Consider the following 115,343-nt stretch of genomic DNA (forward strand, 5'->3'; position numbering starts at 1 on the left):
GAAAAAACAAAGACAGAAATTGTTGTTAAAATAATTGTTAAAACGCTAATGATAAGAAATTGGTTCATGAGTTTAAGTAACATATTTTCTAGGAAAGATGTTTTTAATAGCATATATAGCTTTCCTTGAAACTTTGTTGTGTTAAGTGGGCTTACTGTTGTGATGAACTTTGATTTTTTCCAGTTCCTTTCAACGACCAATCCGCCGTCTGGGACAGTTTCTGTTTTACAAGTAAGTTGTTTTTGCATATCTTTTGTTACGGGTTCTGAGGTGGAAATAATTTTGCCGTTATGGTCAGTAATAATGATAGCTATATCGGAGTTAGAAATTGATTCCGATTCAACTAAGTGTGCAGCCTCATTCGTAATATCGAATTCAGGATACACAGGGCGTTTAGGACTTTTATTATGTTCAGCGTGTTTCATTTCTTTATAATATTCATCCCGTCTCTCGCGGCTTTTAATTTTTTTACTATAGCGATTACCTTTCTCTAAAAGAGCATCTGTTTCCTCTACAATACGCATTTTTGAAAGGCTTTTATAAAAAGATACGAAAGCAATTGTTTCAATACATAAAGCTAATATTAAAAAGTATGTCCCAATTTTAAGGGAAAGTTTACTCATTTTTTCACCATACCTTATTCATAATAAAGAGTCAGTGGTATACGATTTCCCACTGACCGAAGTTATTATTCACTTTTCCATTTATATCCGACTTTATAGACCGTTTCTAAGTAATCTTCAATTGGAAATCCTTTTTTGCGTAGTTTATCACGGATATTACGAATGTGTGAATCAATTGTTCTATATTCGATATCTGTTTCATAGCCCCAAATTTTTTCGATTAAATCATCTCGGCTATAAGCACGGTTTGTATTTTGCAAAAATAGTCCGAGTAATGAAAATTCGATAGGAGTTAATGAGATTTTTTCATCATAAACTGTGACAGTATGTTTCGTTTTATCCCACTCAATACCATTGAAACTAACAAAGCCATCTTTTTTTGTACGGCGTAATATAGCCTCGATTCGTGCGACTAATACATGCTCATCAAATGGTTTTGTAATATAATCATCTGCGCCCATCGTGAGGCCTTTTACCATATCGTAGTTTTGATTACGAGCTGTTAACATAATGATAGGAACATTGGAAATTTGACGAATTTGATAGCAAGTATCCCATCCATCCATATTTGGCATCATAACATCTAATAAAATAATATCGAATTCTTTTTGTTCGATTAAATTTAGTGCTTCAAGGCCAGAGGTAGCTTTCATGCAAAAATAGCCGCGAGGGCTTAAGAACAGATCTAATAATCGTAACATACGTTCTTCATCGTCTACTAATAAAATTTTTACCATAATCTTGTGCACCCCAAACTGTTCATTCTACTTGTATAGTTTACATGAAAATAATAAAAAACTCTTTTTATGTGATTGAGTGGAAGAGTTATTTTTCGCTCAGAGTAATTGACATAAAAAATGCACTAGTTTTGCACAACTATTTTTTATAATAGAAAACGTAGCGACACAAAATACCCTATGTTGCGACATAACGTCATGTCATTTTATTTATAAAATGACAATTCCATTCTATTGTGTATGTGAGATAGAGAGGGTTTTCGTATTCACCTCGCATCGGATAAGAAAAATTTCCTATCTCACACTTTTTTTAAAAGGAGATCATACACATGAATTCAAAAGAAGAAATTTCAAAAAAAGAAAAGCAAGATCGTAATACGGTTGTCATGTGTGTTGCCGTATCTATGATTATTATTATAAGTTGCGTAAATAAAATTTTGGGGATTTTATAATATAAAAAAGCTGATTGCTTCTTAAGGAGCAATCAGCTTTTTTCATTGTTAGGGGAGTATTCCTATATGATAAACCAAGGTAAAATTGCTAACCCAGAAGTTACAATTGCTGTAGTAAATATTAAAAGCATAGCTCGTTTGTTTTGTTTCATATCACATTCTCCTCTGCATATCAAGTACATGCGATCAGCGTGGGATGTAGTTCCCCACTGAGTAAAGTTTCACTTTATATTTTTAGTATAATGAATGGTAAGGATTGGTACGATCGATAAAGGTGACATGAAGATTACATTGTTGTAATGCAAAAAAACATCTTTCTTATTAAGAAAGATGTTTTTGGAAAACTACCCCGCTATTTGTGGGCAGTAACTCCCACCTTAAAATTCAGCGAATGCGAGGGAGTTAGGTGGGCGATAACTGCCCGTAAAAGCCCGATTGGTTCAACTAATACTCAGTAGGGGATGGAAAAAAAACACTGAGTAAAGTTTCACTTTATATTGAAGTATTAATCATTTAAGAACAAAACCATATGTTCCTCGTCCCAATATTGACCATTGTGTTTTAATGAACGCTCTTGTACGCCGTAAGTTTGGAAACCTAATGACTCATATAATTTTTTTGCACCAACGTTACCAACTACAACATCAAGCATGAGTTGTTCTACATGTAATTTATCGGCATTTTCAATAATTGCTTTAATTAGAGCTCGTCCTGCTCCGAGACCACGTGCTTTTGGGGAAACAAAAACGGAGCCAATTTTTGCTTTATGTTCTTGTTTAATAAATGGTTTTGTTTCTAAAGTAGCGATACCAATTAAATCATTATCTTTGAAGACACCTAGAGTATACTTATCCGGATTGCTTAATCGTTTAGCCATAGCAGCCACAGGATTTTCATGTTTAAGAACATCTTCATAAGAAGAGCTAAAAGCTTCCGGATTCTTCGTTAAACCTTCCATACAAACTTTTAAATATATTTCTGCGTCCTCTGTTGTTAATAAGCGAATTTCCATAGTTGTAACCTCCCTGGTGGATTTCAAATAAATCCATTACTTTTATAAGATTGAGTATATGTTTTGTTAGTATTCTCTTTTAATTTGTAAAAGAATGAAAAGATATATGCTACAATGTTTTGTTTTAATTATGTAATGAAATTATATATTAACTTTGTTAACTATTCAAGTGTTTAATATGTTACATTTTTATAACTAAAATAACTCCTCGATTGAGGAGTTATTTTTTAAACATTGGATTGATAGCCATCAATTCGTTTTGGATGTGTGTAAATATTACAAGATTCATTTCTAATAAACCCTACGACTGTAATGCCTAAATCATGGGCAAGTTGCAATGCCAGTTTTGTTGGAGCGGATTTAGATAGAACAATTTCACATCCGATTTTTGAAACTTTGAGTAAAATTTCGGATGAAATACGTCCGCTAAATGCGATGATTTTTCCTTTAATGGATATATTGTTACGCAAACAATGACCATATATTTTATCTAATGCATTATGTCTTCCAATATCCATTCTTGATAGGAGGATATTGTTTCGATCACATAGCGCGGTATTGTGAACACCGCCAGTTTGGCGAAATGTAGTAGAAGATTGTTGCAAGGTATTCATTAAGTGAAAGCATTCTTCAGGAGTAATTTTTACATGTATATCATGTAAGTCTTTTGCTTTTGCTGCGTCGTTTACGAAAATAAAACCTTGTCTACCTTTTCCGCAGCAAGAAGTGATGTATCGTTTATTATATAAAGTTTGATAGAGCGGATTCACTTTTGATGATTTTACATGGACAATTCCGTTATCTTTTTGAACCCATAGTTCTTCAACATCTTTATAGGAAGAAATAATCCCCTCAGAAATTAAAAAACCAATTACCATATCTTCAATATAATTTGGTGTGCATACGACTGTTACATATTCTTCACCATTCAACTTAATAGTAATAGGAGATTCTGTAACAATCTCATCAAGCTGTTTTGAAAATGTACCAGATTGATAGCGTACAATTGTATAAGTCTCTTGCGTAGGCCCCATATTAAATTCCCCTTTTATATGTATTTCTCTCCCACATTTATCATAAAACAATGGAAAAAATAAAAACACCTATTAACAAGAAGATCACAGATTATTTTGGTTATTATTGTATATGTACGATATAATAGAACTGTAGAATAGTGATAATTTCAAGCTTTCGTAGTTATACCTTATAACATCTAGAATCGACTTCATAAGAAAGTATTTGGGTAGAGCGTTTCAAAAATATGTACAGTAATGCGATTTTGAAAACGGATTCATAATTGTGTTGTACAGTTGGTTGTAAGGAGAGGGGAAACTATGGCAGAACAGACAGTCCGTGTAACCGTCGATGGTAAAGAATTTTCTGCATCAGGTGAAAAGACGATACTACAATTATTTAACGAGAGTAATTTGGAACATCCTCAAATTTGTCATGTACCAGAAGTAGATCCAATTCAAACTTGTGATACGTGTATTGTAGAAGTAAATGGGAAGTTAATGCGTGCTTGTTCAACGAAATTAGAGAATGGTATGCATATTGAAAGACAGTCCCAGCGTGCAAAAGAGGCACAGACTGAGGCAATGGATCGGATATTAGAGAATCATTTATTGTATTGTACTGTTTGTGATAACAATAATGGTAACTGTAAAGTCCACAATACAGTACATATGATGGGAATTGAGGAACAGAAATATCCGTATGAGCCGAAAGTAAGTGCGTGTGAAGTGGATATGTCACATCCATTTTATCGATATGATCCAAATCAATGTATTGCTTGTGGGCAGTGTGTAGAAGTATGTCAAAACTTACAAGTGAATGAAACTATATCGATTGATTGGAGCTTAGACCGTCCACGTGTTATATGGGACAATGGTGTAAGTATAAATGACTCATCTTGTGTAAGTTGTGGGCAGTGTGTAACAGTATGTCCATGTAATGCGTTAATGGAAAAAACAATGCTGGGTGAAGCTGGATTCATGACAGGATTGAAACCGGATGTGTTAGATCCGATGATTGATTTTGTAAAGGATGTAGAACCTGGATATAGTAGTATTTTAGCAGTTTCAGAAGTAGAGGCTGCGATGCGTAAGACGAAAGTGAATAAAACAAAAACAGTTTGTACATTTTGTGGTGTAGGTTGTTCATTTGAAGTATGGACGAAAGACCGCCACATTTTGAAAGTACAGCCTGTTTCAGATGCGCCGGTTAACGGTATTTCCACATGTGTAAAAGGCAAATTTGGATGGGATTTTGTAAACAGTGAAGATCGCATTACGAAGCCATTAATTCGCCAAGGAGATATGTTTGTTGAAGCTTCATGGGAAGAGGCTCTTGAAGTTGTTGCATCCAATATGCAGCATATTAAATCAGAATATGGAAGTGATGCATTTGGATTTATTTCTTCTTCGAAAGTAACGAATGAAGAAAATTATCTTATGCAAAAACTAGCCCGTCAAATATATGGAACGAATAATGTAGACAACTGTTCCCGTTATTGTCAATCTCCAGCAACAGACGGTTTATTTAAAACTGTCGGTATGGGCGGGGACGCTGGAACAGTGAAAGATATTGCGGAAGCAGGCCTTGTCATTATCGTTGGAGCAAATCCAACAGAAGGACATCCTGTACTTGCAACGCGTGTAAAACGTGCACATAAATTACATGACCAAAAATTAATTGTGGCAGACCTTCGTAAACATGAAATGGCAGAGCGTGCGGATTTATTCATTCATCCGCGCCAAGGAACTGATTACGTATGGCTCGCTGGTATTACGAAATATATTATTGATCAAGATTGGCACGATAAAAAGTTCATAGCTGAAAATGTGAAGAATTTTGATGAATATAGCAAAATGGTAGAAAAGTATACGCTTGATTATACAGAAGAAATCACGGGGATTTCGAAAGAAAATCTGAAAGAAATGGCTCGTATGGTATATGAAGCAGATGGTACTTGTGTACTTTGGGGAATGGGTGTAACTCAAAATACTGGAGGAAGTACAACTTCAGCAGCAATTTCAAATCTATTGCTTGTTACGGGTAACTATCGTCGTCCTGGTGCAGGAGCATACCCATTACGCGGACATAATAACGTACAAGGCGCTTGTGATATGGCAACATTACCAAACTGGCTTCCAGGTTACCAAGCAGTTTCAGATGATGCGCTCCGTGCGAAATTTGAAAAAGCATACGGTACTACAATTCCGAAAGCACCAGGCTTAAATAATATTGCAATGTTACTTGCGGCAGATGAAGGAAAACTGCGTGGTATGTATGTTATGGGTGAAGAAATGGCTTTAGTAGATTCGAATGCCAACCATGTACAACATATTTTAGCGAATTTAGATTTCCTTGTTGTTCAAGATATGTTCTTATCGAAAACAGCTCGTTTTGCTGATGTTATTTTACCGGCAGCACCAAGCTTAGAAAAAGAGGGAACATTTACGAATACAGAGCGCCGTATTCAAAGATTATATGAAGTATTGAAGCCGCTTGGTGATTCAAAGCCAGACTGGTGGATTTTACAAAAAGTAGCTCGTGCACTTGGCGGGGACTGGAATTATGAAAATCCAAGTGAAATCATGGATGAAATCGCGTCACTTGCACCTTTATATTCTCAGGCAACATACGATCGTTTAGAAGGATGGAATAGTTTATGTTGGGGTAGCCATGATGGTAGCGATACACCGCTATTATATGTGGACGGATTTAACTTCCCGGATAAACTAGCTCGTCTATCATTAGATGAATGGATACCACCAGTTGTAGCGCCAGATGAGTATGATTTACTTTTAAATAATGGACGTATGTTAGAACATTTCCATGAAGGAAATATGACGAATAAATCGGCTGGTATTTTATCTAAAGTATCTGAAGTGTTCGTTGAAATCTCCCCGGAACTTGCCCTAGAGCGCAATGTGAAAGATGGTGGTCTTGTAGAATTAGCATCACCATTTGGGAAAATTAAAGTACAGGCACTTGTTACAGATCGTGTAACGGGGAAAGAGCTATATTTACCGATGCATGCAACGGTAAATGAAGAGGCAATCAATATTTTAACTGGAACGGCGACAGATCTTTATACGTGTACACCAGCGTATAAACAAACGATGGTAAAGATGCGTGTACTACGTGAAAAAGGGAATCGTCCGTTACCATCTTCAAACCCGAGAGATAAAAAGCGTAATCCGCAAAATGGTGTTGAAATCCAGCAAAAATGGCAAAGAAAACAATACGTATCACTTGTGGACTAGGGGGCGGAGATAGTGGCGAAAGAAATTACTGTAATTAAAAAGAAAGTTGTAACAGAGGAAGAACAGAAACAGCAAGTAGCAGATGAACTTCTAAATGAGTTATCTAATAATCGTGAAGCAGTAGAAGAAACGATGCAGCTTTTAGCACAGTTGCAGAAGGCTGGTATATTAGATGCAGCAATTAGTTTACTTGCTGCGAAGGAAGATGTTTCAAAAATCGCTGTGGAGCAATTAAATCGTGAACCAGTTAAAAATGCACTCAACAATATGATGGGGGCAGGAGAAGCGTTATCTTCAGTTGATCCAGAAATAACGAAGCAAATTACATCAAGTTTAGTTACAGGATTGCAATTTGCAACAGATGAATTAAATAGTGGTAAAAAAACAAAAGTAATGGATTTCTTTAAAGTATTAAAAGATCCAGATATCAATAGAGCTATTACATTCGGTTTTAGCTTCTTGAAAGCATTTGGACAAGGCCTAGAGAAAAAATAGAATAAATGAAAAAGTGATGGGAAGTAGCCATCACTTTTTTCATTATATGTATAAGAGTGTTCATGTTAAGCGGAATATATTATTATTAAAAAGATGGATTAGAACTTGAAATATGGAATCCATCTCAAATACCGTTTTAGAATTTGGAGGAATATATGCAACACCGTAAAAAACTATCTATACCAGGAGTAATGAGACATTCCTTTCAAACAGTTAAATTTGCTTTTTGGAATGTATTAACTTTTCAACTTGCTTATAAATTATTAGCAGCGATTGTGTTTGTTCCACTATTTGGAATCATTTTTAATAAGTTATTGTATTTTGCTGGTTATGCAAATGCGACAAATGATGAATTATTAGCGTTTTTAAAGACGCCTTATGGCATCTTAGCAATCGTAATTTTATCATTGTTAGCACTGTTTCTTATCTTTACAGAATTTGCGGTGCTTATTATTATTTCGTATTTCGCTCATAAAAGACAGAAGGTGAAATTACGTCCGATTTTATATAAAACGGTAACGTATTTACCTACTCTTTTCACATATTGCTTACCAGGATTTATTTTATATGCTGTCGTATTGTTGCCTCTTTTAAATATGGGATATGAAACGGCGTTAATCCCGCAAATTCAAATTCCTAACTTTATTACAGGAGAACTGTTTAAGACAACGATGGGACAAGTTGGTTATTACACGTTCTTTGCTGTAGTCGCGTATTTGAATCTTCGATGGATTTTCGTTCTACCCATTGTTGTTTTAGAGCAAAAACCATTTCGCGTGGCAGCACGTAAAAGTGCAACTTTAGTAAAGGAAAGCTTTTTTAAAGTACTATTCTTTTTAGTAGGATTTTTTATTTCAATTGGAATTGTATATGTCGTGTTTTTGGGAATATATTTATTGTGCCTATGGGGTGTTTATGAATTTACAAACCCGAAAGGAACATTTGCATTATTAGCTGAATCAACGATTTCTGTATTTTTAACGAGCACATTGTATTTATTCAGCTTTATCGTGACGCCATTTTATATTATGGCGATTACGCGATTATACTTACAAAAGGTACCGGTTGAGGATGTTTTATTAGAAGAAGGATTAGATTATTCGAAAACGAAAGCAGATAAATGTTTCTTCCAAAAACATCGTTGGAAATTCATTGGCGTATACATTGTAGGAATTATTACTGCCGGAATGGTCGTTGCTTTCATTGTAACGTTTATTTCAAATTCATATAAAGAACCGATTATTATGGCGCACCGCGGGTATATATCAAAAGGTGTAGAAAATACGAAAGAAGCTGTGCAAGGTGCTATTGATGCAAAAGCAGACTACGCTGAAATAGATGTATTACAAACGAAAGACGGTGAACTAGCGGTTATACATGATTTGAAGCTGAAACGTCTCGCAAATGCCAATGTGCATGTGTCAGATTTAACGATGGCTGAGTTAAGGCAGCTTACCCTTAGTCAAGATGGACTTTCAGGACAAATAAGTACACTTGATGAAATCATTAAGCTAGCAAATGGCAAAATCAAACTTAATATAGAAGTGAAGCTTCATGGGGGCGAAAAAGATTTTGTAAACAAAGTCTTAAAAACGATTAAAGATAATGAATTTGAGAAGCAATGTGTAATTCAAACGTTACACTATCCACTTATTAAAGAGTTTAAGCGTGCAAATCCAGATATAAAAGTAGGGTATATATTGTATGCAAGTAGAGCTAACTTAAAGAATGTGAAGGCTGACTTTTACGTAGCAGAAGAATATATGTTAAATAAGAAATTAGTAAAAGAAGCAAGGAAGTTAAACAAACCAATTTACGTATGGACAGTAAATGATATGGAAAATTTAAAGGCATATTATAAGTTGAACGTAGATGGTATCATAACCGATTACCCTGAAGATGCACGTGAAACAATTAAGATGTTAAAAGAGCAAGAAGCGGAAGAAAGTGATCTGTTTGATAAAATTACTGAAACGACAGATGATTTATTTTCTAAGTTATTTATAAGTTACCCAGCTGCTAGCTAAATGCTAGCAGCTGTTTTTTTTTGAAAAGAATATATCTCTAAAGTATTGAGTAAAATAATAACTGTATATGTATACGTTATCGCTTAGGTTTCTTACATTGTTAAATTATTGTCAAATAATAAAAGGTTGCTGTTTATTTTGAAGAGGTATAATAAAAATAGAGTGATAGATAATGAAATGTCACGAAACCCCCAATAGAATCAATGTTTTATATATTTACACTATTCTAAATATATAAACTTTATAAAAATGGTATGTTAGCGTTTTCATAACTTTTAAGTTATGCTAGAATAAGGACATAAGTTATTAATTATTACAAAAAGAAAAAAGAATCTCTTTTTTCTGTTAATTATAAGGGGGCATTTCATTATGCGTATTGGGGTACCAGCAGAAATTAAAAACAACGAAAACCGTGTGGCAATGACACCAGCAGGTGTTGTACATTTAATTCGTAACAATCACGAAGTATTCATTCAAAAGGGTGCAGGTTTAGGGTCTGGTTTCACAGACGCTCAGTATGTTGAAGCGGGAGCAAAAATTGTTGATACAGCTGAAGAAGCTTGGAACATGGAAATGGTTATGAAAGTTAAAGAACCAATTGAAAGCGAATACAAACACTTCAGTGAAGGCTTAATCTTATTCACATACTTACACTTAGCTCCAGAGCCAGAATTAACAAAAGCTTTAATCGAGAAAAAAGTTGTTTCTATTGCATATGAAACAGTACAATTAGAAAATCGTTCATTACCATTACTTGCACCTATGAGTGAAGTAGCTGGTCGTATGGCTGCACAAATTGGTGCACAATTCCTTGAGAAAAACAAAGGCGGTAAAGGTATCTTACTTGCAGGTGTTCCAGGGGTTAAACGTGGTAAAGTAACAATCATCGGTGGTGGACAAGCTGGTACAAATGCTGCTAAAATTGCAGTTGGACTAGGTGCGGATGTAACAATCATCGACTTAAGCGCAGAACGTCTTCGTCAATTAGATGACATTTTCGGAAACCAAGTAAAAACTTTAATGTCTAATCCTTACAATATTGCAGAAGCTGTTAAAGAGTCTGATCTTGTAATCGGTGCAGTATTAATCCCAGGTGCAAAAGCTCCAAAACTTGTAACAGAAGAAATGATTAAATCAATGGAACCAGGTTCTGTTGTTGTAGATATCGCGATTGACCAAGGTGGTATTTTCGAAACAACTGATCGTATTACAACTCATGATAACCCAACTTATGAAAAACACGGCGTTGTTCATTATGCAGTTGCAAACATGCCAGGTGCGGTTCCACGTACATCAACTCTTGCATTAACAAACGTAACAGTACCATATGCAGTACAAATTGCTAACAAAGGCTACAAAGAAGCTTGCCTATGCAACACGGCACTATTAAAAGGTATTAACACATTAGATGGCTATGTAACATTTGAAGCAGTTGCAGAAGCTCACGGTGTAGAGTACAAAGGTGCTAAAGAATTATTAGAAGCAGAAACAGTATCTTGCTAATAGAAGCATTATACAAAACAAAATCGAACAATATATAAAACAACATGATAAGAGCTAAGAGTGAAGATCTCTTAGCTCTTCTTGGCAAAAGGGGGCATACATCGTGGCCAACCTATTTAAAAAGAAATCCGTTACGCAATTGTTAGGGGAAAGTAAAAGTAAAACTTTGACGAAAACGCTAGGGGCATTTGACCTAACAATGCTAGGGATTGGTGCGATAATTGGTACAGGAGTTCTAGTATTAACTGGATTAGTAGCAGCAAGAGATGCTGGTCCAGCAGTTATTTTTTCATTCATGATTGCAGCCATCGTTTGTGGATTTGCAGCATTATGTTACGCAGAGGTTGCTTCTACACTTCCTGTTTCAGGTAGTGTGTACACATACTCATATGCAACAATTGGCGAGTTTGTAGCTCATTTAATGGGATGGACATTACTATCCGTATATGTTGTAACGACTGCCGCAGTAGCTGGCGGATGGACTGGTTACTTCCATAACTTAGTGAGTGGATTAGGGCTTGAAATTCCAAAAGCACTGCTAACGATTCCGTCTCAAGGTGGTATGGTGAATTTACCAGCAGTTATCGTTACATTAGTTATAACTTGGTTATTATCAAGAGGTACGAAAGAAAGTAAACGCGTGAATAACATAATGGTATTAATTAAAATTGGTATCGTTGTTTTATTCATTGCAGTTGGTGTATTCTACGTGAAACCAGAAAACTGGATACCATTTGCACCGTACGGTTTAAGTGGAGTTTTCGCGGGGGGAGCAGCAGTATTCTTTGCTTTCTTAGGATTTGATGCATTAGCAACTTCTGCTGAAGAGGTGAAAAATCCGCAACGTGATCTACCGATTGGTATTATCGCTTCGTTAGTCATTTGTACAATCATTTATGTTGTAGTTTGTCTCGTTATGACCGGTATGGTTTCTTATAAAGAGCTAGATGTACCGGAAGCGATGGCGTATGTGTTAGAAGTTGTGGGACAAGATAAAGTAGCTGGTATAATCGCAATTGGAGCTGTAATTGGTATTATGGCAGTAATTTTTGCTTACATTTATGCAACGACACGTGTATTCTTCGCGATGAGCCGTGACGGTTTATTGCCAGAATCTTTCGCGAAAATTAATAAAAAGACAGAAGCGCCAACATTTACAGTTTGGTTAACAGGAATTGGTAGTGCTTTAATTGCTGGATTTATCGATTTAAAAGAATTGTCGAATTTAGCGAATATTGGAGCGTTGTTAACATTTGCGATGGTTGGTGTGTCAGTTATTATTCTTCGTAAAACACATCCAAAATTACAACGTGGATTTATGGTACCACTTGTACCGATCTTGCCGATTATTTCAATTGTATGTTGTCTATTTTTAATGGTAAACCTACCATTAAAAACATGGATGTACTTCGGTGCTTGGTTAGCAATCGGAGTAGTTGTATACTTTGTTTATTCGAAAAAACATAGTCATTTAAAAGACGATGGAAGTTCGCAGGATAATTTAGAACAAGCTAATTAAAGGGATATAAACACAGTAAGCCTTGTGCGTCTAGGGAGCGCGCAAGGCTTTTTCTTTTGTTGAAATAAAGGGAATGTATATTACTTTGTTGAATTTTTATGTCGAAATATGAAAAAAGGGTGGGAGCAAAATGGAAGAAACAAAAGTTGTTGTTGGAGCAGAGGGTTATAATAATAACCCTGGTTGGTTACATACGAATGAAGAAGAATTAAATTTATTACGGAGAGAAACTTGGCGGGATAAATTTCAACTTAATTCTTTATCAGTAATTTTGGCAGAACATGTATGGGAGCATTTATCATATGAAGAAGGAATTGAAGCTGCAAAAATTTGTTATGAGTTTTTAATGGAGAATGGATATATTCGTTGTGCAGTACCAGATGCATTTTTTCCAGATGAAGAATATCAGCAAGGGGTACAAGTAGGTGGACCTGGTCCATTAGATCATCCTGCAGCAAGTCATAAAATTGTTCATAACTATAAAACAATCACATCCATGTTTGAATCAGCAGGTTTTCAAGTGAGGCTCTTAGAATACTGTGATGAGAATGGTAAGTTTCACTATAATGATTGGAATGAGAAAGATGGATTTATTTATCGTTCGAAACGTTTTGACCATAGAAATCGGGATAATCAGTTAGGATTTGTTTCTTTAATTGTGGATGCGGTAAAAAATGAAAAGTAAGTAAAAAGGGGTGCGCGAATTGTACATCCTTTTTTTGTATGAGAATATAGAGGGTGCGGAAAATATGTATACGACTTATTAAAATGTGAACGGAATGTTCATAAAAAAAATTCAGATTTCGTTGACACATATGAGTAGGCGCTCATATAATAAGAGTATAAGATATATGAATGATTGTTCATATGTTCAATTAAAGAGGTGAGCTATAATGGCTGGAAATAAAGTAGAAACACCACAAGAGACATGTTCTCAAACGATAATTCATGAAGAAGTTGTAGAGCAAGTAAAACAAACAATTCCAACTGATGAAAGTTTAAGTAAAGTAGCAGAACTATTTAAAGTATTAGGTGACCGTACACGTACGAGAATATTACATGCGCTATTTGAAGCTGAAATGTGCGTTTGTGATTTAGCTTATTTATTAGGAATGACACAATCATCTATTTCGCATCAGCTTCGTGTGTTAAAGCAAGCGAAACTTGTGAAGAATCGTAAAGAAGGAAAGGTTGTTTACTATTCGTTAGCTGACCAGCACGTAATTCATATCTTCGAGCAAGCGTTTGAACACGTAAACGAAGAAGAATAAAAAGAACGCGAGGAGGGAGAACGATGGCTGAAGCATTGGTGAAAAAGAAACTGATGTTAGAAGGTTTAGATTGTGCGAACTGTGCAATGAAAATTGAAAAAGGTGTTGGGAATATAGAAGGAGTAAATTCTTGCTCTGTAAACTTCGCAACAAAGACAATGATCTTAGAAACAGCACAAAATAAAGAAAACGAAGTTGTTACGGAAGCAAAACAACTCGTTACAAAATTAGAACCGCATATTAAAGTGCAAGAAGAACAAAAAAATAAAATTGCTAAAGAAGTATTTATATTAGAAGGTTTAGATTGTGCGAACTGTGCAATGAAAATTGAAAATAAAGTGAAGGAAATGCCAGCTGTCTCAGAAGCAACTGTTGATTTCGTATCGAAGAAACTACGAGTAGAAGTTGCGAATAAAAGAGAACTAGAAGCGACTGTAGCAAGTATAACAAATGTCGTTCAAAAGTTAGAGCCAGATGTGAAAGTTGTTCGTGAAGAGAAGAACGGTCATGACCACGGACATAGTCACGATCATGGTGAAGCGAATGTGAAAAAGATGGTAGGGAGATTAGTGGTCGGCGGAATTTTGACAGCAATTGCTGCATTAGCGGGCTTACCACAAATGGTAACAATTCCGTTATTTGTCCTTGCTTATTTATTAATAGGTGGAGATATCGTTTGGAGAGCGATAAGAAACATAACTCGTGGCCAAGTATTTGATGAAAACTTCTTAATGGCAATTGCAACTGTAGGAGCTTTTGCAATTCAACAATATTCTGAAGCTGTAGCAGTAATGCTATTTTATCAAGTAGGAGAACTATTCCAAAGTATTGCGGTAAACCGCTCCCGAAAATCAATTACTTCATTAATGGATATTCGTCCTGATTATGCGAATGTAAAGATTGGAAATGAAACGAAGCAAGTATCACCAGAAGATGTAAAAATTGGCGATTATATTATCGTTAAGCCAGGTGAGAAAGTGCCGTTAGACGGAAAAGTAATTGAAGGAACATCAATGGTAGATACTTCAGCATTAACAGGTGAATCTGTACCACGTGAAGTAGAAGTTGGAAATGATGTATTAAGTGGCTTTGTGAACCAAAATGGTGTGTTGACAATTGAAGTTACAAAAGAATTCGGTGAATCCACTGTATCGAAAATTTTAGATTTAGTTCAAAATGCAAGCAGTAAAAAAGCACCAACGGAAAACTTTATTACGAAGTTTGCGCGTTACTACACTCCAGTTGTAGTTATTACAGCGACGATCATGGCGTTTATTCCACCACTTATTTTAGAAGGAGCTACATTCTCTGAGTGGATTTATAGAGCTTTAGTGTTCTTAGTAATCTCTTGTCCATGTGCGTTAGTTGTATCCATTCCTCTTGGATTCTTTGGAGGTATCGGTGGTGCATCTAAAAGTGGTGTGTTAGTAAAAGGTAGTAACTATTTAGAAGCTTTAAATGATGTAAAATATATTGTTTTTGACAAAACAGGAACATTAACAAAAGGTGTTTTCAAAGTTACAAAAATGGAACCGAGCGAAGGTACTACAAGTGAAGAGTTATTAGAGTATGCGGCATTTGCTGAAGTATATTCTAACCATCCAATTGCCCAATCTATTCGAAAGGCATATGGAAAATCAATTGATGAAAAAATAATCGATGATTATAACGAAATTTCTGGTCACGGTACAGTCGTAAAAGTACAAGGAAAAGAAATTTTTGCAGGTAATGCAAAATTAATGAGAAAAGAAAATATTGAATTTAAGCAACCAGAAACAGTAGGTACATTAGTTCACGTTGCTGTAGATGGAAGATATGCAGGTTATATTGTTATCTCTGATGAGGTAAAAGAGGATTCGAAACAAGCGATTCAAAAGTTAAAAGAACTAGGTATTAAAAAGACAGTAATGTTAACTGGTGATGCAAAACCAGTTGGTGAAGCTGTCGGTAAAGAATTAGGCTTAGATGAAGTTCATGCGGAATTACTACCGCAACAAAAAGTAGAAGAGATTGAAAAAATTGATGCAGCGAAGCACGGAAAAGAAAAAATTGCCTTCGTTGGTGACGGTATTAACGATACACCAGTATTAGCCCGTGCAGACGTTGGTATTGCGATGGGTGGTTTAGGATCAGATGCAGCAATTGAAGCGGCAGACATTGTTATTATGACTGATGAGCCTTCAAAAATTGCGACAGCTGTAAAAATTGCAAAACGTACAAGAAGTATAGTGTGGCAAAATATCATCTTTGCTCTAGGTGTAAAAGGGATCGTGTTATTACTTGGTGCTTTTGGTATTGCAACAATGTGGGAAGCTGTTTTCTCAGATGTTGGTGTGACACTACTTGCAGTGTTAAATGCAATGCGTGTATTAAGAGTGAAAGATTTATAAAAAAGAGGACGCGACCCGCGTCCTTTTTTTTATTGGTGATTTTGTTGAAATTGACTCAATAAAATAATACCAAATATTATTTTACTTTTAAATAGCGTGATATTAAAATTTACAAATAAAATACATTCGTCTTATTATTTTAATATATTTTTTACAAATATCCATATAGTATTGAAAAAACAGAGAAGGGAAAACTTCTCTGTTTACTTTTGTATGTTTTTTTCAACTTGTTCTCGAACTGTTTGAATGTAATTCATTTTATGATCCCAGCACTCTTGGCTTAAATCGACAGGGTATTCTTCAGGGTTTAAAGTTCGCATATATTCTTCCCAAAATAGAGAGAGACTCTGTTCATTATATTTTTGAATATCTAATATACTTGGTAGTTCATATGTTCTTTCACCGTTAACGAAAATGTCTTTATGCAGTTCACGGGCTTCAAAGTTTGTTACGAATTTACTTATATATGTGTGAACTGGATGGAACATTTTTAAGCGCTCTTCTTTTCCAGGTTCTTCAGAATCTAACGCAATATAATCGCCTTCTGCATGATCGTTTACCCGATTGATAATACGATAAATTCGTTTCAGTCCTGGAGTGGTAATTTTTTCAGGGTTAGATGAAATTTTAATCGTATCATTTAATTTTCCGTCAGTATCTTCAATCGCAACTAGTTTGTAAACAGCCCCCAATGCAGGTTGCTCAAAGGACGTAATTAATTTCGTCCCAACACCCCATACGTCAATTTTTGCTCCTTGAGATTTAAGGTGCATAATTGTGTATTCATCTAAATCGCTAGAAGCGATAATTTTTGTATTTGTAAACCCTGCTTCATCTAATAGTTTTCGTGCCTTTTTTGATAAATAAGCCATATCACCACTATCAAGACGTATGCCATAGAAATCAATACGATCCCCAAATTCTTTTGCAACACGAATCGCATTTGGAACACCAGATTTCAATGTGTCATATGTATCAACGAGAAAGACGCACTTTTTATGAGTTTCAGCGTATTTTTTAAACGCGACGTATTCATCGCGATATGCTTGAACGAAAGAGTGAGCGTGTGTGCCAGCTACAGGAATCCCAAAGCGTTTCCCAGCACGAACGTTGCTTGTAGAGGAGAAACCACCAATAAAGGCAGCACGTGTCCCCCAAAGGGCAGCATCGAACTCATGGGCACGTCTTGTGCCGAACTCTAAAAGCTCATCATTACTTGCAGCGTGTTTCATACGTGCTGCTTTTGTTGCAATTAATGTTTGGTAATTCACAATATTTAAGAGGGCAGTCTCAATAATTTGTGCTTCACCAAGTGGTGCATCAACACGTAATAAAGGCTCGTTATTAAATACAACTTCACCTTCTTGCATACTGCGAATCGTCCCAGTGAATTTCATATTTTGTAAATAATGAAGGAATTCTTCTTCAAATTGTAATTCTGCTAAATAAGCGATATCGCTTTCAGTAAAACTGAAATTTTCTATGTACTCTACAATTTTCTCAAGGCCAGCAAAAACAGCGTAACCGTTCTCAAATGGAAGCTTTCGAAAATATAAATCAAAAACAGAACGGCGATTATGAATACCATCTTTCCAATATGTATAAGCCATGTTGATTTGATATAGGTCTGTATGTAAGGCATAACTATCGTCTTTATAATGAGTCATCGCGAGAACACCTCCATAATTTGGTTATAGTATACCAATTTTTCACCATTCGTAGCAAAGAAGAGATATTGATGTGAAGTCAAGAGAGAAAAAAATGAAATTATGCATATTTTTTAGAAAATTTATATTTATCAATTTATATTTCTCCAGATTTTATGTATTATTAGAGTAATGGGGGTAATGAGAATGGAGGAGGACAATGCAACACACATTAGAAAAAATAGGCAAACAAGTCTTTTATAAACGGCTACAGCAAAAAATGACACAAGAAGAATTATGTCAGGGCATTTGTTCTGTCTCATACTTAAGTAAGATTGAAAATGGAAAGATTGAAGCATCAGAAGAAATTCTACAATTGCTCTGCACAAGACTAGAAATTGCTGTGACGGATTTGAGAGATGTAGAAGAAGATGTAAAGGGGAAGCTGGATGAATGGTTGAATGCACTAGTTCATTTGGACAAGCAACAAGTAGAACGTATATATGAAGAGTTGCAAGGTGAAATGAAGCATGTGTTGGATTTTGAAATTATAAATTATTATAAACTGCTGTATACACGTTATTTAATTATGAAAAGGGATATTTCTGCGCTCGAAGAAGAATTAGATAAGTTGAAGAAGGTATATAAAAAATATTCTCCATTTCAGAAGTTGTTATATATGTACAGTAGAGGATTATTGTGCTGTTTACAGTATAGATGGAAGGATGGGCTAGATTACTTATTAAAAACAGAAGTAATGGCCAAAGAACAGGGGTATCATGAAACAGGCTTGTATTATAATATAGCGCTTGCATATACTCATTTAGATATTCATCATCTTGCAATTCATTTTGTAAATATGGCATTAGAAGGATTTCGTAGTGAATATAAGTTTAGAAACATAATTAATTGCCAAATCCTTATTGCGGTAAGTTATACAGAAAAAGGTCAGTATGAAGAAGCTTTAAAAATGTATGAGAGTATATTGAGAGAGGCCACATCTTTTGCTGATAAGGATGTACTATTAGCTATTACTTTAAGTAATATGGGAAGTATCTATTATAAAAAAGGCAAATATCAGCAAGCGAAAAAATATTATTTAGATAGTCTACAACTTCAAAAACAAATAGATTTAAACTATTTAGATACAATATACGAAATGGCATTAGTATGCATTAAATTAGAAGAGTTGGAAGAGGCAAGGACATTAATTGATAAGGGAATTGATGCAGCAAAACAGGAAGAGAGATTTAATGCAAAATTATATTTGCTTTTAATGCTTAGATATAAATATTTTGAAGAAGCAAAAGATTATAAAGCATTTTTGGAAAATGAGGCTATCCCGTTGTATAAATCTGCAGGAAATAAAATAGAATTAAAGAAAGTATACGTTGAACTAGCAGAACATTTTTCCAGTTTATCGAGATTTGAAGAAAGTAATCGATACTATAGGTTAGTTATTGATTTAATGAATGATAATAAGGAGGAATAAAAATGAAAAAGATGGTATTTGGAGTATTGGCGTTTATAGTGACTCTTACAGTTGCTGGAGGAATACATCAATATAGCAGTAAACCTGATATTGTTGGTCAACAAGCTAAAACTGTTGAACAAGTTAATTTATAATCTCCCCCCCTTTCCAACAGGAAAGGGGTTTTTCAATATTTGTTCCTCAAAATTCTACAAAACTTGAGAAATAAATTAATTGAATTTTTAGTATATTAATAGTGAAAACATAATGCTAATATAAAACTACTCTTTTTCAAAAAAAATTTATTAGGGGGAAGGTTCATGAAAAAGAAAAGTTTAGCGTTAGTGTTAGCGACAGGAATGGCAGTTACAACGTTTGGAGGGACAGGCTCTGCATTTGCGGATTCTAAAAATGTACTCTCTACGAAGAAGTACAATGAGACAGTACAGTCACCTGAGTTTATTTCTGGTGATCTAACTGGAGCGACTGGTAAGAAAGCAGAATCTGTTGTGTTTGATTACTTAAACGCAGCAAAAGGTGATTACAAGCTAGGGGAAAAGAGTGCGCAAGATTCTTTCAAAGTGAAACAAGTGAAGAAAGATGCTGTAACTGATTCAACAGTAGTACGTATGCAACAAGTTTACGAAGGAGTGCCTGTATGGGGTTCTACTCAAGTAGCTCACGTAAGTAAAGATGGCTCTTTAAAAGTATTGTCTGGAACAGTTGCACCTGATTTAGACAAAAAGGAAAAGTTGAAAAATAAAAATAAGATTGAAGGCGCAAAAGCAATTGAAATTGCGCAGCAAGATTTAGGGGTAACACCGAAATATGAGGTAGAACCAAAAGCGGACTTATATGTATATCAAAATGGTGAAGAAACAACATATGCATACGTTGTAAATCTAAACTTCTTAGATCCAAGTCCAGGAAACTATTACTATTTCATTGAAGCAGACAGCGGTAAAGTGTTAAATAAATATAATAAATTGGATCATGTAACAAATGAAGATAAATCACCGGTTAAGCAAGAGGCACCTAAACAAGAAGCGAAACCGGCTGTAAAGCCTGTAACAGGGACAAATGCAGTGGGTACTGGTAAAGGTGTATTAGGAGATACGAAGTCACTTAATACAACGTTATCTGCATCTTCTTACTACTTACAAGATAATACGCGCGGAGCAACGATTTTCACATATGATGCGAAAAATCGTACTACATTACCAGGAACTTTATGGGTAGATGCAGATAATGTTTTCAATGCAGCGTATGATGCAGCGGCAGTAGATGCTCATTACTATGCAGGTAAAACATATGATTACTATAAAGCTACATTTAATAGAAACTCTATTAATGATGCAGGAGCACCATTAAAATCAACAGTTCATTACGGAAGTAAGTATAACAATGCATTCTGGAACGGCTCACAAATGGTATACGGAGATGGTGATGGTATAACGTTCACTTCATTATCTGGTGGAATTGATGTAATTGGCCACGAATTAACGCATGCTGTTACAGAGTATAGCTCAGATTTAATTTATCAAAATGAATCAGGGGCATTAAATGAAGCTATTTCAGATGTTTTTGGTACATTAGTAGAGTATTATGATAACCGTAACCCAGATTGGGAAATTGGTGAAGATATTTATACGCCTGGTAAAGCTGGAGATGCGCTTCGCTCTATGAGTGATCCAACGAAATATGGTGATCCAGACCACTACTCTAAGCGTTATACTGGTACTAGTGACAATGGTGGCGTTCATACAAACAGCGGTATTATTAACAAAGCAGCTTATTTATTAGCGAATGGTGGTACGCATTACGGTGTTACTGTGAATGGAATTGGTAAAGATAAAGTAGGAGCGATCTATTACCGTGCAAATACGCAATATTTCACTCAATCTACTACTTTTAGTCAAGCACGTGCTGGATTAGTACAAGCTGCAGCGGATTTATATGGTGCTAGCTCTGCAGAAGTAGCAGCAGTTAAGCAATCATATAGTGCTGTTGGTGTAAACTAAGACTTTAAGAGATAGTTATTAATAAAATACCTCAAAAATAAAGAAGGAGCATAGGCTCCTTCTTTATTTTTTTCTCCATTTTTTCCACAAATAAAACAATCCAATAACGCCTGCGATTGTTACAACCCACTTCGCTTCATTTGTTCCGTTCATGACTTGGTATGCCGAATATACTTCAATCAATAAGGCCGGTATTTTACCTATTGTACTGGCAATACTGAAGGAGAGTAATGACATTTTCCCTAGAGCTGCAAATAAAGTCACGATACTTGATGGGATGAAAGGTATCAATCGAAACGATAGAACGAGTAGAAAGGCCTCTCTACCTTCTACATAAAGAAGACGCTCTACCTTTGGGTACTTATTTACTTTATCGTGAGTGAACTTTTGAAGGCCCAGGCGGTAAATATAAAACGAGATAATAGCCCCTAAGGCCTCACCTGCGATCGAAATGATTGTGCCATTTGTTACACCGAAGAGCTGTATATTAATGGCGGTTAAAAAGATGCTAGGAATAACACCTAAAAGACTAATGATGATGTTAATTAAGATACTAAGTGGAATTGCGATTGAATAGTATTCTGTTAAGAAATTTTGAATCGTTTCAGCCATTGTTTAAAATCCTTTATCTTTTTTTGCATTACACCATATTTCGATTGTATAGGCAAGGGAAAATTTACATAATGTAGAAAAACGTTGATAAGAAGGGGTATTGATACCTTATATGGGTATTAGGTATATAAAAATAGGGGTATTTTAAATCGTTTTGAAAAACAGTATAAAAACCTTTGTCTAAAAGAGTTTTATAATTATATTATTGGTGATTTTATTCGGGAAATAATTATAAAATATAGGGGGTATATATTATAAAAGGCGAAAAATAGAGGGTTGATGAAATTGCGCGGGTAAATATGGAAAAATAGATGAAAAAAATGAAAACTGATAGATTTTTTCGTTGTGAAATTGACTTTTAGTGAAGTTGCGATAATAATCATGGAAGAGGTGATATGATGAAACGAATAAGCAGTCTTTTCTTCAGTAGTTTATTGGCATTAATGCTGATCTTAAGTGGATGTGCAGGAAAAGAACAAAAACTAGAGAAACAGACAGGTAATCAAGCTACATCGGTAGAAAAAATTAGTGATAATATTTTAGATGAAATGGAAGGACCACCTAAAAATGGTCATACGATTGAAAGACATGTAGGCAAGTCAGAAGAGGATTTGAAGAATCGCTTGAAGACAGATAAAGTGTCAGCCGCAAGTACATACTATGATAAAGAAACAGCGACGAAAGCTGTAAAAGATAGCTTGAAGCAACATGACAAGGAAATTCAAGATTGGTTAAAAAATTCTAAAGAGGCTCGTCTCGTATTAAATACAACTCATTCATTCCCTGTTGGAAAAACGGTAATAAAGAAAAATATGAGTGTAAAAGACAAGTTAGTAAAAACTGTTACTGTTTTAGCAAGAGATAAGTCAGGGGAATTAGGGTTTAAGATTATTACTTCTTATCCATCTGATAAATAAGAAGGGGGAGTACATTATGTATACGACATTACAATACTTTCTTAAATCGTACTGTACGTTAAGTATTCATGAGGATGAAATAGTAAGCGTGATGGAAGAGTTTATTGAACAAGAAGACGAAGAAATTGTTTTGAAATTACGTGATGAATTAATAAATATGAAGAAAAAGAACGCGTGGGAAGAGGCGTGTGTATTAGCTGCGAAGCAAGGAAACCGTATGTGGTCTTTAGAAGAAACGAAAGACCATCTTGAAACTTTTTTACTATTACTGCAAAAGAAAAAGGCGTGATTTACTCACGCCTTTTTCTTTATGCTATTTGGTTGATATTATCTATTCTTTTGGAGCGCTTTTATATACGCTTTTTGAAATTTGTCCATTTGATATTACTTCCCCGTTTTGTGTTACTTTTTTATACGTAACCGCTGTGATTTTATCACTAGTCCTACTAATTACTTGAGAAGAAACTTCAACATTTTTACCAGTATTTGTACCGAAAATGCGTGTAGTAATACTACCTCCATTTGAAAATGCTTGAATATAAATATGATTGCCTGTATTATTTTTAAATTTTAAATCTGGACCATAATCTGCTACTGCTGCATCTTGCCCAAGTGGTAAATAATTTACTGGCATAGAATGATTGCTTCGAGAAACAATGCCTAAATCTGCCCTTAAAGCTGCGCTGTATAAAGTACTACTGACTTGGCAAACTCCTCCGCCTGCACTTTGTATTACTTTACCTTGTGAATATACTGCTGCAGATTTGTAACCATGTGCAGCATCAGTTACGCCAACGCGGCCGTTAAAACTAAATGTTTCATCAGGTGCGACAATAACCCCACTTAAAGTATTAGCTGACTTATTTACGTTAAATGATTGATTTCCGTTACGGCCAGCCATTGGAGTAGAATATTCAGCAATGACTTCTTTAATACCCATTTTCTGTATATCTTCTGTAGAACGTTCTGGTTTTATGAATGTAACTGGTAATGTAACATCTGATTTACCAGTAGTAATAGCTTCGTTTGTTAAACTGTTTAGTTTTCCTTTATCAATTTTTTCTCCGTTTTGGCTTTGACTAACATTTACTGTTGAGCCTTCAATGCTTAATTCTGCATTAACAGGATTTTTTAATGTTTCATTATATTTATCTTTTATAAAGGTTTCATAAGCTGTTGTATTTAATTGTGGTGTTAATTTATAGTCACGTTTTAATTCACCGTTTTCAGCTTGCTTACGCATTTTGTAACGATTCATTACGTTTCCTTCTTGTTCTTTAAAGATTTTGTCAATAATATCTTTCTCTTTATAATTTACTCCTAAATCTTTCCATGTGTAAGTTTGTTTATCGTTTTGGAATATGTAGGTAAGGGATTTTTGATCTAATTCAGTTACCCTTTGATTAATAATTGCTTGAATATCTTTCTTATTTTTTCCATCGAGAGAAATACCTTCAAATGTAGTATTTGGTAATGCAGTAGTATCTAATTGATTATTTAATTTGGATACATATTGATATCCCCCAACACCGCCTACACAAAGTAATATGCCCCCAGCAATTGCAGAACCAATCAGTATTTTACTTAGCTTCATTTATTTCCCCCCAGAAATTTATGTATAAATATATGTATTACATTTTTTGTATAAAAATGATGAAAATAACATTATTTACGTACTAGTATACTATTATTTTCACTGCGTGTGTAATGTTTTCATAAAAAATGTTACATTTCTGTAATAATTGTCACTTCTTGTCACAATGTGTATGAAAAATATGTTGAAAAATATAATAAAAAGGCTGTCTAGAAAGATCTAGCAGCCTTTTTATTATAATTTTTTATGTTCATTTTTATTCGTAACACCGAGATGTTTTTGAAGGGTAGTTGAAATAGTATCGACGCTTTTTTCATTTGGAACGTAATAATAAATACCACCTATATATTTATCTGTACCTTCTACTTGCATTTTTTCCATCTTTAAATTTGAATCCATTGAATTTTTTGTAATTGTCATCATATCATCAAAAGTTAAATTGGTTTTTAAGTCTTTATCGACAGCGTCTAGTAGGCCACCGATTTTATTAATGGAATTAAGAGATAGTGCCTTTTCAGCAATGGCCTCTAATACAAGCTGTTGTCGTTGGCCACGCATATAATCACTATCGATGTGACGAGTTCTAGCTAGTGCCAGTGCCTCTTCTCCATTTAAATGTTGACGTCCTTTTTTTAGATGAATTGCATCTGCTTCATCTTTACTGTTTTGCTCTGTGAATTCAACTGGAACGTCCACAGTAATGCCACCAAGAGAATCAACAATTTTAATAAAGGATTTAAAATTGAATTTTACATAATAATCAACTGGAACATCTAAAAAGTTCTCTACCGTATCGATTGTGCTGTCTACACCACCGAATACGTGCGCATGTGTGATTTTATCGTATTTATCACGTGATTTAATGTAGACGCGTGAGTCACGTGGAATGCTTACAAGTTTAACGGATTTATCGTTTTTATTAATTGTTGCAAGTAATAACGCATCTGTTCGAGTTGCTTTTCCATAACCTTTTTCCCTAATATCACTTTCATCAACACCCATAATTAGTACGGAAATATTGTCGGTCATAGGTTTAACAGCTTTTTCACGTTTACTGGACTTATCTCCTCGACCTAGTTCAGCATAAGCATTATTTAAGACGGACTTTGCTTTACTGTATATATGGAAGGAGTAGCCTCCTGCTCCAAGTGCTACAATTAGTAATGGAATAAGAAGGAACCAAAGTAGGCGTTTTTTCTTTGAGCGTCCTTTTTTGGCTCGCGTATTGTTGTTCGTGTCGGATTTCATCATTTTTTCTCCTTTAAAACTATCAAAGTGTATACATTTAGAAGTGTATTCAAACACATAAAAAATATTTTACGCTAAATAAAAGCGATTGTACATGTATAAAAAATAGATGTCTTGATTATTTATCCCGTATTAACGAGCAGTAAAATGCCCACCTCAAAGTCCAGTGAATACAATGAAGTTAGGTGGGAGATAACTGCCCGTAAATACCCGATTGGTGAAGGCTAATAATCAGAGTGGGGATAGCCCCACTCTGATTAAAGTTTCACTTTATAAGACACCTATTCGTTATTGTATACAAAAGATAAGGATAAGAAAATGATAAAATTTTACCTAATTACAACATAATGCTTACGATAATTGCAGATAAAATACTAACGAGAGTAGCTCCATATAGTAATTTAAGGCCAAACCTCGCAACAACGTTTCCTTGTTCTTCGTTTAGTCCTTTTACCGCACCTGAAATAATACCAATGGAAGAAAAATTGGCAAAAGACACGAGGAAAACAGAAATAATACCAACTGTACGGGGAGAAAGGCTATTAGAAATTTTACTAAGGTCCATCATTGCGACAAATTCATTCGTTACAAGCTTCGTTGCCATAATGCTGCCAGCTGCTACAATTTCAGAACTTGGTACACCGATAAGGAATGCGATAGGTGCAAATACGTAGCCAATTAATTGTTGGAACGTAATACCGAATATAATGAGGAACAAGTCATTAATACAACTAATTAAGGCAACAAATCCGATGAGCATAGCGCCGACAACAATGGCTACACGAAAACCATCAAGAATGTATTCTCCAAGCATTTCAAAAAAGCTTTGTTTTTCACCTTTGATTTCTAAAATATCTTCGTCATCTTTAACGTCGTAAGGGTTAATGATGAGTACGATAATAAAACCGCTAAATAAATTGAGAACGAGTGCAGTTACTACATACTTAGGTTCAATCATTGTCATATAGGCACCTACGATAGACATAGATACGGTTGACATAGCGGAGGCACAAAGTGTATAAAGACGGTGTTTTGGGATTTGAGCTAATTGCTTTTTTACTGTAATAAAAACTTCTGATTGGCCGACAATGGCAGAGGCGATAGCGTTGTAAGATTCTAATTTCCCAAGACCATTTATTTTACTAAGAAAGTACCCGATCCAACGAATGAAAAATGGTAGTATTTTGAAATGTTGTAATATACCAATTAAAACAGAAATAAAGACGATTGGTAATAATACAGTAAGGAAAAATGGCATTTCACCTTTATTTGCAAGACCACCAAATACGAAATTTATTCCATTAGCAGCATACTCGAGTAGCTTTGTAAACAAACTGGAAATGATTCTAATAAGTATGAGGCCGATTTCTGTATTTAATAGTAAATAGGTTAAAATTAACTGTATAATAAGCATGATAAAAATTGGTTTAAATTTAATATGCTTCTTATTATTGCTAGCAATATAAGCGAGCAAGAAAACAACAATTAGTCCGACGAAAAAAGTAATGAATTTCATGGTAAGCCCCCTAAAAGAGATATTCTGCTATATATGTTTTTCATTTCAAGGGAGAATATGCATCTTTGGTAAAGAAAGGAATAGAGAGAGTATGAATATATTTAGAGTGCATCACGTTGCAATTATTTGTTCGAATTATGAGAAGTCAAAGTATTTTTATACTAGAATATTAGGGTTTAAAGAAATGAATGAAGTATATAGAAAGGAACGAGATTCTTATAAATTAGATTTATGTGTAGGAGAAGAGTATCAAATCGAATTATTTTCATTTCCAAATCCGCCTGAGCGCAAAAGTTTTCCAGAAGCAGCCGGTCTTAGACATTTAGCATTTGCTGTTACAAATATAGAAGAAGCTGTGAAGCATTTAAATCAATGTGGTGTTGAGACCGAACCGATCCGTATTGATGAAATAACGGGGAAGAAATTCGTCTTTTTCCAAGACCCTGATGGTTTACCTTTAGAATTGTATGAGGTTTGAAAATTGGTGGATTTTATATAGAGTTGCTTTCCAATAATTGAAGAAACTAAAGTGAAACTTCTTTTTAAAAGGAGGTGTAACTTTAGCTAAGAAAGCTAAAGAGCATATGTGGATATTTTAAAATTATTGATGGTAGTCATTCTTATTGGGTTAACAGCATTTTTTGTGGCTGTTGAATTTGCAATTATTAAGGTACGTAGCAGTCGTATTGATCAACTCGTTAGCGAAAAAAGACGAGGTGCACTGGCCGCTAAAAAGGTAACTACAAATTTAGATGAATATTTATCGGCCTGTCAGCTAGGTATTACAATTACTGCTTTAGGGCTCGGGTGGTTAGGGGAACCAACCATTAAACATTTACTCGAGCCGTTGTTTTTAAAATTGCAATTCTCACCTACAATTTCCAGTACAGTTTCATTTATTATTGCCTTTGCAGTAATTACATTTTTACATGTTGTCATTGGGGAACTTGCTCCAAAGACATTTGCTATACAAAAAGCAGAACAAGTTAGCTTATTGTTATCGAAGCCACTTATTTATTTTTACCGAGTTATGTATCCGTTTATTTGGGCTTTGAATGGTTCAGCGAGGGTTGTAACTGGTTTATTTGGATTAAATCCAGCTTCTGAACATGAAGTAGCTCATTCAGAAGAAGAATTAAGGTTAATCTTATCTGAGAGCTATGAGAGCGGAGAGATTAACCAAAGGGAATTTAAATATGTAAATAATATTTTTGAATTTGATAATAGAGTAGCAAAAGAAATTATGGTACCTCGTACGGAAGTTGTAGGCTTATATGAGGACGAACCATTTGAAACACATATTAAAGTAATCGCGCAAGAAAAGTACACGAGATATCCTGTATTTGGTGAAGATAAAGATGAAATTATTGGGATGGTTAATGTAAAAGATTTATTTATTCGTTATATGGATGGTAATCGGGACGAGGAGTGCTCGATTATGCCATATACAAGGCCAGTTATTGAAGTGCTAGAAAATATTCCAATTCATGATTTACTATTACAAATGCAAAGAAAACACATTCCATTAGCTGTATTGTATGATGAATATGGTGGTACAGCAGGGATTGTTACACTAGAAGATATTTTAGAAGAAATTGTTGGAGAAATTCGAGATGAATACGATGAAGATGAGAATCCACCTATAGAGCATGTAAGTGAAGGTTATAAAATCGTAGAGGGAAAAGTGCTTATTAGTGAAGTAAATGATTTGCTTGGCATACATTTAATTGCTGATGATGTAGATACAATTGGTGGCTGGATTATGGTACAAAAACAAATCGTTGCTGAAGGAGATGTTATTGAGAAATACGGTTTTTATTTTAAAGTCCTTGAAAAGGATATGCATCAAATTAAACGAGTGGAAATAAGGAAAGTAGAAGAATGATTTTCTATAAACTTTAATAAAAAGGATATGCAGAAAAATAAATGTTTGCGCTTTCAAAAAAGGTACTATATAGTGAAGGTGGATACTGAAAAATTCTTCTGAATGATACTCGTGTTTTTAGAGGGCGGATTTTTTGGATAAGGATTTAGAATGAAAAAGTATAGGTGATAAAAATGATAGCAACGAAGGATATACGTATAGAAAAAGATTTTTTAGGTGAAAAAGAAGTACCAAGTGCAGCTTATTATGGTGTACAAACATTACGTGCCGTAGAAAACTTCCCAATTACAGGATATCGCATTCATCCATCACTCATTACAGCAATGGCAATTGTGAAAAAAGCGGCGGCGCTTGCGAATATAGATACTGGTTACTTAGCTAAAGACATTGGACATGAAATTGCAGAAGCAGCGCAAGAAATTGTTGATGGAAAGTTTCATGATCAATTTATCGTGGATCCTATTCAAGGCGGAGCCGGAACTTCTATTAATATGAATACAAATGAAGTAATTGCGAATAGAGCGTTAGAACGTATGGGATATGAAAAAGGGGCGTATGCGAAAATTAGCCCAAACACTCATGTGAACATGGCCCAATCAACGAACGATGCGTTTCCGACAGGAATTCATATTGCAACTCTTATGATGTTAGAAAAGCTTCTTATTACAATGGAAGAACTTCATTCTGCTTTTCGTAAAAAAGCAAAAGAGTTTGATCACGTTATTAAAATGGGACGCACACATTTACAAGATGCAGTTCCAATTCGCCTTGGACAAGAATTTGAAGCGTATAGCCGAGTGCTTGCGCGTGATATAAAAAGAATTAAACAGTCTCGTCAACATTTATATGAAGTGAATATGGGGGCGACAGCTGTTGGTACAGGATTAAATGCAAATCCTACGTATATTGAACAGGTGGTAAAACATTTAAGGACGTTTAGTGGGTTCCCACTTGTTGGTGCAGAGCATTTAGTTGATGCAACGCAAAATACAGATGCATACACAGAAGTATCTGCAGCACTTAAAGTATGTATGATGAACATGTCTAAAATTGCAAACGATCTTCGTATTATGGCGTCTGGGCCACGTGTTGGGTTGGCTGAAATTCAATTGCCAGCACGTCAGCCGGGTTCATCGATTATGCCAGGTAAAGTGAATCCAGTTATGGCAGAAGTGATTAACCAAGTCGCATTCCAAGTAATCGGAAACGATCATACAATTTGCTTAGCATCAGAAGCAGGACAATTAGAGTTAAACGTAATGGAGCCTGTGCTTGTATTTAATTTAATTCAATCTATAAGTATTATGAATAATGGATTCCGTGTATTCCGTGAATATTGTATTGAAGGAATTACAGCAAATGAAGAATTGCTGAAGCAATATGTTGAGAAAAGTGTTGGAATTATTACAGCAGTTAATCCTCATATTGGTTATGAAGCAGCATCTCGTATTGCACGTGAAGCGATTGAAACAGGAAAATCTGTTAGGGAGTTATGTTTAGAGCATGGTGTACTGACAGAAGAGGAATTGGATATTATTTTAGATCCATTCGAAATGACTCACCCTGAAATTGCTGGAGCTTCTTTATTAAAAAATAAAGAAATGTAATGTGAAAAACACCGATCCATTTGGATCGGTGTTTTATTTTTAAAAGATATTAAATACAGCGTTTAATTGAAGTAAGCTAATAACAGCTAAGAAGATTAAACTGTATTTCATTGCTGTTTTAAATAGAGCAGATTCTTTACCAACTAGTCCAACTGCGGCACAAGCAACTGCTACAGATTGTGGTGAAACCATTTTTGCCATTGTACCACCTACTACGTTTAAGGCAACGAGTGTAGAAGGAACGATGTTTAACTGGTCTGCTGTTACTGCTTGAAGTGGTGCGAATAAAGAACCACTTGAAACTACTGAACCTGTAATGAATACGCCAATCCATCCTAAGATTGGAGAAAGAACTGGGAATGCATTACCAGTAGAAGAGAATGCAAGTCCAAGTGTAGATGACATACCAGAGTAGTTCTCTACGTAAGCTAAAGCGATAACGCTACAAATTGTATATACTGGAGCTTTTAATTCTTTCATTGTTTCAATCATTAATTCCTTAACCATTTTACCTTTTACGCGGTAAACGATAAGTGAAACGATAATTGCTAGTACAATCGCAGTAGTTGTAGAAGAGAATACATCAAATTTGAAAACAGCTGCGAAAGGTGTATCAGCTTTTGTAATTGGTGTAGTTTTCATAACAGCATTATGAAGACCAGGGAACTGAATGTTAAATACTAAGTTTGCTAACGCACCATCTGGAGCAAATAAAGCTTTAATCGGTTTTAAGTTAAAGATTGTTACAAATGCAGTTAAGAATACGAATGGAGACCAAGCATATAAAATTTGATTGAATGTATGTGATACTTTAGTTTCTTGTTTTTCTTCTTTAGTAGAAGATTTTGGTTGCCAAACACGTAAGAATAATGCAAGAGCAATCATACTTACAACGGCTGCGAAAATATTAGTAAGTTCTGCGCCTAAGAAGTAAGTTACAGCGAATTGAGTAATAGCGAAAGAAACACCACTTACAAGAATACCTTGCCAAGTTTCTTTAATACCTTTAATTCCATCGACCATTGAAACAAGTAAGAAAGGTAAGATAACACTAATGAAAGGTAAAATAAGAACAGTTTGACGACCAATAGTTAATGCGTCAAGTTGAGTTAATTGTGCTGGTACTGTAACTGGAATACCCATAGCACCCATAGCACCACCAGCAATATTAGCTACTAAACAAATACCTGCTGCTTTTAATGGATTAAAGCCCATACCTACAAGTAGTGCGGCTGTAATAGCAACTGGAACCCCTAGACCAGCTGCGCCTTCTAAGAAAGCACCGAAAGAATAAGCGATTAATAATACTTGTAAACGTTGATCATTTGTAATGCTTGAAATACTATCGCGAATAATATTGAATTGCTCTGTTTTAACAGTTAATTTGTAAAGGAAAATTGCAGCGATAACGATAGTACAAATTGGATAAAATCCAGATAAAACACCGAATCCGGCAGATGCTACAGCTACTGTTGCTGGCATTTTATAAACAAATATTGCAAGGATAATAGCGACAATCACACTATAAAGACCAGCCATGTAACTTTTCATTTTGAATCCCATTAAACAAATGATGAAACAAAAGATTGGAAGTGCTGCGATTAGTGCAGATAACCAAATATTGTTTAACGGGTCATAAATTTGTGTCCAAGTACTCATAATAATGACAACTCCTATCTATTATATGTGAAGAAATTCACATTATTTGTGAAACAATTCACAATCAACTTACATGCTTAGTATATTCTCCTTCAACACTATTGTCAACGTAAAAAAGTATAATTATTCCATAATAGTGTTAAAAGAAAAGCTTTGTTCATAAAGTAGACAAAAAACACACTCAAATGAATTTAAGTGCGCTGTATAAACTATGTGCATATTATTTTGCTTATTCAGATGGCATGTTCCTTATAGGCGTATATTAGATGAAGTCTTTTATATTAAGTATAAAGTTTGATATATGCAATTATCTGTCCTGTTTGATCTAGTGGGGGGAACGGTGAGTGGATTTAATAGGAAGTTTTGCACAACAATCCAACCGCTTGCAATACGAATAAAAAATAAGAAACAAATTTTTAATATCACATCATCTCTTTTTACTGAAAATTCCTTTTAGCGTAACAAAGAGGTTAATTATAGTTCAACTACATTACGATAGGTTATCAATTATAGACGGTATTTTACAATACCGTTACTGTGCATTTCAATGAGGTGAAAATATAACAAAAAGCCTGATAAAACAACGTTTGCAAGCAAAGTATTCGTAGGCCATTATTTTGCTTTTTCGTTATATCATATAGTATAATATTCAAAATCAGCAAGGATTTTTTCCTGAATTTTTGCTGATAAAGATGGAAAAAATTTTCGGCTTTATAGGTTGATAAAGTTATGTCGTAACAGGAAATATAAGAACAGATATATAAATAAATAAAAAGAACATAAAAACGCAAATAAAAACGAAAATGAGGGGAACTTTATGAGCCAAAATCAATTCGAATGTCGTATTTCAGAAGAAGATGTACAAATGTTAAGAGCGTTAGCTCACCCACTTCGTCTACGTCTAGTAATGGAACTTATGCAAAGAGGAACATGTAATGTAACACAGCTACAGGAAGTATTAGAAATTCCACAATCAACTGTTTCACAACATTTAACGAAGTTAAAGCAAAATAAAGTAGTACGCTTTGAAAGACGAGGATTAGAAGTGTATTATCAAATCCATAATGATAAAGTAAGTGCGGTAGTAAAAACATTATTTTCTTAAAATTTGAATATTATGGAAAAAGACGTGTAGAATATACGTCTTTTTTTATTTGTCAGAAAGGTAGCGAGAGAGTAAATATTAGCATGTTAGGAAGAAATGACTATCAATCAATATGCTGCCTTACGGAATATATTCTAAAAGGAAAAGAAAAAATAAAAAGGAGTATAGTAAGCAAAAGGAGGGATAGTAGTATGGATGTGAAACGTGTGAAACAAATCTTATCTTCTTCAAGTAGAATTGACGTTACATATGAGGGCGTACCAGTATGGATTGAGAGCTGTGATGAGCAGAAGGGGAGTGCTCAAGTGTATGATGTATCTAATCCTGGTGAGAGCGTTCATGTGGACGTGACAGCTTTAGAGGAGAAGTAATAAAAAAGACGCTTCTAATTTTAGAAGCGTCTTTTTGTTATTCCATCATATGTGCAATTTTCTTAGAGAACATAAGAAGTACTAATCCCAGTACAATTACGATAATACCGATGCTTGCGAATACTTCTAAATATCCTAAAGATTGAGTGAAAGCGGCTAATTGTCCTGCTAATAAGTTTGCGAAGCCAGTACCAGCTAACCATACACCCATTAATAATGATGCTAATTTAACAGGAGCAATTGCACTTACCATAGATAATCCGATTGGTGATAAGAATAACTCACCGATTGTGTGGAACATGTAAGTGAATACAATGAATAGTAAGTTTGCTTTCATTGTAATGTTACCTTCATCGCTACCAGTTTTTAAAACAGCTAAAGTTAGAACTAAATATCCAATCCCTAGTAAAATCATGCCTAATGCCATTTTTGTTGGGATTTTCAAATCGCCATTTTTTGTTTTTGAAAGCTTAATCCATAACGCAGAAACAGGTAATGCTAGTAAGATAATGAATAGTGGGTTTACAGATTGGAACCAAGGTGTTGGAATTGTAAATCCACCAATTGTACGATCTACGAACTTATCTGTGTAAAGTGTTAAAGAACTACCAGCTTGCTCAAATCCTGCCCAGAAGAATACTACGAAACAAGTTAAAATTAAAATTGCAGCAGTACGTTTTTTCTCTTGTGTTGTTAAAGGTTTTTTCTCAATTGCTTTTGCATTTTTTTCTTTAGATTGTTTACCTACAACAGTTGTTCCGATAGACCCTAAGTAACGAGGTGCTAAGAAATTAAAGGCAAGCTGCCCAATAATCATACCGATACAAGCTGTTAAGAAACCGTATCTATAATCTGCGAAGTAACCGCAAATGAATGGAGCGATAAGAGCTCCTAAGTTAATCCCCATGTAGAAGATAGTGAAGGCACTATCACGACGAGAATCGTTTTCGCTATATAATTGACCTAATAAAGTCGAAATATTTGGTTTGAAGAATCCGTTACCAATAACTAATAATCCTAATCCTAAGAAAAGTCCAGTTTTTGTGTTCATTGAGAATAATACAAAGTTACCAATTGCCATGATGATACCACCAATAGTAATGGCATGTCGCTTCGTAATGAAATGGTCAGTTAACCAACCACCAATAATAGGTGTGAAGTATACTAACATTGTGAAAATACCGTAAATTTGAACTGCAACTGCTTTATCAAATCCTAAACCGCCGCTTACTAAGCTCGTTGTTAAATAAAGAACTAATAAGCCACGCATTCCGTAATAACTAAATCTTTCCCACGCCTCTGTAAAGAACAACAAGTATAACCCTGGTGGATGTTTTTTTGGTGATTGTTGCTCTCCAGCTTTGTCTAATTTTAAAGCTGCATCCATTTTTGTTTCCCCCTAATCCTGTATAACGGATATTTATGTAATCATTTTAATTTACAAAATATTTAGAAGTCAATAGAATTATATGGAAATAGAAAGAAAATTTCTAAAAAAGTTCTATTTTTCTTCGACCGTTACTGTATTTTGCCCTGAAAACGAGATGATAAGCGTTTTCAAATGTAATAATTGAATTCTAAAAGAAAATAAAATAGTGATTAATCAGAAAATTTAGATTAAAACATTTATTCTGATATAAAGAAAATATATTCTATTTACTTTCTCAATATAACATATTGGGAATAAAAATACAAAACGAAATAATGTGACATTTAAGTGAATTGAAAAATAACCAGCTCCACAGAAGGGAGCTGGTTAAGGAAATATTATTTAACAAAGCGTTTTTCGATGTCATCTAATAGTAGGTTAGCGGCCATTACGCCACCAGCTGTATTCCAAATAACGTCATCAACTTTGTATGCTTTACCATTTTTTACTGCATTTAAATTTTTAAATAGAGGATCGTTTATATACTCTTTTTCTAGTTCAGACCCTTTTTTCTCATTTCCTTTATCGAATGTGAAGTAGAATAATACGTCACCATCCATAGCAGAAATACGCTCTTTAGATACGTTACGCTCTGCAAAATCATCTTTATTTTGATCTCCAGGACGTTTAAATCCAAGTTCTTTTAAAATAACACCAGAGAATGTATCGCCATGATAAATACGAACATCACCAGGCATGAAACGAACCATAGAGATTTCTTGGTTTACTTTATCGCCAAGTTTGCCTTTTAAATCTTTTATACGTGATTCGTAATCAGCTACAACTTTTTGACCTTCTTTTTCTTTATTTAATGCTTTTGCATAAAATTTGAAGTTATCTTTCCATTCACCACGTAATGTTTCTGAGAACACAGTAGGTGCAATTGCTTTTAGTTGTTCGTACACTTTTTCGTGGCGCATTTTATTACCGATAATTAAGTCTGGTTTTAAAGAAGCAATTGTTTCAACGTTAACTTGTCCTTCATCACCAACAACTTTTACATTTTTCATTTTATCCTTAATATGTGGATACCATGGGTCACCAGTCCAAGACTTTACAGCACCAACTGGTTTCACACCTAATTCAAGTAAAGCTTCAGTTCCTTCATTTGTTAAGATAACTACACGTTTTGGATTAGCAGGAACTTCTGTTTTACCCATTGCATGTTCTACAGTAACCACTTCTTTTTTATTATCTTCTTTTGTAGATTCTTCTTTGTTATTTGATTTTCCACAAGCGCTTAAAAGCATTGAAAATGCTAGTAAAAATACAAATACTGTAAACGATTTCTTCCGCATGAAATTCATTATGTACCCCCTACATGTTGAGAATATTTTTCAATAGCAAGCATGATATTAAGCCTTTATCTTTTGATTGTCAATACATATGGGTGAAAATAATTCTCATTTCCGTTGACAATGAGAATTAAGTTGAAATACACTAACAACGTATCATTATACATTGAAGGGGAAACGCTGCATGTTATTAAAAACAAATCGAGCAAAATGGATTGGATTATTTGTTGGAATCATTGCAGTCGTTATTTGTATTTGGGGAAGTATTATTTTCGGATATACAAATACGAGTTGGAAACTAGCATTGGATGCTTTTTTCCATTTTAACGGTTCCAATGAACATATTATTATTCAAAATGTACGTCTGCCTAGGGCGTTAATTGCAGCTAGTGTTGGTGCTAGTTTAGCCATTGCTGGTTGTCTTATGCAAACTTTAACTAAGAATCCACTTGCTTCTCCAGATTTTATTGGATTAAATTCAGGTGCTGCGTTCTTTATAGTTGTAGCAATTGTAATCTTTTCAGTAACATCATTATCAGCTTTCACATGGATTGCCTTTTTAGGAGCGGCGGTTGCAGCTGTACTTGTATTTGCTTCTAGTTCTTTAGGAAAAGAAGGGACTACTCCTCTTAAGTTAACGTTAGCAGGGGTCGCAATTAGTGCATTATTTTCATCATTAACACAAGGATTACTTGTGTTAAATGAAAAAGCACTTGAAGAGGTATTATTTTGGCTTGCTGGATCTGTGCAAGGGAGAAAGTTAGAAATTTTACAATCTGTATTCCCATATTTATTAATAGGATGGATTGCATCTCTTATGATGGCAGGGAAAGTAAATACATTAATGATGGGGGAAGACGTTGCAAAAGGACTTGGACAACGAACGATTTTAATGAAATCATTCGTACTACTTATTATTGTCCTGTTGTCTGGTGGTTCAGTTGCGGTCGCAGGTCCAATTGGATTTATTGGTATTGTTACCCCGCATTTTGCCAGATTTCTAGTTGGAGTAGATCATAGGTGGAGAGTATCGTATAGCGGTTTATTAGGTGCAATACTATTAATCTTAGCTGATATAGCAGCAAGATATGTCATTATGCCACAAGAAGTACCAGTAGGAGTTATGACAGCATTTATTGGAGCTCCATTCTTTATTTATATTGCACGTAAGAGAGGGCTTAGCAAATGAAGAAGTATATTCCATTTCGTATAGGGAAAGGCGGGCCCTCGTTTTTAATGTATAAACGAGCTTGTCTCGTCTTATTTAGTTTATTAGTTGTTTTAATAGGATTATTTTTTGCGAGTGCAGGTATGGGAGACATGAAAATTGCTCCTTATGATGTATGGCAAGCGATCACTGGAAATGGCGATGCGATGTCTAACATGGTTGTAAATAAGTTTCGTATGCCGCGTATTTTAATTGCCATCCTTGTAGGAATTGCGCTTGCTGTAGCAGGATGTATTTTACAAGGTCTCGTTCGAAATCCACTTGCTTCTCCGGATATCATCGGGATTACGGGTGGGGCAAGTGTTGCAGTTGTATTGTTTTTAGCTATATTTAGTGATAAAAATAATGCGCTAACTGTAAGCATTCATTATATGCCGTTAGCAGCCTTTGTTGGGGCAACGATTGTGGCGCTTTTTGTATATTTATTTGCATGGAGAAATGACGGGTTATCGCCGATTAGTCTTGTTTTAATTGGTGTGGGGTTTTGGGCATTAACGAAAGCGGCAACGACTTTGTTTATGTTGTTAGCACCAATTTATCAAGCGAGTCAAGCGAATGTATGGATTACAGGTACTGTTTATGGTTCTTCATGGCAAAACGTTATGGTGCTTGCACCGTGGGTTCTCATTTTAACGGTAATATCATTTATAGCTGCTAGACATTTAAATGCGCAAGAGCTAGGGGATGATATTGCGGTAGGACTTGGTGTTCCTTTAACGAAGTCACGCGTATTCATGTTATTACTTAGTACGGCTTTAATTGGGGGAGCAGTTGCCTTCGCCGGAGGAATTGGATTTGTCGGTTTAATGGCACCTCATATTTCACGAAGGCTAGTTGGTTCTTTATACGGTGCATTACTCCCAGTTGCAGCTATTGTCGGTGCAATTCTAGTACTTGCTGCAGATTTAATTGGGCGTACAGTTTTCACACCACTTGAAATTCCAGCAGGGGTATTTACATCAGCAATTGGTGCACCTTATTTTATTTATTTACTTTATAAAAGTCGGAATTCATAAAGGGAGATGAATATGCAAAAAGCATTGGAGACGAAATGTTTGACGTTGTCTTATGGTGAAACAATTATTATTGATGAGTTGAATTTAGAAATTCCAAAAGGTGAAATTACAATCTTTATCGGTTCCAACGGTTGCGGGAAATCAACTTTATTACGTTCACTAGCTAGATTATTAAAGCCAACAACTGGTGACATTTTGTTAGATAATCAAGCTATTCAAAGTATGCAAACGAAGCAAATTGCTCGTCAAATGGCAATTTTACCGCAAGGACCGCAAGCACCTGAAGGGCTTACAGTATTGCAACTTGTAAAACAAGGACGCTATCCATATCAAACATGGCTGAAACAGTGGTCAGAAAAAGATGAGGAAATGGTACAGAAGGCACTTGCAGCAACAGGTATGACAGAATTTGCTGAGCGTGATGTGCATGCTCTTTCAGGTGGACAACGACAACGTGCTTGGATTGCAATGACGCTTGCACAAGATACAGATATTATTTTACTGGATGAGCCTACTACATATTTAGATATGACTCACCAAATTGAAGTGCTAGATTTATTATTCGAATTAAATGAAACAGAACAAAGAACAATTGTTATGGTATTACACGATTTAAATTTAGCATGTCGCTATGCAGATAACATTGTAGCCATTCAAGATAAACAAATATATGCACAAGGTAAACCTGAAGAAGTGGTAGATGAGAAACTAGTACGTGATGTATTCCGAATGGAGTGTCAAATTAGTACGGATCCGTTGTTTGGAACACCGCTTTGTATACCTCACGGAAGAGGAAGACGTGTAGTTAAAGAAGTTGCTCAGGCAATGAGATAAAAAAACGATGAGTGATTCATCGTTTTTTTTATTTGGTACAAGAAAATAAGAGGAAGAGAGGAATACGTAAGCGACGTTTATAATCTGCTTCATTTTGAAAATAGGTTGGATTTGGTGTAGCTTCTTTTAATGATGTAATGGTAAATCCGGCTTGCTGTAATAATGTGAAATAATCTTCCGTTGTACGATGATATTTAATAACTTCTTGGTCAATCCATGGTTCAACCCGTTTGCCTAGTTTAAAGTAATCATCGACGAGCCAACTCGTTCTTTTACCACTTGTTTGTAAGCTTTCAAACGAAGAAGTAATAACGGGATGTTGAACGCTAAAGGTAAAGGTGCCATTTGTTTTTAAAGTTTGAAATACATTTTGAAAAATGGTATCAAGATGTTCAATATAATGTAAGGCGAGTCTAGATGTTACTAAATCAAAAGTGGAAGAGGGGTAGGTATAATCTTTGAGGTTTAAAAAATGAACAGATCCATTTTTATTTTCTAGTTGTTTTTTAGCTTTTTCATACATAAGTTCGGAGCCTTCAATGCCGGTGTAAGAGTAGCATCCCTTTTCTAATAATTCCGCGCCAAACTTAGCATCACCACAGCCTAAATCGAGAATTTGTTTTCCTCGTACATGACCAATGAGCTGAAAGAATACTGGTTTTTCAATGGATTCATTTGGGCTATTTTCTCGGTATCTTCGTTTCATATATTGTTCGAAAAATGCTGTGTTATTGTATACATCAGATTCTGTAAATGCCATGTTTGAAACCTCCCGAAATATTTTTTTAATTCTATCAAATATGAAAAGTAAATGATAGATTTATTGTAATGAATCATATATAATCTAAAAATGTAAGCGGTTACTTTAAACTATTTTTCTATAATAAATTCTGAAAACGTGTTAAGCTAGTAGAGGGATTATTAGAACTATTAAGACAATAATCCGCTTACATGAACGATGGGAGGCTTCACGATGTCTAGTAAAACACTTGCGAAATTTTTAGAAGAAAACTTAGAGGATTTAAAATCAAAGGGGCTTTATAACGTAATTGATCCGCTTGAGAGTTCAAATGGACCGATCATTACAATTGGCGGAAAAGAATATATTAACTTATCTTCAAACAACTATCTTGGATTAGCAACAGATAGCCGTTTGCAAGAAGCAGCAATTGGTGCTATTCATAAGTACGGTGTTGGAGCAGGGGCTGTTCGTACAATTAACGGTACTTTAGATTTGCATATTAAGTTAGAAGAAACAATTGCAAAGTTTAAACATACAGAAGCAGCAATTGCTTATCAATCAGGATTTAACTGTAATATGGCAGCGATTTCAGCTGTTATGGATAAAAATGATGCAATTCTTTCAGACGAATTAAACCATGCTTCTATTATTGATGGTAGTCGTCTATCAAAAGCAAAAATTATTGTTTATAAACATTCGGATATGGAAGATTTACGCCAAAAAGCAATTGCGGCGAAAGAATCAGGTCTTTACAATAAATTAATGGTAATTACAGACGGTGTCTTTTCAATGGATGGAGATGTTGCAAAACTACCAGAAATTGTTGAGATTGCAGAAGAGTTAGATTTAATGACATACGTAGATGATGCACACGGTTCAGGTGTACTTGGAAAAGGTGCAGGAACTGTAAAGCACTTCGGTCTTTCTGATAAAGTTGATTTCCAAATTGGTACATTATCAAAAGCAATTGGGGTAATTGGTGGATATGTAGCAGGGAAACAAAATTTAATTGACTGGTTAAAAGTTCGTTCACGTCCATTCTTATTCTCTACAGCATTAACACCAGCTGATGCAGCAGCTTGCATGAGATCAATTGAAATCTTAATGGAAAGCACAGAGTTACACGATCGCTTATGGGAAAATGGTCGCTACTTAAAACAAGGATTAAAAGAACTTGGCTTTAACATTGGGGAAAGTGAAACGCCAATTACACCTTGTATCATTGGGGATGAGGTATTAACACAAGAATTTAGTAAACGTCTAAATGAAGAAGGTGTATACGCAAAATCTATCGTGTTCCCAACTGTAGCAAAAGGAACAGGGCGCGTTCGTAATATGCCTACAGCAGCTCATACGAAAGAAATGTTAGATGAAGCAATTCTTAAGTATGAAAAAGTAGGAAAAGAAATGGGCATCATTTAAGTAACGACATCTTTTGAATAGCTTGCAAATGAGGAGTGGGGAAAATGAAAAAAATTCTAGTAACCGGTTCTTTAGGGCAAATTGGTTCTGAACTAGTAATGAAACTTCGTGATGTATACGGCGCATCAAATGTTATTGCAACAGATATTCGTGAAACAGATAGTGAAGTAGTAACGTCTGGTCCATTTGAAACGTTAGATGTAACAGATGGACAAAAACTACATGATATCACAAAGCGTAATGAAGTAGATACAATTATTCATTTAGCAGCTTTACTTTCAGCAACAGCAGAAAAAAATCCGTTATTTGCATGGAACTTAAATATGGGCGGACTTGTAAATGCATTAGAAGCAGCTCGTGAATTAAACTGTAAATTCTTCACGCCAAGTTCTATCGGCGCATTCGGTCCATCGACGCCAAAAGATAATACACCGCAAGATACAATTCAGCGTCCTACTACGATGTACGGGGTAAACAAAGTGGCAGGAGAATTACTATGTGATTATTATCATCAAAAATTTGGTGTAGATACGCGCGGTGTCCGTTTCCCAGGTTTAATTTCTTACGTAGCTCCTCCAGGAGGCGGAACAACTGATTATGCAGTTGAAATTTATTATGAGGCGATTAAAAAAGGTGCATACACCTCATACATTGCTGAAGGAACGTACATGGACATGATGTATATGCCTGATGCTTTACAAGCGATCATTTCATTAATGGAAGCTGATCCAAGTAAGCTAGTGCATAGAAATGCATTTAACATTACAGCAATGAGCTTCGAGCCAGAGCAAATTGCAGCGTCAATTCGTAAACACATTCCGACGTTTACAATGGATTACGCAGTAGATTCAGCTCGTCAAACAATCGCTGATAGCTGGCCAAACTCTATTGACGCAACTGCAGCAATGAAAGAGTGGGGCTTTAAAGCAGAATACGATTTAGACAAAATGACAACTGACATGCTGGCTAAGTTAAAAAAAAAGCTCGCAGCTGAGTTAGTGATGAATTAATAGGAAGAGTCGATTCTTAGGAATCGGCTCTTCATTATTTTTGGGAGGAGAGAAGTCTTATGCAAAGAGTTGATGTCGTATACGCACTAATACATGACGAGGAAATAGATAAAATATTAATGGTACATAATACAGAACAAAACGTTTGGTCATTGCCAGGTGGGGCTGTGGAAAAAGGTGAAATATTAGAGGAAGCACTAATAAGAGAAGTGAAAGAAGAGACAGGTTTAACTGCTACGTTAGGTGGACTTGTTGCGATCAATGAAAAATTCTTTGAAGAATCAGGGAATCATGCACTGTTTTTTACATTCCGAGCGAATGTAGTAAAAGGGGAACTTATTGCGGAAGATGAAGGTGAAATTTCTGCAATAGAGTGGGTAGATCGAACAATTGCGAATGAGCGCTTCCCATACTATGACGGAGGATTTGAATCTTTATTAGAAGTAGCCATTCCATACAAGTTTCAACCAGAAACAAAGTAATTGAACGAAAAAACAGGAGCCACAAGGCTCCTATTTTCTATTCAATCGTCTTCAGTAATAGTTTTTTCAGCAATGGTTTAATCTTCAATCGTAAATCTTCAGCATGATTTGCAACTAAGAAGTGATGGTTATAAATGTTTTTCATCAATTGATAAGTTGCTTCTTTCGCTTCGCCTTCTTCGATGAAGATACCGATTACTTCCATACCACTTTTACGCGCGAGTTTAACAGCTTCATGCGTATCTAAAATTCCGTCTTGTTGATAGTCTAGCGCAGAAGGCTCACCGTCTGTGAAGACTAGTAAGAATTTATGTTTCTCAGGTCTTTTGGCAAGTTTTTCAGAAACGATACGAATAATATATCCGTCGCGGTTATCTTCTTCTTCACGAAGTTGCATAATTTCTGGACCAACGTTTGGTAACGTTGAGTTTTTATAATTTACAACTTCATGAATAACGTTCGGCTTATCTTCAGGTTTAGCGCTAGAGGCATCTTCCCAAAATCCGCTAATAGCGTGCGGGATTTTTAAAGACTTTAAAGCTTCATGGAATAGTACAACACTCTTCTTCGTTTCTTCCATTTTGTTATACATAGAACCAGAACAGTCAACTAACAGTTGGAATGCAACATCGAGTTCTTGTGACTCTTGTCCTTTTTTATAAAACATACGTGGTTGTTTTTCGGTATAAATACGAAGGAATTTCTTACGAAGTCTTCCGTAATATTTATCACTATTCGCATTCGTTTTATTTTCAATCGTTTTTTCGATAATTTTCTTTAATTCTTTTACATCTTTATTGACGACTGATTTGATAGCTTGGTAATCTTTTTTCTCATCTGAGTTTGGTTTGCGAGCTTCTTTAAATGTATGAGAAGCACCTACATTATACTTACCGTATGCACCGTCGTGCTGGCTAGAAGCGTGTGAAGCCCTTGCTTCTTCTGTATCAGCGCCATCAAAGTTGGATTGTGTACTTTTTTGTGAAGTACCTTGTACAGAACCAAGTGCTTGGTCGCCATCTTCTGATTCACGGGCGGTATCACCCATCATATTAGTTTTTGTTCCGCTTTCTAATTCAAAGCGTAAAAAGTTCTCGTTTTCGTTATTTTTATTTTCACGATGCCATGTGGAGAAACTTTCATCCATTTTGTTTTTATTTTCATCGTCATCTATAAGCTGCGTATCATCATTTGCTAAATCTTCGACGCGACAGTTCTTTTCGTCTGCAAGGACAGATAAGTAAAGTGGAGCATGTCCGAAATAGTTGTTAAGCATATCACTTTCAAGAAGCGCCTCTAAGCGATAGCGAATTTTCTCAACGATATACATAATATCTTCTGTATTACGTGCTTGGAATGTTTCATGTAAAATCGCTTCAATTTGCTCAAAATATTCATTATTAAACATTTCGTATTTATCGCTAGTTAATGAAAGATAGCATAGGCAAAATAGACGATCACCGTGATAATTACGAACACGGTTTATTTCATTTTGAGAGCCGAAATAATTTCGGTACATTTCTTTTCGACGCTTAAAAACATGCTTCGTGCCAGGACGTAAGTTCTTTACGATTTCCTCAACGCGTAAATCTTCTAATAGAACAAATAATTGTGTTAAAAACTTTTTTAGGGGCGATTCTTGCAATTCAATCGCATAAGAACGAATTAAAGTCATGTCCGAGTAATGTTTATTACCAAGTGCTTTTAAGAACACTTCGCTTTTTAATCCGATTACTGTATCTTCTTCTTTTCGATCATCCCAAAAGTGACTAATGACAACTTTCTTTTCAATTTCGTCGTAGTATGCTTTATAGCCATATTCAAGATAGGCATCGTCTTCTTTTAGAAGGGCATACATTAAGTTTTCCATTTGTAGAAACAGCGACGCATCAATTTTTTTGTCACTAAAAATTTGTCTCATAAATTATCCCTCAAAGAAATAACTTTCTGCTAATTCACGGACAGTCATTTGTTCTGTTTCATCATTAAGTTTTGCAATTATGCTTCGTTCAATCGCTCGCATAACAGGAATATATACACCTAAATCACATGCGTCGATAATACCACGAATACTTGCTGCTTCTTCACTTACACGTCCATCGCGAGCTAAAGGCATAAGGTCGCTTGCAAATGCAACAAACTTTTCAATTGTTGCAACATCATTTAATTTTGATTCTGCTAATAATAGTTCTTTTAATGTTTCACCTTGAATGTAAGGAACTTCAATAATAACGAAACGGTTTTTTAACGCTTCATTTAGCTCACTTGTTCCAACGTAACCTTCGTTAATCGCAGCAATTACACGGTATTCGTCATCACCGTATACAACCTCTTGTGTAAATGGGTTTGTAATCATTTTACGGTAATCTAATGCGCCGTGAAGTAGCGGTAAAGTTTCAGGTTTTGCCATATTGATTTCGTCAATATATAGGAAGTGACCGTTCTTCATTGCTTTCATAAGAGGACCGTTAACGAATGAAACTTCAGATGCACCATCTTTCGTTTGTAGTGTGTTGTATCCTAAAATACCCTCTACATCTAAGTCGACAGAGCAGTTAATGCTATGCATTGGTTTTTGGAATAAAGAAGAAAGAGTTTCCGCTAGTACTGTTTTACCACTACCAGTCGGTCCTTTTAATAGAATGTTCTTGCCAAGAAGAAGTGCTGTAATCGCATCTTCAATAATGCTATTATCAGACGCTTTATATATTTTCGTTCCGATTAAATGTGCATTTTCACCAGCTTCTTGTTTATTCTTTTCATGAATCGTAGAAAGCTGTTGTTTTAAATCAGCATGTATATGAAATTGTTCTAACATGTATTTCCCACCTAACATTATTTTCATAAAGTAATACATCTTATGATAACTTGTTTTAATATGGTATGCAAAGAAAAGGAAGGAGGATAAAGGGAAAAGAAAAAGCAATCAAGATAAAGTTGATTGCCTACAGTAAAGGAGAAATGAGCCTCATGAAAGACTCCAATATGCGTTTTTTTATACTTCTTTTTTGGAAAGAGTTCCATTTAATTTCAGTTGAATGTTTAAAATCTTCTTCGAAATCACATTTAATATCGTGAACTGTTTTTGATTCATAAAGTACGCTAATAATTTCGTAATTCAATTCAAAGCTACGTACATCCATGTTCGCTGTTCCGATAGTTGCAATTGTATCATCAACGAGTACAATTTTTGCATGCATAAAACCATCTTTATAACTGTAAATAGAAGCACCAGCTTTTAAAAGCGGAGTGAAATAGGATTGAGATGCTTGATCACTAATGATGCTATCACTTTTACCTGGATATAAAATCCGTACATCTATTCCGGCAATTGCACTTAAGCGTAATAATGTTAAAGTTTCTTGATCTGGAATAAAGTAGGGTGTAGCGATCCAAATGGATTTTTTTGCAGAGCCCATAACAGCTAATAATGTATTACGAATACTTTTATCATCGGAGCTTGGTCCGCTTGCTACGATTTGAACAGCACCTTCTGCATTTGAAATCTCTTTACCTGGGAAGTATTGTCTATTCATGAATTGATCCCAGGAATAAGTATTTAAACCACTAGAGGCATAGAGCCAGTCTTCTAGAAAGATTGCTTGTAATTTATATAATGCTTTTCCTTCTATTTTTAAATGACTATCACGCCAAACAGGAAATTTCTTAGAACGGCCAAGATATTCATCACCGACATTGAGTCCTCCGGTAAAACCAATTTTTCCATCTACAATAACAATTTTTCGATGGTTACGATAATTGACAGTTTCAAGTAACCAAGCTGAAAAAATAGGGTCAAATTCTACAATTTCAATCCCAGCTTCTTTCATAGGTTGCAAAAATCGTCGTCGTAACGTATTACTTCCAAGGCCATCATAAAGGAAGCGTACAATAACACCATCTTTTGCTTTTTGTATTAAAGCATCTCGAACTTTTGTACCAATTTCATCAGATTTATAAATGTAGTATTGAATATGTATATGATGCTTTGCCTGCTCTATAGCTCGCAAAATTTCTGAAAATGTTTGATCTCCGTTTGTTAAAAGTTTTGTAGTTGTTTTATCTGCGGCAGGACCACCTCCAAATTTTTGTATGACTTCTGTTAAATGTATGGAACGTTCATTTAGTGGGACTGTGAGTAATAACTCTAGTCTTCTTCCTTCTAATATTTCACGGAATAATTTTCTTTGTTCTTCTGAACGATGGAGATGTTTTTTTCTTCTCCAGCGGCTGCGTCCGAAAATAGCGTATAAAAGCACACCTATAATAGGAAGAAGTGCTAATACTAAAAACCATGCTAACGTACTTTGTGGAGATCTATTTTCTATAAAAATAACGAATGAAATTCCGACGATTGTGATGGACCATAGAGCACCGACAAATGTATATAACGAAATATACGATGTATTTAATAGGAACAGAACGATAGATACGATTGTAAATATTAATAGTAATTGAACGATAGGCTTTTTCATTTCTATATAATTCCCCTAATCTTTTTTCAATATAGACTTCTTAAATAGAAGATGTAATATGACATCTTTATTATAAGGTGTTTTGCTTTTTTTACAAAATATAGACATATCACCTATACTTTCCGCATTTGTCCTACATACAGTGTACTATCCCATTTTTTATCTCACTCTTAACGCATATGAAAATGAAAAAATCGAAAAGGAGCGGAGAAACATGAATTATATAGAAAACAATGGATTGTACTATCGGAATCATCATCATGGAGGACACAATCATGGTGGGCACAATCATAACGGTGGACATCATCACCATGGAGGACACAATCACTATGATCACCATCATCATCACGGAGGCGGATGGGGCTGGGGTGGTGGTAGTTCATGGGGAGGTGGATTTTTCCCTGGAAGCTTTGCAGGAGGAGTGTTAGGCGGACTGACAGCTGGTGCATTAACAGGTGCAACAAGTGGAGGATATTATCCAGCTCCATATCCAGTAGCTTATCCATCGCCATACCCTGTAACGTATCCAATGCCATACCCAGGTTATCAGCAAATACCATATTCGTATTAAATTAAAAAAGAGGCTATCCTCTTTTTTAGTTTAATACAGTATTTATTTATAAAATAATTCCAAAGTTAAGGTAGAAATATGTTAATATTTTGTTATTGTAATTCAAAAACATACACATTAATGTAGATTTTCATATTATTATTCGTGAATAGTTATGTAGTATGATCTAATTTCTATTTCGTTATTAAAAACAAAGAGATCAGATATGAGTGGTATTAGTTGGAAACAAGGCTTGCATAGAGCTACTTAAAAGGATTGCGGTATAATAAGGCGCGAAGTAATTAGAGATATGGGAAGCTACCAGTTATAATTGAAACGGTATAATATTGCTTTTTATTACAAATAATATTATGTTATTTTAATCGGTTTATTTAAAAAGATAATTTATGTAAAGGGCTAGTATTAGAAAATGAAATATCTCTATTTCTATGAAGAGAAACAGGTTGTGTTTTAGTCAGATAGAAGCAAGGAGAGATGCGCATGCTAGAACAGAGAGGTCATGCATTATATGACTCTTCGTTGCGAGATTTAAAGTTAGCATTAGATGAGTCTTCAATTGTTGCAATTACAGACCGAGAAGGTCTTATTACATATGTAAATGATAAATTTTGTGAAATCTCTAAATACAAAAGGGAAGAATTAATTGGAAAAGATCACCGTATTTTAAATTCAGGTCATCATCCGAAAACCTTTTTTCAAAACTTATGGAAACGTATTTTGAATGGGAAAGTATGGACAGGTGAGATTCGGAATCGAGCGAAAGATGGTACATATTATTGGGTCAAAACAACAATTGTTCCATTTTTAAATGAAAAAGGAGAGCCATACCAGTTTATCGCAATACGAAATGATATTAGTAGTAGAAAAGAAGCGGAACAGAGGTTGCGGCTAAGTGAAAGTCGTTATAGGGAACTTGCCTATCATGATGCTTTAACGAGTTTGCCGAACCGTTTGCAATTAATAACGACCGTTAATAAATTGATTGCAGATAAAAAAGAATTTGGTATGATTTACTTTGATTTGGACCGTTTTAAATTAGTAAATGATACGTTAGGTCATATGATAGGGGACTTACTTTTAAGCGAAGTCGCTTCAAGGTTGCATTATGTACTAGGAGAGAAAGATGTTCTGGCTAGGCTAGGTGGCGACGAATTTGTGCTGTTAACAAAAAATCATAGACAAGATGATATGAGGCAGTTAGCGACATCTGTGTTGTCATGTTTCCAGGCACCATTTATTCTTGAAGGCCATGAAGTATATATTTCAGCTAGTCTAGGACTTTGTTCTTATCCACAAGACGGACAAGACGTGGAAACATTATTGAAAAACTCCGACTTAGCTATGTATAGTGCAAAAGAACAGGGGAGAAATGCTGCATGTTTCTTTACAGATGAGCTACGCGCGAAAATAAATCGTAGAATGAAAGTTGAGTTTGCTTTGCAAAAGGCAATTCGTGATGAAGAGTTAGATGTAGTATTGCAGCCTATTATTGATTTGAAAACGAAGAGATATTCTGGTATAGAAGCTCTAGTACGCTGTATGACAGAAGACGGACCTATTTCACCAAACGAATTTATCCCGGTAGCTGAAGAGTCTGGACTTATTATAAAGCTAGGAGACTGGGTATTAGAAAAATCGTGCCGATTGTTTAAAACATTGCCAAATTATCAAGAAGGACTAAAGTTATCAGTGAATTTATCTATACAACAATTAATGCAGAAACGTTTTATTTTCTCTGTACGTAGCATTTTAAAGAGAACTGGTTTTCCTCCGAACCGTTTAATATTAGAAATAACGGAAAGCATAGCAGTCCGCCATTTTGATTATATTATTGCTACATTACAAGAATTAAGAAATATGGGTGTGTTAATTGCTTTGGATGATTTCGGAACTGGCTATTCTTCCTTATATTATTTAAAACAACTACCACTGGATATTGTAAAAATTGATCGTAATTTTATTCGTGAATTTCATTATGATCACGCACAACCAGAACGAACGATTGTAAAATCCGTTATTGAAATTGCTCATAGTTTAAATTTAGCAGTAGTTGCTGAAGGAGTAGAAACAGTAGAGCAAGAGAGTTTATTACAATCAATGAGCTGTGATTATGTACAGGGATTTTATTATGCGAAACCTTTATCTGTAGGAGAGCTAAAAGAAAAGTTAATTACAGATTTTTAATAAAAAAGAGAAGCCAGCAGCTTCTCTTTATTTAATCCGTTTTTTGTGAGTCTTTCATTAGTACTGGATAAAGAATAAGACCTAATATAAACAATCCAATTCCTAAGAAGAACGTTTTTAAATCAGCAGTTCCCGTTTTGATAACCCAAATGGAGTATACCAATGCCAATGTAGTGATAATTCCATCTTTTACTCGAGATCCTGGTAGTATATCATACGTTTCTCCTGTAATAACTAATTTTAATTGGTACAAGGTAGAAACAAGGTATGGAATTAAATAGGCTAATGTTGCTACGACGATAGCGAAACTATATGCTTCTGAAACAGTACCAGAAATCGTTGAAAATAAGAAAATTTGCGTCATTACATTTGTAATCAATAATGATTTTGAAGGACTACCTTTTTTATTTGTTTTCCCAAAAAACTTAGGAAAAAGTCCATTCTTTGCTGCCTGGTAAGGTACTTCTGAACTAACAACGATCCAGCCAACTGTAGATCCAAATAAAGATATAAGAGCGAGTAAGGCCATTATATATGCACCTTTATTTCCAATTACTAAATTTAATGCATCTACTAACGGTTTTTGAGACTCCTTTAAAGCATCTTGCGGAAGAGCTCCCATTGTAAGTAAAGTAATTGACATGTAAATAAGAAGAGCGATAATTAATCCGAAAATCGTAGCTTTTTTTACATCGCGCTGTGATTTTGCACGGTTAGAAAGCATAACCGCTGATTCAATACCGATAAATGCCCAGAGTGTTGCAATAGCAGCTGAATTGATTTGGCCACCTAACGAGATAGATTGTCCTGCTTCATTCATAAAGGTTTGACCGTCTCCGAAATTAGAAGCATTGAAAATGAATAATGTAATTACAATAAACATTGTAAATCCGATAATTTTTGCAATAGTAGCAAGTAGATTCATATTTCCAGCTCGATCAATATTTTGAGAAAGAATATATTGAATTCCCCATAGCATAAGGCTACATACAAGGAAAGTTAACCCTTTTCCGAGTTCTAGTGAAAATCCGTTTATTGAAAAAAGAATTTGCTTACTTTGTAAAACTGGAAAGAATGTTGATAAATATCCAGCAAAGGAAATAATAACAGATGCTGTTGCAGCCCAGTTAGCAGCCCAATATCCCCATGCCATACTATATCCTGCAACTTTACCAGCTTTTTTTGAAGGAAACATCGCTTGAGCATAGCTTTGTGGTCCAGCTTTTAATTCTGGTTTACGAATCGCTAAATTTCCAAATACAAGTGCAATCATAAAAACGCCAAGGCCTGTAATACTCCATGCGAGTGTAGAACCCATTGGACCTGATACTTGTGCTAAATTTGCTGGAAGCATAAATACGCCACCGCCAACCATATTCCCGATAACAAATGCTGTTAAAACCCATAATCCCCATTTTTTCGTTTCCATTTTTGTTAACTCCTTTGTAGTAAGTTTTGCTTAAACATCATTTTTTACTAGCTTTTTGACAATAAAAAAAGAGCCATGTAGATAAAAAAATACCTACATGGCTCTTTCGCCAAAGCGTAGGTACAACGGGAATAACCCTTGTACCTACGCGTAATTTTTCCGCTAGGTTTCAAGGGTTACGTATGATGATGATGTTTTTGTGCAAATGTAACTACAGTTGTTGTATAAGTAAGCATAGTTCTTTGCTCCCTTTCTCCTCTGATTTTGAAGTTAGTATACTACATGTTTTTTTGAATGAAAAGAAAAATATAAAAATTTTTATAAAAATACGTTTTAAAGATTAAATATTTACCTATATTTTTCTTGTAATGGAAAATAAGTGAGAGATTGGCAGAAGAGTGAAGCATGTTATAATACATATAGAATTATAAGGTGACAAGGGGCTATTGTAGATGATGAGTAAGTATGAACAAATTTATACAGAAATCAGTAAATCTATTGATAATAAACAATTAAAAGAGGGATGCAAAATCCCATCAGAAACAGAATTAATGAAGCAGTATGAGGCAAGCCGAGGCACGGTAAGAAAAGCTGTAGATTTACTGCAAGAGCGTGGATATGTGCAAAAAATTCACGGAAAAGGTGTGTTTGTTTTAAAGCGAAAAAATATTGAATTTAATTTTGGTGGTATTGTAAGTTTCCAAGAAGAAAATGAACGTTTAGGACGTCATTGTATTACAGATGTCGTAGAAATGGAGAAAATTGAAGCGACGAAAGACGTAGCAAAGTTATTAAACGTGAAAGAAAAAACAGTGATTGACCATATTAAACGTGTACGAAATATTGATGGAGAAAAAGTAATTTTAGATATAAACCATTTTGTATCGGAATATATTCCAGGGCTAACGAGAGAAATTGCAGCTACATCGATTTATAAATACATTGAGAAAGAGCTTGGGCTACATATTAGTTATTCACAGAGGGTAATTGAAGTACAGCCATGTACAGAGGATGACAGAAAGTATTTAGATTTAAATGGAACAGACTATGTTGTCGTTGTGAAAAACTTTACACATTTGTATGATGGAAGTCAGTTTGAATATACAGAATCACGCCACCGCTTAGATATTTTTCACTTTTCGGATGTGGCACGCAGGAAGTAAAGAGGTGGAACAAAATATTGTTTCATCTCTTTTTTTTATAAAAAAACACAAACTCGTATATATGAGTGTTGACTAACTTATATATACGAGTTAATATGTAATTGTAAACGGTATCAAAAAAAGAAAAGAGGGACGGGAATATGGGGAAAGACTATCGTAAAACAGCAGAGGAAGTGTTGCAGTATATTGGTGGGAAAGACAATATTGAACAAGCTGCACATTGTGTGACGAGGCTCCGTATCGCTTTAAAAGATGAAAGTAAAATAGATAATGATAAATTACAGTCTGTTTCATTAGTGAAAGGAGCGTTTCATAACGCTGGTATATTTCAAGTTGTAATTGGTCCAGGGGATGTAGATCGTGTTTACGCTGAATTGATAACGCTTGCAGGTATGAAAGAATCGACTGTAGCTGATGTAAAAGACTCTGGAAATCAGAAGTTAAATCCAGCTCAAAAGTTTGTAAAAATATTTTCGGATGTATTTATGCCGATATTACCAGCGATCGTAACAGCTGGTTTACTAATGGGTATTAACAATCTATTAGGCGCAAAAGACTTATTTTTTGATGGGAAAAATTTATTAGATGTTTATCCGAACTTAGGCGGGCTTTGGGATTTAATTAATATGATGGCCAATACAGCATTCGTATTCTTACCAGCACTTGTCGGTTGGTCAGCAACGAAGCGTTTTGGTGGTAGTCCAATACTAGGGATTGTTATGGGATTAATGCTTGTGCACCCGGCCTTATTAAACGCTTGGGACTACGGAAAAGCAGCGACTGGTTTAGAGGGTCAAAAGATTGAGTACTTCAATATTTTAGGACTGTTCCAAATTGAGAAGGTAGGATATCAAGGACAAATTTTACCTGTTTTAGTAGCAGCATTTGTATTAAGTAAAGTGGAAATTTTCTTAAAGAAACATGTACCAAATGCAATTCAATTATTAGTTGTACCAATTACAACAATCGTTGTGACAGGTGTGTTAGCATTAGGAATTATCGGTCCGGTTACACGTCATATTGGAGATTTATTAACAGTAGGATTGGTAGGTGTATATGAAACAGTACCAGTAGTTGGAGCAGTACTATTTGGAGCGTTATATGCACCGCTTGTAATTACAGGTATGCATCATATGTTTATTGCAATTGATTTACAATTGATTGCACAACATGGCGGTACATTTATTTGGCCGATGATTGCTCTTTCTAACATTGCGCAAGGTAGTGCGGCACTTGCGATGTTCTGGATTTCTAAAAATCAAAATGATAAAAGTATGGCATCAACATCAGCCATTTCAGCATACTTCGGTATTACAGAACCAGCGATGTTTGGTGTGAATTTACGAAATAAGTTCCCGTTCTATGCAGCGATTATAGGGTCTGCTGTTGCAGCGATATTCATTACATTAAATGGTGTATTAGCACCTGCTATCGGAATTGGGGGATTGCCAGCATTTATTTCTATCATTCCGAAATCGATTCCAATGTTTATTGTCGGAATGATTATTGCAGTTGTAATCCCATTTACTTTAACATGGTTATTTGCAAAAAGAGTGAAACAGAAGTAGGAGGAAGTTAAACATGAAGGATTGGCATAAAAGTGTAGTCTATCAAATTTATCCGAAGAGCTTTAATAGTTATTACAATAGAGAAACCGGTGATATAAAAGGGGTTACAGAGAAACTAGATTATTTAAAAGAACTCGGAGTGGATTATATTTGGTTAACACCGATATACCAATCACCACAAAATGATAATGGATATGATGTAAGTGATTATTACAGCATTGATCCATCTTACGGAACGATGGAAGAGTTTGAAGAACTTTTAGCAGAAGCGAAAGTACGTAACATTGAAATTATGCTTGATATTGTTGTAAATCATAGTTCGACTGAACATAAGTGGTTTAAAGAAGCCAAGGAAGATAAAAATAGTCCATATCGTAATTACTATATTTGGCGTGATGAAAAAAATAATTGGCAGTCTAAGTTTGGTGGATCTGCTTGGAAATATGATGAGAAGACGGAGCAATATTATTTACATCTATTTGATGAAACACAAGCTGATTTAAATTGGGAAAATGAAAAACTGCGTGAAGAAGTATATGATATGATGCGCTTTTGGCTGGATAAAGGGGTAACGGGATTCCGATTAGATGTCATTAATTTAATTTCAAAAGACCAATGCTTCTTAAATGATGAAGGTAATACTGCGACAAGTGATGGACGCAAGTATTATACAGATGGCCCGCGTGTTCATGAATATTTACAAGAGATGAACCGCAATGTTTTTGCAGGAAAAGATGTAATTACAGTTGGAGAAATGTCTTCTACGACAATTGATAATTGTATTAAATATTCAAATCCTAAGCGTAATGAATTAAGTATGACGTTTAGTTTTCATCATTTAAAAGTAGATTATCCGAATGGAGATAAGTGGACAAAAGCGAATTTTGATTTCATTAAATTAAAAGAAATTATGTCTAATTGGCAAATTGAAATGCAAAAGGGCGGAGGATGGAATGCGTTATTTTGGTGTAATCATGACCAGCCTCGCATCGTGTCACGCTTTGGTGATGATGGAAAGTACCGAAACAAATCTGCAAAAATGTTAGCGACAGCCATGCACATGCTGCAAGGAACGCCTTATATTTATCAAGGGGAAGAAATCGGTATGACGAATCCTAAATTTGAGTCCATCGAGCAATATCGTGATGTAGAATCGTTAAATATATACGATATAAAGCTAAAAGAAGGGCTATCACAAGAAGAGATTATAGGGGTTTTAAAGCAAAAATCTCGTGACAACTCTCGTACTCCGATGCAGTGGAATGAAGAGGTGAACAGTGGTTTTACAACAAGTACACCTTGGATTTCAGTGGCTGAAAATTTTAAAGAAATAAACGTAGAGAAGGCATTAGAAGATAAAGAGTCCGTATTTTATCATTATAAAAAGTTAATAGAGCTTAGAAAAACGTATGATGTAATTACAGAAGGAGAATATGCTATTTTGGATAAAAATGATCCTAAAATTTGGGCATATACTCGTACTACAGAAAGTGAAGTACTACTTGTTATAAATAACTTCTATGGAGAAGAAATAACGTACTCTGTACCGGCGCACGTTCAATTAGATGGAATGAAACAAGAGGTACTACTGTCGAATTATAAAGATTCCAGCAAGGATATTACAAAACTTAAATTAAGACCATACGAATCAATTGTGTATCGATATACGAAATAAAAAGGTTGTATGCCCGAGCGGCATACAACCTTTTTATTTTAAGACACCACTATACAAAATATTTACGTCTACTTCAGGTTTGAATTTTACTTTTGCATAATCTTTATTCCAATTTTTTTTCTTCCATAAATCAGGGTGATAAGCGATGAGATGTCTACCAATTCCAAAAGCATCACAATTTGCTTTTTGTAGTTTATTTGTTATTTTTTTCGCTTCTTTCGTAAGTTGCTTTGATAATTCCTTATTTAGTTTTTTTCTGGCTTCCATTTTATAAATATTATCTCTTGGGGCTTCAAGTGCTATTACTTTTAGTTGGAGCTTAATGTGAGCATAAACATTTCCTTTTTTATCCGTTGTTATTTTTAAATCTCGTTTTAACTTTCGATTGCTAATTTCCATTGTTAAATAATCAGATGTCTTCTCAGATTCATCACTAGTAAGTTTTTGGGTTATACGGGCACTTGTTCCCATTTTTTCGGTTAATAATACGAATAAAACAGATTGTTTCAAAGGTAAATGTCCAGTCAATTTATCATTGTTAAATAAAGCTAACCCATTTGTAATTAATTCTTTTCCTTTTATTTTTATAGAAGGGAGTGTAAAGTCTTTACCGGGATCTAACATTTTTGTAGCGGCTGTTTCTAAAGTTTCTTTTGGAAATACACTCATATCTTCTAAACTTTTCACTTTTTTCTGTAGAAAATCTCCAATTAGTAAATTTCCTATTTTCTTTTTTTCGAGTATCTCCGATGTTTCACCATCTACTGCAATAAGTTTTACTAAAGCAGTTGGGTTTGTTGGGTCCCGAAAGCTGACATCTAAATAGGGTAATATACCTTTTTTTAGAATTTTGGTTCCTAGTAATTGAACACCATATTTAAAATAGCGAATATTCCCAGTCACATTTTTTTTTAGGGCATCGCTTGTATCCCTTATGTTATGCCCGGTTGCTGAATGTATTTCATTTTCGAATGAAGATTGCTCTCCACTTGAACTTTTTACGAGTTCAAGCGTTTGCTGAAGCTTATTCTCTTCCGTAACATCATATCCAATGCTATAAGCTAATCTAGCTTCTCTTAATGGTTCTTGATCCCAACAGCCAGAAAGGAGGCAACTAGTACATAATATAAAAAGTAATTTAAATCTTTTTGGAAACATACTGTTCTCCTTTCTTCTTTCTTATTACTGAATAGAGTAGAAATAAAAGAGGGAGAACAACGATGAAAATATAGGTGAACTTATCTGTGAAAGTTGCAATGACTTTTAATTCTTCAGGTGTATCTATAAATAAGGCTACACTAAAAGCAATAATACCAACGATTGGAACAGCCTTTTTATGATTAGCGAGGTTGAATATATGTCCAATTCCTATAGAAGCGGCACAGTAATAACTCGCAATAGAAGCGACAACTGTTATCATCCATATTGGAATGAATAGTAAATCAGTCCGGTCTATAATCCCGATATGTAAGGAGCGTAATAAGTAAGCAACTGGTTCTGGGATAAGTTCAATTTGTTTTGGACTAAATACGATAAAGCAAATCCAAACAGTGAAAGCATAAAAGAGAGTCACAAATCCATTAGCGATAGAAATTGCCTTCAGTTTTTCCACAGAACTCCCATTTACTTTAGGAAATGCGATGAGAAAGATTTCAAAACCATACATAGCTGTAATTGTTTCTTTCGATGCTTGAATAATATTCCACCATCCAGCCTCTGTAATGGGAAAAATATAAGAAAAGTCAGCTCGGGAAAGCCCTAGGGCGATTAAAAGCGCCATAGGTAAAATGAGAATAGAGGTCATGACATAAAATCGTACGATGACTTTAAACGTATTATAAGCTACATAACAACAAGCTATTGTAAATAGCATGAGAATGGCATACCACGGAGTTGCTTGTAATATCCAAACTTTAATGACGTTACAAGCATTCAACATAACCGTCATACCGATAAGGGTAAAATAAAAAATATAAGAAAAGCCCAATAGTTTTCCTAACTTATTACCAAATAGCATACAAACACTTTTATACATATCTGCATCAGGAAATCGTTTTAAGAAAAGCCACATAAGTAAAATAATAAGTTGAATGGCAAGCCCCGCGATGAGCGCAGAAATCCAACCACCACCTTTTGCTATCGGATGAAGCCGGTTAGGTAGAGATAGTATACCGACCCCAATTTGGCATTGAATAACGAAAAAGGTAAATTGAACTAGCGAGATTTTACTTTGCGTGTTTGTCACCGTCCTCATCCTCTCTCGTTACATGTTGGCGTTGCATTTTTTTTGGTTTTGGATCATGTGGTCGTTCCCAAAATGACCAAATTGGTAGTCTTACGAAAGAATCTTTCATATCTTTAATCCGCATCGGGGCAACAGGAGAAAGATATGGTGTATGAAATGAATGAAGCTGACATAAGTGAACGAAAGTTATAATGAGACCGAATGATATGCCTACATATCCAAATATGGCAGCAAGGAGCATTAATGGAAAACGAAGAATTCGAACTGCTGAACTCATATCGTTTGATGGAACGAGAAAAGATGAGATTGCAGTTAAAGCTACTACGATGATCATCGTATAAGAAACGAGCCCAGCTTTTACAATCGCATCACCAATTACTAAACCACCTACAATACCGATTGTTTGTCCAACACGGCTCGGCAAGCGAATACCAGCTTCTCGTAATAACTCGAAAATTAACTCCATTAAGAGAGCTTCAAAAATAGGAGGAAGCGGTACTTTCTCTAACGAAGCTTTAATCGTATACACAAGTTCGAGCGGCAACACATCGGGATGAAATGCGACAGTTGCAATATATAAAGCTGGCAAGAGAAAGGCAATTAAAAAACTTACTAAGCGAATCATTCGGACGAAAGAACCGACAATCCAACGGTTATTATAATCATCTGGTGATTGATAAAAAGCGAATAACGTAACAGGTACGATGAGCGTTGTTGGATCTCCGTCAGATAAAATGGCAACACGTCCTTCCATTAAATTAGCAACAGTTCTATCTGGACGCTCTGTATTTAATTGCTGCGGAAATGGGGAGAAAGACGTATCCTCTATAAATTCTTGTATGTATCCTGGTGACATAAGTGCATCCGTTTTAATCGTTTCTAATCTTCTTTTCACTTCTGTAACTAAATCGTCATTCGCTATATTTTGCATATAAGCAATTGCTACTTTCGTGTGCATTTCTTCACCGATTGTAAAATACTTAACAACTAAATTTGGACTCTTAATGAGTTTACGAATAGAGCTTAAATTAGTTGCTAGATCCTCTACAAAACCAGTATGTGGACCACGCACAATCCCTTCATTATCAGGCTCCGCTATATCTCTCTTTAAAGATAAAGCTGTTTCGAAAATACAAAAACTATCGACGTGTTCATGAAAATATAAGGATTTACCTTGTAATAAAACCTGTACTCCATAATTTAAATTCGTTTCTTTTTTCATATTTAACGTAGAAAAAGCTTTATCTAAAGATAAATCCGACCTCGTTAATAATGGTTCAAGAGCTAATTGATGAATTAAATTTGGATCTGCTAAAGATTCAATATATATGATTGTTCCTTTTCCGTTTTGAAAAGGGAGATCTAATTTTTTTATATCATCAGAATGAGAAAGTTTATTTTCAATGTAATTAATGTTCTCCAGAAGTGATGGAAACATATGCATTTGTTTTTTACTCTCTTGTTGTTCTTTTTTGTCTGTCATAATTTCCACCTCTTTTAAAGTACGATTGTTTCTGTTAATTTTTGTCGTTTGTGAGAAATTTATGCTTGAATTATTTTTTTAAAAAGAGAATTCAAAGTTACGTTACATTGTCTTTTGCGCATTATTCAATTTCATAGCAGTACTTCTAACATTTGTGTCGAATTAAGAAGATATATAGGAGGGATATATATGGAAATAGCTGTAGAACGTGTTTTTACGAAAGAGATTTTAAAAAGAGCAGCGAATTTGTTTCATGTAACAGTGGAAGAAAAGCCACTTGGAGATTTTGAGAATTATATTTTTAAGGCGAAGGGTGATAATGATGAAGATTACGTATTACGTTTAACACATTCTTCTCATCGTTCTAAACAAGAGGTAGAGGCTGAACTAGATTTTTTACGATATGTTGCGGAGAATGGGGCAAAGGTAGCAGGACCTCTTTATTCAACGTCTCGAAATCTCGTAGAAGAAATCGTAGCAGGGGATGGAACGTTCTTTTTCGCTTCTTTATTTACATATGCAAAAGGTGAGCAAGTAAAAGGAGAGGAATCGCCTTATTGGGGAGATGCTTATTTTGAAGCATGGGGAAAAGCGATTGGGCAACTGCATCGCCTTACAATGGATTATCCTAAAACAGACTACCGTGATACGTGGGAAGAAGACGAAAGTGGAATTGTTAATGAATTAGAAGATGGTCAAGTGAAAAAGATTGCAGCGGTACTAATGGATGAAATTAAGGCCCTTCCAGTTGAAAGAGAAACGTTCGGTCTTATGCACGGTGATATCCATCAAGGTAATTTTCATTATGATGGTAAAGAGCTAACAATCTTTGATTTTGATGATGCGGCTTATAATTACTTTATACATGATTTAGCGATGGTTCTATACTACTCTGTTCTATTTACAACGTGGACAGCAGAAGAGAAGACAGATTTTGCTCGTAAACAGTTACAAGTGTTACGAAAAGGATATGAGTATGAGCACAGGCTGGCGGATAGTTGGTATGAATCGTTGCCACTATTTTTACGTTTACGTGATATAGGTTTATATGGAACGCTTCAGAAGAAGTTTAAAGGTAAAGATATGCCTGATAACTTCTTGAAATTATCAGAAGAGCTATACGAAAGAATTATTAAAAGAGAAGCAATTGTGAATATATAATACATTTAGTTCAAAACAAAGTATATAAAACAAATATATACTTTGTTTTTTTATACAAAAATATGTTTACTTTATTAAAATAATATTGTCCTAGATTCAGTATGCACTTATAATTTTATATATATTCTGAATATTCTTTATAAAGGAGGAGGGGGAATGTTGGAAACTTTCGTAAATTGGATAAATAATATTGTTTGGAGTCCAGCACTTGTTTATTTATGTTTAGGAGTAGGTTTATATTTTTCCATTCGAACGAGGTTTTTACAAGTAAGGCACGTAGGAGAAATGGTGAAGCTGACATTTAAAGGAGAAAAATCAGAGGCTGGTGTTTCTTCATTCCAAGCGTTAGCACTTTCATTATCAGGACGAGTTGGGACAGGGAATATCGCTGGGGTAGCAACAGCGGTTGCATTCGGTGGACCAGGAGCTGTATTTTGGATGTGGGCAGTAGCCTTTTTAGGGGCAGGATCAGCTTATGTAGAATCAACACTCGCGCAAATATATAAGACGAAACATCAAGGGCAGTTTCGTGGTGGACCTGCTTATTACATCGAAAAAGGTTTAGGTGTAAAATGGTATGCATTAGTATTCGTTGCAGCGACAATTATTGCAACGGGGCTTTTATTGCCAGGTGTGCAAGCAAATAGTATTGCTGTAAGTTTAGAGACAGCTTTTGGAATTAACACTACATTATCAGGGACTTTATTAGTTGTTGTATTAGCTATTATCATCTTCGGTGGAGTAAAGCGAATCGTTAACGTTGCACAAGTTGTCGTACCGTTTATGGCAGTTGGTTATATTTTAGTAGCTTGCGTTATTGTTGCTATGAATATTGAAAAATTGCCAGAAGCATTTATGTTAATTATAAGAAGTGCTTTTGCATTAGAGGCGGCTTTCGGTGGTATTATCGGTTTAGCAATTTCTTGGGGAGTAAAACGTGGTATTTATTCCAATGAAGCAGGGCAAGGAACTGGGCCACATGCAGCAGCAGCTGCTGAAGTATCACATCCAGCTAAGCAAGGCTTAGTGCAAGCATTTTCCGTTTACATTGATACATTATTTGTTTGTTCAGCAACAGCATTTATGATGATTATTACAGGCATGTATAACGTATTTGATGCGAGCGGAAAAAACTTTATCGTAAATAAATTAAACGGTGCTCAGCCAGGACCGGGGTATACACAGGCGGCAGTAGAATCTGTTTTCCCTGGATTTGGAAACGGTTTCGTTGCAATCTCGTTATTATTCTTCGCGTTTACAACAATTATGGCGTATTACTACATTGCAGAAACGAATATTGCGTACTTAAATCGTGATAAAGACCGTCCTTGGATGTCTATGGTACTAAAGTTTGTATTTTTAGGAGCTGTATTCTATGGATGTATAAAAACAGCAGCAACGGCTTGGGCTTTAGGCGACATTGGGGTAGGAATTATGGCATGGGTAAATATCATTGCGATTTTACTATTACAAAAACCTGCATTAGTCGCATTAAAGGATTATGAAAAACAGAAAAAAGAAGGAAAAGATCCAGTATTCGATCCAGGGCCATTAGGAATTAAAAATGCTGATTTTTGGGAGCATGAATACGGGAAAGATAAGAAAGAAGAAGTATCTTAACAGAATAGAAATGAAGAAGCAAAGGGGAAACTCTTTGCTTTTTTTTATGGACAAATTGAAGCTAAAAGTTATTTTTGAGACTATTTTTGAATATAAAAAGAATGTACATGCATTGTTAGGGGAAGGGGGAGTATGTTGATAGAATTTTGTAATGTAAATAAATATTATGGTAACTTTCAAGTTTTGAAAAATATTAATGTGCAAGTGAAAAAAGGTGAAGTGGTGGTAGTTGTCGGGCCTTCAGGATCAGGAAAAAGTACATTGCTTCGATGTATAAATCAATTAGAGGCAATTACAGATGGAGAATTAATTGTACAAAATACAGAGGTACACAATAAAAAAACGGACATGAATGAATTGCGGCGAAATATTGGGATGGTCTTTCAACATTTTTATTTATACCCACATAAAACAGTTCTGCAAAATATTACATTAGCACCGATTAAAGTAAATAAAGTTTCCAAAGAAGAAGCAGAGAAAACAGCAATGCTTTATTTAGAGAAAGTAGGAATCACAGAGAAGGCTAACGTATATCCACATCAATTATCCGGAGGACAACAACAAAGGGTAGCAATTGCTAGAGGACTTGCGATGCAGCCGGAAATTATGCTATTCGATGAGCCTACGTCTGCTCTTGATCCAGAGATGATTGGAGAGGTACTTGATGTTATGAAGGCGCTGGCTAAAGAAGGGATGACGATGGTCGTTGTCACGCATGAAATGGGATTTGCGCGAGAAGTAGCAGATCGGATTTTATTTATGGATGATGGTCAAATTATTGAAGATACAACACCGGCGCAATTTTTTGCAAACCCTGAACAAGAAAGAGCTCGTTTATTTTTAAGTCGGGTGCTAAATCATTAGAGGAGGAATTTTATGCTTAAAATGAAAAAATTATTTACTTTAATCGTATTTTCATGTTTATTCGTGCTTGTTGTTGCTGGATGCGGAAGTAAGAAAGATGAGTCGAAGGAAACAAATACGAAGCAAGGCGGGGCTGTTGAACAAATTAAGAAACGAGGGAAATTAGTAGTCGGGGTAAAGAATGATACGAATTTATTTGGATTAAAAAATCCTTCAACAGGGCAGGTAGAAGGATTCGATGTTGATGTCGCGAAGGCACTTGCGAAAAAGATTCTCGGAGATGAAAAGAAGCTAGAGCTGAAAGAAGTAACGTCTAAAACACGTATTCCAATGCTGAAAAATGGTGATATTGATGCAATTATTGCAACAATGACAATTACGGAAGAACGCAAAAAAGAAGTGGATTTTTCAGATGTATATTTTAAAGCAGGACAATCGTTACTTGTGAAAAAAGGAAGCAATATTAAGAGTGTCGATGATATAAAACAAGGCGTTAAAGTATTAGCTGTAAAAGGATCAACATCTACAAATAACATTCGTCAAAAGTCACCAGAAGCGACTGTATTAGAGTTTGAAAATTATAGTGAGGCATTTACAGCGTTAAAGGCAGGTAAAGGTGATGTGTTAACGACAGATAATGCGATCCTTTACGGAATGGCAAAACAAGATTCTAATTATGAAGTAGTAGGGAAAATTTTCACAGATGAACCATACGGAATTGCAGTGCAAAAAGGGGCAGATGATTTAACGAAAGAGATTAATACTTTAATTAAAGACATGAAAGCAAGCGGGGAGTATGACAAATTATATGAGAAGTGGATTGGACAAAAACCAGAAAAGTAGATAGTAAAAGTGAGAGGATGAGAGTACTCATCCTCTTCTTGTAAAGAAAGAGGGGAGAATATGTGCCTGATTTTTCTATATTAACGAATAACATTGATATGTATTTAGAAGGATTTAAATATACAGTTATGTCTAGTGTAATTGCATTGATAGGCAGTTTTATTTTAGGAGTAATTTTGGCAGTAATGCGTATTGCACCTATTCGTATTTTAAATTGGATAGGATCAGCTTTTGTGGAGTTTGTAAGAAATATTCCACTCGTATTAATTGCATTTATATTCTATTTTGCTTTACCTGTAATAGGAATTACTTTAAATGGTTTTGTAGCAGGAACAGTTACGCTTACGGTATATACGGCAGCTTTTATTGCAGAAGTAATTCGCGCTGGTATTTTATCAGTTGCGAAAGGGCAAATGGAAGCTGCCCGCTCTTCAGGGCTAACGTATGTGCAGGCGATGTATTATGTTGTCTTACCCCAAGCTGTGAAAATTGTAATTCCCCCTTTAGGAAACCAGTTTCTCAATTTAGTTAAAAACTCTTCAATACTTGGAATCATTGCTGGTTCTGATTTAATGTATCAAGGAGATTTAATTTCAACGAAGACGTTTGTTACGTTTGATGTTTATATATTTGTCGGGATGTTTTATTTAATATTAACAATTCCGCTCAGTATGCTAGTGCGTTATTTAGAAAAACGCTTGGCAAAGGAGGCGGTGTAAATGGATTTCAAGGGAGCAATTACAGGGGATCATATTCTATTTTTATTAAAAGGATTACTTATAACATTAGAGGTAGCGCTCATAGCAATTGTACTTAGTTTTATTATTGGAAGTGTAATCGGTATATTGCGCTACACGAAAATACCTGTCGTCTCACAAGTATTAGGAGTTATAGTTGAAGTGATTCGAAACTTACCACTACTGTTAATTATATTTTTCACGTATTTTGCACTTCCAGAAGCAGGCTTGAAATTAGAAATTATAACAGCTGCAATTGTTGCTTTAACAATATTTGAGGCAGCAATGATATCTGAAATTGTTAGAAGTGGTTTATTGTCTATTGAAAAAGGGCAGGTTGAAGCCGCAAGATCTTCGGGATTAACTTATGTGCAAGCGCTTTGGCATATTATTTTGCCACAAGCATTAAGGAGAATGGTTCCGCCGCTTGTCAGTCAATTTATTTCATTGCTGAAGGATACGTCGCTAGCGGTTGTTATATCACTCCCTGAGCTTATGCATAATGCTCAAATTATTAGCGGGCAAAATGTGAATTACATGATTCCAACATTTATATTAGTAGCTTGTATGTACTTTATCGTAAATTATAGTTTATCAATTTTATCGAGAAGATTAGAACTTCGTTGACTCTTACAATATATGTAAGGGTTTTTTCCTTGTTTCTCCTTATTTTCCTCTAAATAGAATCTAAATCTTGCAATAATTCGATTTTTATATTATTTTATCAGAAAAGTTTTAATTTTATATAGAAAATGTAATCGCTTTCGTGTATATTTTTATTATCAGAAAATTTTAACAAGATATAGGGGTATTGGTAGGGGGAGGATTTAGATGCAGCAACCAACGAATGAGAAATTACATCGCACGATGAAGAGTAGACATTTATTTATGATCGCACTTGGTGGTGTAATCGGAACTGGTTTTTTCTTAGGTTCAGGTTACACTATTAATCAGGCTGGACCAGGGGGAGCCATCCTTTCATATTTAGTAGGCGGATTTATTATGTATTTAACAATGCTTTGTCTTGGAGAGTTAACGGTAGCGATGCCGGTTTCAGGATCTTTCCAAAAGTATGCAACGAAGTTTATTGGACCAGGAACGGGCTTTATGATTGGCTGGTTATACTGGCTTGGCTGGGCAGTAACAGTGGGTCTAGAATTAACGTCAATCGGTTTAATGATGAAAAGATGGTTTCCAAATGTTGATGTTTGGGTATGGTGCCTTGTATTCGGTGTTATTTTATATGCTTCAAACGCAATTTCGGCAAAAAGTTATGCTGAATTAGAATTTTGGTTTTCTAGTATTAAAGTAATTACAATCCTTGCATTTGTTGTTCTTGGTGGTAGTGCATTATTAGGATTTATATCATATGACGGAAAAGAAGCAGCACCTCTTTTCTCTAACTTTGTAAGCGATGGTGGACTTTTCCCGAATGGACTAGCTGCCGTACTACTTACAATGATTACAGTTAACTTCTCATTTCAAGGAACAGAGTTAATCGGAATTGCAGCGGGAGAAAGTGAAAATCCAGAAAAAACAATTCCACGTGCGATCCGTAATACAGTATGGCGCATTATGTTATTCTTCATTTTAACAATGACAATTTTAGTAGGATTAATTTCTTGGAAAGAAGCAGGTGTAATTGAAAGTCCATTCGTAGTCGTATTTGATAAAATTGGTATTCCATACGCAGCTGATATTATGAACTTCGTTATTATTACTGCGTTATTATCTGTAGCGAACTCTGGATTATATGCAGCGACGCGTATACTATGGTCACTTGCAAATGAGGGAATGGCACCAACTTCCTTCCAGAAAGTAAATAAGCGTGGTATTCCAATTACAGCGCTAGTCGTAACGATTGCGGTAGCTGGATTATCTCTATTCACAAGTTTCCTTGCAGAAGATACAGTATACATGTATTTATTATCGATAGCTGGTTTATCGGCTGTTTCAAGTTGGATCATTATTGCTCTATCGCAACTTCGCTTTAGAAGTCAGTATATAAAAGGCGGAGGAAAGTTAGAGGACTTAAAGTATAGAACACCACTATACCCGATTGTTCCAATTTTAGCTTTAATTACAAATAGCATTGTTGTTATTAGTTTAGCGTTTATTCCTGAACAAAGAATGGCGTTATACTGTGGTATTCCATTTATCATTTTCTGCTATATATATTATTATATTAGTAAGAAACGGCAGAAACCGATGAAAGTGGAGATGGAAAAAACAAATGAAACTAACAATCAAACACGATGATATAGAAGCAGATTTATCGTATGGTCAATTAGCGATTGGAAAAGAAAACGGTTATTCACCGTTACAATTACTCGTTTCTTCTATCGCAGGGTGTAGTGCAATTGTTTTTCGAACGATTTTAGAAAAGAAACGTATTCCATACGATACGTTTACAATCGAAACTGAAATTGGTAGAAGTGAAGCGTTATCGAAGCCAGTTGAAAGTGTTCATTTGCACTATAAAATTAAAGCGGAAAACATTACAGAAGAGCAGTTGGACAAAGCATTGCAGCTTGCAGTGAAAAATTGTACGATTGTTCAATCTGTAAAAGATAGTATAAAGGTTACGGAAACAATTGAACTAATAAAATGAAACATAAAAACGTGAGAATACGGCTCTCACGTTTTTATGTTTTTAATAAAGGGGGAAATATGATGGAATGTTTAGGGTGTAAATTAGCAGGCGGAGAGGAAATTATATATAAAATATATGAAGATGATTATGTAACATGTTTTTTAGATCATGCGCCTTTCTACTCAGGACATACTTTAATTGTGCCAAAGCAGCATGTTGTAGAAGTAGACGAATTAGATGACGTTGTAGCAAAATCTATTATGGATGCTTCTAAGCTCATTGCAAAAGCGATTAAGATAGTATATAAACCTGACGGAGTTACAGTTTGTCAAAATGGTGGAGTATTTAACGAGTTAACACATTATCATATGCATGTCGTACCAAGATATAAAGAGCGTTCGTTTGCTGAGTTTTATATGGTACAACCAGGAGAAAAGCAGAATCATAACTTGGAAGAGACAAAGAATTTGTTAAAAGAAGCGATAGAGCATATGCTGCTTACTGAAAAGGCGTAGCGGTCAGGAAAATTCTAATATTAAAAAGCCCAGTTTCTCAGTTACAATAGAGAAATTGGGCTTTTGTTTATTCTATTATTAAATTTTATATATAAAAAGATTTTGCAGTGTCACAAAGTATAGCGCTCATTCGTTATATAGAGTGAGAGGAGGAATTATATGAAGGTTACAAACAACGATTATGAAAAGATGGAAGAGCTATATGAGTTGTATGAACAAAAGATTTATTATGTAGCATATTCTATTTTAAATAATATTCAACAGGCTGAAGATGCGGTTCAAGAGACGTTTATTACTCTTTATAAGAATTTGGAAAAGCTCCATAGCTTGGCTACTCAAGAGCTTAAACGTTACATTTTGAGGATTGCGAAAAACAAGGCGATTGATAGTTACCGGAAAAACAAACGACATGAAACATTTTTAGAAGAATATGAAAGAGAATCTGTAGAAGCAGTAGATGAAAATATTGAAGAGTGGGAAAAACGTAAAATGTCTGAGGTTCAAATTGATGCATTGCTAAAAGAGTTAAACGAATCTAATAGACAGGTGTTTAAGTACAAAGTCTTCTATAACTTAACGTATCAAGAAATTTCAAGTGTCATGGGGATAACCGAGGCAAATGTCCGCAAGCAGTTTGAACGCGCTCGAAAACGAGTCCAAAATATGATAGGAGGTATACAACATGACGAATTCAAAGAACTCCAAAGAAATATATGAACTTGCTGAAAAAATTGCTTTAGATGATTTTGATAAACTTGAACAACAACATGAATTTTCACATACATATACGCGCAAAAAGAAATTGTTTATGGAGGAAATGAAACCGCAAGATGGACAACCGCTGAAAAAGCGTAAAAGACATCGTATGTTAATCGCTGCTGCTTGCTTATTGATCGGCATGCCGACAACCGTTTTTGGAGCAGTAAAGGTCTATAATATGATCGTTCAAAAACAAAATTATGAAGTAAATGTTTCAGTAACAAATAAGGACTCGAAAAAGGCTGATAAGTGGTATAAGCTGAAAATCGATAAATTACCAGAAAATATGGAAGCAATTGATGACTCTGCTATGAAATATTCCTTTAAAGATAACTACGCAATGGGTGGATTTTCATTCGTTCTTTGGAGAGTAGGAGGGAATTCAGATTTTCCAACTCTGTACTCGAAAAGTTATGAAGAAAAAGAGATAAATGGTAAGAAGGCAGTAATTGTCCATAGAGAAAATGGTAATAAAGATTTAATGTTTAATAGAGTAATTTTTCTCTATTTTGAGGAAGAAGGAATTATGTTACAAAGTTACATTGGAAATGATATAAACGAAGAACAAATGATAGATGTGCTAGGGAGCATTTCACTTGAGCCCACGTCAAAAGAAAAGTCATCATATATAAGCGATTATGATAAAAAGTATTTTAGCCAAGAAAGTAAAACAACTAAGGTAATTCCTTTGAAGAAGGATAGCAAACGACTATTTCATATAGGGCAAAAGGTTCCAGTAACGATATCTATGGATAACAGTCAAATTGAATATGTGATAGAAAAAGTTAAAATCTTTGATTCAATCAAAGATTTTAAACAAGAGAACTTTAATGAAATGGGCTTAGGAATACTAAGCAGGAATCAAGCTTTGGATCAAGCTGGACAATTGATACCATATAGAAGGGATAAATATAAAATTGGAAATGGTAAAGATTCAATTGATCAATTAGTAGAATCAAAATTAATTCATCCTAAATTTGTCTACCTGACAACAACAGTGAAAAATATAGGTAAACAGGCGACAGAAGAAATCTATATGACTCCATCTATAAAAGTTCTTGAAGATAAAGGAAATGCATGGCAGTATGCTGGGAAAGATGGAATCGCAGAAAAAAATATTATGACAGGCGAAGTTGATTATTTAGAGCCTCATGGAGATGGAAAAAGCTTTTACAATATTGGCAGTATCACACCAGGAGAAACGGTAAAAGTTAATTTAGGTTATTTTGTAGATGAAGATAAATTAGATTCAATCTTTTTGGATGCTTTCAATTACAGAGGGATTGGTGACACTGAAAATATGAATTCGAAAAATCGTTGGTGGTTTGATATTCGTCAATAATAAAACAATAGGAACAACAGGACAAAGAAGCTGCTTATATTTAGCAGCTTCTTAGTCTTCATACATATGTAAAACTTCTTTTGCACGCATACGTAAACCATCTATCAATTCTATCGGTTCTAAAACTTTTGCATCTTTTCCGAGTCTATAAAATAAAGGGGTAATAAAATTGATTTCTCCTTTATCAATTGTTGAATGTATATATCCTGTCCCGTTTTCGTTTGTTACAACGAATTCTTCAAGGTAAGGCACGCTTTTACATTGGCGTACGCCTTCTGTTGACAGTAAAACATGTAACTGAGTAGGATTATGTACTACGTGAGAGTTAGAGGCAAACCACTCTTCTAAATTCATGAATGTATCTTCATTTTCTTCCGTTGATAATATAGAAAGAATACGATCGACGCGATACAGTAATGTTTTTTCTACATTAAAATCATAAGCAGGTAAATACCATAAACCATCATGCGCATATACACCGATAGGATGAACGTGTTTTGTTTTGATCCTTGATTTAGATTCGTATTGAAAGTGTAAATTTTTATTTTCAATAGCCGCTGTTAACACTTCGTTTAAAAGTGGTGTCTCAATTGTTCTTTTCGGATTCCAAAAGGCGATATAAGAACGTATTTTGTCAACTTTAGCTTTCGCATCATGTTGTAGGGAGCTATATAGTTTATGTGTAACGGAATTTATTTCTGTGTTAAAAGGCAAGTCTCTGTAGTAGCTTAAAGATTGAAAGGCAAAAAAGATGGAGACTGCTTCTTCTTCCGTAAATAAAATAGGTGGAATTACTCTATTCGTTAATACTTTATATCCTCCGTTGCGACCTTGTTCAGCGTAAATGGGTAATCCCATATCACTTAAATCTAAAATGTATCTATGGACAGTACGAACAGAAATATTAAATTCATCAGCTATTTCTTGCGCTGTAAATGCTTTTTTCGCAGAAGCAAATATAAGAATATCTAATAAGCGTTTAGCTTTTGACAAATGTATCACCTTTTTTCTTTTTAAACATGACATAAATTGTCGTGTTTTATTGTTAGTATATTGTTTACAGCATAATGTTATCAAGATGAGATGTAAGGAGGAAAAAATATGTCACGTGAAATAGTTTTATTTATTGCGGCGAGCTTAGATGGATATATTGCGAAAGAAGGTGATGATTTACAGTGGTTAATGGAAACCGAAGGGGAGGGAGATAACGGTTATACAGAAATGTACGAAACGATTGATACAATAATTATGGGAAAAAGAACGTACGATTATGTAGTAGAGCATATAAAACCATTCCCGTATTTAGATAAAAAATGTTATGTTTTTTCTAACTCAGAAAAAGGTTCAAACGAACACGTGGAGTTTGTAAATGAAGATGTAGTGGAGTTTACAAAAAGGTTGAAAGAGCAAGAAGGATCTAAAATATGGATGGTCGGTGGAGGGGGTCTCTTAAGAGAGTTCTTTAAGAATAATCTAATTGATGAATATGTTGTTACGATTACACCTCACATATTAGGTTCTGGAGTTCCGTTATTTCAAGACAAGAACCCGGAAATTAATTTAACTTTAACGGATACGAAACGTTTTGGGCAATTTGTAAATTTATATTATAAAGTAAAGTGATAAAAAAACACGACTATTGATGATAGTCGTGTTTCTTTATGGATGGTAATGAAACTATAAAGCAAGACCCGTAATCGACTTCGCTCGTTACAGTAATATTTCCGCCGTGTAGTTCTACAATTTCTTTTACGATAGATAGTCCTAAACCAGTTCCGCCTGTAGATCGTGATCTCGCTTTATCAACTCGATAAAAGCGGTCGAAAATGTGAGGGAGATCTTCAGGAGGAATACCTTCGCCTTCATCTTCAATTGTAATGGAAATACTTTTATGTTCTTCTGTAACAGAAATGTTTATATGAGAATGTTCTTTTGAATGTCTATAAGCGTTATTTAAAATGTTCACCACAACTTGTTCAAATCGTTGTTCATCTAAGTTTACTAGCAGTGTAGGAGGACAAGAGAAAGAAACTTTAATGTATCTTTCTTTATATATGGCATTTACTTTTTCGGCTATGCGAGTTAGGAAGGTGTGCAAATGTACTTCCTTTACTTGAATAGAAAAGTTATGTTGTTCCATTTGTGCAAGTGAAAATAAATCTTGAACTAAGTTTGTAATGTAATCAGACTCATCTTTTATAATTGATAAATATCGCAAACGTTGTTCAGAAGGGGTGCTTTCTTTTGAAGCAATGTCAGCATAACCTCTTACGTATGTTAACGGTGTTCGTAATTCGTGAGCAACACTTGCTAGAAATTCACTTCGCTCTGTTTTCATATAATGTAAATCATTTGCGAGCGTTTGAATAGATGATGCTAGTTCACCAATTTCATCATTTCGAGTAGTCGTTAATGAAACGGACAAATCGCCTTTACTCATTTTTTCAGTTGCATGTTTCATGTGTAACAATGGTTTTGTTAATAAACGTGATAATAGGAAAATTGTGATGACTGTGAGTAGAAACGTGATGGCGCCAGCAATAATGAATTGTTTCGTTAATCCATTTACCAACTTTTCAATGGATTCTGTTCCAAGAAACATATACACATACCCTTCATGTTTTCCAGCTACTATGATAGGACTAACTGTACATATATAATTAGATGTTTTCCAATGATTTTCTATAATCGCTCCGTTATGGTCTGTTCGAGTCTGCATGCTACTAATGTGATTTTTTATAGTCGTGTTTATTTCGTTAGATTTAGCTAGCACTTCTTTATTTGTATTTGTAATAACGACAGTTGTTTCAGCTTCAGATTCCATTAATGCTACGTGAGAGATGGTTTGCTTATCGTAATATTTTTCAAGTACATCTCGATGACTATTTCCTCGCTTTAATAAAGCTGTCATTTCTTCATTTACTCTAGTGTTTACAAGACTATAATAGAGCAAAATAAAGAGAACACTTTCAATTAAAAGTGTAACAATTAAAAAATAAAATCCGAATTGAATTGAAATCCGTTTCATCGTTTTTCCCCTTACTGTTCAGTATCAATCCATCGATAACCTACTCCATACACGGTTTTTAAATGATGATCAATAGGGAAATTTGCTTTTCGCAATTTATCACGTAAATTACGAATATGCGAATCGACTGTGCGATCTTCTGTATTTGTGTTTAATCCCCAAATTCGTTCGATGAGCTGATCACGGTTTAATACGTAGTTCACATGGCGTAAAAATAATCCGAGTAAAGAAAATTCAATTGGTGTGAGAAGGAGTTCTTCACTATGGACAGAAACGAAGTGTTTTGTTTCATCCCATACAATACCGTGATATTGGATTTGTTTATGTTCATTTGTACGTCTTAAAACGGCTTCAATTCTTGCGAAAAGTTCTTCTTCATGGAAAGGTTTCGTTACGTAATCATCGGCTCCAAGTTTTAATCCTTGAACGACATCTACTGTTTGATCACGAGCTGTAACCATAATAATAGGAATGTTACTAAAAGATCGGATTTTTTTGCACGTTTCCCATCCGTCCATCTTTGGCATCATAATATCGAGTAAAACAAATTTAAAGTTTCGATTTTCTATATGTAAAATAGCTTCTTCTCCTGAAGTCGCACATACGCAGTTATATCCAATTGGGGTAAGATAAAGCGTTAATAATTCAAGCATTCTCGGTTCATCGTCTACGAGCAGTATGTCAATCATAGAGAGCCCTCCATATTTATAATTGTTACTTAAAGTGTAATGCAAAATCATGAAGAAATGGTGCAGATTATGATGCGTCTGCATAATTTCTTCAGAATTGCTTGTTATTGTGGAGTTGAAATTACATTTTAGGTAATCATATTGGCTCAAAAATGATTAATACGGAGGCGGTATAGTGAAAAAAATGACCCGAATTTTTGGGATAACAATAATTACAGCAGTTGGTCTTGCTGCATGCGGACAAACGAATACAGACCATAAAAACCATGAATCTACAAAAGAGAAGAAAACAGAGCAAAAGGAAATGAAAATGAATCAGGAGGTAACGGCGCCAAAAGAAATGAACGAAGGTGCATTGAATGATTTATTAACGACAAGTCTAAAAAATGTGACGAGGTTAAATACAAATGACCCCTTAAAAATGGCAGTATTAACTTCGCAAACGATATGGCCAGCAACTCATAAGGAGAACCAGCCAGGTGCTGTTATTTTAGTACCAGCAAGCGAGTGGCAATTAGGTATTGCGAGTGCAGACCTTATTCATCATCCGAATAACGGGCCGATTTTATTTATAGAAAAAGAAAAGATACCGGAAATGACGTTAAAAGAAATAAAACGATTAAATCCAATCGGAACGAAAGACGGAACACAAATTATGGTGATGGGAGATGTAGGTACTAGCGCGCTTGAACAATTAAAAGGTTATAAAGTAAAACAAATAAAAGAAATGGACCCAGCTATATTTGCGAAGGATGTTGATAAGGAGTATGCCGACATAACAGGAAGCTACCCAAATAGTGTTATTATTGGTTCGTCTGCAGAAGAAGGACGTTTATATACAACACCTGCTGTAAATTGGATTTCTCATATGCCGGAACCACTACTCTATACAGAAAAGAATAAAGTGCCAGAAGCGACAATAGAGGCATTAAAAATGAGAAAAGATAAAGCAAATATATATGTATTAGGGCCAGAAAAAATTGTTTCAAAAGAAGTGGAAAAAGAGCTGAGCAAATACGGGAAAGTAACGCGTATTAGTGGAGAGACCCCTACAGAAAACTCGATTGCGTTCGCTAAATTTAAAGATGAAAAAACAAAATTTGGCTGGGGATTCACAAAACCTGGTCACGGTTTATCATTTGTTTCAAGTAAAACACCAGATTTAGCAGTTGCTGGGGCACCTTTTTCACATATGGGTAAACACGCACCTGTTGTATTATTAGAAGAAGGTAAAGCTTCACAACCAGTGTATGACTTCCTTGCTACTATTCAGCCGAAGTTTAAAGATGATCCAACACTTGGACCATATAATCATGGCTTCTTATTAGGAAGTACGAGTGATATTTCATTTGAAACACAAGGAATACTAGATGAGAGGTTAGAAATTGTTCAGGAAAGTGGTCAAGGACACGGTGGACATTAATGAAATGAGAAAAGACGCTACTGATATAGCGTCTTTTTCTTTAGGAAACTTTTACATAGTAAAAAATCTTCTACTCGTTATATAATAGCTTTCGTGCAGTCGGCTGATTTTCTTATGGAGAAAATCAAATGATAAAGGAGTAGAGGAGTGGTATTTTGTTTCAAACGATAAAAAATGATTGGTTTTCTAATGTGAGAGGGGACGTGTTATCAGGAATTGTCGTTGCTTTAGCATTAATTCCTGAAGCGATAGCCTTCTCTGTTATCGCTGGTGTGGATCCGACCGTTGGGTTATACGCAGCCTTTTGTATTGCAGTTACCATTTCATTTGTTGGCGGAAGAACTGGGATGATTTCAGCTGCAACAGGTGCAATGGCATTATTAATGGTGACGCTCGTTAAAGATCATGGTTTGCAATATTTATTTGCTACAACAATATTAACAGGTATTGTCCAAATTATTTTTGGCGTGTTCAAACTGAGCTCATTTATGAAGTTTGTTCCGAAATCTGTTATGAGTGGTTTTTTAAATTCACTTGGAATTTTAGTTTTTACAGCGCAATTGCCACATTTTAAAAATGCAACTTGGCAAATGTATGCACTCGTTGTATTAGGACTTGCAATTATATATTTATTTCCACGTATTACAACGGCTGTACCTTCTACGCTTATTTCAATTATTATTGTGACGAGTATTGCACTTATGAGCGGATTACAGTTGAAAACAGTAGGGGATATGGGAAGCTTGCCGAAAGAATTACCATTATTTAGCATTCCTGGCGTGCCTTTTACAGTTGAGACATTAGGGATTATTTTACCGTATGCAGTTATGCTTGCAATTATCGGTTTACTAGAATCATTATTAACAGCTTCAGTTTTAGATGATATGACGCATACGGAAAGTAATAAGCATAAAGAGGCACGCGGTCAAGGGATCGCAAACATTGTTGCTGGTTTCTTCGGAGGAATGGCAGGTTGTGCAATGATCGGTCAATCTGTTATTAATATTAAATCAGGTGGACGAGGTCGCCTATCAACATTTGTAGCGGGCGGATTTTTAATCGTATTACTATTTGTTTTAGGAGATTATGTCGTTCATATTCCGATGGCAGCTTTAGTTGCAGTTATGATTATGGTTTCAATCGGAACGTTTGATTGGAACTCTGTAACAACAATTCATAAAGTACCAAAAGGAAACGCATTTGTTATGATCGTAACAGTTGTGATTGTCCTAATTACACATAATTTAGCATTAGGTGTAATTATCGGAACAGTAATTAGTGCGGTTTTATTTGCATTCAATATGGCAAAGATTCACGTGAAACATTTATATATTGAAAATAAGAAAATATACGAAATTCACGGTCAACTTTTTTTTGCATCTACAGCCGACTTTATAAATAATTTTTCATTTAATGAAGATGTAAAAGAAATCGAAATGAACTTTACTCATGCGCACGTATGGGATGATTCGGCAGTGGCATCAATTGATAAAGTTATCATGAAGTATGAACAAAGTGGTGTGAAAGTAAGTATAACAGGATTAAATGAACGTAGTTCAAAACTTGTTGCAAATTTAGCTACTTATAATAAAAGAATTGCTAGTTAAAAGCCTCCTTTTTAGGGGGCTTTATTATATAATACGAATAGGATAACGAAAAGGGGATTCAGCATATGTACAAACAAATTATATTAGCATGTGACGGTTCTGAACATGCACTTCGAGCAGCGGAGCATGCAACCTATATTGCGAAATGTAGCGAAGAAACAAATGTTGAAGTTGTGTACGTAGTAGATAATAGAACGGCAAAATCAGATATTATACAAGGTCAAACAGATTTAGAAACAATATCGGCTAGTCGAAAAGATAAATTAAAAGAGATTGAAGGTTTATTAAAGAAAGAGAACATTTCTTATACAATTACGATATTACATGGTGATCCTGGAGATACAATTGTTCAATATGTAAATACAGGAGATATAGATCTTGTCATTGCTGGAAGTAGAGGGCTCAATACACTGCAAGAAATGGTGCTGGGAAGTGTAAGTCATAAAATAGCAAAGCGTGTGAAATGTCCAGTGATGATTGTAAAATGAAATAGAATGTAACGAAGACCTTAGTATAACTGAGGTCTTTTTTTATGTATAAATGATTCTTATTTGTGGAAATACTAGATATATAAGTTGAAAAGATGTTAACTTACAAATTTGTAAGTTAGTTGTTAGAGAAATCGATGTTATGAAATTTTTCCCATTGGTAAAATAAAAGTATCAAAGGGGAGATAGGGAGGATGGAAGCAATGAAATCATTTCAAAATTTGTCATATAGCCAAGGTGTCAGTCTTATTTGTTTAGGGGGATTTGCTGCATCTGTTACGTTAGCTGTTTTAATAAAGGTGTTTCATCAAATCTTTTAATCTTATAGTAGGGAAGGAATTGGTTGTTATCATTAGTAGGAACAGCAATGAAAATAAAAAATAGCTCTTAGCATGTATGTAAATGCTAAGAGCTATTTTTATGCTTGTTATATATTATTTAAGCTTGCTTTTGTTTTACTGACCCTGTATTTAAAGTAAGAGCAAGGAAGAACATTGCAAGTACGCAAGATGCAAGTAATAAGATGAATCCGCCATCCCATCCGAATGCATCTACGATAAAGCCCATAGCTGCACTAGCAAAAGCAGCTCCGCCTAAGTAACCGAAGAATCCAGTTAAGCCTGCTGCAGTTCCAGCAGCTTTCTTTGGTGCTAAGTCTAGAGCGTGTAGACCAATTAACATAACCGGTCCGTAAATTAAAAATCCAATTGCGACAAGTGCGATACTATCAACCATTGGATTACCAGGAGGGTTTAACCAGTAAACAAGAACTGCGATAAATACACCAACCATAAATAGAATACCAGCAGGTGCACGACGTCCTTTAAAGAGTTTATCACTCATCCATCCGCAAAGAAGTGTACCTGGAATACCAGCCCATTCATATAGAGCGTAAGCAGTACGTGAGCTACTATGAGTAAAGCTTTTTTCTTCTACTAAATAAGTAGGAGCCCAGTCTACAACGCCGTAACGTACGAAATATACGAAAACGTTCGCAATAGCGATGTACCATAAAAACTTATTGTTTAATACGTATTTAAATAAAATTTCCTTTACTGAAAGCTCGCGTTCGCGATCTTTTACTTTTTCATCTGGTGGATATTCTCCAGTATGTTCTTCAATAGAAGGTAGTCCACAAGATTGAGGTGTATCTTTCATCGTAATTAATACATAAATACCAACTAAAATTGAAAGAATACCTGGGAAGTAAAAAATACTTTTCCAGTCATCTGCGAAGAAGTATAAGCCTAATGTTACAAGTGAAGGCATAAGCGCTCCGCCAACATTATGAGCGACGTTCCAAATAGACATTTTTGTACCACGTTCGCTAATAGAGAACCAGTGAACCATCGTACGACCACAAGGAGGCCATCCCATACCTTGTACCCATCCATTTAAAAACTGAAGTACAAACATAAGTATAATGCTCGTTGTAATGAAAGAAAATGAGCCGAAAATAATATTAATGATACCTGATAAAAATAGCCCAGCTGCTAAAAAGTAGCGAGGATTACAACGATCGGATACGATACCCATAAGAAATTTACTTAATCCGTAAGCGATAGAAACTGCTGAAAGGATAACCCCAAGTTCCCCTTTACTAAAGCCTTGCTCGATTAAGTATGGCATTGCTAGTGAAAAGTTTTTTCGAACAAAGTAGTAACCTGCATAACCGATGAAGATACCTAAGAATACTTGTAAACGTAATTTACGGTATTCGCTATCAACGCGATCAGCTGGTAAGCGTTCCGCGTGGGGCGCAGGTTTAAATAATTGTGTGAAAAACATAAAATGAAAATCCTCCCCTAATTAATTCGAAGCGTTTTAAGACAGAGAACATAAAAAGGCCATGAAATATAAAAAAGTTTCCTTTTTTATGATTCATAGCCGTGTACTCCGTTTCTCCGTGACTGTCAATATTAACTTCGTCGAAAATTATACAACTTTGTGACAAAAATGTAAACGTTTTTATGAATAAAAGTATTGACGGATTTTGTTCGTGGGATTAATATTTAAATACATTAAATATTTTATTGTTTAAATAAGAGGTGGATAACATGCCAAATGATATGACGCATATCGATAAAATTCAAGCTCTTGCCTTTTCGATTGGAAAGAAAATGCAGACGGAGTTATTAGAACAAATGCAAGCGACAGGACTTACACCACCGCAGTTTTATATTTTAAAGATTTTAGATCATTATGGGGCTTCAAGAGCGACAACATTAGCGAAAAAGATGTATGTGAAGCCTAGCGCGATTACAGTGATGATTGATCGTCTAATCGATCAAGAACTTGTAGAACGCTATCACGACAAAGATGACCGTCGCGTTGTCATCATCGAGTTAACGAAAAAGGGGAAAGCTAGAGTAGAAGAGGCAATGACAGCTCGTAACGAGCATATTGCAAAATACTTTTCACATTTAGAGTTGCAAGAAAGAGAAGATTTATTACGTCTCTTTGAGAAGTTAGAAACCATTATTTGTGGGACACAAGAGAAAAAAGAGAATAACTAAGAGGAATTGAGGAGATTACATGGAGCAACAAGAAAATCAAAATAGAAAGTTGTTGTTAATCGGTTTAATTATCGCGATGCTATTTGCTGCATTAGATGGAACAATTGTTGGTACAGCAATGCCACGTATCGTCGGTGACCTAGGTGGATTAAGTTTAATGACATGGTTAACAACAGCTTATATGTTAACATCAACGACAGTTGTACCAATTGCAGGTAAATTAGCGGATTTACTTGGTCGTCGTAACGTATATATAACAGGGCTAGTTATTTTCATGATTGGTTCGGCGTTATGTGGTATGGCAAATGGTATGACAGAATTAATTATTTTCCGTGGTATTCAAGGTCTTGGTGGCGGTATTATGATGCCAATGGCTATGATTATTATTGGAGATATGTTCACGGGGAAAGAACGTGCAAAATGGCAAGGTATTTTTGGTGCGTTATACGGCCTTGCTTCTGTAATTGGACCACAAGTTGGTGGTTGGATTGTAGATGCAGTGAACTGGAGATGGGTATTCTACATTAACTTACCGGTTGGTATTTTAGCAACAATCTTTATTGCAATGGGATTAAAATCGCATAAACAAACAGGACCAATTAAAATTGATATCGCTGGAATCTTTACGATGATTCTCGGTGTTGTAAGTTTATTACTTGCGCTAACGTTTGGCGGAAAAGATTATGCATGGGATTCTTGGCAAATTATCGGTTTATTTGCACTAGCTGTAATTGGTATCGTTAGCTTTGTTATCGTTGAAACGAAAGCTGAAGAGCCAATTTTACCAATGCATTTCTTTAAAAATCGCACATTTACAATACTGAATGCGATTGGATTCTTTATGAGTATTGGAATGTTCGGCGCGATTATGTTCGTACCATTCTTCATGCAAGGTATTGTAGGAGTAAGTGCTGCTGAATCAGGAACAATTATGACTCCAATGATGATTACAATGATTGTGATGAGTATTATCGGTGGGCAACTTGTATTAAAAGTTGGTGTAAAACCACAAATTATCGCAGGTATGCTTATTATGGCCGGTGGTTTCTGGTTATTAACAACGATGGATATGCACACAACGAAGCTTACAGCTACTTCTTATATGATGGTTATCGGTTTAGGAATGGGTCTTGTAATGCCGACATTAACATTAGCGTTACAAGAAAGCTTCCCGAAAAAAGACCTTGGTGTTGTAACATCATCAAGTCAGTTCTTCCGACAAATCGGTGGTACATTTGGTATTACAATTTTAGGATCAATTATGAATAACACTTCAGGTACGACATTAACAAAGAATTTAGTACCTGTATTAGATACATTCCCGAAAGAAGCGGGACAAATGGTAACGAAATTTAAAGATATGATTCACACAGATCCACAAGGTTTATATTCGATGCTATTTAGCCCAGAGGCATTAAAACAAATGCCAGAAGCGTTCGCTAACAGTATTGTACCTATTTTGAAAAACTCTTTAGTAGACTCGCTTCATACTGTATTCTTAACAGGATTAGTATTTATCGTAGTAGGTGCTATCTTTACGATTTTCTTACAAAAAATTAAATTATCAGATCGTAAAAAAGATGCTAAAGAGCCTGTTGTAGAAGAAAAAGAAAAAGAAAAAACTGTATCATACTCGTAATGAAGAAGCATCGCCTTATGGCGGTGCTTTTTTGAGTATAACCTCAAAAGCTTTTTAGTGAGAAATGATTGACGTATTTTTAGAAATACGTTATATTATTTTCTGTAAACGGTTACATGAAATGAGGAGAAAAGAGAATGAGTACGATCAAAGACGTTGCGAAATTAGCGGGAGTATCTGTTGCGACCGTTTCCAGAGTTCTAAATAAAAATGGATATGTTCACGAAGATACATTAAAAAAGGTAGAACGTGCAATTGAGATGTTAGATTATAAGCCTAGTACAGTAGCGCGTTCACTGTATAATAAAAAGTCTCGTTTAATTGGCTTAGTTGTTCCAAATATCGTGAATCCATTCTTTCCGGAAGTTGCACGTGCCGTAGAAGATGTAGCACATAAACAAGGTTACACAGTTGTCCTTTGTAACTCTGATGAAAGTTTAGAAAAAGAGAAACAATATATTGATGTGCTTAGACAAAATAATGTAGATGGATTTATTGTAGCAACGAATCCACAAAATAGTGTTAATTACATGAATGTATCTGTTCCAGTTGTTGCGATTGACCGTATGTTTAATGAGCGTATTCCTACTGTATATGCAGATAACTATGCAGGAAGTCAGGCTGCGACAAAGTTGTTACTAGATAAAGGATGTAAACATATTGCACATATTCGCGGTCCACGTGATGTGAGTACTGCAAATGAACGCTTTGAAGGTTTTGTAGACGTTATTACGCAAAATAATCTTTCGTATATGATTGCAGAGAGTACGTTTGATCCAGCAAATAGTGAGCTTGTAGCGATGGAATTATTAGAAGAATACCCGCATATTGATGGTATTGTTGCTGGGAATGATTTAATTGCGATCGGTATTGTAAAGGCTGCACTTCAAAAGGGGATTGTCATTCCAAATGATTTACAAATTATCGGATTTGATGGCATTTCTTTAACGGAAATGATGTATCCATCTATTACAACAGTTGCACAACCGATATATGAAATGGGGAAAATTGCAACAGAGTTGTTGTTAGAGCAAATGGAAGGAAATACATTAGAAGAGAAACATTATCGTTTGCCGATTGAAATTATAGAACGAAATACAACGAAGTAAGGAGATGAAACAGATGCCAAATATTGCAGTAGTAGGGAGCATTTCAATGGACTTAGTGGCTGTTTCAAAAAAACGGCCGAAAGCAGGAGAAACAGTAATTGGTGAAGCGTTTCATACAATTCCAGGAGGGAAAGGAGCAAACCAAGCAGTTGCTGCAGCTAGATTAGGAGCAAATGTAGCAATGGTTGGAGCGGTAGGAAATGATGATTATGGAACAGTAGTTAGAAAAAATCTAGAGAACGAACGCATTTTTATCGATTATGTGGTACCGGTTACAGATAGAACGACAGGAATTGCTCATATCGTTTTAGCAGAAGAAGATAACAGTATTGTTGTCGTACAAGGGGCAAATGCTCTTGTAAATAAGTCAGTTGTAGATCGCTCCAAAGACCTTCTTGTAAAAGCGGATATGGTTGTTCTTCAACTAGAAATTCCACTTGAAACAGTAAAATATGTATTGGCTATTTGTGAGGAACATAATATTCCTGTTATGTTAAATCCAGCGCCAGCACAAGTTTTATCAGAAGACATTTTAGAAAAGGCAACTTATATTACGCCAAATGAACATGAGTGCCGCATCGTATTAGATGATTTCATCTCACCAATTGAAGATTTATTGGCGAAGTATCCCAATAAATTATTGATGACAGAAGGTTCTAACGGTGTTCGTTTCCATAATGGCACGGAGATTGTACATGTTCCTAGCATTGCTGTTGATGTAGTGGATACAACTGGAGCTGGTGATACATTTAATGGTGCGTTAGCAGTTGCACTTTCTGAAGGAGAGACACTTCAAAAAGCAATTCGTTTCGCGAATATTGCCGGTGGTCTTTCTGTAACGAAACTTGGGGCGCAAGGCGGCATGCCAACGAGAGATCGAGTACGTGAAGTGCAGGTGATTGTTGGATGAAAAAGCATGGTGTATTAAATAGTGAAATCGCGGCAGTCCTTGCTTCACTTGGGCATACAGATACGGTTGTAATTGCTGATTGCGGGTTACCGATTCCGGATGGAGTAAAACGAATTGATTTAGCTGTTGAGATTGGAAAACCGAGTTTTTTAGAGGTGTTACAAGTTGTAGCTGATGATATGGCAATCGAAAAAGTGACGTTAGCAGAAGAAGTCATTATAAATAATGCGGAAGTAAATAAAGAAATAGAGCAGAAATTAATAGAGCCAGCATTTGAGTATGTATCTCATGAGCAATTTAAAGAGCATACAAAGAAAGCGAAGGCGATTATTCGTACAGGCGAGGCTACGCCTTATGCAAATGTAATTTTACATGCAGGCGTGATTTTTTAATAAAGGGAAGTGATGGGAATGCATATTGAAATGAAAAACATTTCAAAGGCGTTCAATGGAAATCCTGTTTTGAAGAATGCACAGTTTATGATTGAAACAGGAGAAGTCCATGCATTGATGGGGGAAAATGGAGCGGGTAAATCAACGCTCATGAAGATTTTAACAGGTGTATACAAAAAAGATGGTGGGACAATCACGATTGATGGGCAAGAGCGCACCTTTAAAAATGCGAAAGGAGCTGAAGAGTACGGCATCGCATTTATACATCAAGAACTAAACATATTGCCGAATTTAACAGTAGCTGAAAATATGTTTCTCGGTAAAGAGTTAATGTATGGGAAAACAGGTATTTTACGCACTCGACAAATGAACGCCATTGCGCAGCAGCAACTAGCGGAGTTAGGGTTGCATGTAAGAGGCGCTATGTTAGCAGAGGAATTATCGGTTGGACAACAGCAAATTATCGAAATTGCGAAAGCATTAATGACAAACGCGAGCGTTATTATTATGGATGAACCTACTGCGGCACTGACGGATCGTGAAATCGAAACGCTCTTTACAGTAATCAATAAGTTACGTAAAGAAGGTGTTTCATTCGTGTACATCTCGCATCGTATGGAAGAGATTTTCTCAATATGTGATGCTATTACGATTTTGCGTGATGGAGAATACGTCGGAAAGAGATTAATTCCAGAAACATCATTTGATGAAGTAGTGAGTATGATGGTGGGGCGCAGCATTGGTGAACGTTATCCAGAGCGAAATAGTCAAATTGGTGATGTCATTTTTGAAATGCGTAACGGAACGAAGAAAGGGAAATTTGAAAATGTTTCGTTTCAAGTGAGGAAAGGTGAAATCCTTGGTGTAGCTGGTTTGATGGGGGCTGGTCGCACTGATATTATGAAAGCGATATTTGGTTATGAACCTTTAGACTCTGGACAAATTTTTATAAATGGACAAGAAGTAAAGATTGATAGTCCAATAGATGCAATTAGACAAAGAATTGCTTTTATTACAGAAGATAGAAAGTCTGAAGGATTAGTGTTAGATTTTTCAATTCGAGAAAATTTAGCTTTACCGAATTTAGAAAGTCTTTCAAAGGGAAGTGTTCTAAGCAATGAGCTAGAACAACAGTTTACAGAGGATATGATGAAGCTTCTTAATGTGAAAGCATCTAGCGGAGAGCAGGCAGTGAAATCTCTTTCTGGTGGAAATCAGCAAAAGATTGTAATCGCAAAATGGCTAGGCATTCATCCGCAATTACTCATTTTAGATGAGCCAACAAGAGGTGTTGATGTTGGAGCGAAAAAAGAAATTTACTCTATTATGAATAAGCTTACAGAGCAAGGCGATGCCGTTATTATGGTATCATCTGAGCTTCCGGAAGTTTTAGGGATGAGTGATCGAGTTCTTGTTATTCATGAAGGAAATGTCGGCGGCATTTTAGGGAAAGATGAGGCATCACAAGAGTCTATTATGGCACTAGCTACAGGGGGAGAGTAAGGATGGCTAAGAAGGGGAATGTATTACAACAACTCGGTTCTTTAATCGGTTTAGTATTAATTATCGTCGTAATTACAGCTTTAAATCCAGCGTTCATTGAAATTCCAAATTTATTTAATATACTGCGTCAAGTATCGATTAATGCGCTTATTGCATTCGGAATGACCTTCGTAATTTTAACAGGGGGTATTGACTTATCGGTAGGTTCTATTTTAGCATTATCAAGTGCACTTGTTGCTGGAATGATGGCAAGTGGCATGGATCCGTTCCTTGCAATGGCAGTTGGATTATTAGCAGGTCTTGTAATGGGAATTGTAAACGGTATCATCATTGCGAAAGGAAAAGTAGCTCCATTTATTGCAACTTTGGCAACAATGACTATTTTTCGTGGGTTGACGCTTGTTTATATGGACGGACGTCCGATCACTGGTCTTGGTGATCATTTAATGTTCCAAATGTTTGGCCGCGGTTATTTTCTTGGTATTCCGGTACCAGCTGTTACAATGATGATCGCTTTCGCAGTACTGTACTTCATTTTGAAGAAAACGACATTTGGTCGCCGTACATTTGCAATTGGTGGAAATGAAGAAGCAGCAGCACTATCAGGTATTAATGTTACGAGAATTAAAGTAATGATTTACGGTCTTTCCGGAATTTTGGCAGCGCTTGCAGGTATTGTCTTAACATCACGATTAGATTCTGCACAGCCGACTGCAGGTACTTCTTATGAATTAGATGCAATTGCAGCAGTTGTATTAGGTGGAACAAGTCTTTCTGGGGGAAGAGGATGGATTGTTGGTACATTCATCGGTGTGCTTATTATCGGTGTACTAAATAACGGTTTAAATTTATTGGGTGTATCTTCTTTCTTCCAACAAGTTGTAAAAGGACTTGTAATCTTACTAGCTGTATTAATTGATCGCAGAAAAGAAGCGTAATGGAGGGACAGTTCATGAAGAAATGGTTACTTATACTCGTTGCATGTATTATGGTCATTACTGCTGGTTGTTCAATGGAACCGCCAGAATGGGCAAAGGATTCTAGCGATAAAGGTCGAAATAAAACTATTAAAGTTGGATTCTCTGTTTCAACTTTAAATAATCCCTTTTTTGTAACTTTGAAAAAGGGTGCAGAAAAGAAAGCGAAAGATAGTGGCATCGAATTAATTGCTGTTGATGCACAAAATGATGCAGCAAAGCAAACGAACGATGTTGAAGATTTAATTCAAAAGGGTGTCGATGTAGTTGTTATTAATCCGACCGATTCAGATGCTGTTGCTTCAGCAGTAAGTGCGGCAAATGCAGCAAATGTTCCTGTTATTACAGTAGACCGCGTTGCGAATTCAGGTAAGGTTGTTTCTCACATTGCTTCTAACAATATCGAAGGTGGTCAAATGGCTAGTGATTACATTCGGGAATTAGTTGGCGAAGGAGCAAACGTTGCTGAGTTAGAAGGAATCCCTGGATCTTCTGCTGCTCGTGAACGTGGGAAAGGATTCCATAACGTAGCCGATAAGTCTTTAAAAGTAGTTGCAAAACAAGCGGCTGATTTTGATAGAGCGAAAGGATTATCTGTTATGGAAAACATTTTGCAAGCAAATGGTGATATTAAAGCCGTGTTTGCGCATAACGATGAGATGGCATTAGGTGCACTTGAAGCATTGAAGTCTGCTGGAAAAACAGATGTAGTCGTTGTTGGGTTTGATGCAACAGACGATGCTGTGAAAGCGGTTAACGATGGGCGTATGGCTGCAACAGTTGCTCAAAAACCGGAATTAATCGGGGAGAAGGCGATGCAAACAGCAAAAGAGATAACACAAGGTAAAAAAGTGGACAAATCTATTCCGATTGAATTAGAGCTTATTAAGAAAAATAAATAAATATAAAATGAAAATTAGGAAGGAAGAACAACAAATGAAATTCTTTATTGATACAGCAAACGTTAACGAAATTAAAGAGGCAAATGAATTAGGTGTCTTAGCTGGAGTAACGACAAATCCATCACTTGTAGCAAAAGAAGGCGTAGATTTCCACGAACGCATTCGTGAAATTTGCAACGTTGTAGAAGGACCTGTAAGTGCAGAAGTAATTAGCTTAGAAGCTGATAAGATGATTGAAGAAGGAAAAGAACTAGCGAAGATTGCTCCAAACGTTGTAGTAAAAGTTCCAATGACAACAGAAGGTTTAAAAGCAGTAAAAGCGTTCTCTGATTTAGGAATTCGTACAAACGTTACATTAGTGTTCTCAGCAGTTCAAGCATTACTTGCAGCTCGTGCTGGTGCAACATACGTTTCACCATTCTTAGGTCGCTTAGACGATATCGGTCATAACGGTATGGATTTAATTCGTCAAATCGCAGAAATCTTTGCAATTCATGGCATCGAAACAGAAATCATTGCAGCATCTGTACGTCACAGTGTTCACGTAACTGACGCAGCATTAAACGGTGCACATATTGCAACAATCCCAGCAAACGTAATTGCTTCATTAGTGAAGCACCCATTAACAGATCAAGGAATTGAGAAATTCTTAGCTGATTGGGAAAAAACACAAGAGAAATAATAGAAAAGCAAGAATCCTAGTTTAATTGACTAGGATTCTTTTTTATTTAAAAGAATTTTCATGCAATTTTGCATATTGTCTTTTAAATTTGTTATATAAGATATTTAATATATATCACATAACTCTTTATTTTTCATATTTCGACATAAAGTGAAACTTTAATCAGTGGGGGATTTGTTCATCCCCACACTGATTATTAATTGAACCAAGGGATAAAAAGATAGAGGGTCTGACCAGAAAACTGGAGGGCATGATTCTATAACAAAAAGCTTAATGTTTATAGAATTATGTCTTTTTATATAGGGAGGGTAGTAAACAGAGATTTCGACAAAAATGCACCAATTTATCTGAATTTTAAGTTTTATAAAAGGGGAGAAATGGAATGAGAAGAAAAGCACCATTTAAAGTGTTGTCATCATTAGCAATTGCGGCAATTATTGGATGTACATCTGTAATGAGTGCTCCGTTAGCATATGCAGAAACGGCAGCAAAAGAGAAAGATAATGTATCTACAACACCAATTGATTACAATTTAATTCAAGAAGATCGTTTAGCGGAAGCACTGAAAGAAAGAGGAACAATTAATCCAGCATCTTCTAAAGAAGAGACGAAAAAAGCTGTTGAGCAATATATTGAAAAGAAACAAGGAGATCAGGCGAATAAAGAAATTCTTCCAGATGCTCACTCACAAGAAACGTCTGATTTCACAAAAAAAGTAAAAGAGAAAAAGATGGAAGAAAAGGAAAATGTAAAAAAGGCTGAAAAAAATGTTAGCCTTGAGCAAAAGCTAGAACCAAATAAAAAGCAATTGAATGGGCAAGTTCCAACTTCAAAAGCAAAGCAAGCTCCATATAAGGGATCTGTTCGATCGGATAAAGTATTAGTGCTACTCGTTGAATTTAGTGATTATAAACATAATAATATTGATCAAACACCAGGTTATATGTATTCGAAAGACTTTAGTAGAGAACATTATCAAAAGATGTTGTTCGGTAATGAGCCGTATACTTTATTTGATGGTTCAAAAGTAAAAACGTTTAAACAATACTATGAAGAGCAGTCTGGTGGTAGTTATACGACAGATGGATATGTAACGGAGTGGCTAACTGTTCCAGGAAAAGCATCTGATTATGGAGCTGATGGTAGCAGTGGTCACGATAATAAAGGTCCGAAAGGTGCACGTGATTTAGTGAAAGAAGCTTTGCATGCAGCTGCTGAGAAAGGACTAGATTTATCCCAGTTTGATCAATTTGATAGATATGATACAAACGGGGACGGGAATCAAAATGAACCTGACGGTGTAATTGATCATTTAATGGTAATCCATGCTGGTGTTGGTCAAGAAGCTGGTGGCGGTAAATTAGGTGATGATGCGATCTGGTCACATCGTTCAAAATTAGCAGTAGATCCAGTAGCGATTGAAGGTACGAAATCAAAGGTAGAATACTTTGGTGGTAAAGTAGCAGCACATGATTACACAATTGAACCAGAAGATGGAGCTGTAGGTGTGTTTGCACATGAATTTGGACATGATCTTGGATTACCAGATGAATATGACACGAAATATACTGGAAATGGTTCACCAGTCGAAGCTTGGTCATTAATGAGTGGAGGTAGTTGGACAGGGAAAATCGCAGGAACAGAGCCGACTAGTTTTTCACCACAAAATAAAGACTTCTTACAAAAGAATATGGGTGGCAACTGGGCAAAAATATTAGAAGTAGATTACGATAAAATTAAGAGTGGTGTGGGAGTTCCTACCTATATTGATCAAAGTGTTACGAAATCAAATCGTCCAGGCGTTGTACGTGTTAACTTACCAGGTAAAAGTGTTGAAACGATTAAACCGGAGTTTGGAAAGTATGCATATTATAGTACAAGAGGCGATGATATGCATACAACGTTAGAGACACCATTCTTTGATTTAACAAAGGGAACAAATGCAAAATTCGATTATAAAGCAAATTATGAGTTAGAAGCAGAGTGCGATTTCGTCGAAGTACATGCAGTAACAGAAGATGGAACGAAGACGTTAATTGATAGACTTGGAGAAAAAGTAGTCCAAGGAGATAAAGATACAACAGATGGGAAATGGATTGATAAATCATATGATTTAAGTCAATTTAAAGGCAAAAAAGTGAAACTACAATTCGACTATATTACAGATCCGGCTGTAACATATAAAGGTTTTGCGATGGATAATGTAAATGTAACTGTTGATGGACAAGTTGTATTTTCTGATGATGCAGAAGGAAATTCTAAAATGAATTTAAATGGTTTTGTTGTTTCTGATGGGACAGAGAAGAAAGCTCATTATTACTACTTAGAATGGAGAAACTATGCGGGATCAGATAATGGATTAAAAGCAGGAAAAGGTCCAGTGTACAATACAGGTCTTGTCGTTTGGTATGCAGATGATAGCTTTAAAGATAACTGGGTTGGGATGCATCCAGGTGAAGGATTCCTTGGTGTTGTTGACTCTCATCCAGAAGCGCTAGTTGGTAATTTAAACGGGAAACCAGCATACGGTAATACGGGCATGCAAATTGCAGATGCTGCATTTTCATTTGATAAAACACCAGCATGGAGTGTAAATTCATTAACACGTGGTCAGTTTAACTATTCTGGATTACAAGGTGTTACAACTTTTGATGATTCAAAAGTATATAGTAACAAGCAAATTGCAGACGCAGGAAGAAAAGTTCCAAACCTTGGACTTAAATTCCAAGTTGTTGGACAGGCAGAAGATAAATCGGCAGGTGCTGTTTGGATTAAACGCTAATAACATAAAAGCACATTCTTCATATGAAGAGTGTGCTTTTTAATTTGTACAGTAAGTTATTATTTTAGCTTATGTAATACAAGTCTCTGTTCATATGTAGTGTATCAAATTATGTGGGGAAAGGAAATATTTCCGAGGAAATTGTCGAAGTATCGTCGGTATTTATACACCTTTTTTGTAAAAGAAGAAATGTAGTATTGCCTTTACAGTTTAATTTATTTACATTGTTACTTGGTTACACACAAAAGTAATATATTCGGCAGTAAAAGAGCGCTATTGGATAGTGCTCTTTTTGTAGATAGAAAGGAGTTGAGTTAAATGAAAGAAATAATTGAATGTCCACAGTGTGAAGGAGAGATTACTGCGCAACATATTATTGATCTCCCGCATCCTTTTTCATTCAGATGTCCACACTGCAAGGTGAAGTTAAAAGAAATGAGAATCACACCGTGCTTAATATTAGCAGCAATTTGTATCATTCCACTGTTTATTATAATTGGAGAGAGTATTAAGGAATTACTAGTAAAATATTTTTCTATTATAGATGATGTACCAACTGTACTTATTTTCTTCTTATTTTGTTATCCATTGTATTATTTCTATGAAAAATATAATGCTATATTGTTTATTAAATACGGCTTATTGAAAGTTAAAAGTTGAATTGAATAGGAGATTATCATAATGCTTTGGAAAATATATTTAGTTATTGTAGCAATGTTAGCTATTATTTCGTTAGTAAGGGGCATGTTTCAAACACCAATTCAAAAGTTTGACTTTGTAGTTTCTATTATTACGTGGATAGGGCTCTTTGGTTTTGTATTTGATATACAAATATTAACCTCAATTGTTTGGAAATGTATCTTCTTGTTTAGCGTCATTTGGACTTTAACTGCAGTTTTTGTTTTTCGTTTATATGAGGAGCGAGATGAGCCGTTACCTTTTATATTTAAAGTAATTGGAATTATTCCAACGCTTCCATTATATTACGGATTATATCAATATGCATTTTAAAAAAGACAACGATGGATTATCCCATCATTGTCTTTTTTACTTTGCTTCTTACATAAATCATCCCAGCAAATGTTAATAAAAATGCTGTCCCGATAATGAAGCTGATGCTAGGTGATGCTCCGATTGCGCCGACTGTAAAGGAGCCAGCAACAACTCCTAATGAGAAGAAGGCATAAAATAATCCGAATGCCTTTCCGCGATTATCGTCTGTAGTATTTTCAACGAGTAAAGCGTTAATAGAGGGGAAGAGGATTGCGAATCCAATTCCATAAATCATCATTACGATAAAGAGCATACCTTTTGTAGCAAATAATCCGAGTAAAGATAATGCGAATGCCATAACTGCAATTCCGATTAGCATTAGTTTCGAACGATTAAATCGATCGTAAATACGATTTGTTGGAAGCAAGAAGAAGAGGATAGCAGTTATACCAAATACACTTAACATCATGCCTGTTGTGGATGCTTTAAGCGCTAATGCCTCAACTTTTACTGGTAACATATAAGTGACAATTCCTTGTGAAAACATTAATGTGAAAGCACCAATATATGCTTGTAATAACGGTTCTGATTTTAAAAGTTCAACCATATCTTCTTTGTTCATCATTTGCGTTCTTGATGTATCTTTTCTTGATACGTTATTTGGTAAGAAGAATAGAGATACGATCGTACCAAGAGCCATTAAAATAGAAATAGTAATGAAGACCCATTCTACGCCAGCTGTTGCTTTCATAATACCGCTGAAAGCCGGTCCTACGATTGCGGCTGTTCCAACAGCAGCACCAGATAGAGCCATTGCTTTTCCTTGTCTTTTTGCATTTGTTTGTTTTGATAAAAATGTAAAGGCAGCAGGAATTAAAAAGCCATCACTAAATCCATGCATAAAGCGAATAACTAATAGTTGTTCACCACTTTGAACAACGGTGTATAACAAGACTATGAAACTCGTAATTCCCATGCTTATATAAAGGATTTTTTTTGCACCAAATTTATCGACAGCTGCTCCAGCAATAATATTACCGATCATATTAGCGAATGAGTACATACCGACAACTAGCCCGATAATAAGAGGGGTTCCTCCAAGGCTTTGAGCGAAAGTACTCATAATAGGTAATTGTGAAAATGTATCTAAAAATGCCACGATAACGATAAAGTAAATAAAATATTTCAAGCGATATTCACCTCTCCTATGCTATTATGGCACAATGCTAATTTCACCTGCAATGAAATTGAATTAACAGATGTGGAAAAAAGTACAAAGTGACAAAATATTGAACGTTATTTGTAAAAAATTAGTAGAGATGCGATTGTTTTTTTGAAATATATGGATAGAAGTATTATAATAGAATTGTAAACTTCACCAGGTTAAGTATATACATAGAGAGGGATGTATAAAATGAAAGCACTACTTTGGCATAATCAACGTGATGTACGAGTAGAAGAAGTACCAGAACCAACAGTAAAACCAGGAACAGTGAAAATCAAAGTTAAATGGTGTGGTATTTGTGGGACAGACTTGCATGAATATTTAGCAGGGCCTATTTTTATTCCAACAGAAGAACATCCATTAACACATGTGAAAGCACCTGTTATTTTAGGTCATGAGTTTAGTGGTGAGATAATAGAGATTGGTGAAGGAGTTACATCTCATAAAGTGGGAGACCGCGTTGTTGTAGAACCAATTTATTCTTGTGGTAAATGTGAAGCTTGTAAACATGGACATTACAATGTTTGTGAACAACTTGTTTTCCACGGTCTTGGCGGAGAAGGCGGCGGTTTCTCTGAATATACAGTAGTACCAGAAGATATGGTTCATCACATTCCAGATGAAATGACGTATGAACAAGGTGCGCTTGTAGAACCAGCAGCAGTAGCAGTTCATGCAGTACGTCAAAGTAAATTAAAAGAAGGGGAAGCTGTAGCAGTATTTGGTTGCGGTCCAATTGGACTTCTTGTTATCCAAGCAGCTAAAGCAGCAGGAGCAACTCCTGTTATTGCAGTTGAACTTTCTAAAGAACGTCAAGAGTTAGCGAAATTAGCAGGTGCGGATTATGTATTAAATCCAGCAACTCAAGATGTGTTAGCTGAAATTCGTAACTTAACAAATGGTTTAGGTGTAAATGTTAGCTTTGAAGTAACAGGTGTTGAAGTTGTACTACGTCAAGCGATTGAAAGTACAAGCTTCGAAGGACAAACTGTAATTGTTAGTGTATGGGAAAAAGATGCAACAATTACTCCAAATAACTTAGTATTAAAAGAAAAAGAAGTTATTGGTATTTTAGGATACCGTCACATCTTCCCAGCTGTTATTAAATTAATTAGCTCTGGTCAAATTCAAGCAGAGAAATTAATTACGAAAAAAATTACAGTCGATCAAGTTGTTGAAGAAGGATTTGAAGCACTTGTAAAAGATAAAACACAAGTGAAAATTCTTGTTTCACCTAAATAAGATAGAATCGAATAGAGTAGCCCTTTTCTAGAAATAGAAGAGGGCTACTTTTTTTCTATACTGAAAGGTGATAGACTTTCCTTTGACTAAATGTATTTTTGTTTGGAAGGGAGAATCTAATGCTTTCATTTTTGTTAACTTTAAAGCGAATGTTAAGAGCCTGTTTACGAGCGTGGAAAGATAAAGAATTTCAAGTATTATTCGTATTAACAATTTTGACTTTAATATCGGGTACGATTTTTTATAGTACAGTTGAAGAATTACGTCCTATTGACGCTTTATATTTTAGTGTGGTCACGTTGACGACTGTCGGTGATGGGAATTTTAGTCCGCAAACTGATTTCGGAAAGATATTTACAATCTTATACATATTTATTGGGATTGGATTAGTGTTTGGATTTATTCATAAGTTAGCAGTTAATGTACAATTGCCAAGTATATTATCGAATAGAAAAAAAGAGTAAAGCATTCAGATGCTTTACTCTTTTTTTACATTAGTTTAGACAAGCCTTAATAATAGTTTATTAAAATGAAAGTGTATTCATTCATTATATTCACTGTGTATAAAGTTATAATGATATGAACATTTGCATATTTTAATTTATTGATAGAAATTTCGTGAAAGGTGGGATATTCTAGTCATAGGTTAACCGGACGACATCATAGGATCCTAACAAAATGTTTACAATAATTCAATTATAAAATGGAGGATTTTATATGAAAAAGAAAGTACTTGCTTTAGCGGCAGCTATTACATTAGTTGCTCCATTACAAAGTGTTGCATTTGCTCATGAAAATGATGGGGGACAGAGATTTGGAGTTATTCCGCGCTGGTCTGCTGAAGATAAACATAAAGAAGGCGTGAATTCTCATTTATGGATTGTAAACCGTGCAATTGATATTATGTCTCGTAATACAACACTTGTAAAACAAGATCGAGTTGCACTATTAAATGAATGGCGTACGGAGTTAGAGAACGGTATTTATGCTGCTGACTATGAAAATCCTTATTATGATAATAGCACATTTGCTTCACATTTCTATGACCCTGACAATGGGAAAACTTATATTCCGTATGCAAAGCAGGCAAAGGAAACTGGAGCTAAGTATTTTAAATTAGCTGGTGAGTCTTACAAAAATAAAGATATGAAACAAGCATTCTTCTATTTAGGATTATCTCTTCATTATCTAGGGGATGTAAACCAACCGATGCATGCAGCAAACTTTACGAACCTTTCGTATCCACAAGGGTTCCATTCTAAATATGAAAACTTTGTAGATACGATAAAAGATAACTATAAAGTAACGGATGGAAATGGATATTGGAACTGGAAAGGTACGAATCCAGAAGATTGGATTCATGGAGCGGCAGTAGTTGCGAAACAAGATTACGCTGGCATTGTAAATGATAATACGAAAGATTGGTTCGTGAGAGCCGCTGTATCACAAGAATATGCAGATAAATGGCGCGCTGAAGTTACACCAATGACAGGTAAGCGTTTAATGGATGCACAACGTGTTACTGCTGGATATATTCAGCTTTGGTTTGATACGTACGGAAATCGTTAAGTATTTAAAAAAGGTCAAATCTCAGAATAGAGTATTTGGCCTTTTTATCACTATACAATACATGGAGGTATGAAACGTGAAAGGTAAATTGCTAAAAGGTGTACTTAGCTTAGGTGTTGGTCTAGGAGCTTTATATAGCGGAACGTCAGCTCAAGCAGAAGCGTCTACAAATCAAAACGATACATTAAAAGTGATGACGCATAATGTATATATGCTATCAACAAACTTATATCCGAACTGGGGACAAACTGAGCGTGCTGATTTAATCGGGGCGGCAGATTATATAAAGAATCAAGACGTAGTTATATTAAATGAAGTGTTTGATAATAGCGCATCAGATCGTTTATTAGGGAATTTGAAGAAAGAATATCCAAATCAAACAGCAGTATTAGGTCGTAGTAGTGGAAGTGAATGGGATAAAACGTTAGGAAACTATTCATCTTCAACTCCTGAAGATGGTGGCGTTGCGATTGTGAGCAAATGGCCAATCGCTGAAAAGATTCAATATGTATTTGCAAAAGGATGCGGGCCAGATAATTTATCGAATAAAGGATTTGTATACACGAAAATTAAGAAAAATGATCACTTTGTTCATGTAATTGGTACGCATTTGCAAGCGGAAGATAGTATGTGCGGAAAAACTTCACCTGCATCTGTACGTACAGACCAATTAAAAGAAATTCAAGACTTTATTAAAAATAAAAATATACCAAATAATGAGTATGTGTTAATTGGTGGTGATATGAACGTAAATAAAATAAATGCAGAGAACAAGAATGACTCAGAGTATGCATCTATGTTTAAAACATTGAACGCTTCTGTACCATCTTATACTGGACATACAGCGACTTGGGACGCAACGACAAACAGTATTGCAAAATATAATTTCCCTGATAGTCCTGCTGAGTATTTAGATTATATTATTGCAAGTAAAGACCATGCGAACCCATCGTATATAGAGAATAAGGTGTTACAGCCGCAATCTCCACAATGGACTGTTACATCATGGTTCCAAAAATATATGTATAATGATTACTCTGATCATTATCCAGTAGAGGCGACTATTTCTATGAAGTAGTTTCAAAAAGTTTCTTCGTAAAGAAGAAACTTTTTTTATTTGCAAACAGGAAAATCACACTTTCTTTCCAATATGTATAAGACATATTGAGAAGAGGAGAGAAAAATGTGGATCGAGGAATTTTTAAAGAAGTTCCATTACCGTGTGCATTTTTGGATGAAGTGGCTTTAGATAGAAATATTCAATCGATTATAGAGTTAAGTGGAAATAAAAAGATTCGTATAGCGAGTAAATCGTTACGCTCTGTTCCGATTATGCAAAAGATACTAGCTACAAATAATCGATTTCAAGGTATTATGTGCTTTTCACCTAGAGAGATTTTATTTTTAATAGAACAAGGATTTAATGATTTATTGCTTGGATATCCTGCTTACGATGAAAGAGCTCTGTATGAAATTAGTTTGTTAACAAAGAAAGGTTTCATTATAACTTGTATGGTGGATTGTGAAGAGCATATTGTGTATTTAGAAAACATTGCTGAGCAATCTAAAGGATGTTTTCGTGTTTGTTTGGATATTGATATGAGTAGTCGCTTCTTTCAATTTCATTTTGGTGTACAAAGGTCCCCAGTAAAAAATGTGCAGGATGCGTTGAAAGTAGTAGAAAAGGTGAGAAGGTCATCATATTTAATGTTAGATGGTGTAATGGGATATGAAGCTCAAATTGCCGGGGTGGGCGATTATATACCGAATCAATGGTTGAAAAGTAAAGTGATTTCGTATTTAAAGCAGAAATCAGTGCTAGAAGTTAAAGAAAGAAGAGAACATATTGTAAAAGCAATACAAAACATTGGTATTGAGCTAAGGTTTGTAAATGGAGGCGGAACAGGAAGCATAAAAACAACCGAGAAAGATAATTCAGTTTCAGAGATTACAATAGGTTCTGCTTTTTATTCTCCGAAGCTGTTTGATTATTATAAAGAGGTGAAATTTCATCCAGCGGTCGGATTTGCCTTACCAGTTGTGCGTAAACCAGTCCCGTTTATTTACACTTGCCTAGGTGGTGGATATATTGCTTCAGGAGCAGTTGGAAAAGATAAAGAGCCTGAAGTTTGGAGACCGAAGGGTGCAAAATTATTAGCTTTAGAAGGTGCTGGCGAGGTACAAACGCCAATTTTTTATAACGGCGAGGAACGAGTGGATATAGGAGAGACCATTTTGTTTCGTCATAGTAAGGCTGGTGAATTATGTGAACGCTTTCCTTTTTTGTATCGTGTTAAAAAAGGAGAGATTGTCGGGGAGTATTCAACATATCGGGGGGATGGCCAATGCTTTCTATAAAGGGACAAAAGTGGAGAAATTGGACAGGGAATGTAGAAGGAACGCCGCATTATACGATGTATCCAGAAAGTATACAAGATGTAGTAGAAGTTGTGGGGCTTGCGCGAAAAAAGGGAAAGAAAATTCGTGTTGTCGGTTCAGGACACTCGTTTACCCCCCTTGTGCAAACGGAAGAAGTTTTAGTTTCTTTAGATGAATTGAAGGGTATTGTGAATATTGATGCAGAGAAGATGGTTGCTGAAGTATGGGCAGGAACAAAGTTATATGATTTAGGGAAGTTACTTGAGGAAAAAGGTTATGCGCAAGAAAATTTAGGGGATATTGATTCGCAATCTATTGCAGGAGCGATTAGTACGGGGACTCATGGAACGGGTATTACCTTTGGGAGTTTATCAACACAAGTTATAGAGATTACGGCAGTTCTATCTAATGGTGAGAGTATAGTTTGTTCGGAAGCTGAGAACGTAGAATATTGGAGAGCGTTTCAGTTGTCACTTGGAATGTTAGGTATCATTGTAAAGATAAAATTGAAGGTTATTCCAGCGTATTCACTCGTTTATGAAAGTGAAAAACAGTCATTATCCACTGTAATGAACAAACTAGAAGAATATAAGAAGCATCGTCATTTTGAATTTTTCGTTTTTCCTTATTCTGATGAAGTACAAGTGAAACTTACGAACGAAACAACGAATAAAGGCAGTGATTTGAAATGGCATAAACTAAAGGTGGAGTTACTTGAAAATAGGATGTTCTCTTTACTATCTAAAGGATGTAAATGGTTTCCTTCTATAAGTAAAGGCGTGAGTCGATTATCAGCTAAAGCTGTACCAAACACAAAAATAATTGGCCCGAGCTATGAAGTATTTGCTACATCACGTACGGTGCCATTTTATGAAATGGAGTATAGCATTCCTTCAAAGTATATGAGGACGGTTGTAGAAGAAATCTCAAATCTTATTGAAAAGAAAAAGTATAAGGTGCACTTCCCAATCGAATGCCGCTATGTGAAAGGGGATGATATATGGCTTAGTCCGGCCTATGGAAGAGATTCAGCATATATCGCTGTTCATATGTATAAAGGTATGAAATATGCTGCTTACTTTGGCGAAGTGGAAAAGATTTTTCTGAAGTATGAAGGGCGTCCACATTGGGGGAAAATGCATACATTATCGTATGAGCAATTACAATATATATATCCAAAGTTTCATTCGTTTTTACAGGTGAGGAAATCTCTAGATGAACTTGGAATGTTTTTTAATCCTTATGCGGAGAAGTTATTTATCCCGCTATTTGTCAGGCAGTAAGACCCCTACCTCAAAATTCAGTGGAAGCAAAGAAGTTAGGTGAGGGCTAATTAAAGTTTCACATTATGTATATGAAAAAGCTGACAAATAATTATTTGTCAGCTTTTTTTAGTGTAATTGCATTTCTTGTATGACTAATATGTTCATAAAATAGTAGTTTATCACGGCTAAATACATGTAGTAAAACATGAATAATAAATAGGCCGTTAATAATGAATAGGAATAATAATGTAACGAGTAATACTAAAGGCTCTGTGTGATTTAAAATAGAGCTACTAGAAAGAATATAATTGATTCCACCTAACGCAAAATAAAATATACCGTAGCGAATAAATAGTTCTTTTAATGTAATACGATTTGATTTTCCTTTCACGTGAATGCGAAGCAATGCTTTCCCAATTGTTTTTCCGTTAGTAAAGTATGGAATAATAATAAAGTAAATAAGGATTGAACACGTAATGAAAATGAGTTCATACATATTGGTGTAAGATTGCATATTAGAAACGAAGAAAGAATTTCCTTTGTTTTTAACGACAGGTACGACGATAGATAAGAAAATCCAATCAATTTGCATCGCGATAAGGCGACGAATGAATCCGACTGGTTTCGTTTCCAAATCAATATGACTATCTAACTCGTTTGTCTTCGGAAGGAAGTACGTAAATATTGGTGCAATGATAAAACCAATTACGCCACCTAATGTATTTAAAAACAAATCATCGATATCAAATAATCGGTATGCACAATTGTATATACCGTATAATCCAGTCACTTGTGTTAGCTCGAAAAATAGTGAAAGGAAAAAGGAAATGCAAATTGTTTGTAAGAAACTACGTCGGAAATAATAACGTAAGTAAATACCGAATGGAACAGTTAATAGAACGTTAAAGGCAACTTGTAAAAACGCAGACTCTTTTAATAAGTAGAAATAAGTAGCTGGTTTCTTTAAAACTGCCGATGTATGACTACTAATCTCTTGTATGAAATAAAATGGTGCGAGTTGCATGTGTTGTGTATTAGCCGGTTGTAGGCTACAAGTATCAAACGTTTGTGGCAACGGCAAAATAACAAGAAAATAGGCATTTAATAAGTAAAGTAATAATGAGTATAAAATAAATGAGCGCCATTTATTTAAATAACCGTATTTTCGATAATTAAATATTAAAAAAGGGATTAAAAGAAACATTGCTAAAAAAGGAAATAAAATAAATGCTGTTTTCACTGGAAATAAATATGCAGTCAAAGTAAAACTCCTTTCAATAAAAATTCGTTTATCATTATAGCGCTAAAAATATTTAAATACAAAGTTAAAAACTTTCGAAATAGAAAAAATTAATAATTTGATAGGAATTAAGTTATAATAAATTAATATAAGGATATTGTGATTTCATAAGTTGAGAGAGGGTACAAGAGATGCGATATGAACTTTTTTCTGTAAGTGGGGATCATATTACGACTTTTGAAAGTGCATGGCGTTTTCAGGAGGGAGAACAGATTTTTGTTCATGATGATCAAACAAAACGAAACTTTATTATTATTCGGCTGACGCATGATGTATTTCAACAAAATAAACATGTTATTCGTTTGTATTGTCAAGAGAAGAAAGTGTATGCATAAGAGAAGCCCTCTTACAGTATGAAAAGTAAGAGGGTCCTTATCTCGTTATTTGTGAATAGCGCGATTGATGAGAGCTGATTAAAGTTTCACTGCCCCTCGTAAGGAATAAAAAGAGAAGGGTTAATGCACATAGGTAGCATTTGATTTGGAAGAAAGGATATAGCCTTGTATTTTGTGCTTCAAAGTTTCATTGCCTTCTCTTTGAGAAAGCCATTTATGGTAATCTTGTTGTGTTTTCCATAACATACGAATCATATATTCTGCTTTATCATTTGTACGATGAACATGTGAAAACTCTATGTTAATACAACCGTTCGTTCCAGGGGAAGGATAATTTTGTTTAAGCCCATAAAGTAGCTCATTTTCATATTCGTACTTAATGTGAATGAGTTTAGTAACTATAAACATATAAACACCTCTTTTACGATAATAGTAGGAAAGATAGAATTACTGTAATAGTGAACTCGATAAATATTATAACATTCTGAAAATTATAAGTGAATAATAGGTTTTAACTTAATAAAGGTATAAAAAAGCGAGTCATTCTATTACACTAGATGACTCGCTTTTAATTTGTAAGTTTTACTTTATAAGAAAATAAGAGTAAGTACACCTACGATAATACAATAGAAAGAGAAATATTTTAAATTTCCTTTTGCCATAATGTTCATAAACCATTTTAGTGAAATATACGTCATGATAAATGTTGCGATGAATGCAACGACATATGGTACGAATAATGTGTCTAGATTTGGGTCATTTGCAATGTCTGTAATGCTTAACAATAAGCCACCTAAGCTAACAGGAATGTATAGTAAGAATGAGAAGCGAAGAGCTGTTTCTTGCTTCATACCAAGTAACATTGCTGCTACGATTGTGGCACCAGATCGGCTTATTCCGGGAATCAGTGCACAAGCTTGTGCTAATCCGACGATGATTGCATCTTTCATAGAAAGGTCGCCATCATTTTTACGACCGCGTAAATTTCTAATAATCCAAAGGCCGACAGCAGTAATAAGAAGGGAAATCCCAACCATCTTCACACCTTTTAAGTACTGATCGATGTAATCTTTAAATAAAACACCAATAACACCTGCTGGAATGGTTGCAATAACAAGATAAATAATAAAGAAGAAATCTGATTTTGCGTCTTCTGCTCTTGTAAATATATAAGAGAGACCATTCTTCGTTAGACGAATTAAATCATTTCTATAAATAAGTAATACAGCTAATAATGAAGCTGAATTAACAAGTAGTTCGAAGCTAAACCCTTCTATTTTTAGTCCTAGCAAATGTTGTGCTAAAACGAGATGACCACTTGAAGAAATCGGAATTGGTTCTGTTAGTCCTTGGAACAGACCGAGAATTAAATATTTTAAAACGTAGTAAAATTGTTCCATAATAACCTCCTTGTTTATTAGTTGAAAGAAACAACTTTTCCATTATAACAAAGATATGGATGAATATTGAAAAGAAATAAATATTCAAAATAAAATAAAAATCCCTTATAGCAGTATAAGGGATTCTTAATTTTAATTAAGAAGTCACTGTTCCTTGAAGACTTTTAGACAATTGAACATCGACTTTTTCAGCATCATGAATATGATTCATAATAGTAGTATTTAATTTTTGGAACATTTGTTGTGTGTTAGCAAATTCTCGTAATATGTCATCATTACAAGACTTTTGGTTTTCGATAGCCTTAATAACATTTGTAGCACCATTTTGTAACGTTTGAATCATAACTAAAATATTTTCAATTCTAGCATTTGTATCGGCGCTCATTTCTACACCTTCATCGACTAAATGTAAATTATCTTTTGTGTTATCATATGCTTTTTCAATTTCTTCTTGAATTTTTTTCGTTAAGTTGCCGATGTTTTTTGTACTTTCTGCTGTACTTTCCGCTAGTTTTCTTACTTCATTGGCAACGACAGCGAATCCTTTACCGTGCTCTCCAGCACGCGCTGCTTCAATACTCGCATTTAAAGCAAGTAAATTTGTTTGTGCTGCAATGTTTTGAATGACTTCTACAATTTGCTCGATTTCCTTTGAGCGTTCGCTTAAATGATTCATACTATTAGACGTGCGTTGAGATTGTTCACCTAATTTATTAATTACAATAAGTAAGCGGTGAACGGATTCTTTTCCTTCATTAGAGCAGTCAATAATTTCTGCAATAGACTGAATTAAGCTTTGTTCCTTTTGTAACATTTCATTATTTAACTCATTGGAATGTGTCGTACGTGTTGAAACATTTTCGAAACATGAACTTAATTGTTGAACTAAAGTTTGAAGTGTATTATGTTGGTTATTTACAAGTTGATGCTCTTGGATAACGCTTTGTACACGATCGTGGATAGTAGAAATAGTCTCTTGCTTTTCGATATCTTTTTGTTTTAATTCTGCTTCTAATTCTTGTATATGCTCTTCTAATTGAGCAATTGTATGTTGGAGTGATTTTTTTTGAGTAAACATGTATTTATTTCAACCGCCTTCGAAAGTTATATTTTCTCTATATTTGGATTTTAGCATCTTTTGTATTTTTTAAATATAGGAATTGTTAAATATTTAAGAATCTATTACATTTTATTCATAATTCTCTTTTTTTTGTCACGAAAAATAAACTGTATTTAATCGTTTTGTAAACAAACTGTAAAATAAATCATGTATAACTGTATAAGAAGGGAGTCGGATTATGAACTATTTTAAGCGAATCAGCTGTCTAGTATTAGCAGGAATTATCGGTCTTTCTAGTACAGTCGCTGTTAAAGCAGAGTCAAACGACGAGAAACTTAACAACATGCAACAGCAATTGCAACAAAACGATGCAGAAATGCAAAAGAAAGAGCAAGAGAAGCAAGCTGTTAGTAAAGAAATTAAAGGTATCGAAAACGAACTACATAATTTAAATAATACAATTGCAAAAAATAAAGAGGATCAAGCTGCTATTCAACGTAAAATCGATGAAACACATAAGCAGATTGAGCAAAAAAAGCAAGAAATTGTCGTTTTGGAGGATAAAGTCCTTGCTCGTAAAGATATTATGAGAAAACGTATGGTTTCTGTTCAAAACAGTTCAAATACAAGTTTAGTAGTAGAAGTTGTAGTAGAGTCAAAAAACTTTGCAGACTTCTTACAACGTATGAACGCAGTTTCTACTATTCTAGAAGCTGATAAAGAAATTTTACGTCTACAAGAACAAGATCTTCGTCAAATTGAAGAAGATAAGAAAACAATTGACGAAAAAGAAGCATCTTTAGTAGTAGACAAACAAAAATTAGCAAAAGCGCAAGCTGAACTGCAAGATAACTTGAAGAAGCGTCAAGATAACTTACAAACAGTTCAAGCTAAATATAATGAAGTTGCAAGTGAACTTAATTTAGCAGCGGAAGAAAAAGCTAAAATTGAATCAAATATGAAGACAGTACAAGAAACGATTGCTCGTGAGCAAGAAGCAGCAAGAATCGCAGCGGAAGAGCGTGCAAAAGCAGAAGCGGCTGCAAAAGCAGAGCAAGAAGCTTTAGCGAAAGCACAAGCAGAAATTGCTGAAAAGCAAAAGCAGGAAAAAGCTAGTAAACCAGCTGAACCTGTAGCAAAAAATACAGAAACACAGCCTAAGCCTGATACGAAACCAACTCAAGGTGGAAAAGAATTTTACGTAACAGCAACCGCTTATACAGCTGACCCATCTGAAAATGGCTATAAACCGGGTGAAACTGTAAAATCTAAGTTAGGACATAATTTAACTGCAAATCCAAACATGAAATTAATTGCTGTAGATCCATCTGTTATCCCATTAGGTTCTACTGTATATGTAGAAGGATATGGAACAGCAATTGCTGGAGATACTGGTAGTGCAATAAAAGGGCATATCATTGATTTATTAATGCCAAATTCAGCTCAAGCTAATGACTGGGGTAGAAGAACAGTTAAAGTTAAAATTTTAAATTAATATGTAATCCAACTTTACAATACGTAGAGTTGGATTTTTTTATAATAATAATGTTAAGTTGAGTTTACATTTTGTTAAGGATAGCATACAATAATGGTGAGAGGTGGTAAATTTGACCATTTTAAACAGAGTAAAAGAATTAAGAGCTCGTTTTAACTTTACGCAAAGCGTATTAGCAGAAAAGGTTGGAGTAACGAGACAAACAATTGCAGCAATTGAAAAAGGGGATTACGTTCCTTCGTTGTTATTAGCACTTACGATTTGTGATGTGTTCCAGTTAAAGATGGAAGATGTGTTTGTTTTAAATAAGGAGGGAGAAGAGGATGAATAGAATTGTTTTTTCTTATATTATAAATGTACTCTATACTGCACTAGCATGTTGGACATTTGTTGAATTTTATAGTGTTATTACAGAGTTAGCAGATATGATTAAAAACGAGAAATTCCCGTTTGAAGTATGGTTTAATGGAGTACCATTCATTTTATTATTTATTGGAGCAATTATAGTTACAATTTTTTATCGAATTCAAAAGAAAAAATATAAGAATTTATCTTTTTGGATGTATCCATTATTATTTCCACTAGAAGATGAACGTGAAAAAGCGATTACGGATAAAGCTTGTAGAACAACATTTGTATCGTTATGGTTTGTGTTACCTTGTGCAGTTGGATTTTTAACTTTTTCGCCTATTATTAATGAATATCTTCCTGGATACCCATTATATATTCTATTTTCTATTTTCTTTATTCAAATGACAGTATTTCACGTATCACTATACAGAAATAAATTAGCTTAAAAAGAAACCTTCTTGCACCGGCAAGAAGGTTTCTTTTCAGCTAATACTTGTACATATGACGATATTATTTTATCATTTTATATAGAGTAAGATTTTGTAAGGGAAAGGAACTGTGTATGAATAAGCAAAGAATTTATAGTATAGTAGCAATTCTGCTATTTGTTGTAGGTGGCGTGTTAATTGGAAAGCCATTTTATGATGGATATCAGGCTGAAAAGAAACAGACTGAAAATGTGCAGGCTGTTCAAAAGATGGATTATGAAAAGCATGAGACGGAATTTGTAGATGCTTCCAAAATTAATCAACCAGACTTGGCGGAAGTAGCGAATGCATCATTAGATAAGAAACAAGTAATTGGTCGTATTTCGATTCCAAGTGTTTCAGTAGAACTGCCTGTTTTAAAAGCTTCTACTGAAAAAAACTTATTATCAGGTGCAGCGACAGTAAAAGAGAATCAAGTTATGGGAAAAGGAAATTACGCATTAGCAGGACATAATATGTCTAAAAAAGGTGTTTTATTTAGTGATATAGCTTCTTTGAAAAAAGGCGATAAAATTTATTTGTATGACAATGAAAATGAATATGAGTATGCGGTTACTGGTGTATCTGAAGTGACTCCTGATAAGTGGGAAGTTGTAGAGGATCATGGGAAAGATGAGATAACGCTTATTACATGTGTATCTGTAAAGGATAATTCTAAGCGTTATGTTGTTGCTGGTGATTTAGTAGGAACGAAGGCGAAGAAGTAAAAAAGAAGGTGAACTCTTTAAAGAGTTCACCTTCTTTTTTACTAATGTTGAGAAATAATAGAATATTTCGGTTCGTATTTAAGTATTCTTCTATTTATGTATAATAAAGTTAGAATTCTATATTTTGGGAGGAACAAGAGTGAGACAACAGGTGAAGAAACTTCTTTTAACAACGAGTATAGCGTTATTGGTAGCTCCAATTTCAGCTTATGCGCATCCAGGGCGTACAGATGCTAATGGCGGACATACATGTCGTACAAATTGTGAGAAGTGGGGATTACAGTACGGGGAATATCATTATCACAATAAACCAGCTTCTAGTAGTGGCGCAACGAGCCCAGCTCCTAGTCAGAATAATAATAGTGCTGTAGAAGCTGAGAGACAAGCAGAAGCACAGCGCAATACTGAGGCTGAAAAACAACGTGCTGCAGAAGCACAGCGTAAAGCTGAAGAAGAGAGACAACGTGTAGCCGAGGAACAAAGAAAAGCTGAAGAGGCACGTAAGCAAGAGGAAGCGCAGCGCCAAGCTGATATGGAAAAAGGTCAACTTGAAGGTCAAAAGAATGGAGAAACTGATTTTAAAGCAGGAAAAAATGATGCAGAAGTGCATGTAGCTGGAAAATCTGATGCATATAAACAAGCGTTTAAAGCGACTTATGCAGCCGCATGGTCTTTAGAAGAGCAGAAGAAAACGCATTTTGAAAAAGGAAAAGAACAAGGTTTAGCACAAGAGACGATGGACGATAGTCAAGTTGCTCCAGAGTTTAAGGTAAACTTTGCAGACGGGTTCAAAGTAGGGAATAAAGAAAGAACAGAAAAAATTGAAAAAGAGCAAGCTGAATTAGGGGAAAAGACAGGGAAAGAACTAGCTGAAAAGAATCCTGAAAATAGAGAGAAAGAAGTATACGTGAAGGCATATGAAACAGCGTATGAAAAAGGCTATAAGTCTACAAAAAAGGCAGTAGAAAAGGCTGGCTATAAGTATGCATTTGAAAACTATGATTTAAAAGTTCCTGCTAAGTATGAACGAAATGAATTGTTAAAGAAGTGGTTTACTGAAGGATTTAAATCGAATAAAAAAGCAGCGGAAATTCGAGAAGAAGGGTATAAAAAAGGAGACAGCTGGTTCTCATTCTTCTATAAGAGTTTCGTACCAAGTGAATATAAAGAACATAAAGAGCTGTACGAACAAGCAATAGAAAAAGGTAAAACAGCATAAAAAAGATGAGGAGAAATTCCTCATCTTTTTTAATCCATCCATTTCACTAATTTCTTAGAAATTAATAATAAAACACAGCCTAATACAATTGCCACAGCGCCAATAACTGTGAATACTTCAGCGTATCCAAGTGAAGTTGTGAAGCTTGCGAGTTGTCCGCCTAAAATGTTGGCGATACCTGAACTTGCTAGCCATACACCCATTAATAAAGATGCTAATTTTACCGGAGCAAGCGCACTAACCATTGATAGTCCGACAGGTGATAAGAATAGCTCACCTAACGTATGGAAAAGATACGTAAAGACGATAAACAGTAAGTTTGCTTTTTCTGTAATGTTATGTTCATCACTACCTGTTTTTAATGTAGCGATAACGAGAATGATATAACCGATACCGAGTAAGATCATACCAAGTCCCATTTTAGTTGGGATTTTTAAATCACCCTGCTTGCGAGTTGCAAGTTTTGCCCATAATGCAGAAATGACTGGAGCAAGTAAAATAATAAATAATGGATTGACCGATTGGAACCAAGATGTTGGAACTTCCCATCCGAACACAGAGCGGTCTACAAATTTGTTTGTATATAATGTTAATGAGCTACCAGCTTGTTCAAAGCCAGCCCAGAAGAAGACAACGAAGCATGTTAAAATGACGATAACTGCGGTACGTTGTTTTTCTTTTTTTGTTAACGGTGTATCTCCTACTGATGGTTGTCCAGCAGCTGTTTGTAAATCACGAGTTGGTTTTTTACCGATATTACCAAGGAAGCGATTTGATAGTGTTGTAAATAAAATTTGTCCAATGATCATTCCGATTGAAGCGGCTAAGAAACCGTAACGGAATCCGTAATGTACAACGCCATCAACTGTTGTTTTGAATAAATTTTCTGATAAAAATCCGCAAACGAGTGGAGCTAAAAATGACCCGACGTTAATACCCATATAGAAAATGGTAAATGCACTATCACGTTTTGGATCGTTCTCTTCGTATAATTCTCCAACCAGTGTAGAGATGTTCGGTTTGAAGAATCCGTTACCTATAATAATAAGCGCTAATCCGAGGTATAGGCCTAATTGGTTTTGCAAGGCAAATAGTGTAAGGTTACCGATTGCCATTGTTATACCACCAATTGTGATTGCTTTTCGTCTACCTAGAAAACGGTCTGTTAAGTAGCCACCAATCATTGGTGTGAAATAACAGGCTCCAGTATAAAATCCGTAAATAGAGAGTGCCCATGCGGGACTAAACCCAAGACCACCGCTTACTAAAGCTGTCGTTAAATATAATGTTAATAATCCTCGTAATCCATAGTAACTAAATCTTTCCCACATTTCTGTAAAGAAGAGTAAGTATAAACCTGGAGGATGTTTCTTTTTTCTTTGTTGTTCTCTTTCTAGTTGTATCGCTGATTCCATGTTATTTTCCTCCTGACACAAACAAAAACAAAGTTAATAATTTTGTACATTTAATATTTTACCTTATTAACTATTATAAGTCAATAAAGGTTGATTTTTCAGAAGAAATTGGAAAAGAGGAATAGCTATAGAATGGGTGTTTCTTTTGTGATAGACTATGGACTATGTTTTCTTTGTAAGGAAGCGGGTTATTGTACTTTTTATATGTGAAATTGATTTCATAAAAGATGAAATTAAAGAAGGAGAAAGAAATGAAATTGTTACAGAAAAAAGAAATTTTACTTATTAGCCTTATGTTATTCTCTATGTTCTTTGGAGCAGGGAATCTTATATTTCCACCTTTCCTTGGGTATGAAGCAGGAGAACATGTTTGGATTTCATTAGTAGGGTTTATTATATCAGCAACAGGTCTTCCTATATTAGGTGTTATCTCTATTGCAAAAGCAGGAAGTTTTCAAACGTTAGCGGGTAGGGTTCATTCTTCATTTGCAATTATTTTTCCATGTATCGTGTATGTATTTATTGGACCTGGGCTTGGTATACCACGTGCGGGAAGTTTAGCTTTTGAAATGGGGCCAGGTCAGTTATTCCCTGAAGCAGGAAGCGGAGTATTATTGTTTTATACAGTTATTTTCTTTAGTATTGTTTATTGGTTAAGTTTATCACCATCTAAGTTAATGGGTTTGTTTGGGAAAGTTTTAACACCATTATTATTATGTATGATTGCCATTATTTTTATAAAAAGTATGTTTACATCAGTAGGTGGCGTGAAAGAGGCTGCGGGGAATTATGGACAAGCTCCTATGTTTCAAGGGTTTTTAGATGGATATTTAACAATGGATGCGTTAGCTGCTTTAATCTTTGGAATTGTTATTGCAAATGCATTACGTGCAAAGGGTATTGAAGATGATAAAGGTTTAGCGAAATATATGAGTATTGCTGGCATTGGGGCAGGATTATTATTATCGATTATTTATGTCATCCTTGGATATGTGGGGGCAATTAGTGGCTCATTAGGAACATTCGATAACGGTGCGAAAGTGTTAGCGCAAGTTATGACTACATTATTTGGGGAGGGCGGAGTCGTTTTATTAGGTCTTATTTTTACTATCGCATGTTTATGTGTTTCAATTGGACTTGTTACGTCTTGTAGTCAATTTTTTGCGAGTGCATTTCCGAAAGTATCTTATAAATTGTGGGCATTTATAGTAAGCGTTGTTAGTATGATCTTAGCTAATTTAGGGTTAACGCAAATTTTAAAAGTATCAGTACCAATTCTTGGATTTATTTATCCAATTGCGTTAACGCTTATTATTCTAGGGTTATTCCATCAGTATATTGGAAAGTATGCATACGCATATGCAGTAACTGTTTTGGTTGTAGCGATATTTAGTGCAATTGATATTTTAAATAAAAATGTAATGATGAATCAGTGGACGTCAGCATTAAAATACATTCCGTTTTATACAGAAGGTGTTGGGTGGATTGTTCCAGCTATTGTAGGCATGTGTCTTGGTTTCATCGTTAGCATTGTTTTAAATAAGAATAACTGAGTAAAAAGGTGTTTTCCGATTTTGGAAGACGCCTTTCTTTTTTTGGAAAAAATACTATTGAAAATGAATAGACTAGGAGTATGATAAAGATAATTGGTAATATATAGGTTTAATGAGAGTTACAAATGAGGGGGGAGCGTATGAATAAGGATTTGGATAAGAAAATAGAAGCACTCGAAACGGCAATTGAAACAATTCAAGAAGCACTTGCTGAATTAAAAGTGAAGCAAAGGGAAATAGAAGTAGAAAACGCTCAGCAACATGTTAGTAAGAACAAGAAAGAATATATTGAAACAGTAATGGAGGAAAAGCCAAAAGAAGAAATAGTTAAGATAAAAGAGCCTTTGCAAGAACGTCAGGTAAAACAAGTAGATATATCTGCTTTTAAACCAGAGCCATTTAATATTATTAAGTTTTGTCAAACATGGTTACCGCGTGTATTTGTCGGTATTATGTTGCTTGGAGTGATCTGGTTATTTAAAGCAGGGGTAGATGCTGGCTTATTAACACCAGCGATACGAATTGTGTTTGGTATCGTATTATCTATCGGATTGTATTATATAGGAGATATTCAAATTAAAAGAGAGCGGCAGGCGTTAGGGTTAGTATTAGCTGGAGGAAGTATTACCGGGATTGTTCTAACAACGTTTGCAGCACATTATTTATATGGATTTATTCCGGCAAGTGTCGCGTTTCTCTGTAATATTGCATGGGTTATTTTAGGTATTTATTTAGCGAAAAGATATCAATCGGAATATCTCACTATTTTCGTAGCGGTCGGAGCGTTCTTCGTACCATTCTTGTTAAATAGTACGACTCCTAATCCTTATATTTTCTTTGGATATGAGACAGTATTAACACTTAGTTTATTATGGTATGCGTTGAAAAATCGTTATAAATACTTATATATGATTTCTTACGCTGTTGCTGCCATTGTCCTTTTCGTTTTCTTTGCTGTTATGTCAATGTTAGTAGAGAACTTGCAAATACAGTTAACGATTGTATATGGTTTGATTCATTTACTATTATTTTGGCATATGTTTACGGAGAGAAGTTTTATACTAGAACAACGTTTGGCAATATTTAGTGCGAATGCAGTGTTCTTTATACTAGCTATTTCAAAAATACCTGATTTTACAACATGGGGATTAATTATTAGTGCACTCGTGCATGCCGTTATGTTCGTATTTGAATATAGGAAAAATAGACATTCTACATTTACAAATCTCTTATTTGGTTTCGCAATGGGAGCATTTAGTTTAGCAATTTTATATGAGTATAGTTTAGTGAATGCAGCGATTGTACTATTGTTACAAGGTTTCCTCGGCATGGTCACTTCTATTAAAGTAAAACAACAGATAAAGTTGTATGTTAGTGCGACGGTTTACGCAATTGGAATGATACAGACTATTTTTAGCCCGTTTGATCAATTTATTTCGGCAGGCTTTGTTGCTCATCTTATTTTAATAGGAACGTTCTATTATTGCATGAGAGAAGCGAAAGAAGTATTAGCGAGCTTCGGTAAATATATGTATTCTATAGTGCTCTATTGGTTTATGATAATTGTATTTATTACAATTACGAGAATTGGTGAAGTTTTATCTACAGATGGAAGCGTAATTAGTGTATCAGTATCGTTATTATGGATGGTATATGCATTATTTGCGGTTTGGTTTGGAAGAAATAGAAATATGAATGAAATATTATATGCTGGTTTAGTCGTTTTAGTCGTAACGGTAGGGAAGTTATTCTTACTTGACTTACCAGAGGTATCAATGATGATTAGGGCAGTGTTATTCCTAATCGTCGGTAGTATAGGTATCGTTATTTCAAGAATGTTTTTCTCGAAGGAAGAGAAGTGAGAAGAAGGCAATCCATGTATGGATTGCCTTTTTATTATTTCTTATTAATCGTTACAGTTTCATTATATTTCGTTGTTGTATTTTGGCGTAGACGAAGCGTTGCTTGTCCAGTTGTATTTGAATCAATCTGTACATTTACAACTTTCTCAGCAGAGCCTAAGCTGTTTGTTGTGAAAGAAAATGCACTACTATATCCGAAAGTAGATGGCCAAGTGCCGTTTGCATTTTGTAATTTAGCCACTTGTGTTCCACCAGTAGTGAAGATACCTAAAGAATAGTTGTTATACGTTGTATTAGGTAGTAAGTTATTTACTTGAATCTTCATTTGGAAAATTTCATTGTTTGGTAGAATGCTAGGGTGTGTAACGACGTAGTCGCTTGTTGTTACCGCACCGTTATAACCGTATGAACCTGGTTTAAAAGTATTTGTATTAAACCATTGATAACCTGCATTTGGTGCACTCCAAGGTTCAGGTTGTGGTTCTGTTGATAAGCTTGGCTGTTCAAATGTTTGTAGAGCTGTAGGTGAATCAAGTTGTAAACCATTTACTTGATCTAAACTTGTAAATGTCTCTTTATTTGATAACCAATTTACGATGTTTTCTAATAAGATAGCATCGTTTTCTTCTTTATAACCATCGTAAGTTTTCTTTGTTTGGCCAGAATCTTCACGAACGTACTTTGGCGTAGCATCTTCAACAGGAGAAGAGTCACCAATAAAGGCAGCTTTTCCAAGTCCTACTTTTGCAATTGCAGCATATGGGCCTTCTGCAATACCACCGCCATTATAAACGCCGCTATCAACAGCGTTATTCCATTTTGATGGATTTTCTGGAAGGTAAACAAGTCCTTTTGCTAGTTTTGGATTTGTAATTGCCAGAGTAGAACCAGCATGCATTGCTACAGACGAAACACCTTTTGTAATTCCGAAAGATTGTTCAGGCGATACAATTGTTTTCGCTGAAACATCACCAAGTGCATTGTAGCGGAAGCGAATACCGAAGTTGTCAGAGAGCCAATCAGAGCTTTCTACTCCTTGCATAGCTTGTGAATTTGCTTCTTCATTAGACATTCCTTTTGCTGGACTATCCCAAGCACCGCGTCTATATCCATTAAATACTTCAGAAGAGTCCCAGCGATTTTTATTACGATCTGCATTGTAATGATCAGCAATAAAGAAGATACTACCACCATTTTTCACATATTGTAACATAGCGTCCTGCTCAGATTTTTTGTAAGGAATATTAGCTTCTGGAACGATAAATACATTGTAATCTTTTAAGTCTTCGTACGTAATAGGTGTTGATTTACGAAGTTCCTTTACGTGATATCCGTTTTTTGCAATGCCGTTTCCGAAGTCAGAAAAGCCGCCGTCAATAACCCAGTCAGCTGTCCCAGCAGTTTGACCGTGTGTATTATCGAATAATACTTTCTTCCCATTGTTTTGATTTACAACTTTTGCAGCAATTTCAGGAGCTGGGTCTACAGAGCTTTCGGCATAAGTAGACGGTATGAACGAAGTCCCTATACTTAGTGTAATCGCTGTTGCTAAAGAAAATGTAATCCATTTTTTATTCTTCATAGAAGAATCCCCCTAATAATAAATATATGTGCTTTAATAATGTAATTTATTTTTCTGTAAAAATAAAGACGGAAAACATAAAAAATATTAAAAGATTGTAAAAATACCGTGAATTTTGTTGAGAAATATTTATATAGATATAAAAACATCCCTTCCAAGTAATAAGGAAGGGATGTTTTGCTTAACTAATTTTTGAGTTAGGTGTTTCATCAATCTTATGAAACCCTTTCATGTAATATACGATTGCTAAGCCGATAAGCCAAATTGGGCCAACAATCAATGCAATTCGTGTATCTTCTGAATACGCCATTATACCTAATACTAATACAAGGAAAACGAGTGAGAAATATGAGCTTAATGGGTATAAAGGCATTTTATACGATAACCTTTGTTTATTTTGAGTAGGCAAGCTTTTACGGAATTTAATTTGAGCAACTAATATAATGCCCCAAGTCCAAATTGCGCCGAAAGTTGAAATGCTAGTAAGCCATGTAAATACCTTTGCAGGTACGAGATAGTTTAATATAACACCAATGAGTAAAACGATAGCAGTTGCTACAATTCCTTGGCTTGGAATACCATTTTTATTTAAACGACCAAATCTTTCAGGAGCTTTTTT

At 35.1% G+C, this 115,343-nt stretch carries 103 protein-coding genes and 1 pseudogene (2 of these 104 cut by a window edge); 72 read left to right on the forward strand and 32 right to left on the reverse strand.

All coding sequences use genetic code 11. The features are described 5' to 3' along the window. Together ACTFRY_RS26600 and ACTFRY_RS26605 are read right to left on the reverse strand one after the other, a co-directional pair. On the reverse strand, window positions 1-623 hold the start of the coding sequence (locus ACTFRY_RS26600) for a HAMP domain-containing sensor histidine kinase (protein ID WP_000041027.1). It extends 832 nt beyond the left edge of the window; 623 of the gene's 1,455 nt are visible here — the first part of the coding sequence; its start codon is at window positions 621-623; the stop codon falls past the left edge of the window. Window positions 624-688: 65 nt separating this feature from the next. Beyond that, window positions 689-1,360: a response regulator transcription factor gene (locus ACTFRY_RS26605; protein WP_000238959.1), complete on the reverse strand. Its 672-nt coding sequence runs from the start codon at window positions 1,358-1,360 to the stop codon at window positions 689-691. Between the two features lie 329 nt (window positions 1,361-1,689). Here ACTFRY_RS26605 and ACTFRY_RS26610 point away from each other — a divergent pair, with 329 nt between their 5' ends. Beyond that, the gene (locus ACTFRY_RS26610) at window positions 1,690-1,812 is read left to right on the forward strand and encodes a hypothetical protein (protein WP_001085005.1); all 123 of its coding nucleotides are present in this window, start codon (window positions 1,690-1,692) and stop codon (window positions 1,810-1,812) included. Between the two features lie 505 nt (window positions 1,813-2,317). On the opposite strand, the gene ACTFRY_RS26615 is transcribed toward ACTFRY_RS26610, so the two are convergent. Together ACTFRY_RS26615 and fdhD are read right to left on the reverse strand one after the other, a co-directional pair. Beyond that, a complete protein-coding gene (locus tag ACTFRY_RS26615) occupies window positions 2,318-2,824 on the reverse strand; it encodes a GNAT family N-acetyltransferase (RefSeq protein WP_000405884.1) in 507 nt (168 codons plus the stop codon). A gap of 227 nt (window positions 2,825-3,051) precedes the next feature. Further along, window positions 3,052-3,858 (reverse strand): formate dehydrogenase accessory sulfurtransferase FdhD, encoded by an 807-nt coding sequence (gene fdhD, locus ACTFRY_RS26620; RefSeq protein WP_098616464.1) that lies wholly within the window; start codon window positions 3,856-3,858, stop codon window positions 3,052-3,054. A gap of 300 nt (window positions 3,859-4,158) precedes the next feature. Between fdhD and fdhF the strand changes: the two genes are divergently transcribed. The 8 genes from fdhF (at window position 4,159) to ACTFRY_RS26660 (ending at window position 16,300) form a co-directional block, all read left to right on the forward strand. Then, on the forward strand, window positions 4,159-7,095 hold the full coding sequence (gene fdhF, locus ACTFRY_RS26625; protein ID WP_098616463.1) for a formate dehydrogenase subunit alpha: 2,937 nt from the start codon (window positions 4,159-4,161) through the stop codon (window positions 7,093-7,095). 12 nt (window positions 7,096-7,107) lie between these two features. Beyond that, window positions 7,108-7,590, forward strand: a complete 483-nt coding sequence (locus ACTFRY_RS26630) for a DUF1641 domain-containing protein (protein WP_001040540.1) — start codon at window positions 7,108-7,110, stop codon at window positions 7,588-7,590. Window positions 7,591-7,745: 155 nt separating this feature from the next. Next, window positions 7,746-9,617 (forward strand): glycerophosphodiester phosphodiesterase, encoded by a 1,872-nt coding sequence (locus ACTFRY_RS26635; RefSeq protein WP_001164705.1) that lies wholly within the window; start codon window positions 7,746-7,748, stop codon window positions 9,615-9,617. 369 nt (window positions 9,618-9,986) lie between these two features. Then, on the forward strand, window positions 9,987-11,120 hold the full coding sequence (gene ald, locus ACTFRY_RS26640) for an alanine dehydrogenase (protein WP_098616462.1): 1,134 nt from the start codon (window positions 9,987-9,989) through the stop codon (window positions 11,118-11,120). A gap of 103 nt (window positions 11,121-11,223) precedes the next feature. Beyond that, complete coding sequence (locus ACTFRY_RS26645) at window positions 11,224-12,639, forward strand: amino acid permease (RefSeq protein ID WP_098616461.1); 1,416 nt, start codon at window positions 11,224-11,226, stop codon at window positions 12,637-12,639. Between the two features lie 130 nt (window positions 12,640-12,769). Next, window positions 12,770-13,324 (forward strand): class I SAM-dependent methyltransferase, encoded by a 555-nt coding sequence (locus ACTFRY_RS26650; RefSeq protein ID WP_098616460.1) that lies wholly within the window; start codon window positions 12,770-12,772, stop codon window positions 13,322-13,324. Window positions 13,325-13,532: 208 nt separating this feature from the next. Next, window positions 13,533-13,910 (forward strand): ArsR/SmtB family transcription factor, encoded by a 378-nt coding sequence (locus ACTFRY_RS26655; protein WP_000918378.1) that lies wholly within the window; start codon window positions 13,533-13,535, stop codon window positions 13,908-13,910. Window positions 13,911-13,933: 23 nt separating this feature from the next. Beyond that, on the forward strand, window positions 13,934-16,300 hold the full coding sequence (locus tag ACTFRY_RS26660; protein ID WP_098616459.1) for a heavy metal translocating P-type ATPase: 2,367 nt from the start codon (window positions 13,934-13,936) through the stop codon (window positions 16,298-16,300). A 203-nt stretch (window positions 16,301-16,503) separates the two neighbouring features. Here ACTFRY_RS26660 and ACTFRY_RS26665 read toward each other — a convergent pair whose 3' ends face one another. After that, window positions 16,504-17,967 carry a nicotinate phosphoribosyltransferase gene (locus ACTFRY_RS26665; RefSeq protein WP_000150184.1) on the reverse strand — a complete coding sequence of 488 codons (1,464 nt, stop codon included), beginning with the start codon at window positions 17,965-17,967 and terminating at the stop codon, window positions 16,504-16,506. A gap of 199 nt (window positions 17,968-18,166) precedes the next feature. Here ACTFRY_RS26665 and ACTFRY_RS26670 point away from each other — a divergent pair, with 199 nt between their 5' ends. From ACTFRY_RS26670 to ACTFRY_RS26680, 3 genes are all read left to right on the forward strand, one after another. Next, complete coding sequence (locus ACTFRY_RS26670; RefSeq protein ID WP_001164881.1) at window positions 18,167-19,438, forward strand: tetratricopeptide repeat protein; 1,272 nt, start codon at window positions 18,167-18,169, stop codon at window positions 19,436-19,438. Between the two features lie 2 nt (window positions 19,439-19,440). Further along, window positions 19,441-19,572 (forward strand): quorum-signaling peptide NprX, encoded by a 132-nt coding sequence (gene nprX, locus ACTFRY_RS26675; RefSeq protein WP_016112135.1) that lies wholly within the window; start codon window positions 19,441-19,443, stop codon window positions 19,570-19,572. Window positions 19,573-19,737: 165 nt separating this feature from the next. Further along, a complete protein-coding gene (locus tag ACTFRY_RS26680; RefSeq protein ID WP_061664091.1) occupies window positions 19,738-21,438 on the forward strand; it encodes a M4 family metallopeptidase in 1,701 nt (566 codons plus the stop codon). A gap of 63 nt (window positions 21,439-21,501) precedes the next feature. On the opposite strand, the gene ACTFRY_RS26685 is transcribed toward ACTFRY_RS26680, so the two are convergent. Further along, on the reverse strand, window positions 21,502-22,050 hold the full coding sequence (locus ACTFRY_RS26685) for a TVP38/TMEM64 family protein (protein ID WP_000852232.1): 549 nt from the start codon (window positions 22,048-22,050) through the stop codon (window positions 21,502-21,504). A 398-nt stretch (window positions 22,051-22,448) separates the two neighbouring features. On the opposite strand from ACTFRY_RS26685, the gene ACTFRY_RS26690 reads away from it, so the two are divergent. Both ACTFRY_RS26690 and ACTFRY_RS26695 read left to right on the forward strand, forming a co-directional pair. Continuing rightward, entirely contained in the window at window positions 22,449-22,967 is a 519-nt protein-coding gene (locus ACTFRY_RS26690) for an RNase A-like domain-containing lipoprotein (RefSeq protein WP_061664092.1), read from the forward strand. A gap of 16 nt (window positions 22,968-22,983) precedes the next feature. Beyond that, window positions 22,984-23,256 (forward strand): hypothetical protein, encoded by a 273-nt coding sequence (locus tag ACTFRY_RS26695; protein ID WP_000288803.1) that lies wholly within the window; start codon window positions 22,984-22,986, stop codon window positions 23,254-23,256. Window positions 23,257-23,298: 42 nt separating this feature from the next. Here ACTFRY_RS26695 and ACTFRY_RS26700 read toward each other — a convergent pair whose 3' ends face one another. From ACTFRY_RS26700 to ACTFRY_RS26710, 3 genes are all read right to left on the reverse strand, one after another. After that, entirely contained in the window at window positions 23,299-24,561 is a 1,263-nt protein-coding gene (locus ACTFRY_RS26700) for a VanW family protein (protein ID WP_061664093.1), read from the reverse strand. Between the two features lie 234 nt (window positions 24,562-24,795). Beyond that, window positions 24,796-25,812: an LCP family protein gene (locus tag ACTFRY_RS26705; RefSeq protein ID WP_002163841.1), complete on the reverse strand. Its 1,017-nt coding sequence runs from the start codon at window positions 25,810-25,812 to the stop codon at window positions 24,796-24,798. A gap of 334 nt (window positions 25,813-26,146) precedes the next feature. Further along, window positions 26,147-27,325, reverse strand: a complete 1,179-nt coding sequence (locus ACTFRY_RS26710; protein WP_000668870.1) for a NupC/NupG family nucleoside CNT transporter — start codon at window positions 27,323-27,325, stop codon at window positions 26,147-26,149. A 91-nt stretch (window positions 27,326-27,416) separates the two neighbouring features. Between ACTFRY_RS26710 and gloA2 the strand changes: the two genes are divergently transcribed. The 3 genes from gloA2 (at window position 27,417) to aspA (ending at window position 30,817) form a co-directional block, all read left to right on the forward strand. Beyond that, entirely contained in the window at window positions 27,417-27,803 is a 387-nt protein-coding gene (gloA2, locus tag ACTFRY_RS26715) for an SMU1112c/YaeR family gloxylase I-like metalloprotein (protein WP_098616457.1), read from the forward strand. A 108-nt stretch (window positions 27,804-27,911) separates the two neighbouring features. Then, window positions 27,912-29,210, forward strand: coding sequence for a hemolysin family protein (locus ACTFRY_RS26720; RefSeq protein ID WP_000353325.1), 1,299 nt, complete (start codon window positions 27,912-27,914; stop codon window positions 29,208-29,210). A 173-nt stretch (window positions 29,211-29,383) separates the two neighbouring features. Next, complete coding sequence (gene aspA / locus ACTFRY_RS26725) at window positions 29,384-30,817, forward strand: aspartate ammonia-lyase (protein WP_000562129.1); 1,434 nt, start codon at window positions 29,384-29,386, stop codon at window positions 30,815-30,817. A 39-nt stretch (window positions 30,818-30,856) separates the two neighbouring features. Here the strand turns inward: aspA and ACTFRY_RS26730 are convergent, their stop codons facing one another. Further along, a complete protein-coding gene (locus ACTFRY_RS26730) occupies window positions 30,857-32,476 on the reverse strand; it encodes an L-lactate permease (RefSeq protein ID WP_000109101.1) in 1,620 nt (539 codons plus the stop codon). An 817-nt stretch (window positions 32,477-33,293) separates the two neighbouring features. Between ACTFRY_RS26730 and ACTFRY_RS26735 the strand changes: the two genes are divergently transcribed. Next, the gene (locus tag ACTFRY_RS26735) at window positions 33,294-33,581 is read left to right on the forward strand and encodes an ArsR/SmtB family transcription factor (protein WP_000081428.1); all 288 of its coding nucleotides are present in this window, start codon (window positions 33,294-33,296) and stop codon (window positions 33,579-33,581) included. A gap of 191 nt (window positions 33,582-33,772) precedes the next feature. Beyond that, window positions 33,773-33,952 (forward strand): acid-soluble spore protein H, encoded by a 180-nt coding sequence (locus ACTFRY_RS26740; RefSeq protein WP_000382679.1) that lies wholly within the window; start codon window positions 33,773-33,775, stop codon window positions 33,950-33,952. 37 nt (window positions 33,953-33,989) lie between these two features. On the opposite strand, the gene ACTFRY_RS26745 is transcribed toward ACTFRY_RS26740, so the two are convergent. Further along, window positions 33,990-35,339 (reverse strand): peptide MFS transporter, encoded by a 1,350-nt coding sequence (locus ACTFRY_RS26745; protein ID WP_000338314.1) that lies wholly within the window; start codon window positions 35,337-35,339, stop codon window positions 33,990-33,992. Between the two features lie 380 nt (window positions 35,340-35,719). Continuing rightward, the gene (locus tag ACTFRY_RS26750) at window positions 35,720-36,688 is read right to left on the reverse strand and encodes an ABC transporter substrate-binding protein (protein ID WP_001010279.1); all 969 of its coding nucleotides are present in this window, start codon (window positions 36,686-36,688) and stop codon (window positions 35,720-35,722) included. 172 nt (window positions 36,689-36,860) lie between these two features. Here ACTFRY_RS26750 and ACTFRY_RS26755 point away from each other — a divergent pair, with 172 nt between their 5' ends. Genes ACTFRY_RS26755 through ACTFRY_RS26765 form a run of 3 tightly spaced genes read left to right on the forward strand, consistent with a single transcriptional unit; the run spans window position 36,861 to window position 39,754 of the window. Next, window positions 36,861-37,865, forward strand: a complete 1,005-nt coding sequence (locus ACTFRY_RS26755) for a FecCD family ABC transporter permease (RefSeq protein WP_098616455.1) — start codon at window positions 36,861-36,863, stop codon at window positions 37,863-37,865. Continuing rightward, window positions 37,862-38,920, forward strand: a complete 1,059-nt coding sequence (locus ACTFRY_RS26760) for a FecCD family ABC transporter permease (RefSeq protein WP_000760070.1) — start codon at window positions 37,862-37,864, stop codon at window positions 38,918-38,920. The genes ACTFRY_RS26755 and ACTFRY_RS26760 overlap by 4 nt, the downstream gene beginning before the upstream one ends. Before the next feature lie 12 nt (window positions 38,921-38,932). Further along, a complete protein-coding gene (locus ACTFRY_RS26765) occupies window positions 38,933-39,754 on the forward strand; it encodes an ABC transporter ATP-binding protein (RefSeq protein WP_001167943.1) in 822 nt (273 codons plus the stop codon). 28 nt (window positions 39,755-39,782) lie between these two features. Here ACTFRY_RS26765 and ACTFRY_RS26770 read toward each other — a convergent pair whose 3' ends face one another. Next, window positions 39,783-40,514, reverse strand: coding sequence for a class I SAM-dependent DNA methyltransferase (locus tag ACTFRY_RS26770; protein ID WP_000885977.1), 732 nt, complete (start codon window positions 40,512-40,514; stop codon window positions 39,783-39,785). Window positions 40,515-40,727: 213 nt separating this feature from the next. Here ACTFRY_RS26770 and ACTFRY_RS26775 point away from each other — a divergent pair, with 213 nt between their 5' ends. Genes ACTFRY_RS26775 through ACTFRY_RS26785 form a run of 3 tightly spaced genes read left to right on the forward strand, consistent with a single transcriptional unit; the run spans window position 40,728 to window position 43,410 of the window. Next, the gene (locus ACTFRY_RS26775) at window positions 40,728-41,918 is read left to right on the forward strand and encodes a glycine C-acetyltransferase (RefSeq protein WP_000095905.1); all 1,191 of its coding nucleotides are present in this window, start codon (window positions 40,728-40,730) and stop codon (window positions 41,916-41,918) included. Between the two features lie 44 nt (window positions 41,919-41,962). Then, on the forward strand, window positions 41,963-42,928 hold the full coding sequence (locus tag ACTFRY_RS26780; protein ID WP_044797126.1) for an L-threonine 3-dehydrogenase: 966 nt from the start codon (window positions 41,963-41,965) through the stop codon (window positions 42,926-42,928). 59 nt (window positions 42,929-42,987) lie between these two features. Further along, window positions 42,988-43,410 carry an NUDIX hydrolase gene (locus ACTFRY_RS26785; protein ID WP_001189928.1) on the forward strand — a complete coding sequence of 141 codons (423 nt, stop codon included), beginning with the start codon at window positions 42,988-42,990 and terminating at the stop codon, window positions 43,408-43,410. A gap of 37 nt (window positions 43,411-43,447) precedes the next feature. Here ACTFRY_RS26785 and ACTFRY_RS26790 read toward each other — a convergent pair whose 3' ends face one another. From ACTFRY_RS26790 to ACTFRY_RS26800, 3 genes are all read right to left on the reverse strand, one after another. Continuing rightward, window positions 43,448-45,331 carry a vWA domain-containing protein gene (locus tag ACTFRY_RS26790; RefSeq protein ID WP_001248851.1) on the reverse strand — a complete coding sequence of 628 codons (1,884 nt, stop codon included), beginning with the start codon at window positions 45,329-45,331 and terminating at the stop codon, window positions 43,448-43,450. Between the two features lie 3 nt (window positions 45,332-45,334). Then, the gene (locus tag ACTFRY_RS26795) at window positions 45,335-46,228 is read right to left on the reverse strand and encodes an ATP-binding protein (RefSeq protein WP_088068465.1); all 894 of its coding nucleotides are present in this window, start codon (window positions 46,226-46,228) and stop codon (window positions 45,335-45,337) included. 127 nt (window positions 46,229-46,355) lie between these two features. Beyond that, complete coding sequence (locus ACTFRY_RS26800) at window positions 46,356-47,885, reverse strand: cardiolipin synthase (protein ID WP_098616454.1); 1,530 nt, start codon at window positions 47,883-47,885, stop codon at window positions 46,356-46,358. 214 nt (window positions 47,886-48,099) lie between these two features. Between ACTFRY_RS26800 and ACTFRY_RS26805 the strand changes: the two genes are divergently transcribed. Both ACTFRY_RS26805 and ACTFRY_RS26810 read left to right on the forward strand, forming a co-directional pair. After that, the gene (locus tag ACTFRY_RS26805) at window positions 48,100-48,456 is read left to right on the forward strand and encodes a hypothetical protein (RefSeq protein WP_001106406.1); all 357 of its coding nucleotides are present in this window, start codon (window positions 48,100-48,102) and stop codon (window positions 48,454-48,456) included. Window positions 48,457-48,936: 480 nt separating this feature from the next. Further along, on the forward strand, window positions 48,937-50,640 hold the full coding sequence (locus ACTFRY_RS26810; RefSeq protein WP_000893342.1) for a putative bifunctional diguanylate cyclase/phosphodiesterase: 1,704 nt from the start codon (window positions 48,937-48,939) through the stop codon (window positions 50,638-50,640). A 31-nt stretch (window positions 50,641-50,671) separates the two neighbouring features. Here the strand turns inward: ACTFRY_RS26810 and ACTFRY_RS26815 are convergent, their stop codons facing one another. Beyond that, a complete protein-coding gene (locus tag ACTFRY_RS26815; protein ID WP_098616453.1) occupies window positions 50,672-52,069 on the reverse strand; it encodes an amino acid permease in 1,398 nt (465 codons plus the stop codon). A 452-nt stretch (window positions 52,070-52,521) separates the two neighbouring features. Here ACTFRY_RS26815 and treR point away from each other — a divergent pair, with 452 nt between their 5' ends. From treR to treC, 3 genes are all read left to right on the forward strand, one after another. Then, entirely contained in the window at window positions 52,522-53,232 is a 711-nt protein-coding gene (treR, locus tag ACTFRY_RS26820) for a trehalose operon repressor (RefSeq protein WP_000987236.1), read from the forward strand. Between the two features lie 140 nt (window positions 53,233-53,372). Further along, the gene (gene treP / locus ACTFRY_RS26825) at window positions 53,373-54,800 is read left to right on the forward strand and encodes a PTS system trehalose-specific EIIBC component (protein ID WP_000513942.1); all 1,428 of its coding nucleotides are present in this window, start codon (window positions 53,373-53,375) and stop codon (window positions 54,798-54,800) included. A 13-nt stretch (window positions 54,801-54,813) separates the two neighbouring features. Next, on the forward strand, window positions 54,814-56,475 hold the full coding sequence (gene treC / locus ACTFRY_RS26830) for an alpha,alpha-phosphotrehalase (protein WP_098616452.1): 1,662 nt from the start codon (window positions 54,814-54,816) through the stop codon (window positions 56,473-56,475). A gap of 33 nt (window positions 56,476-56,508) precedes the next feature. Here treC and gerKC read toward each other — a convergent pair whose 3' ends face one another. Genes gerKC through gerKA form a run of 3 tightly spaced genes read right to left on the reverse strand, consistent with a single transcriptional unit; the run spans window position 56,509 to window position 60,203 of the window. Next, complete coding sequence (gerKC, locus tag ACTFRY_RS26835; protein ID WP_098616451.1) at window positions 56,509-57,633, reverse strand: spore germination protein GerKC; 1,125 nt, start codon at window positions 57,631-57,633, stop codon at window positions 56,509-56,511. After that, on the reverse strand, window positions 57,614-58,720 hold the full coding sequence (locus tag ACTFRY_RS26840) for a GerAB/ArcD/ProY family transporter (protein ID WP_016117152.1): 1,107 nt from the start codon (window positions 58,718-58,720) through the stop codon (window positions 57,614-57,616). Before ACTFRY_RS26840 ends, gerKC begins: the two co-directional genes overlap by 20 nt. Then, the gene (gene gerKA, locus ACTFRY_RS26845; protein ID WP_000130114.1) at window positions 58,701-60,203 is read right to left on the reverse strand and encodes a spore germination protein GerKA; all 1,503 of its coding nucleotides are present in this window, start codon (window positions 60,201-60,203) and stop codon (window positions 58,701-58,703) included. Before gerKA ends, ACTFRY_RS26840 begins: the two co-directional genes overlap by 20 nt. A 189-nt stretch (window positions 60,204-60,392) precedes the next feature. Between gerKA and ACTFRY_RS26850 the strand changes: the two genes are divergently transcribed. From ACTFRY_RS26850 to ACTFRY_RS26900, 11 genes are all read left to right on the forward strand, one after another. Continuing rightward, entirely contained in the window at window positions 60,393-61,364 is a 972-nt protein-coding gene (locus ACTFRY_RS26850) for a phosphotransferase enzyme family protein (RefSeq protein ID WP_016117153.1), read from the forward strand. A gap of 159 nt (window positions 61,365-61,523) precedes the next feature. After that, a complete protein-coding gene (locus tag ACTFRY_RS26855; RefSeq protein WP_033693781.1) occupies window positions 61,524-62,984 on the forward strand; it encodes an alanine/glycine:cation symporter family protein in 1,461 nt (486 codons plus the stop codon). Window positions 62,985-63,116: 132 nt separating this feature from the next. Then, window positions 63,117-63,848: an amino acid ABC transporter ATP-binding protein gene (locus ACTFRY_RS26860; RefSeq protein WP_098616450.1), complete on the forward strand. Its 732-nt coding sequence runs from the start codon at window positions 63,117-63,119 to the stop codon at window positions 63,846-63,848. Window positions 63,849-63,860: 12 nt separating this feature from the next. Further along, window positions 63,861-64,691, forward strand: coding sequence for a glutamine ABC transporter substrate-binding protein GlnH (glnH, locus tag ACTFRY_RS26865; protein WP_016117156.1), 831 nt, complete (start codon window positions 63,861-63,863; stop codon window positions 64,689-64,691). A 62-nt stretch (window positions 64,692-64,753) separates the two neighbouring features. Further along, a complete protein-coding gene (locus ACTFRY_RS26870; RefSeq protein ID WP_001112669.1) occupies window positions 64,754-65,410 on the forward strand; it encodes an amino acid ABC transporter permease in 657 nt (218 codons plus the stop codon). After that, window positions 65,411-66,055: an amino acid ABC transporter permease gene (locus ACTFRY_RS26875; RefSeq protein WP_000345958.1), complete on the forward strand. Its 645-nt coding sequence runs from the start codon at window positions 65,411-65,413 to the stop codon at window positions 66,053-66,055. It abuts the gene before it with no gap. A 204-nt stretch (window positions 66,056-66,259) separates the two neighbouring features. Further along, window positions 66,260-67,687: an amino acid permease gene (locus ACTFRY_RS26880; protein WP_001187097.1), complete on the forward strand. Its 1,428-nt coding sequence runs from the start codon at window positions 66,260-66,262 to the stop codon at window positions 67,685-67,687. Next, window positions 67,662-68,039 (forward strand): OsmC family protein, encoded by a 378-nt coding sequence (locus ACTFRY_RS26885; RefSeq protein ID WP_016117157.1) that lies wholly within the window; start codon window positions 67,662-67,664, stop codon window positions 68,037-68,039. Before ACTFRY_RS26880 ends, ACTFRY_RS26885 begins: the two co-directional genes overlap by 26 nt. After that, window positions 68,036-68,536: an HIT family protein gene (locus ACTFRY_RS26890; protein WP_137026707.1), complete on the forward strand. Its 501-nt coding sequence runs from the start codon at window positions 68,036-68,038 to the stop codon at window positions 68,534-68,536. Before ACTFRY_RS26885 ends, ACTFRY_RS26890 begins: the two co-directional genes overlap by 4 nt. 159 nt (window positions 68,537-68,695) lie before the next feature. Further along, window positions 68,696-69,253: an RNA polymerase sigma factor gene (locus ACTFRY_RS26895; RefSeq protein ID WP_016117159.1), complete on the forward strand. Its 558-nt coding sequence runs from the start codon at window positions 68,696-68,698 to the stop codon at window positions 69,251-69,253. Then, window positions 69,219-70,637 carry an anti-sigma factor gene (locus ACTFRY_RS26900; RefSeq protein ID WP_098616449.1) on the forward strand — a complete coding sequence of 473 codons (1,419 nt, stop codon included), beginning with the start codon at window positions 69,219-69,221 and terminating at the stop codon, window positions 70,635-70,637. The genes ACTFRY_RS26895 and ACTFRY_RS26900 overlap by 35 nt, the downstream gene beginning before the upstream one ends. A 51-nt stretch (window positions 70,638-70,688) precedes the next feature. Here the strand turns inward: ACTFRY_RS26900 and ACTFRY_RS26905 are convergent, their stop codons facing one another. After that, window positions 70,689-71,663 (reverse strand): helix-turn-helix transcriptional regulator, encoded by a 975-nt coding sequence (locus ACTFRY_RS26905; protein ID WP_113710808.1) that lies wholly within the window; start codon window positions 71,661-71,663, stop codon window positions 70,689-70,691. Window positions 71,664-71,738: 75 nt separating this feature from the next. On the opposite strand from ACTFRY_RS26905, the gene ACTFRY_RS26910 reads away from it, so the two are divergent. Next, window positions 71,739-72,260, forward strand: coding sequence for a dihydrofolate reductase family protein (locus ACTFRY_RS26910; protein ID WP_098616448.1), 522 nt, complete (start codon window positions 71,739-71,741; stop codon window positions 72,258-72,260). Between the two features lie 13 nt (window positions 72,261-72,273). Here the strand turns inward: ACTFRY_RS26910 and ACTFRY_RS26915 are convergent, their stop codons facing one another. After that, window positions 72,274-73,665 carry a sensor histidine kinase gene (locus ACTFRY_RS26915; protein WP_098616447.1) on the reverse strand — a complete coding sequence of 464 codons (1,392 nt, stop codon included), beginning with the start codon at window positions 73,663-73,665 and terminating at the stop codon, window positions 72,274-72,276. 11 nt (window positions 73,666-73,676) lie between these two features. Next, window positions 73,677-74,354, reverse strand: a complete 678-nt coding sequence (locus ACTFRY_RS26920; RefSeq protein ID WP_000565483.1) for a response regulator transcription factor — start codon at window positions 74,352-74,354, stop codon at window positions 73,677-73,679. Between the two features lie 175 nt (window positions 74,355-74,529). Here ACTFRY_RS26920 and ACTFRY_RS26925 point away from each other — a divergent pair, with 175 nt between their 5' ends. From ACTFRY_RS26925 to ACTFRY_RS26940, 4 genes are all read left to right on the forward strand, one after another. After that, on the forward strand, window positions 74,530-75,777 hold the full coding sequence (locus ACTFRY_RS26925) for a cell wall-binding repeat-containing protein (protein ID WP_086409662.1): 1,248 nt from the start codon (window positions 74,530-74,532) through the stop codon (window positions 75,775-75,777). Window positions 75,778-75,932: 155 nt separating this feature from the next. Continuing rightward, window positions 75,933-77,384 carry a SulP family inorganic anion transporter gene (locus ACTFRY_RS26930; RefSeq protein ID WP_098616446.1) on the forward strand — a complete coding sequence of 484 codons (1,452 nt, stop codon included), beginning with the start codon at window positions 75,933-75,935 and terminating at the stop codon, window positions 77,382-77,384. Between the two features lie 65 nt (window positions 77,385-77,449). After that, window positions 77,450-77,872: a universal stress protein gene (locus tag ACTFRY_RS26935; RefSeq protein WP_000277999.1), complete on the forward strand. Its 423-nt coding sequence runs from the start codon at window positions 77,450-77,452 to the stop codon at window positions 77,870-77,872. Between the two features lie 203 nt (window positions 77,873-78,075). Beyond that, window positions 78,076-78,192 (forward strand): DUF4027 family protein, encoded by a 117-nt coding sequence (locus ACTFRY_RS26940; RefSeq protein WP_000834733.1) that lies wholly within the window; start codon window positions 78,076-78,078, stop codon window positions 78,190-78,192. 118 nt (window positions 78,193-78,310) lie between these two features. On the opposite strand, the gene glpT is transcribed toward ACTFRY_RS26940, so the two are convergent. Next, on the reverse strand, window positions 78,311-79,660 hold the full coding sequence (gene glpT, locus ACTFRY_RS26945) for a glycerol-3-phosphate transporter (RefSeq protein WP_000466384.1): 1,350 nt from the start codon (window positions 79,658-79,660) through the stop codon (window positions 78,311-78,313). A gap of 269 nt (window positions 79,661-79,929) precedes the next feature. Between glpT and ACTFRY_RS26950 the strand changes: the two genes are divergently transcribed. The 12 genes from ACTFRY_RS26950 to ACTFRY_RS27005 all read left to right on the forward strand — a co-directional run bounded on the left by ACTFRY_RS26950 (window position 79,930) and on the right by ACTFRY_RS27005 (window position 92,295). Then, window positions 79,930-80,388, forward strand: a complete 459-nt coding sequence (locus tag ACTFRY_RS26950; RefSeq protein WP_001132365.1) for a MarR family winged helix-turn-helix transcriptional regulator — start codon at window positions 79,930-79,932, stop codon at window positions 80,386-80,388. A 19-nt stretch (window positions 80,389-80,407) separates the two neighbouring features. Further along, the gene (locus tag ACTFRY_RS26955; RefSeq protein WP_097861490.1) at window positions 80,408-82,027 is read left to right on the forward strand and encodes an MDR family MFS transporter; all 1,620 of its coding nucleotides are present in this window, start codon (window positions 80,408-80,410) and stop codon (window positions 82,025-82,027) included. A 137-nt stretch (window positions 82,028-82,164) separates the two neighbouring features. Further along, window positions 82,165-83,136: a ribose operon transcriptional repressor RbsR gene (gene rbsR / locus ACTFRY_RS26960; RefSeq protein ID WP_000104056.1), complete on the forward strand. Its 972-nt coding sequence runs from the start codon at window positions 82,165-82,167 to the stop codon at window positions 83,134-83,136. A gap of 13 nt (window positions 83,137-83,149) precedes the next feature. After that, window positions 83,150-84,046: a ribokinase gene (gene rbsK, locus ACTFRY_RS26965; RefSeq protein WP_001132862.1), complete on the forward strand. Its 897-nt coding sequence runs from the start codon at window positions 83,150-83,152 to the stop codon at window positions 84,044-84,046. Further along, the gene (gene rbsD, locus ACTFRY_RS26970; RefSeq protein WP_000716151.1) at window positions 84,043-84,438 is read left to right on the forward strand and encodes a D-ribose pyranase; all 396 of its coding nucleotides are present in this window, start codon (window positions 84,043-84,045) and stop codon (window positions 84,436-84,438) included. Before rbsK ends, rbsD begins: the two co-directional genes overlap by 4 nt. A gap of 18 nt (window positions 84,439-84,456) precedes the next feature. After that, window positions 84,457-85,941 carry a ribose ABC transporter ATP-binding protein RbsA gene (rbsA, locus tag ACTFRY_RS26975; protein WP_098616480.1) on the forward strand — a complete coding sequence of 495 codons (1,485 nt, stop codon included), beginning with the start codon at window positions 84,457-84,459 and terminating at the stop codon, window positions 85,939-85,941. Between the two features lie 2 nt (window positions 85,942-85,943). Next, complete coding sequence (locus tag ACTFRY_RS26980; protein WP_001074641.1) at window positions 85,944-86,879, forward strand: ABC transporter permease subunit; 936 nt, start codon at window positions 85,944-85,946, stop codon at window positions 86,877-86,879. Window positions 86,880-86,893: 14 nt separating this feature from the next. Then, entirely contained in the window at window positions 86,894-87,820 is a 927-nt protein-coding gene (gene rbsB, locus ACTFRY_RS26985; RefSeq protein WP_000758974.1) for a ribose ABC transporter substrate-binding protein RbsB, read from the forward strand. A 34-nt stretch (window positions 87,821-87,854) separates the two neighbouring features. Continuing rightward, window positions 87,855-88,502, forward strand: a complete 648-nt coding sequence (fsa, locus tag ACTFRY_RS26990) for a fructose-6-phosphate aldolase (RefSeq protein WP_000667698.1) — start codon at window positions 87,855-87,857, stop codon at window positions 88,500-88,502. Between the two features lie 382 nt (window positions 88,503-88,884). Beyond that, window positions 88,885-91,284, forward strand: a complete 2,400-nt coding sequence (inhA2, locus tag ACTFRY_RS26995) for a M6 family metalloprotease immune inhibitor InhA2 (RefSeq protein ID WP_098616445.1) — start codon at window positions 88,885-88,887, stop codon at window positions 91,282-91,284. A gap of 318 nt (window positions 91,285-91,602) precedes the next feature. Then, complete coding sequence (locus ACTFRY_RS27000; RefSeq protein WP_000658666.1) at window positions 91,603-91,944, forward strand: hypothetical protein; 342 nt, start codon at window positions 91,603-91,605, stop codon at window positions 91,942-91,944. A gap of 21 nt (window positions 91,945-91,965) precedes the next feature. Beyond that, on the forward strand, window positions 91,966-92,295 hold the full coding sequence (locus tag ACTFRY_RS27005; protein ID WP_000964467.1) for a hypothetical protein: 330 nt from the start codon (window positions 91,966-91,968) through the stop codon (window positions 92,293-92,295). Window positions 92,296-92,311: 16 nt separating this feature from the next. Here the strand turns inward: ACTFRY_RS27005 and ACTFRY_RS27010 are convergent, their stop codons facing one another. Then, window positions 92,312-93,466, reverse strand: coding sequence for an MFS transporter (locus tag ACTFRY_RS27010; protein WP_098616444.1), 1,155 nt, complete (start codon window positions 93,464-93,466; stop codon window positions 92,312-92,314). 225 nt (window positions 93,467-93,691) lie between these two features. Here ACTFRY_RS27010 and bdhA point away from each other — a divergent pair, with 225 nt between their 5' ends. The 6 genes from bdhA (at window position 93,692) to ACTFRY_RS27040 (ending at window position 99,975) form a co-directional block, all read left to right on the forward strand. Continuing rightward, window positions 93,692-94,744, forward strand: coding sequence for a (R,R)-butanediol dehydrogenase (gene bdhA / locus ACTFRY_RS27015; protein WP_016117171.1), 1,053 nt, complete (start codon window positions 93,692-93,694; stop codon window positions 94,742-94,744). A 119-nt stretch (window positions 94,745-94,863) separates the two neighbouring features. After that, window positions 94,864-95,208: a potassium channel family protein gene (locus ACTFRY_RS27020; protein ID WP_000948209.1), complete on the forward strand. Its 345-nt coding sequence runs from the start codon at window positions 94,864-94,866 to the stop codon at window positions 95,206-95,208. A gap of 253 nt (window positions 95,209-95,461) precedes the next feature. Continuing rightward, the gene (cerA, locus tag ACTFRY_RS27025) at window positions 95,462-96,313 is read left to right on the forward strand and encodes a phospholipase CerA (RefSeq protein ID WP_000730997.1); all 852 of its coding nucleotides are present in this window, start codon (window positions 95,462-95,464) and stop codon (window positions 96,311-96,313) included. Window positions 96,314-96,389: 76 nt separating this feature from the next. Beyond that, entirely contained in the window at window positions 96,390-97,391 is a 1,002-nt protein-coding gene (sph, locus tag ACTFRY_RS27030; protein ID WP_000676788.1) for a sphingomyelinase C, read from the forward strand. Window positions 97,392-97,498: 107 nt separating this feature from the next. Beyond that, the gene (locus ACTFRY_RS27035) at window positions 97,499-98,671 is read left to right on the forward strand and encodes an amino acid deaminase/aldolase (protein WP_000373762.1); all 1,173 of its coding nucleotides are present in this window, start codon (window positions 97,499-97,501) and stop codon (window positions 98,669-98,671) included. Then, complete coding sequence (locus tag ACTFRY_RS27040) at window positions 98,659-99,975, forward strand: D-arabinono-1,4-lactone oxidase (protein WP_098616443.1); 1,317 nt, start codon at window positions 98,659-98,661, stop codon at window positions 99,973-99,975. The genes ACTFRY_RS27035 and ACTFRY_RS27040 overlap by 13 nt, the downstream gene beginning before the upstream one ends. A 91-nt stretch (window positions 99,976-100,066) precedes the next feature. On the opposite strand, the gene ACTFRY_RS27045 is transcribed toward ACTFRY_RS27040, so the two are convergent. Continuing rightward, entirely contained in the window at window positions 100,067-101,218 is a 1,152-nt protein-coding gene (locus ACTFRY_RS27045; RefSeq protein ID WP_098616442.1) for a VanZ family protein, read from the reverse strand. A 170-nt stretch (window positions 101,219-101,388) separates the two neighbouring features. On the opposite strand from ACTFRY_RS27045, the gene ACTFRY_RS27050 reads away from it, so the two are divergent. Beyond that, window positions 101,389-101,592: a hypothetical protein gene (locus ACTFRY_RS27050; protein ID WP_001268332.1), complete on the forward strand. Its 204-nt coding sequence runs from the start codon at window positions 101,389-101,391 to the stop codon at window positions 101,590-101,592. A gap of 120 nt (window positions 101,593-101,712) precedes the next feature. On the opposite strand, the gene ACTFRY_RS27055 is transcribed toward ACTFRY_RS27050, so the two are convergent. The 3 genes and pseudogenes from ACTFRY_RS27055 to ACTFRY_RS27065 all read right to left on the reverse strand — a co-directional run. Further along, window positions 101,713-102,000 (reverse strand): antibiotic biosynthesis monooxygenase, encoded by a 288-nt coding sequence (locus ACTFRY_RS27055; RefSeq protein ID WP_098616441.1) that lies wholly within the window; start codon window positions 101,998-102,000, stop codon window positions 101,713-101,715. Between the two features lie 179 nt (window positions 102,001-102,179). Further along, window positions 102,180-102,992 carry an undecaprenyl-diphosphate phosphatase gene (locus ACTFRY_RS27060; RefSeq protein ID WP_000434794.1) on the reverse strand — a complete coding sequence of 271 codons (813 nt, stop codon included), beginning with the start codon at window positions 102,990-102,992 and terminating at the stop codon, window positions 102,180-102,182. 136 nt (window positions 102,993-103,128) lie between these two features. Further along, window positions 103,129-103,659, reverse strand: a pseudogene (locus ACTFRY_RS27065) (methyl-accepting chemotaxis protein); the annotation flags it as partial. 631 nt (window positions 103,660-104,290) lie between these two features. Here ACTFRY_RS27065 and ACTFRY_RS27070 point away from each other — a divergent pair. From ACTFRY_RS27070 to ACTFRY_RS27090, 5 genes are all read left to right on the forward strand, one after another. Beyond that, window positions 104,291-105,547 carry a 3D domain-containing protein gene (locus ACTFRY_RS27070; RefSeq protein ID WP_098616439.1) on the forward strand — a complete coding sequence of 419 codons (1,257 nt, stop codon included), beginning with the start codon at window positions 104,291-104,293 and terminating at the stop codon, window positions 105,545-105,547. A 112-nt stretch (window positions 105,548-105,659) separates the two neighbouring features. Then, window positions 105,660-105,878: a helix-turn-helix transcriptional regulator gene (locus ACTFRY_RS27075; protein ID WP_000154019.1), complete on the forward strand. Its 219-nt coding sequence runs from the start codon at window positions 105,660-105,662 to the stop codon at window positions 105,876-105,878. Further along, window positions 105,871-106,344 carry a DUF2178 domain-containing protein gene (locus tag ACTFRY_RS27080; protein ID WP_098616438.1) on the forward strand — a complete coding sequence of 158 codons (474 nt, stop codon included), beginning with the start codon at window positions 105,871-105,873 and terminating at the stop codon, window positions 106,342-106,344. Before ACTFRY_RS27075 ends, ACTFRY_RS27080 begins: the two co-directional genes overlap by 8 nt. Window positions 106,345-106,460: 116 nt before the next feature. After that, window positions 106,461-107,093 carry a class A sortase gene (locus tag ACTFRY_RS27085; RefSeq protein ID WP_001041724.1) on the forward strand — a complete coding sequence of 211 codons (633 nt, stop codon included), beginning with the start codon at window positions 106,461-106,463 and terminating at the stop codon, window positions 107,091-107,093. A 139-nt stretch (window positions 107,094-107,232) separates the two neighbouring features. Next, the gene (locus ACTFRY_RS27090; protein WP_001249811.1) at window positions 107,233-108,312 is read left to right on the forward strand and encodes a YHYH domain-containing protein; all 1,080 of its coding nucleotides are present in this window, start codon (window positions 107,233-107,235) and stop codon (window positions 108,310-108,312) included. A 29-nt stretch (window positions 108,313-108,341) separates the two neighbouring features. On the opposite strand, the gene ACTFRY_RS27095 is transcribed toward ACTFRY_RS27090, so the two are convergent. Then, on the reverse strand, window positions 108,342-109,727 hold the full coding sequence (locus ACTFRY_RS27095; protein WP_000443143.1) for a peptide MFS transporter: 1,386 nt from the start codon (window positions 109,725-109,727) through the stop codon (window positions 108,342-108,344). A gap of 251 nt (window positions 109,728-109,978) precedes the next feature. On the opposite strand from ACTFRY_RS27095, the gene brnQ1 reads away from it, so the two are divergent. Then, window positions 109,979-111,280: a branched-chain amino acid transport system II carrier protein BrnQ1 gene (brnQ1, locus tag ACTFRY_RS27100; protein WP_098616437.1), complete on the forward strand. Its 1,302-nt coding sequence runs from the start codon at window positions 109,979-109,981 to the stop codon at window positions 111,278-111,280. A gap of 140 nt (window positions 111,281-111,420) precedes the next feature. Next, window positions 111,421-113,142 carry a DUF2339 domain-containing protein gene (locus tag ACTFRY_RS27105; RefSeq protein WP_098616436.1) on the forward strand — a complete coding sequence of 574 codons (1,722 nt, stop codon included), beginning with the start codon at window positions 111,421-111,423 and terminating at the stop codon, window positions 113,140-113,142. 34 nt (window positions 113,143-113,176) lie between these two features. Here the strand turns inward: ACTFRY_RS27105 and ACTFRY_RS27110 are convergent, their stop codons facing one another. Next, window positions 113,177-114,724 carry a DNA-binding protein gene (locus ACTFRY_RS27110; protein WP_044797162.1) on the reverse strand — a complete coding sequence of 516 codons (1,548 nt, stop codon included), beginning with the start codon at window positions 114,722-114,724 and terminating at the stop codon, window positions 113,177-113,179. A gap of 181 nt (window positions 114,725-114,905) precedes the next feature. After that, a protein-coding gene (locus ACTFRY_RS27115) for an amino acid permease (RefSeq protein ID WP_440032448.1) crosses the window boundary here: on the reverse strand, window positions 114,906-115,343 show its 3' end. The gene runs 954 nt beyond the window's last position; only the last 438 of its 1,392 coding nucleotides appear in the window; the start codon falls outside the window, past its right edge — the gene reads right to left on this strand; its stop codon occupies window positions 114,906-114,908.

The sequence above is a fragment of the Bacillus cereus group sp. MYBK195-1 genome, from assembly GCF_051916605.1.
Taxonomy (GTDB): domain Bacteria; phylum Bacillota; class Bacilli; order Bacillales; family Bacillaceae_G; genus Bacillus_A; species Bacillus_A cereus.

Excerpts from the sequence above, each read along its gene's own strand:
- ACTFRY_RS26750 (WP_001010279.1), bottom strand. The coding sequence starts at position 36,688 with ATGAATTTCATGCGGAAGAAATCGTTTACAGTATTTGTATTTTTACTA.
- nprX (WP_016112135.1), top strand. The coding sequence starts at position 19,441 with ATGAAAAAGATGGTATTTGGAGTATTGGCGTTTATAGTGACTCTTACA.
- ACTFRY_RS26850 (WP_016117153.1), top strand. The coding sequence starts at position 60,393 with ATGGAAATAGCTGTAGAACGTGTTTTTACGAAAGAGATTTTAAAAAGA.
- cerA (WP_000730997.1), top strand. The coding sequence starts at position 95,462 with ATGAAAAAGAAAGTACTTGCTTTAGCGGCAGCTATTACATTAGTTGCT.
- ACTFRY_RS27105 (WP_098616436.1), top strand. The coding sequence starts at position 111,421 with ATGAATAAGGATTTGGATAAGAAAATAGAAGCACTCGAAACGGCAATT.
- ACTFRY_RS26860 (WP_098616450.1), top strand. The coding sequence starts at position 63,117 with ATGTTGATAGAATTTTGTAATGTAAATAAATATTATGGTAACTTTCAA.
- ACTFRY_RS26915 (WP_098616447.1), bottom strand. The coding sequence starts at position 73,665 with ATGAAACGGATTTCAATTCAATTCGGATTTTATTTTTTAATTGTTACA.
- ACTFRY_RS26810 (WP_000893342.1), top strand. The coding sequence starts at position 48,937 with ATGCTAGAACAGAGAGGTCATGCATTATATGACTCTTCGTTGCGAGAT.
- rbsD (WP_000716151.1), top strand. The coding sequence starts at position 84,043 with ATGAAAAAGCATGGTGTATTAAATAGTGAAATCGCGGCAGTCCTTGCT.
- rbsB (WP_000758974.1), top strand. The coding sequence starts at position 86,894 with ATGAAGAAATGGTTACTTATACTCGTTGCATGTATTATGGTCATTACT.
- ACTFRY_RS26900 (WP_098616449.1), top strand. The coding sequence starts at position 69,219 with ATGACGAATTCAAAGAACTCCAAAGAAATATATGAACTTGCTGAAAAA.
- ACTFRY_RS26980 (WP_001074641.1), top strand. The coding sequence starts at position 85,944 with ATGGCTAAGAAGGGGAATGTATTACAACAACTCGGTTCTTTAATCGGT.
- ACTFRY_RS26760 (WP_000760070.1), top strand. The coding sequence starts at position 37,862 with ATGAAGAAGTATATTCCATTTCGTATAGGGAAAGGCGGGCCCTCGTTT.
- ACTFRY_RS27095 (WP_000443143.1), bottom strand. The coding sequence starts at position 109,727 with ATGGAATCAGCGATACAACTAGAAAGAGAACAACAAAGAAAAAAGAAA.
- ACTFRY_RS26745 (WP_000338314.1), bottom strand. The coding sequence starts at position 35,339 with ATGGATGCAGCTTTAAAATTAGACAAAGCTGGAGAGCAACAATCACCA.
- ACTFRY_RS26710 (WP_000668870.1), bottom strand. The coding sequence starts at position 27,325 with ATGAAATTCATTACTTTTTTCGTCGGACTAATTGTTGTTTTCTTGCTC.
- ACTFRY_RS26770 (WP_000885977.1), bottom strand. The coding sequence starts at position 40,514 with ATGGCATTTACAGAATCTGATGTATACAATAACACAGCATTTTTCGAA.
- glnH (WP_016117156.1), top strand. The coding sequence starts at position 63,861 with ATGCTTAAAATGAAAAAATTATTTACTTTAATCGTATTTTCATGTTTA.
- ACTFRY_RS26775 (WP_000095905.1), top strand. The coding sequence starts at position 40,728 with ATGTCTAGTAAAACACTTGCGAAATTTTTAGAAGAAAACTTAGAGGAT.
- ACTFRY_RS26785 (WP_001189928.1), top strand. The coding sequence starts at position 42,988 with ATGCAAAGAGTTGATGTCGTATACGCACTAATACATGACGAGGAAATA.
- ACTFRY_RS26910 (WP_098616448.1), top strand. The coding sequence starts at position 71,739 with ATGTCACGTGAAATAGTTTTATTTATTGCGGCGAGCTTAGATGGATAT.
- ACTFRY_RS26680 (WP_061664091.1), top strand. The coding sequence starts at position 19,738 with ATGAAAAAGAAAAGTTTAGCGTTAGTGTTAGCGACAGGAATGGCAGTT.
- ACTFRY_RS27050 (WP_001268332.1), top strand. The coding sequence starts at position 101,389 with ATGCGATATGAACTTTTTTCTGTAAGTGGGGATCATATTACGACTTTT.
- ACTFRY_RS26895 (WP_016117159.1), top strand. The coding sequence starts at position 68,696 with ATGAAGGTTACAAACAACGATTATGAAAAGATGGAAGAGCTATATGAG.
- ACTFRY_RS26815 (WP_098616453.1), bottom strand. The coding sequence starts at position 52,069 with ATGGAAACGAAAAAATGGGGATTATGGGTTTTAACAGCATTTGTTATC.
- ACTFRY_RS26660 (WP_098616459.1), top strand. The coding sequence starts at position 13,934 with ATGGCTGAAGCATTGGTGAAAAAGAAACTGATGTTAGAAGGTTTAGAT.
- ACTFRY_RS27060 (WP_000434794.1), bottom strand. The coding sequence starts at position 102,992 with ATGGAACAATTTTACTACGTTTTAAAATATTTAATTCTCGGTCTGTTC.
- glpT (WP_000466384.1), bottom strand. The coding sequence starts at position 79,660 with ATGTTTTTCACACAATTATTTAAACCTGCGCCCCACGCGGAACGCTTA.
- ACTFRY_RS26685 (WP_000852232.1), bottom strand. The coding sequence starts at position 22,050 with ATGGCTGAAACGATTCAAAATTTCTTAACAGAATACTATTCAATCGCA.
- ACTFRY_RS26875 (WP_000345958.1), top strand. The coding sequence starts at position 65,411 with ATGGATTTCAAGGGAGCAATTACAGGGGATCATATTCTATTTTTATTA.
- ACTFRY_RS26890 (WP_137026707.1), top strand. The coding sequence starts at position 68,036 with ATGAAACATAAAAACGTGAGAATACGGCTCTCACGTTTTTATGTTTTT.
- gerKC (WP_098616451.1), bottom strand. The coding sequence starts at position 57,633 with ATGTTTCCAAAAAGATTTAAATTACTTTTTATATTATGTACTAGTTGC.
- treC (WP_098616452.1), top strand. The coding sequence starts at position 54,814 with ATGAAGGATTGGCATAAAAGTGTAGTCTATCAAATTTATCCGAAGAGC.
- fsa (WP_000667698.1), top strand. The coding sequence starts at position 87,855 with ATGAAATTCTTTATTGATACAGCAAACGTTAACGAAATTAAAGAGGCA.
- ACTFRY_RS26615 (WP_000405884.1), bottom strand. The coding sequence starts at position 2,824 with ATGGAAATTCGCTTATTAACAACAGAGGACGCAGAAATATATTTAAAA.
- ald (WP_098616462.1), top strand. The coding sequence starts at position 9,987 with ATGCGTATTGGGGTACCAGCAGAAATTAAAAACAACGAAAACCGTGTG.
- fdhD (WP_098616464.1), bottom strand. The coding sequence starts at position 3,858 with ATGGGGCCTACGCAAGAGACTTATACAATTGTACGCTATCAATCTGGT.
- aspA (WP_000562129.1), top strand. The coding sequence starts at position 29,384 with ATGATAGCAACGAAGGATATACGTATAGAAAAAGATTTTTTAGGTGAA.
- ACTFRY_RS26885 (WP_016117157.1), top strand. The coding sequence starts at position 67,662 with ATGAAACTAACAATCAAACACGATGATATAGAAGCAGATTTATCGTAT.
- ACTFRY_RS26955 (WP_097861490.1), top strand. The coding sequence starts at position 80,408 with ATGGAGCAACAAGAAAATCAAAATAGAAAGTTGTTGTTAATCGGTTTA.
- ACTFRY_RS26705 (WP_002163841.1), bottom strand. The coding sequence starts at position 25,812 with ATGATGAAATCCGACACGAACAACAATACGCGAGCCAAAAAAGGACGC.
- bdhA (WP_016117171.1), top strand. The coding sequence starts at position 93,692 with ATGAAAGCACTACTTTGGCATAATCAACGTGATGTACGAGTAGAAGAA.
- ACTFRY_RS26695 (WP_000288803.1), top strand. The coding sequence starts at position 22,984 with ATGTATACGACATTACAATACTTTCTTAAATCGTACTGTACGTTAAGT.
- ACTFRY_RS27000 (WP_000658666.1), top strand. The coding sequence starts at position 91,603 with ATGAAAGAAATAATTGAATGTCCACAGTGTGAAGGAGAGATTACTGCG.
- ACTFRY_RS27080 (WP_098616438.1), top strand. The coding sequence starts at position 105,871 with ATGAATAGAATTGTTTTTTCTTATATTATAAATGTACTCTATACTGCA.
- ACTFRY_RS26880 (WP_001187097.1), top strand. The coding sequence starts at position 66,260 with ATGCAGCAACCAACGAATGAGAAATTACATCGCACGATGAAGAGTAGA.
- treP (WP_000513942.1), top strand. The coding sequence starts at position 53,373 with ATGGGGAAAGACTATCGTAAAACAGCAGAGGAAGTGTTGCAGTATATT.
- ACTFRY_RS26735 (WP_000081428.1), top strand. The coding sequence starts at position 33,294 with ATGAGCCAAAATCAATTCGAATGTCGTATTTCAGAAGAAGATGTACAA.
- gloA2 (WP_098616457.1), top strand. The coding sequence starts at position 27,417 with ATGAATATATTTAGAGTGCATCACGTTGCAATTATTTGTTCGAATTAT.
- ACTFRY_RS26935 (WP_000277999.1), top strand. The coding sequence starts at position 77,450 with ATGTACAAACAAATTATATTAGCATGTGACGGTTCTGAACATGCACTT.
- ACTFRY_RS26755 (WP_098616455.1), top strand. The coding sequence starts at position 36,861 with ATGTTATTAAAAACAAATCGAGCAAAATGGATTGGATTATTTGTTGGA.
- ACTFRY_RS27070 (WP_098616439.1), top strand. The coding sequence starts at position 104,291 with ATGAACTATTTTAAGCGAATCAGCTGTCTAGTATTAGCAGGAATTATC.
- ACTFRY_RS26730 (WP_000109101.1), bottom strand. The coding sequence starts at position 32,476 with ATGAGTACTTGGACACAAATTTATGACCCGTTAAACAATATTTGGTTA.
- ACTFRY_RS26790 (WP_001248851.1), bottom strand. The coding sequence starts at position 45,331 with ATGAGACAAATTTTTAGTGACAAAAAAATTGATGCGTCGCTGTTTCTA.
- ACTFRY_RS26920 (WP_000565483.1), bottom strand. The coding sequence starts at position 74,354 with ATGATTGACATACTGCTCGTAGACGATGAACCGAGAATGCTTGAATTA.
- treR (WP_000987236.1), top strand. The coding sequence starts at position 52,522 with ATGATGAGTAAGTATGAACAAATTTATACAGAAATCAGTAAATCTATT.
- ACTFRY_RS26940 (WP_000834733.1), top strand. The coding sequence starts at position 78,076 with ATGAAATCATTTCAAAATTTGTCATATAGCCAAGGTGTCAGTCTTATT.
- ACTFRY_RS27005 (WP_000964467.1), top strand. The coding sequence starts at position 91,966 with ATGCTTTGGAAAATATATTTAGTTATTGTAGCAATGTTAGCTATTATT.
- ACTFRY_RS27055 (WP_098616441.1), bottom strand. The coding sequence starts at position 102,000 with ATGTTTATAGTTACTAAACTCATTCACATTAAGTACGAATATGAAAAT.
- ACTFRY_RS27020 (WP_000948209.1), top strand. The coding sequence starts at position 94,864 with ATGCTTTCATTTTTGTTAACTTTAAAGCGAATGTTAAGAGCCTGTTTA.
- ACTFRY_RS26905 (WP_113710808.1), bottom strand. The coding sequence starts at position 71,663 with ATGTCATGTTTAAAAAGAAAAAAGGTGATACATTTGTCAAAAGCTAAA.
- brnQ1 (WP_098616437.1), top strand. The coding sequence starts at position 109,979 with ATGAAATTGTTACAGAAAAAAGAAATTTTACTTATTAGCCTTATGTTA.
- ACTFRY_RS26700 (WP_061664093.1), bottom strand. The coding sequence starts at position 24,561 with ATGAAGCTAAGTAAAATACTGATTGGTTCTGCAATTGCTGGGGGCATA.
- ACTFRY_RS26605 (WP_000238959.1), bottom strand. The coding sequence starts at position 1,360 with ATGGTAAAAATTTTATTAGTAGACGATGAAGAACGTATGTTACGATTA.
- ACTFRY_RS26650 (WP_098616460.1), top strand. The coding sequence starts at position 12,770 with ATGGAAGAAACAAAAGTTGTTGTTGGAGCAGAGGGTTATAATAATAAC.
- rbsA (WP_098616480.1), top strand. The coding sequence starts at position 84,457 with ATGCATATTGAAATGAAAAACATTTCAAAGGCGTTCAATGGAAATCCT.
- ACTFRY_RS26635 (WP_001164705.1), top strand. The coding sequence starts at position 7,746 with ATGCAACACCGTAAAAAACTATCTATACCAGGAGTAATGAGACATTCC.
- ACTFRY_RS26800 (WP_098616454.1), bottom strand. The coding sequence starts at position 47,885 with ATGAAAAAGCCTATCGTTCAATTACTATTAATATTTACAATCGTATCT.
- ACTFRY_RS26765 (WP_001167943.1), top strand. The coding sequence starts at position 38,933 with ATGCAAAAAGCATTGGAGACGAAATGTTTGACGTTGTCTTATGGTGAA.
- ACTFRY_RS26670 (WP_001164881.1), top strand. The coding sequence starts at position 18,167 with ATGCAACACACATTAGAAAAAATAGGCAAACAAGTCTTTTATAAACGG.
- ACTFRY_RS26740 (WP_000382679.1), top strand. The coding sequence starts at position 33,773 with ATGGATGTGAAACGTGTGAAACAAATCTTATCTTCTTCAAGTAGAATT.
- ACTFRY_RS27040 (WP_098616443.1), top strand. The coding sequence starts at position 98,659 with ATGCTTTCTATAAAGGGACAAAAGTGGAGAAATTGGACAGGGAATGTA.
- ACTFRY_RS26690 (WP_061664092.1), top strand. The coding sequence starts at position 22,449 with ATGAAACGAATAAGCAGTCTTTTCTTCAGTAGTTTATTGGCATTAATG.
- ACTFRY_RS26780 (WP_044797126.1), top strand. The coding sequence starts at position 41,963 with ATGAAAAAAATTCTAGTAACCGGTTCTTTAGGGCAAATTGGTTCTGAA.
- fdhF (WP_098616463.1), top strand. The coding sequence starts at position 4,159 with ATGGCAGAACAGACAGTCCGTGTAACCGTCGATGGTAAAGAATTTTCT.
- ACTFRY_RS26665 (WP_000150184.1), bottom strand. The coding sequence starts at position 17,967 with ATGACTCATTATAAAGACGATAGTTATGCCTTACATACAGACCTATAT.
- rbsR (WP_000104056.1), top strand. The coding sequence starts at position 82,165 with ATGAGTACGATCAAAGACGTTGCGAAATTAGCGGGAGTATCTGTTGCG.
- rbsK (WP_001132862.1), top strand. The coding sequence starts at position 83,150 with ATGCCAAATATTGCAGTAGTAGGGAGCATTTCAATGGACTTAGTGGCT.
- ACTFRY_RS27085 (WP_001041724.1), top strand. The coding sequence starts at position 106,461 with ATGAATAAGCAAAGAATTTATAGTATAGTAGCAATTCTGCTATTTGTT.
- gerKA (WP_000130114.1), bottom strand. The coding sequence starts at position 60,203 with ATGACAGACAAAAAAGAACAACAAGAGAGTAAAAAACAAATGCATATG.
- ACTFRY_RS26655 (WP_000918378.1), top strand. The coding sequence starts at position 13,533 with ATGGCTGGAAATAAAGTAGAAACACCACAAGAGACATGTTCTCAAACG.
- ACTFRY_RS27110 (WP_044797162.1), bottom strand. The coding sequence starts at position 114,724 with ATGAAGAATAAAAAATGGATTACATTTTCTTTAGCAACAGCGATTACA.
- ACTFRY_RS26610 (WP_001085005.1), top strand. The coding sequence starts at position 1,690 with ATGAATTCAAAAGAAGAAATTTCAAAAAAAGAAAAGCAAGATCGTAAT.
- inhA2 (WP_098616445.1), top strand. The coding sequence starts at position 88,885 with ATGAGAAGAAAAGCACCATTTAAAGTGTTGTCATCATTAGCAATTGCG.
- ACTFRY_RS26950 (WP_001132365.1), top strand. The coding sequence starts at position 79,930 with ATGCCAAATGATATGACGCATATCGATAAAATTCAAGCTCTTGCCTTT.
- ACTFRY_RS26795 (WP_088068465.1), bottom strand. The coding sequence starts at position 46,228 with ATGTTAGAACAATTTCATATACATGCTGATTTAAAACAACAGCTTTCT.
- ACTFRY_RS26805 (WP_001106406.1), top strand. The coding sequence starts at position 48,100 with ATGAATTATATAGAAAACAATGGATTGTACTATCGGAATCATCATCAT.